Raw genomic sequence first — 113,065 nt, 5'->3', positions numbered from 1 at the left:
AGATCCTGAGCGGCCGGTGGCCTACGCTTCTGATCTACTATTTGGAGCAGGGCACCAAACGGTTCAGCGACTTGCGTCGGGACAATCCGACCATCTCGCACAGGATGCTCGCCCTCGAGCTTCGCAAACTGGAGGACGCCGGTATCGTGACCCGCACCGAATTCGACGGATACCCGTTGAGGGTCGAGTACGATCTGACCGCCGCCGGCCACACCTTGGTGCCGTTGATCGATGCGTTGGGCGCCTGGTCGTCGACGGTTGCGACTGACGCGGGCGGAGACGGCCGCGAGACCGGGCGCGGCGCTTCGGGAAGCGCATCGCGGGTTTGATGCCGTTCAGGACCGCATAGGCTCAGAAGCAATTCGGCCCGCTGACCGTCCCTCCGAAACAAAAAGCCCGGCCAAACGGCCGGGCTTTTGATTTGTTGCGATGAATACGCGAGACGCTTACGCGGCCTCGTCGGCGACCGTAGCGCCGCCATCGGTCTCGTCGCTATCGCCCTCGGCGTCCGCATCGCCTTCGCCTTCGGCGGCTTCGGACTTGGCGCCGGTGCGGCGCGGGCTCTTGGCGAGCTGGGCCTCGATCTCCTTGACCGCTTCGGTCTCAGTCGAGTGCTGCACCACCGCAATCTCGCGGGAGAGACGGTCGAGCGCGGCTTCATAGAGCTGGCGTTCGCTGTAGGACTGCTCCGGCTGCGACTCGGAGCGATAGAGGTCGCGCACGACTTCCGCGATCGCGACGATGTCGCCCGAATTGATCTTCGCTTCGTATTCCTGGGCGCGGCGCGACCACATGGTGCGCTTGACGCGGGCACGGCCCTTGAGGGTCTCGAGCGCACGCTTCACCAGCGCGGGGTCCGACAGCTTGCGCATGCCCACATTGGCGACCTTGGCGGTCGGCACGCGCAACGTCATCTTGTCCTTGATGAAGTTGATGACGAACAGCTCGAGCTTCGCGCCGGCGATCTCCTGCTCCTCGATCGCCAGAATCTGGCCGACACCGTGAGCAGGATAGACGACGAATTCGTTGGCCTTGAAGCCCTGACGCTGGGTCACGACCTTCTTTTCTTCGACCTTCGGCGCGACAGCCGCGGGCTTCACGGCCGGCTTGGCGGCAGCGACAGGGGCCTTGGCAGGAGCAGCAGCAACGGGAGCCTTCGGCGCGGCGGGCTTGGCAGCGGGAGCCTTGGCAGCGGGCGTCTTTGCAACAGCGGGCTTGGCGGCAGGCTTGGCGGCAACAGGCTTGGCAACGGTCGCTTTCGCGGCCGGCTTGGCAGTCTTGTTAGGCATTGCGCTTCTTTTGTTCTTCGAGGACTTTGCAGCCGGCGCCTTAGTCGCGGTCCGACCCTTGGATGCGCTACGGCTGGCCGCGGCGACTTTCTTGGCATCCTTATGGGAAGCCTTCGCTGAAGTACTCTTTTTACGCGTTTTCTGTGACACAGCCTGCGCGCGGAAACTGCCACGCCCCTGTTCGACATTTGGTTTCACGGGAACCCAACGGGGCCGACGGGGCTAACCAGGGTTCGGCTCAATGTGCCCAATATAGCACATTTCCCGCAAAAATCAATGATTTAGGGGTCTTAAGGGCTGGTTTTCAGCGATAACGCCGCTAATAGGGTTAAGTTTGACCCGAATTAGTCGCCGGAGCCGGGGTTCGAGGAGAAATACTTGTCGAACTTGCCCTCCATGCCGTCGAAATCCTTGGCGTCGGCAGGTGATTCTTTCTTCTGGGTGATGTTCGGCCAGCTCTTGGCGTAGTCGGCGTTGACCGTGAGCCACTTTTCCAGGCCCGGTTCCGTGTCCGGCTTGATGGCATCGGCGGGGCATTCGGGCTCGCACACGCCGCAGTCGATGCACTCGTCAGGATGGATGACGAGCATGTTCTCGCCCTCGTAGAAACAGTCGACCGGGCAGACCTCGACGCAGTCGGTGTACTTGCACTTGATGCACGCTTCAGTGACGACGTAAGTCATCCAACGCTCCGAAAAGCTCTTTTAAAAGTCGCGGCTTGCGTAGCGCGGATGGCCCGGCGCCGCAAGCTCAGGAACGGCCGATCATGACGGCTTTATGCGCTTGATCGACCAAGAAATGAATTCAAAGCGCAATTAATTGCGCTGAGAATTCGGATGGCCTTCGCTGAGCTCTTCGTAGAGCACACGGGCCGAGGCGGCATCGCCGCGGCGCTCGTTGAAGGCGATGACTTTCAGGACGCGCACGGTGCGATCGAGCGCGACGGTGAGCACGTCGCCGATCTTGATCGCATGCCCCGGCGATTTCTCGCGTGCGCCGTTGACGCGAACATGGCCGGACTCGACAAGCTCGGCAGCGGAGGTGCGCGCCTTCACCACCCGCGCGTGCCATAGCCATTTGTCGATGCGCTGCCGCTCGGTCGTGGGCTCACTCCTTACGCCCTGACAGCTGCTCCTTTAGCGCAGCGAGTTTTGCAAACGGCGAGTTCGGATCGACCGGGCGATCGCGCTCGCGCGGGGTGGCGCTCGATGCGTAGGGACGCAGCGACGGCCCGCCCTGGCGGTCGCGGCCCTTGTCGCGGTCGCGGCCACGGTTGTCGCGGCCCTTGTCGCGATCGCCGCCGAACTTGCCTTTGTTGCGATCCTTGTTGTCGCGGTCCTTGTTGCCGCCATTCTTGCCCTCGAACCGGCGGTTCTTGTCCTCAGGACGCGGCGCGGCTTCGGCGCCACCTTCGCGCGGCTTGCGGAAATCCCTGCCGCCATCGCGACCAGAATCGCGACGATGACCGCCGCCATGGCGATGACGCTCACCGCGCTTCTCGCCGTCGGCGGCAGGCTGGGCTTCGCCTTCGGCAGGCGCAGCGCCGGCTTCAGCAGCTGCCTGCGGACGCGGCTGGTGACGCGGGTTGCGATGGCGCTCGTGGCGCGGCTTGCGATCGTCGTGACGGCCGGCGGGACGCCAGACCTCGATGAGCTCGGGCTCGGCGGACGTCGCCGCGGCCTCCACGGGTGCTGCCGCATCGGCCGACGCAGCGGCTTCGGTTGCAACAGTCTCTGCAGGCGCGGTTTCGGCAGACGCGGTTTCAGCGGGCACGGTTTCAGCAGCTTCAACGGCTGCCGCAGCATCTTCCGCAGGTGGCGCGATGCCGGGAGCGTCTTCGGGCGTGACGGAAGCCTCAAGCGCCGGCTCTTCAGGCGCGGGCTCGTCGTGCTGCTCCATGCCGGGCGCGTCTTCGACGGTCACAGGCTCGGCGGCGGCTTCGATCGCGGTGTCCGCGGGCGCGGCGGCGTCCTCGACCGGCGCTTCGGTTGCGGGTGTCTCTTCGCTGGAGGCTTCAGCAACAGGGGTCTCGGCAACAGCCGCAGCGGGCTTCGCCGGCAGCGGCGGACGCTTGTCCATGCGATAGCCGAGCGCACGCAGCACCGACGCAAAATCCTCGCCGGCCGAACCGGTGAGCGAGGTCATCGCCTGCGTCACGACAAAGCTGCGGCCGTCGAACGCACCGGCGGGCTTTTCGCCGGACGCGTTCTCGCGCCAGGCCAGCGCCGGACGGATCAGGTCGGCCAGGCGCTCGAGGATATCGACGCGCACGGCGCGCTCGCCGGCCTGCTTGTAGCCGAGCACGCGATAGGCATCGCGCGGCAGCTGCTTGTCGACCGGGAACGAGGTGCGGCCCGAGCTTGCCAGATGCTGCGCGCCCGACAGCGCAGAGGGATCGACATTGTCCTGCTTCAGCGCCCAGAGCAGCGCGGCCAGCGCACGCCCGGCCGGCTTGAGCAGACCGGGGAAATAGAGGTGATAGGCGCCGAAGCGGACGCCGTATTTGCGCAAGGTCGCGCGCGAGGGCTGGTCGAGGTCCTTCAGCTCGTTGGCGATCTTCGGGCGCTCCAGCACGCCGAGCGCCTCGACGAGCTGATAGGCGATACCGCGGGCGATGCCGGTGACGTCCTCGGCCTTGCTGAGCTCGAACAGCGGTCCGAGCAGCTTTTCGATATGGGTCTTGAGCCAGAGGTCGAGCCGGGCCTGCACCTTGTCGCGGGGGGCGCCCGTGAGGCGTTCGTCGGAGATGATGCGGATGCGCGGATGCAGCGCGTCCTCTGCGGCAGACAGCCGCGCAACGGCGTCGCCGGTCCAGCGGATGATGCCTTCCGAGGTCAGCACGAACTGCTCGTCCGGCGCATTGCCCAGTTTTTCGGCGCGCGCGTTGATCTCGCCGGCGAGCACGGCCTGCGCTGCAGCCTGCAACGCTTTCGCATCGGAGCCGGCTTCCGCCGCATCCGGTGCAAAGGTGAAGCCATCGAGGCGGCCGATGACATGGCCTTCGACGATGACTTCGCCGGTCTTGCCGATTTCCGTATTCAAGCTCGTGTTCTCCCGCAGGCGGCGCATCAATACACTGGTCCGGCGATCAACGAAACGCTCAGTCAAGCGTTCATGGAGCGCATCCGATAATTTATTTTCGACCTCGCGGGCGATTCCCTGCCAGCGTTCTGGGTCTTTCAGCCAGTCGGGGCGGTTGGCGACGAAGGTCCAGGTGCGAATCTGTGCGATCCGGGCCGACAGCGTGTCGATATCGCCGTCAACGCGGTCGGCCTGGTCGATCTGGGTCCTGAACCAGGCGTCGGGGATGCATCCCTTCCGCATCAGGAAGCCGTACAGCGTCGTGACCAGCTCGGCATGGGCGGCCGGCGACAGCTTTCGATAATCCGGGACCTGACAGGCCTCCCACAGCCGTTCCACCGCGTCCTTGCCATGCGCGACATCGCGCACCTCGGCGTCGCGGGCGGCGTGATCGAGCACGCGCATGTCCTCGGCGATGGGCGCGCGCGTCAGCGCCTCATGGCCGGGGGCCAGGTTCAGCGAGACCTGAAGCGCGCCGAGGGACGCGAAATCCAGCTTCGAATTGCGCCATTGCAAAACCTTCACGGGATCGAAGGTGTGGTTCTGCAGCGCATTGACGAGCTCGGGCTCGAACGGTGCGCAGCGACCGGTGGTGCCGAAGGTGCCGTTGCGGGTGGCGCGGCCGGCGCGGCCGGCGATCTGGCCGAATTCGGACGGCGTCAGGCGGCGGAACTGGTAGCCGTCGAACTTGCGGTCGGAGGCAAAGGCGACGTGGTCGACGTCGAGATTGAGGCCCATGCCGACGGCGTCGGTGGCGACGAGGTAATCGACCTCGCCGTCCTGGAACATCGCGACCTGCGCGTTGCGGGTGCGCGGCGACAGCGAGCCCAGCACCACGGCGGCGCCGCCATGCTGGCGACGGATCAGCTCGGCGATGGCGTAGACCTCGTCGGCCGAGAAGGCGACGATGGCGGTGCGGCGCGGCTGCCGCGTGATCTTGCGGTCGCCGGCGAATTCCAGCTGCGACAGGCGCGGCCGCGTGATCATGGAGACGCCCGGCAGCAGCCGCTCGATGATCGGACGCATCGTGGCGGCGCCGAGCAGCAGCGTCTCGTCGCGGCCACGGCGGTTGAGGATGCGGTCGGTGAAGACGTGGCCGCGCTCCAGATCAGATGCGATCTGCACCTCGTCCACGGCAAGGAACGAGACGTCGAGATCCCGCGGCATCGCCTCGACGGTCGAGACCCAGTAGCGCGGCGCTTTCGGCTTGATCTTCTCCTCGCCGGTCACGAGCGCGACGGCATCGGGGCCGACCCGCGCGGCGATCTTGTTGTAGACCTCGCGCGCGAGCAGGCGCAGCGGCAGCCCGATCATGCCGGAGGGATGCGCGAGCATCCGCTCGATGGCGAGATGGGTCTTGCCGGTGTTGGTGGGACCAAGCACCGCAGTGACGCCGGCGCCGGGGAGTCGCTCGGAAGCGAAAGGGGAGGAGGAAAAAGGCATCTGGGGGATTAGGTAATGGCGATTGGGGCGAATGTCAGTGCTGTTTTGGGGCGGTGGCGCGAAGCGCCTGGAAGTCACCCGGCTTCGGCTTCTCCGCTGTCATGCCCCGGCTTGACCGGGGCATCCAGTACGCCGCGGCTTCTCGGCTCAATCACAGACGCCTCGGCGTACTGGATCGCCCGGTCAAGCCGGGCGATGACACCGAGAGTGTGGGAGCATTCTCCCCGAACCTCGCGCAACTGTCTCACTTTGCGACGCTTTTCCCGTTGGCTTTAAGCTTCGGAACGAGTTGAGAACGAATCGCGGCCGAATCGCAGACTCCCCCGTGAGTCCTGTTCCGTTCACGCAACATGTCGCGGGAGGCTTATTGGGTTCGCACTAGATGGAGTTTTGCCCCGCCGCACAAGCGACGTTTCGATGGCAGATTCGTTAAAGCTGGGGACGGCGCGGAGTCGAATCAGAATCGGGGAGGAGTCAAATGGATTCCCGCTCCCCGACCCCCTCCAAACAAAAGTGCGAAAACAACCCCATGCACAGTAGGCATGTCGTTGAAATCATTCGTGTTTATTTTCGCCAGAAAGCGAGGTTCAGGGCGGGACGCCCGGCCTACTGCGTCTTCGCGACCTTGGGCGGCTGGGCGCTGGTGACGAAGGACGTCGCTTCCAGCATGGCCGGCCCGAGCGGGGTCGGCACTTTCAGCCAGAACGGGACGAGGATGCGGGTGCCGGCGATCGGCGCGAACGCGACCTCGATGTTGCGCTGGGCGGCGAGATATTTGATCACGGGACGGTCGGGGATGTAGCCGGCGATGGGCACGAAATACAGCGAGCAGACCACGACCTGGCCGTGATAGCCCTTCTCCGCCTTGACGTTTTCCATGCGCTTGAAATCGAGCTTGAGCTCGTAGCGCATGCGGCCGTCGAACACGGCGGCGCTGCCGTGGCAGGCGTCCGCCGACAGCACGTCACCGGTGCCGGATACGCGCACCAGCGAGGCCGTCATCGGGTCCCAGACGCCGCGGCGATGCGCGTCGGTGACGACGATGCGGTCGGGATCGACCGGAGGCTCCGGCACGATGGCAAAATCCTTCACATTGCCCTTGTCGAGCGTGATGCGGATCTCTTCGGTCTTCTTCGAGGTGGTGGTGGAGGCCTGGTAGCCGGTCGCGACCAGCGCGCCGTTGACCACGCGGCCCTGCGAGGCGCCGGTGCCCGACCCGCCCGCGAAGGATTTCAGCAGCCCCGAGGTGCCGCCGGAGGCCGCAGCCGCGAACACGTCGTCCTGGATGTCGATGTTCCAGGCGCCCTTGCCGACGGGAATGCCCGCCAGCGTCGCCTCATATTGCGCCTCGAGCTTGCCTTGCGCCGCCGCGGGCTCCGCCGCCCACGCCAAAACCAGCCCGCCAAGGGCCGCCATGACCCAGCGTCGGGCACAGCGCGGATGACTTGCGTGCGGATTCCTTGCGCGCCGCTCCGCTGAGCGCAGCTCTTTTGGGCGCAGCTCATTTGGACGCAGACTTGGCGCGAGATGAGGCGTTGTGAGCACGAAACAATCCAATCGGGGCGCGAACGGTTGTTACTTAAGCCAAAAACCGCGCCAAGCAATGCGTCCGGGCCCATCCGCGTCCGGAACTCCACTGGACTCTTCGGGCGCGAATACGCCCTTTATGTGATGGTAAGGCGCGATAATCATTGCCGTTTTGGTGATCCAGACGGGTCAGAAGCGCGCACCTCACCCCGCCACCTCCACCGCTGTCATGCCCCGACTTGACCGGGGCATCCAGTACGCCGCGGCCCCACTGGTCAGCGGCACCGGCGCGGAGTACTGGATCGCCCGCCCCGGCGCGCGAGTGCGCAAGGCGGGCGACGACACCGAGTGCCGGGCGCGAAACTGGCGTCCCAGCCGCCCCAAAACCTTGACGTCCCGCCGCTTCCCCCCTATACGTCCGCCCGCTCCCTGCAAGGACAGAGAATTTGCCCGTGGCGCCCCGAATGGCGGCCGCACATCGTTGGGAAAGATTGAGGATTTTACCATGTCTCGCCGCTGCGAATTGACGGCCAAGGGCCCCCAGGTCGGCCACACGGTCAGCCACTCCAACATCAAGACCAAGCGCCGCTTCCTGCCGAACCTGGTCAACGTGACCTTCATCAGCGAAGCGCTGGGCCGCAACGTGCGCCTGCGCGTCTCCACCAACGCGATCAAGAGCGTCGACCACAATGGCGGCCTCGATCCCTATTTGCTCAAGGTCAAGGCCGACCTGCTGTCGCCGCGCGCCCTCGAGCTGAAGCGCGCCATCCAGAAGAAGGTCGGCCCGACGCCCGCGCCGGCGAAGAAGGCCAGCTAAGAGTTATCGGAATGGGCGGAGGCTTGCGTCGCGAGGCGTAGGCTGAGCTGGATAGGTTTGCATTGCGGCCGGATCGGAAGATCCGGCCGTTTTGTTTTGGGGCATTGAAGAACGCTCAAGAAACGCAGCAAGCAAAAACAAGCTCTAGTTGATGCGCGCAGCTATCGTTAAGCTTCCGCTTTTCGATCATATGAGTTTGCTCGCATGCGAATTACCTCGTTCGAACTGGTCGATGTGGGTCCGCTGAAGCGAATCTCCGTCCGTGACATGGCTGACATCGTCGTGTTCGCCGGTCCCAACGGAGTCGGAAAGACGCACATTAGCTCTGCACTGATTCGGTTCGGTCAAAATCCGGGCGCGTCTCCAAATGTACGCATGACAATTGAGGCTACATGTGATGACGAGCGCGCCCGATGGGGGAAGTCAACGCTTGATCCTCAAAATGGCAACGATGCAGGGCTCCTACGAACCACCTTGCAGAGAACTCAAAGGCGAAATCAGTACAAGAGCTCATTCCTAAATTTTGACAGCGATCGGGCTATCCGAAACGTGGCGAGCTATATATTCGGATGGGACATCGGCGATCCGCTATTAGAAGAAGTGAGCTGGGACGCGGCGTTAGTCCCATTGTCCAGCCGTCACGACGAAGTTCGCCACTCCCTGTTCAGGATGGTCGAAGGCCAGAAGAGACAAATTGCGGAGGAAGCACTTGCTCGTCAGTGCGCAGGTGAAGCCTCCATGCCCTTGGCAATCCCAGATATTCTTCAGCCATTCAAGGACGCTTTCTGGCATCTGTTGGCGCCTAAGAAGCTCATTGAGGTGAGCACGCGGGATCAACAAATCTACTTCGAAACGGAAGGAGTAAAGCTTCCTATCGAGAGCCTAAGTTCGGGCGAACGCGAAGTAATCAATATTGTATTTGATTTCATTCTACGAGGGCCGGAAGATTGCGTAATCGTTTTCGATGAGCCTGAATTACATCTGCACCCAGAGCTCAGCTACAAACTTCTGCAAACATTAGCTTCTGCAGGCAAACGGAACCAATTTTTATTCTCTACTCATTCACCGGAGATAATATCCGCCTCGCTTGAAAATACTGTCGTGTTTGTTCGACAACCTCAAACGGACATAGACAACCAGGCTCTGGTTGTTAATCGGGACGATCAAACCCACCACGCGCTGCAGGCACTGGGTCAATCGATAGGAGTCATATCTCTCGGGAAGAAGCTTGTATTGATCGAGGGCGAGGAGGCAAGTCTAGACAAGCTGACCTACAGCGCCGTCCTCAAGAACCGTTTCCCAGAATTTGTTCTCGTGCCCGCGGGCGGCAAGGACTCCATCAGATCGTTTGCGGACGCGTATTCGAACATCGTTAGCAGGACGATATGGGGCGTTCGCTTCTATCTTTTATGTGATCGAGATGCTGCAAACATTATCGGCTCGAGCGCAGTCATGAAGAATGAATTGAATCGAATAACTGTTCTACCTAGGTACCACTTGGAGAACTACTTCTTGGATGAACAGACCTACGCGGCCTGCTTCCAGCAGATCGAAGCCCCAGACTCGTGGCTTCGGAACGCCGTAGAGATAAAGAAACGCTTACTGAAAATTGCCGCGGAGGCCGTCCCTTATGCAGTAGCGTTGAACGTTACCGCTGCGATAAGAGCGAAGGTTGGAAACGTAAGCGTGATGCCGAGAGGGGCCGTAGAGGCAAAATCGCCGGCAGCCTTGTGTCAATTAATGGAAGCGAAATTGGAAAATGAGTTGGCTCGCGTCCAAGTTGGGTTGGACAGGAAACTAGTGAATCACTTGGTAACCTCAGAGTTCGAGCGGCTTTCAAAAGCGGTCGAAGAGGACAATCCGATATGGAGGGCTGACCTTCCGGGAAGATTCATACTTAACAAGTTCGCGTCAGAAGCGGACATATCAGTTGGTCGCCTCAAACAACTATATCTGAACAACGCCGAACCGGAGGCGGCATTCCAAGATATCATTGCTGTCTTCGAACGATTTAGGAGCGCCTCTTAATCGCTCAACCTCTGAGCAGAGAGTATCGAGACTAGCTTGACATGAAAAATTTAGTCATCTGCTGCGACTGGATAAACAGCGAACGCGGCGACAGCATCTCTAATGTTTTGAAATTCTATCATTGCTTGCGCAAGAAGGATAACGAGACGGTACAGCAACTCGTCTATTACGATCCTGGTGTAGGGACACCGGGTCCAGCAGCGACTTCTTGGCACAGATTAAAAGACAACATCAATTCGGTTGTTAGGATCGCAACAGGCTACGGATTCGACAATAACATACTATCGGCCTACGACTTCCTGATACGCAACTATCAAGACGGAGATCATATCTATCTTTTTGGGTTCTCCTGCGAAGCGTATTCGGTACGCGTATTAGCCGGCTTAATACATGCGGTAGGATTGCTTTCTCCAGAACAGGCTAATTTTACGTCAAGCAGGCTGGCTGCGTACAAACAATCCTCAGATTTCGCGCAGCTAAATTCTTCTCACTCTGCAAACCTACAAAATAAAGTGGCGACCGAAACCGTCGGCTATGACAATCTAGTTTACTTGACAACGTTCTGGGCAACTCGCTGGCCGACTATCCGCTTGGTTGGTGTTTTGGACACAATTGCGAATGCTGTGACACCTCGTTCCGACCGCTTTCTTTACACTCCAAGCCTTGAGGAACTGGTCTTCACGCGAAATAACCCCAGCGTTCAAGCGTTCCGTCAAGCGATCTCGATTGATGAGCGACGTTGCATGATCCGTCTCAAACCGTGGGATGACTCGCAAGATTTCGTGCGCGATCGCTTTGCTCAAGTGCGCAAGACAGAGCCGCAAGACAGCTTGCAGGTTTGGTTTGCCGGCGTCCACGCAGATATAGGCGGCGGGTATCCGGAGGCTGAAAGTGCGCTATCGAAATATCCCCTTCTCTGGCTGATCGAGGAAGCTGCAAAATGCGGTCTCAAGTTTGATCAGCAAATTGTAAACCAGCTTGCTTGGGGAATGCCTACGCAGGGTAAGCCGTTTAAGCATATGGCTCCCGACTTCGCGGGCGTCCAACATGATTCAATGACGGGCACTTGGCGGGTGCTTGAATATCTTCCCAAGAGCGCGAAGTACAAAGAATGGCCAGAGCGAAAATCGATCCTCGGCTTCTACGTTCCCGATTGCGAACCCCGCGTTATCCCCGAAGGCGCGATAGTTCACGAATCTGTTGTTAAGCGCATGAGTGGACTTTCGAGTTATCGGCCAATCAATATGCCGCAGACTTATGGCACCTTTCCACTATCGGTCCCTCCGCGCTAAACCGCTTCACTAACCTAACGATGGCTCTCCACTGGCTATGTTGAACAGCTAGGTAACGTTCGCGGCTCAATAAAGCCCCCCGCCCTTCCCCCGAAAATCAATGCTCCGCCGCACGATCGCCGGCGGGGTGCCCTTGAACTCCGTCGCCTGATATTTGCGTCCGGTGCAGACTTCGATGCGCTCGCGCAAGCGCATGAACTGGACTTCGCAGTCGTTGGGCCGAGCGCGCGGGCCGCGCTCGAGGTTGTCCATGGCGGAGGTCGAAATCGTGCAGGCGCCACGAAACGGACTGCCACCCCGTAGTGTTACTAGCTAAGCCAAGGTCTTATTGATCTCCCGCACTGGTTGCGCTTTTGTGCAACTTTCCGGGGGGATTCTTCTAATGCGTAATTTGGGCGTGGTGGTCCTTGCGGCCGCACTTGCTGGCTGCGCGTCGTCTTCATCTGACATATCGGCGGCTTACGTCTCACCGGTGCAGTATCAACAGTACAACTGCCAGCAGCTCGCGCTTGAGGCGCAGTCGGTATCCACTAGAGCTGCGACCCTCTCCGGCGTTCAAGATAGCCAGCGCACCAAAGATCAGGTCGTAACGGGCGTTGCCGTCGTTGTGTTCTGGCCCGCGGCGTTCCTGGTTGGCGGCGACAAACAGGCTGCGGCCGAACTGGCGCAAATGAAGGGACAATTGATCGCCGTCGAACAGGCCTCGATCGCAAAGAAGTGCAACATTCAATTCCAGGGCAAACCCCAGGAACCGCCGAAGTAGGCGTCCTCGCGCACCTTACCCCCGAAAATCAATGCTCCGCAGTACGATGCCCGGCGGGGTGCCTTCGAACTCCGTCGCCTGATATTTGCGTCCGGTGCAGGCTTCGATGCGTTCGCGCAGGCGCGTGAACTGCTCTTCGCGCTCGCTCGGCCTGGCACGCGGGCCGCGCTCGAGGTCGTCCATGGCGGAGGTCGAGATCGCGCAGGCGATTTCCTTCGCGCCGTCCTGCATCGAGAACTGGACGATGCCGCGGTCCTGGTCGTGGGCGATGAAGCGGCTGGTGGTGAGTGTCATGGGGTACTCCTTTTGCGTCCGCGCGTCGTGCCGGCCTTGTGCGCAATTGCGCACGGGGGACGCCGGTCGGCGTGATCGAAGCACGCTGTGGGCACAAGCGTGCACAACAATACACTTCGGTGGTTATGGGTCCTGGCTTTCGCCAGGACGACGGGCGTGTTTGCGAGCATGGCGCGATGGTGACGCGCGTTGGCTTGCCTTCAGCCGTCGCCGTTCAGCCTTGCGAAATCGTCGAACAGCGCGGTCACCAGCGCGCGGTGGCGGGTGTCCTCGGCAGGGAGGCCCGCGGCGTAGAGGTTGAGCAGATGGCGCGCCTTCACGGCGGCCTCCGGCCAGGAGGCGGCCGGCACCGACATCATGCGGTTTTCGAGATCGGCCTCTCGCTCGCGCAGCTCCCTGACCTGGGCCTCGACATCGGCCAGCGCGCGGCGCAGATCGGTTGCCTTCTGGGCGGCCATGCCGCGGTGGCTGTCGAGATCGACCGGGATGTCAGTCATTTCAGGCACTCGCGTCGATACGTTGGGCATCCGCCAGGTCGACCGAGCCGATCGACAGCATCTCCGTCGCACCGCGCACGCCTTCGGAGGGCACCGTGATCATGGTGGCGACGCGGCGATAGGACGCGAACGACAGGCCCTCGATCATCTCCTCGTCGGTGATGACCTCATAGGCGCCGGCCGGCAATTCGCGATCGAGGCCGCGGATGTGGAATGGATGCTTGAAGGTGATGGTTTCTCGCCGCGAGCGGATGGTCATGCGCGCCTGCCTTTCGCAAAGAAGGGGGCCCCGAACCGACGCCAGCTGTGGCGAAGCATGCGCTTCTTGCGCGGCAATAGCCAGCATTATGTCAGCGCGGGCCGGGACTTAAGGCGCAATCGCGGCGCTCGCGCGCGGCGTTTTAGTCCTCGCAATCGGCATGGCGCGGGCGTACGCTGGACCACGTCAGCGCAGCTCACGCAATTGCCGCGCGTCGATGTTGCGCTGCATCTTTCGCGCCTCGTGTGCGCGGCGGCGATCTTCAATGGCTCGGCGGACGCATCTTACAGCCCCGCCAGCGACCATTGCAGCGCCGATCTCGCACGCGGACGAACTCGAAACCCAGGAGGAGACGACGTCATGGCCAAGGGACAGCAACGCAGCAACCGCGAGACCAAGAAGCCGAAGAAGGACAAGATCAAGACCAGCGCCGCAGCGCCGAGCCGCAAGGATGCGGCGTGGCAGCCGGAGATCGGTCAGAAGAAGAAGTAGCGGGCGCTGTTTTCCCTTCTCCCCTTGCGGGAGAAGGTGGCGTAGGCGGTCTTCGGCCGCCGTTCTTGAAAACGCCGATGCTTCGCATCGGCTATGGCGCCGGATGAGGGGTCTGTCTCCGGGAGTTCTGACGCGGGAGATTCGCGCGCGGAGAGAGACCCCTCACCCGTCTCGCCGCTTCGCGGCGATCCACCCTCTCCCGCAAGGGAAGAGGGGAAGAACCACCATCTCCTTATCCTCACCCTTTTCCGCTATACTCGCCCGGGTAGCATCACCGGGAGGGGCATACCGTGGAGCACGAACGCAACGCCGACCACACATCCGAGCCGAAGAACCTCGTCATCTGCTGTGACGGCACCGGCAACGAGATCTCGGAGAACATCTCCAACGTCCTGAAGCTCTATCGCTGCCTGCGCAAGACCGACAAGACGAAGCCGCGGCAGTTGGTGTTCTACGATCCCGGCGTCGGCACCGTGACGGAGCCGTCGACGTGGCACCGCTGGAAAGCCAACATCAATCTGGTGCTGGGACTCGCCACCGGCTACGGGCTCGATGACAACACGCTGTCGGCCTATTGCTTCCTGGTCCAGCATTACGCACCGGGCGACAGGATCTATTTGTTCGGTTTTTCGCGCGGCGCCTATACCGTGCGGGTGCTGGCGGGGCTGATCCACAAGATCGGCCTGATCTCGCCGGAGCAGGCCAACCTCGCGGGCTCCGGCCTCGTCGCCTACAAGCAATATTCCGGCACCGGGCGCGGCAACGATGTCGAGGACCTCAAGGACATCGCTGTCGACGAACAGGGACCGCTGCCGAAAGACCAATTCGACCTCGCCGCGCAGTTCGCGCGGATCACCTCGACGCGCTGGCCGACCATCCACTTCATCGGCGTCTGGGACACGGTGGCGAGCGTGATCGTGCCGCGGCGCGACGTCTTCTTCCTCGTCTTCAGCCTGGAGGAGCTCGCCTTCACGCTGCGCAATCCGAGCGTCAACATCTTTCGCCAGGCGATCGCGATCGACGAGCAGCGCCGCATGTTCCGCCTCAAGGCCTATGAGGAGCCGCAGGATTATTGGCGCAACCGCTATGTGCCCGACGAGAAGAAGGAGCCGCAGGATATCCTGCAGGTGTGGTTCGCCGGCGTGCATTGCGACGTCGGTGGCGGTTATCCGGAAGCCGAGAGCGGCGAGTCCAAATATCCGCTGCTCTGGATGATCGAGGAGGCGACCAAGGCCGGGCTGAACTTCAACCCGCGCACGGTGAACCAGCTCGCCTGGGGCATCCAGCGCACGAACTCGCCGTTCCAATACGTGCCGCCGGCTTACACCGGCAAGACGGGCGAGCTGCACAATTCGATGACGGCGGTGTGGCGCGTGCTGGAGTATCTGCCGAAGAGCGCGACCTACAAGGAATGGCCGGAACGGAAAGTGTTTCTCGGGCTCTACATCCCCGATTGCGAACCGCGCCCCATCCCCGAAGGCGCGCATGTGCATGAGAGCGTGGTGAAGCGGATGGCGGTGGAGCCGGGCTATCGGCCGGTGAATCTGCCGAAGGATTATGTGACGGTGCCGATGCCGGTGCCGCCCCATGTGGGCATGGCGGCCGAGGCGGGGGAGATCGTGGTGGGGTGAGCCCACTCGTCATTGCGAGCGCAGCGAAGCAATCCAGAATCTTTCCGCAGAGGCAGTCTGGATTGCTTCGCTGCGCTCGCAATGACGATGGTTGAGGCAGCGTCGCACGACACCATCCCTGTCGTGCCTGCGAAGCAGGCCCCGCCCCACCCCACCAGGCTACCACCAATATTCATTAAAATTATCGCCCCCGCTTTAGCCGGATCGAATCACCTCTCGTTCATCATGGTGCCCTGACCACCCGCGCCATCCGCGGAAATTGGAGGAGAGTGCCAATGCATCCGCGACGACATGCCCGCGTCAAACCCGCAGGCCTGGTGTCCCGCCAGGCCAAGATCATCACCGACCCGCGCGCGCCGGTGATCCCCTGCACGCTGATCGACTATTCGCCCGGCGGCGCCTGCGTCGATCTCGGCGGCCAGGTGAAGATTCCGGACCGCTTCGAGTTGCTGCACGTCAACACCAAGAAGCGCTGCCGCGTCGCGTGGAAGCGCGGCACGAAGGTGGGCGTAGTGTTTTAAGACGGGCGCCGCTACTTCCGCATCCGCGCCTTCGCGCCCGCGACGATCTGCATCGCCACGCCGGCGATCCAGCCGAACAGGGCGAACCAGCTCCACACGATGTGCGGTTCGAGGCGGAGCACGATGATGGCGACGGAGGCGAGTGCGGTGAGCGTGGCGCAGAGCGTGCCGGCGGAGCTCAAAAGCTCCGCGGCGTCGATGTCGCCGTGGGCCTCGTCGAAAGGCAATTGCGGCGTGTCGATGCCGAGATAGAAGCCGACGAAGCCCAGCACCATCATCAGCAGCAGGAAGCCCTCGGTGGTGAGCGCGGGTATAGCAGATCCCACATAAGCGCCGACGAACAGCCCGCACGCCGCGCCCGCCATCGCAAGCCCCACGCGCTCGATGACGTGGGCAGCCTTTCGAACACCAAACCGCATGGCGGGCCTCCGCGAGGAGTTGGACGCGCGCGAGGTTAGGCCAGATTTGGCGGGGGTGGAAGCTGAGAGGGTTTACGGATGCGTGAGGCGGGGTGTTGCTCCCTCTCCCCGTCGTCCCGGCCTAGTGCGCAATTGCGCACTAGGCCGGGACGACACCGTAATTGGGGCCGCGAATTCGCCCCCTCACCGCGCCCCGAACGTCGTCTTGCCGAACAGCGCCTTCTGGGTCGAGGGCTGCGAGCGCCAGTATTGCGGCGGCGCTTCGACCTCGCCGCCGAGTTCGGCTGCGGCGTGCCAGGCCCAGCGCGGGTCGTAGAGCAAGCCGCGGGCGAGCGCGACCATGTCGGCCTTGCCGGATGCGACGATGTCTTCGGCCTGCTTTGGCTCGGTGATCAGGCCGACGGCGATGGTGGGCAAACCCGTCTCGCGCTTGATGGCTTCGGCAAACTGCACCTGGTAGCCGGGGCCGAGCGCGATCTTCTGCAGCGGCGAGACGCCGCCGGAGGAGGCATCGATCCAGTCGACACCGCGCGCCTTCAGCGCCTTGGCGAACTCAATCGTCTGCGCCAGATCCCAGCCGCCGTCGACCCAGTCGGTCGACGACACCCGCATGCCGACCGGCTTGTCGTGCGGGAACACCGCGCGGACCGCGTCGTAGACCTCCAGCGGGAAGCGCATGCGGTTCTCGAGCGAGCCGCCATATTCGTCGGTGCGCTTGTTCGAGATCGGCGACAGGAACTGATGCAGGAGGTAGCCGTGCGCGCCGTGCAGCTCGATGGCGTCGATGCCGATGCGATCGGCGCGTTTCGCCGCATCGACGAAGGCATCGCGGATGCGCTTGAGGCCTGCGGCATCGAGCGCCAGCGACGCGGCTTCGCCCTCCTTGTGCGGCAGCGCCGACGGCGCCACGGTCTGCCAGCCGCCCTGGTCCTGGGGGATCAGCTGGCCGCCGTCCCATGGTCGCCCGCTGCTCGCCTTCCGGCCCGCATGCGCGAGCTGCATCGCGATTGCTGTGGAGGAATGTTTCCGCACCGAGGTGAGGATCTGCTTCAGCGCGGCCTCGGCGGCATCGCTGTAGAGCCCGAGGCAGCCCGGCGTGATGCGGCCGATCGCCTCGACATGGGTCGCCTCGATGCAGAACATCGCCGCGCCCGACAGGCTGAGATTGTTGATGTGGGTGAAGTGCCAGTCGGTGGGAACGCCGTCCTCGGCCGAATATTGGCACATCGGCGACACCACGACGCGGTTCTTCAAAGTCAGGCCGCGCAGCTTGATCGGGGAAAACAGGGCGCTCATGCGGGGGAGTTCCGAAAGGGAGGGAGGGCGATGCAGGGGAGTGTAGTGAGGGAAACGCGGATTGCCAGCCGCGCGGAGGGAATGGCGGCCCGTAGCGTCATGCATTGCGGCCGCGCCGCCCTACTCCACCAGCGCGAACTGCAGCAGCAGTGTGCGCTGGAGCATCGAGAAATTGTCGTCGGACACCAGCGTCAGCACGGTCTCGCCGTCGGCCGTGACGTGGGCGTCGATGCCTTCCATGTTGTCGATCTCATGGCCGAGATCGGCCTTGAACAGCACGGGGCCGTCGACCAATGCGCCCGGCGCCATCGATTTCAGGGGGATCGCGCGGATGCGGATATCGACGCCGGTGAACCAGGAAAATTTGCGTTCGAGGATCAGGAGATCGCCCGAGGGCAGCAGCACGGCGTCGCTGATGAGCTGCTGGTCGGTGCGGCGAATGCTGAACTGGCCCGGCGTCGGGCCGCCGATCAAGAAGCCGATCAGATTGCCGTCGGCATCGAAGCCGCCTTCCGACAGCGCGATCAAGGTCCCCGCGAGCGGCTGCCCCTTTGGTATGTCCTTGGGGACAAACACCAGCGCCTCGAGCCCTTTGTTGTAGGGCAGCTTGCGCACCGCCGGCGGCGTCGGCAGCACCTCGCCGCGGGCGCTTGTGCCGCCCTTCGAAAAATCGAACCGCATGATCTGGTTGACGCGCTCGAGCCCGACATAGACGAGGTCGCCGTCGCGCGCGAGCGCTTCGGTGTCGTACCACAGCCGCTTCTCCGTGATCGGCCGCCCCTCCGCATTGAGCACCGGCGCGGCCACGACGTCGTCGAGACCGGTCATGCTCCGCCCGGAATAGCGGATGCGACCGGTGAACCAGGTGCCCTGGTCGGAGACCGCGAGGAAGCGCTCGCCTTTGGTGTCGAGGAAGCGGAAGCCGGACAGGCCGCCGAAGCCGCGATGCGGCGAGGTCAGCACCAGGCCGCCGCGATAGTCCAGCGAACCGAAGCGCGTGCGCGCGCGGTCGCGCGGCTCGAAATTGGGGATCGGCCGCGCGTTGACCTCGATGCCAACGGGCGCTGCGACGGCGTGCTCGATCAGCGCCGGCTTCGGCGCAGGCTGCGCCTGCGCCAGGCGAGACAGTGCGAGAGTGGAAAATCCCGCCGCCGCGTGGCCGATAAAGCTGCGGCGGGATCGATGATTGCTCACGAATGCAGTTTGCGCCGCGGGCGGTTGGCCGGCTGTGTGGGCGCGGTGTTGGTCTCGCTGAACAGTTCGGCGAGCTTTTCAGTGATGGCGCCGCCGAGCTCTTCGGCGTCCACGATCGTCACCGCGCGGCGATAATAGCGCGTCACGTCGTGGCCGATGCCGATCGCGATCAGCTCGACCGGCGAGCGGGTCTCGATCTCCTCGATGATGTGGCGCAGGTGCCGCTCGAGGTAGTTGCCGGGATTGACCGACAGCGTGGAATCGTCGACCGGCGCACCGTCCGAGATCATCATCAGGATCTTGCGCTGCTCGGGCCGGCCGAGCAGGCGCTTGTGCGCCCAGTCCAGCGCCTCGCCGTCGATGTTCTCCTTCAACAACCCCTCGCGCATCATCAGGCCGAGATTTTTTCGCGCACGGCGCCACGGGGCGTCCGCCGACTTGTAGATGATGTGGCGGAGATCGTTGAGACGGCCCGGACTGGCCGGCTTGCCGGCGGCAAGCCACGCCTCGCGCGATTGCCCGCCCTTCCAGGCACGCGTGGTGAAGCCGAGAATCTCGACCTTGACGCCGCAGCGCTCCAGCGTGCGGGCGAGGATGTCGGCGCAGGTCGCCGCGACCGTGATCGGGCGCCCGCGCATCGAGCCGGAATTGTCTAAGAGCAGCGTCACCACGGTGTCGCGGAACGTCGCCTCCTTCTCGTGCATGAAGGAAAGCGGGTGATAGGGATCGGTCACCACGCGCGACAGCCGCGCCGGATCGAGAATGCCCTCTTCGAGATCGAACTCCCAGGCGCGGTTCTGCTGCGCCATCAAGCGCCTCTGGAGGCGGTTGGCGAGACGGGCGACGATGCCCTGCAGATGCGCGAGCTGCTTGTCGAGATAGGCACGCAGCCGCTCCAGCTCGTCATGGTCGCAGAGGTCCTCGGCGGCGATGACCTCGTCGAACTTCGGCGCGAAGGCATGATATTCCGGCCCGCGCGGCTCGTTCTTGCCGTGCGAATTCGGCCGCGTCGCCTCACCCGGCGTCTCGTCGTCGCCGAGCTCGCCGTCGTCGAAGGTGTCGGAGGTCGAGGCCTGCGCGCTTTCCATCGCGCTCTCGCTCATCTCCTCGCTCGATGCCTGTGCCTGGTCGGCGCTCATCTCCTGCGCGGCGTCGGAATCGGGCGAGCCCTCGGCGCCGGACTGATCGTTGTCGCCGTCCTGGTTCTCGTCGTTCTCGTCATTGTCTTCGCTGTCGGCGCTGCGCTCGTCGCCGATTTCGAGCGCCGTCAGCAGATCATGCACGGCATCGCCGAACCTGGTCTGGTCCTCGACCACGGTATCGAGCCGGTCGAGCCGCCTGCCGATCTTGTCTTCCAGGATGGGACGCCAGAGATCGACCATCTTCTTGGCGGCCGTCGGCGGCGCCATGCCGGTCAGGCGCTCGCGCACCAGCATCGCCAGCGCGTCGGCGAGCGGCGCGTCGGCGCGATCGGTGATCTCGTCGAACTTGCCGCGATGGAAATGGTCGTCGAGCATCGCGGTGAGATTTTTCGCAACGCCCGCCATGCGCCGCGCGCCGATCGCCTCGACACGGGCCTGCTCCACCGCCTCGAACACGCCGCGCGCCTGCGGATTGCCCGGCATCAGCTTGCGATGCACCTTTGGATCATGACAGGCGAGCTTGAGCGCGATGGAATCGGCGTGGCCGCGCACGATCGCGGCATCACGCCTGGTCATCTTTCGCGCGGGTTCGGGCAGCCGCGCCTTGCCCGGCGCGAGCCCGGGGCGCTCGGCGGCGAAGCTGACATCGAGCTCGGGCGCCTTGGCGATCGCCTTCAGGCAGGAGGCCACCGAGCGCTTGAACGGCTCGGTCGGGGCTTCCTTGGTGTTGCGGAACTTGGAGTTGGAGGTGGTGCTCATCTCGATCTCACCGTCGTCCCGGCGAAGGCCGGGATCCATAGCCACCGACGGTTATTGCGTCAGGGAAAACTATCAGCGTCGCTTCACCGAGAGACCTCGCGGCATGGGTCCCGGCCCCCGTGCGCAATTGCGCACTCGGCCGGGACGACACACCGAGAGAGATCAGCTGAGCGCCACGTTCACCGCCGATTCCGGCAGCTCCGCGTTGAAGCAGCGCTGGTAGAACTCGGCGACGAGGGGACGTTCGAGCTCGTCGCATTTGTTGAGGAAGGTGACCCGGAACGCAAAACCAATGTCGCTGAAGATGTCGGCGTTCTCGGCCCAGGTGATCACCGTGCGCGGGCTCATCACCGTCGACAGATCGCCATTGGCGAAGGCGTTGCGGGTGAGATCGGCGAGGCGAACCATCTTGTTGACGATGTCGCGGCCCTCCGTGGTGCGATAGTGCTTGGCCTTGGCCAGCACGATCTCCACTTCCTCGTCATGGCTGAGATAGTTCAACGTGGTGACGATCGACCAGCGGTCCATCTGGCCCTGGTTGATCTGCTGGGTGCCGTGATAGAGGCCCGAGGTGTCACCGAGACCGACGGTGTTTGCGGTCGAGAACATGCGGAATGCCGGGTGCGGCTTGATCACCTTGTTCTGGTCGAGCAGCGTCAGCCGGCCGGAGACTTCCAGCACGCGCTGGATCACGAACATCACGTCCGGACGGCCGGCGTCGTATTCGTCGAACACCAGCGCGACATTATGCTGGAGCGCCCAGGGCAGGATGCCGTCGCGGAATTCAGTGACCTGCTTGCCGTCCCGGACCACGATCGAGTCCTTGCCGACGAGGTCGATACGGCTGATGTGGCTGTCGAGGTTGACGCGCACGCAGGGCCAGTTCAGCCGCGCGGCGACCTGTTCGATATGGGTGGATTTGCCGGTGCCGTGATAGCCCGTGACCATGACGCGGCGGTTGTGCGCGAAGCCGGCGAGAATGGCGAGCGTGGTGGCGCGATCGAAGCGGTAATCGGAATCGACTTCGGGGACGTGAGGATCGACTTCGGAATAAGCGGGGACTTCGAGATCGCTGTCGATCCCGAACACCTGGCGCACCGACACCTTCATGTCGGGCAAACCGGAAACTTCCTCAACTTTGGACATCGCGGCGGTCGTCATCAATCCTCCGAGGTCCCGGGCAATCCCGAGACCAGTTATTGCACGTTGGCTGCGGCTGGGTGCGATCGCGAACCTATCAGAGACAACGTGCGGGCAGAAGCCCGCCCCCCAATCAAAGTTCCGTTGTCTTTTCATTTAGATAGGCAAGGAACGCGATTTTTGGAAGGCTGCCCTGCGAATCACGCCTGAATTTCGTGCCAAGGGCGCGGTCCTGCCTACGCGGGTGGCACTTTTACCGCCGCTTGTTACTTATGTAGGGTCCGAATGCAGGGCCCGAACCCCGAGGCCCGATCTCACCACAGAGACGACGTGACGTCCTTTCTCGATCCCCTCATTTCCTTCGTCTCGGCCCATGCGTGGCTGGCCTATCTGACCCTGTTCCTGGCGGCCCTGCTGGAGGCGGTTCCGGTGGTGGGGTCTGTGATCCCCGGCTCGACCATCATCCTGGCGCTAAGCGCCCTGGTCCCGGGCGGCGAGCTTAGGCTGCAATGGGTGTTGCTGGCGGCAGCCCTCGGCGCAGTGCTCGGCGACGGTTCGGCCTACTGGATCGGCCACCGGCAGCAACGGGAGATCCTCAACACCTGGCCGTTGACCAATTATCCGCGCGTGGTCGAGCAGAGCGAGAATTTCTTCCACCGCTTCGGCACCTGGGCGGTGTTCTTCGCCCGCTTCGTGCCGCCGATCCGTGCCTTCGTCCCGGTCACCGCGGGTGCGCTGGGCATGCCCCCGGCCCGCTTCTATGCCATCAACATCCCGGCGATCCTGGTCTGGGCGCCGGCGCATGTGCTGCCGGGTGTTTTGGCGGTCTCTGTGCTGCACGAATATGCCGGGCTGCACCACCATGGACATGTCGGCAAGCACATCTGGATCCTGACCGTGATCGGCGTCGCGATCGTTCTGGGCCTGGCGGTCTGGATCTATCGCCGCCGGAATGGCGGCGGCGTCGCGGTGGCGAAGCCGCGAGGGTGATCTATCCAAGCACACCACCCTCATCCTGAGAGGACCTGCCAACGACGGGCGTCTCGAAGGATGGCCGCGGGCGACAGCGGGGCCTGCATGGTTCGAGACGCGCGTTCCGCGCTCCTCACCATGAGGTTTCTTGATCATCCTTTGGAATCCGCAACCCCCGCCCTCCGCCCCGGCGCAGGCCCGACATACCTTGCCCGCGGCCTGATCAGCTTGCCGTGCTGTAATTGCTCGCTCGCATGAGCGATCCAGCCGACGCTGCGGGCCATCGCGAACAAGGCGAGCTCGCTGCCTGCGGGCAGGCGCAGCGCGTGCACGAGCACCGCGAGCGCGTAGTCGATGTTGACGAGCTCGCCGGTCGCCTCCGCGATCCGCTCCGGCACCTCCTTGGTGAATTTGCGGGGTGCGCCGGCGCGGGCCAGGGCATTCAGGAGCGACTGCGCGCGCCGATCGCCCCGCTTGTAGACGCCGTGACCGAAGCCGGCAAAGCGTTCGCCGAGCGCGACGCGTTCGCGGACCATTGGCTCGACGTCACGATCCACCAGCGCCTTGACGAGCTGCGAGGCGAGCACGCCGGCGCCGCCGTGCTTCGGTCCCTTCAGCGCGGCGAGGCCGGCGATGACGGAATCATAAAGATTGAGGCCGGTGGAGGCCGCGCAGCGCGCGGTGAAGGTGGACGCGTTCAACTCATGCTCGGCGAGCAGAACCAGCGCGCGACGTATCAGATCGGCCGCGTGCTTGTTGTCGGGCGCCCAGGCCCTCGCGATCTGCTGATGCAGCGGCTCGGCGGACGGCTCCGTGTTGAGCATGGTCGCGACCAGGAGCCGGACGATGCGCGCACCGACCATCGCACGTCCATCATGCGCGCGGGTGAAGGCGCGCGGATCGGCGCTCGACGCGAGCGCCAGCACGGCAATGGCGCGATCGATCGGCGCGGCGCGACGCGCGGCCTGCGCGATCAGGCGCATCTCATCGGACATCGCAGGCTGATTATCCGGCGCGAACGGATCGACGCCGGAGACGTCCCACAGAAGCGTCGCCGTGTGCTCCAGCGTGTCGTTTTCGGCGAGATCGACGCAATTGACACCGCGATAGATCGCGCCGTCCTCGGTGATGGTGGAGATTTCCGTGTCCATGACCGGCAGATCGGCATCGAAGCTGCGCAGGCCGCGCGGCTCCGGCGACGGCACCCGGCGCTCCTTCAGCGCCCGGACGTCCTCGGCGCGATAGCGGTTCTTGCGCGAGTCCGGCGTCGGCTCGGAGCGGACCAGGCCGCGGCTGACATAGGCGTAGAGCGTGGCCGGCGAGATCGCGAGCTCGGCGGCGGCTTCCCGGGCGGAGAGGTAAAGCCCCTCGGAATTTTTCATATTGATTTATATAATCAAGATTGATCAATCTGTCGAGAGGTCCGACCTTTGGCTGGTGCAAAGGAGATTTGGGCCATGAACATCCACCTCACCAAGAGCCAGATCGGGCTGGACGGCGTTCCCGCGGCCGAAACCGTGCTGAGCCATGTCGACGGCGAGCGCGGCGAGTTGATCATCGCCGGCGAGCATGTCGGCCGATTGGCGAGTCAGTCGAGCTTTGAGGGCGTCACCGCCCGGCTCTGGAACGGCGCCAGCACGACCACGCTGAGCGAAGCCAATGTGCGCGCGAGCCTCGGCGCGGCACGCGAGCGCGCCTTCGCGCGGCTGGATGAACTGCTGCCGGCAACGCACGGCATGGGCGTCGTCGACGGGTTTCGCGCGGCGGTCGCGGGACTTCGCGCCGAGCACGGCCTAGCCCATGAGGCGACGATCGTAGGCGCATTCCCGGTAATTGCGGGCGCGCTCGTCCGCCGCGCTAGGGGTCTCGATCCCGTGGCGCCAGATCCGAACGCGAGCCACGCCGCCGATACGCTTCGCATGCTGCACGGACGCGCGCCCGAACCACGCGAGGTCACGGCGCTGGACGCCTATCTCGTCACCGCCAGCGACCACGGCATGAACGCCTCGACCTTCACCGCGCGCGTGGTGGCCTCGACGCAGGCTGACCTGTTTGCCGCCATCACCGCCGGCTATTGCGCGCTGACGGGTCCGCTGCATGGCGGCGCGCCGGAGCCGGTGCTGGAAATGCTCGACGCCATCGGCTCGCGCGAGCGCATCCAGCCCTGGGTGGATGCGGCACTCGCCCGCGGCGAGCGGATGATGGGTTTTGGTCACCGCGTCTATCGCGTGCGCGATCCGCGCGCCGATGTGCTCAAGACCGCGATCGAGGCGCTGGCCTCGGACGGCGCCGACCTGCCCTTTGCCGGCGAGGTGGAGGCCTACATCCGCAGCGCGCTGCGCAAGAAGAATCCGGACCGGCCGCTGGAGACCAATGTCGAGTTCTTCACCGCGATCCTGCTCGATGCGCTGGCGATCCCGAGGCAGGCCTTCACGCCGATCTTCGCGGTGGCGCGCGCCGCCGGCTGGACCGCGCATGCGCGCGAGCAGCAGCGGACGGGGCGGCTGATCCGGCCGAGCTCGTCATATGTGGGGGCGATGCCGGAGGCGTGATGAAACGTAGCATGGATGGAACGGCGTTCTTTCCCTCTCCCCTTGTGGGAGAGGGTGGCTCGCCGCGCAGCGGCGAGACGGGTGAGGGGTTCTCTCCCCGCACAATCCCTTGCATTGGAATTTGAGGAAGCAACCCCTCATCCGGCGCTTCGCGCCACCTTCTCCCACAAGGGGAGAAGGGAAGACAGTGGCGCGGCCTCAGGCCTCGCGCACCACGGTCTTCAGATAATTATACGCCTTGATGATCTCGATCAGGCGGTCCTCGGTGGAGCGGTCGCCGCCGTTGGCGTCGGGGTGGTGCTGCTTCACCAGCGCCTTGTACTTGGACTTGACGTCGGCGAGCGTGGACTCGGGGCCGAGGCCCATCACCTGGAGCGCCTTGCGCTCGGCGTTCATGATCTTGCGCGTCTCGGCTTTGGGCGCGGCCTGCGGGCCGGCGCGCCAGCCTGTGCGGCCGTTGAGCTCCTGGAACATGCTGAACGGATCGAAGGCGCCGTCGATCTCGGCCTCGGCGCCCTTCTTGACGCCGCCATTGGCGCCCATCTTCCAGGTCGGACGATGACCGGTCAGCGCATCTTTCTGATAGCGCGCGACAGCGTCGGCATTCATGCCGGAGAAGAAATTGTAGTTCTGGTTGTACTCGCGCACATGATTCAGGCAGAAGTGCCAGTACTCACGCTGATTGTCGCGACCCTTGGGCGCACGATGCGCGCCCTTGTTCTGACACCCGGTCCATTCGCAATTGACCACGGCGTCGCGCGGCTTCACTTCCGGCTGCTTGCCTTTCGGCTTGATCCGGATGGAGTCGAAGAACTTTGATGAATCGATCGGCATGGCTGACTTTGACTACGCAATGCAAAAACCTTCAAGTCTTGACATTGCAATTAGCTGAAAAGCATAGCCGAAACTATGCTGAGGCGTCCTTGAACGACCGCCAGAGGCGGCCTATGCAATACGAAGAGCGATCTCGCACCGTAATGACCCAGATGGCCATCAGAGACACTATCAGCAACAAGTTGCAGGAAGCTTTCACGCCGGAAAGCCTGCAAGTCGTCGACGAGTCACATTTGCATGAGGGCCACGCCGGCCATCGGCCGAGCGGCGAGACGCACTTCCGCGTTTATATTGTGTCTTCCGCCTTCAAAGGGAAGAGCCGGGTTGATCGGCACCGCATGATAAATTCGGCGCTCGCCGCGGAACTCTCCGGCAGCGTGCACGCACTGGCGATCCACGCGCAAGCGCCGGGAGAAGGCGGGAGCTAGCTCGCCGATACGGCTGTCATGCCCGCGAAGGCGGGCATCCAGTACTCCGAGGCGACGCGGCTAGAATCGAGCCGCTGCGGCGTACTGGATCGTCCGCCCCAGTGCGCAAGCGCGCACAAGGCGGACGATGACAGCTACCGCGTCAAAACGACGTCCCGGCCCGCCGGCGCTTGGCTTCCTCCATCTCCGTCTCGCGCGGCACCGGTGAAATACGGAGTGCGGTGATGCGGTTGCGTTCGCGGCGGAGGACGCGGAAGCGGAAGCCGTGAAAGGTGAAACTCTGGCCGCGGTCGGGAATCGAGCGCGCCTCGTGAATGACGAGGCCGGCGACCGTCGTTGCCTCTTCGTCAGGCAGGTGCCAGTCCATGGCGCGGTTGAGGTCGCGGATCGGCACCGAGCCGTCGACGACGACCGAGCCGTCCGGCTGGGCGCGCACGCCCGCGACCACGACGTCATGCTCGTCGGAGATGTCGCCGACGATCTCTTCCAGAATGTCCTCCAGCGTCACGAGACCTTCAACTTCGCCGTACTCGTCGACGACCAGGGCGAAATGGGTCTTGCGGCGGCGGAACGCCTTGAGTTGCTCGGAGACGGGCCGCATCTCCGGCACGAACCACGGCGGCAGCGCGATGGTGGAGACGTCGATGCGCGAGGTCTCGCCGTCGGCCGCGCGGATCGCGCGCAGCAAATCCTTGGCGTGGAGCACGCCGATGATGTTTTCCGGCTTCTCGCGCCATAGCGGGATGCGGGTGTATTCGGCCGCCAGCACCTCGCGCACCAGATCCTCCGGCGGCAGGTCGGCGTTGATCATCGTCATCTCGGTGCGATGGATCATGACATCGGAGACCTGGAGCTCGCGCAGATCGAGCAGCCCGCCGAGCATGTCGCGGTCGTGCTTCTCGAACTTGCCCTCATGGTGCAGCAGGTCGACCGCACCCCGCAGGCGCTCGGTCGGCGACAGGATCGCCTGGTGCTCGCCGGCAAGGCCAAACAGGCGCATCAACAGCCGCACGATGACTTCCACGATCCGCAGCAGCGGCCCCAGCACGTACATCGTCAGCCGCATCGGGCGTGCCACCGCCAGCGCCATGCGATCAGGCGCGTTGATCGCAATGGTCTTGGGCAGCACCTCGGCGAAGATCACGACCAGCGCGGTCATCAAGCCGGTGGCATAGAGCACGCCGACGTCGCCGAACCAGGCCGTGAAGATGCTGGTGGCGAGGGCGGATGCACTGATATTGGCGATGTTGTTGCCGAGCAGCAGCGCGCCGATCAGGCGCTCGCGCATGTCGAGCAGCTGCGAGACCACGTCGGCGTCGCGATTACCCTGCTTGGAGAGCCGCAGCATGCTGGCGCGCGAGGCGCCGGTCAACGCGGTCTCGCTCGCGGCGAAGAAGCCGGAGACGAGCAGGCAGAGAATGACGATGGTGAATCCGAGCCAATCCATGAACCACTCTGGTTTCTTGTTTTGACGCGTTTTCTTGACGCGAACCGGTACCCACTTCGCTCGAAAACGCTTTAGCGCCGTTCAACCGCGTGTCACGCCTTGTGGGCGAGCTTGTCCTTGAGGAAGTCGCGCACCGGAGCCGGTTCGACGTTCTTCGCGACGACGGCGCGTCCCACAGCCTCCAGCAGGATGAAGGTGAGCTTGCCGCGGACGACCTTCTTGTCCTGCGCCATCAGCGCCATCAGCGCGTCGGCATCGGCAAGCCCCTCCTGCGCGAAGCCCGCGATGTCCTGCAAGCGCGTCGGCAGGCCTGCCTCAACGAGGTGACGCTCGACGCGCGCGGCATCCGCTTCACCGATCATGCCGAGCTTCGCCGAAAACTGCGCCGCCAGCGTCATGCCGATCGAAACGCCCTCGCCGTGAAACAGGCGGTCGGAGAAGCCGGTCGCGGCTTCCAGCGCATGGCCGAACGTATGGCCGAGATTGAGCAGCGCGCGCTCCCCGGTCTCGCGCTCGTCGCGCGAGATCACGCCGGCCTTGGCGCGGCAGGAGGTCGCGATCGCATGCTCGCGCGCTGAACCGCCTTTGGAGATGTCGGAATGGTTCTTCTCGAGCCAGGCGAAGAAGGCCTCGTCGCCGAGCACGCCGTATTTGGCGACCTCGGCATAGCCGGCGCGGAATTGCCGCGGCGACAGCGTATCGAGCACGGCGGTGTCGGCAATCACCAGCACCGGCTGGTGGAAGGCGCCGAGCAAATTCTTGCCTTGCGGCGAGTTGATGCCGGTCTTGCCGCCGACGGAGGAATCGACCTGCGCCAGCAGCGAGGTCGGCACCTGCACGAAATCGACGCCGCGGCGCAGGATCGCCGCCGCAAAGCCGGCGAGATCGCCGACCACGCCGCCGCCCAGCGCAATGACGAGATCGTTGCGCTCGATCTTCGCGGCGATCAGGGCTTCGCTGACCTTTTCGAGACCGGCATAGGTCTTCGAGATCTCGCCTTCCTCGACGACGATGCGCGATGTCGCAATGCCGCTGGCTGCGAGCGAGGCCTCGGCGGGTTCGAGCCAGTATTTCGCGACGGTGCGATCCGTCACGATCGCGGTGCGCACGCCGGGGCGCAGGCGCGCGACGCGTTCGCCGAGCGAAGCCAGAACGCCGCGGCCGATGACGATGTCATAGGCGCGATTCTCCAGCGCGACCTCGACGTTGACAGGATCGGAATGTTTCAAAGGCGCGGTCATCGTGCGGCACTCGCGACGTCGGCTGATGGCGGGGACGCCCGTTCGCCGCAAAGATGCGCGCGTAGCGTCTCGATGGTCTCCTCAACGATCTTGTCGTGCGGCACGTCGCGCGAGGCGATGGTGAGATCGGCATGGCCGTAGACCGGCTCGCGCTCGGTGAGCAGGCGCGTCACCGTTCCTTCGGGATCGGCGGTCTGGAGCAGCGGACGGTCGGCGCGGCGGCGCACGCGGCGCATGATGACGTCATGATCGGCCTTGAGCCAGATCGAGATCGCCTTTGCCGCGATACGGCTCCGCGTCTCCTCGCGCATGAAGGCGCCGCCGCCGGTCGCCAGCACGATGGGGCCGCCGTCGAGCAGACGCGCGATCACGCGGGCCTCGCCGTCACGGAAATGCGGTTCGCCGTGGCGCTCGAAGATTTCCGGTATGGTCATGCCGGCCGCGGCCTCGATTTCGGTGTCGGCATCGACGAAGGGCAGCTTGAGCCTGAGAGCCATGCGGCGGCCGATGGTGGATTTGCCCACCCCCATCATGCCGACGAGCACGATCGAGCGCGTCCCCAGCGCCGACAGGATGTCGGCCTCGGGCGAAGCTTGGATCGGCAACGCGGCGTCGGGCATTTGTCTCGCTCGAATGGGTCTCGCTCGATCTGCCGCCAAAGGCGGCATCCTTTGGCCACCTATACGACCCCAAACGGGGCCTCGCCAGAGGACTCTTGCCACGAAACGGCGAACGTGTTGGATGATTTCATTGGTTAATTTGCCCGCCAAGCCGCCTGACCGAGACCCTCTCCGAGATCCTGCCGATGCCCAGCCTGTTCCGCTTCCTGACGGTCGTCGCCGTGATCGCCGGCATCGTCTATGGCGTGGTCTTCGCGCTGGCGAACTTCGTCAATCCCAAGCCGCGGGAAATGACCGTGACGATCCCGCCGGACAAGTTTCTCAAGAAATAGGAGGTAGCCTCCGGGGCATGCGTGCAAAGCCCTCAGACACAAAACTCACCGGCCTGTTCCTCGACATGCTCGCGGCGGAACAGGGCGCCGGCCCCAATACGCTCGATGCCTATCGCCGCGACCTCACCGACTTCTCCGAGTTTCTCGGCCGTGTCGGCCATGCATTCGCGGACGCGGAGACACAGACGCTGCGCGACTATCTCGCCGATCTCGACACGCGCGGCTTCAAGTCCACCAGCGTCGCGCGGCGGCTGTCGGCGATGCGGCATCTCTATCGCTTCCTCCTGAACGAACGCATCAGAACCGACGATCCCGCGGCGATCCTGTCCGGCCCCAAGCGCGGCCGCGGCCTTCCGAAGGTGCTGTCGATCGCCGATGTCGACCGCATGCTCCGCCGCGCCAAGGAATTGAGCGAGGCGGAGGATGCCTCGCCCTCGAAACGGCTGCGCGCCCTGAGACTCTATTGCCTGCTCGAGGTGCTCTACGCCACCGGCCTGCGCGTCTCCGAGCTGGTGGCGCTGCCGCGCACGGCCGCGAAGCGCGACGCCCGCATGATCGTGGTGCGCGGCAAGGGTAACAAGGAACGGCTGGTGCCGCTCAACGAGGCCTCGCGCCAGGCGATGGCTGATTATCTCGCGGCGACGGAGGCCGCCAAGGACAACAACAAGTCCGACAAGAAGAACAGCGTGGCGGCCTCGAAATGGCTGTTCCCCTCGTTCGGCGAGAGCGGACATCTGACGCGGCAGCATTTTGCCCGCGACTTGAAGGAGCTTGCGGTCGCTTCAGGGCTGCAGGCCCGGCTGGTCTCCCCCCACGTGCTGCGCCACGCCTTCGCCAGCCACCTGCTGCACAACGGGGCCGATTTGCGCATCGTGCAGACGCTGCTCGGCCATACCGACATCTCGACCACCCAGATCTACACCCACGTGGTCGAGGAGCGGCTGAAGAGCCTGGTCCGCGACCTGCACCCGCTGGCGGAGAAGTAGGTCTGGCGCGTCGCCCCGCTGCAGGCCAAGGCCGAAACCGCCTTGACTTCGGCCACATCTCCGCAGAAAGAGCCGGGGCCTCACGATGATTGGCCTGCGCTGGTTGCGAACACACAAGCCAACTCATTGACGGACCTACATTTCTTTCCACGACATCGAATCCGCTTCGCCGCCTCGCCCCGTCCTCCCTATATTGAGTTGATGCCAGACCAGATGCGCAGCTATCTCGATTTCGAAAAGCCCGTCGCCGAGCTCGATTCCAAGCTCGATGAATTGCGGACGCTTGCGGCCTCCGGCAGCGACATCGCCGAGGAGATCGGGCGGATCGAGGACAAGGCGGCGCAGGCGATGGCCGACCTCTATCTGAACCTGACGCCGTGGCAGAAGACGCTGGTCGCGCGGCATCCGCAGCGGCCGCATTTCAACGACTTCATCAAGGGCCTGATCACCGAGTTCACCCCGCTCGCCGGCGACCGCAAGTTCGGCGAGGACGAGGCGCTGGTAGCCGGCTTCGGCCGCTTCCGCGGCGAGGCCATCTGCGTGATGGGCCAGGAAAAGGGCGATTCCACCGAGAGCCGCATCAAGCATAATTTCGGCATGGCGCGGCCCGAGGGCTATCGCAAATGCGTGCGGCTGATGGAGATGGCCGAGCGGTTCGGCCTGCCGGTGCTGTCGCTCGCCGATTCCGCCGGCGCCTATCCCGGCATCGGTGCGGAAGAGCGCGGCCAGGCCGAGGCGATCGCGCGTTCGACCGATGCCTGCATGGCGCTGACCGTGCCGAACGTCGCCATCATCACCGGCGAGGGCATGTCGGGCGGCGCCATCGCCATCACCACCGCCAACAAGGTCCTGATGCTGGAGCACGCGATCTACAGCGTGATCTCGCCCGAGGCGGCGTCCTCGATCCTCTGGCGCGACGGCTCCAAGGCGCAGGAAGCCGCCAACAACATGAAGATCACGGCACAGGACATGCTCCGATTCGGCGTAATCGACAGCATCCTGAAGGAACCGGTCGGCGGCGCCCATCGCGACCCCGCCGCCATGATCGCCACCACGGGCGACGCCATCGCCAAGGCCTTCGACGAGCTCCGGGGCCTCGACGGCGACGCCATCCGCAAGCATCGGCGGCAGAAATTCCTCGATATCGGCCGGAAACTGGGCTGATTCGGGCGGTTTGGGACCCGTTGGACGCGTTACCCTCCGCCGTCGTCCAACCTTTCGCCAGGACGACGCTGGATTTGAGGCCGGCCAAGCCCCGCAGGCGTCCGGTAACCCCGCGTTAACCCTTTTTTTGCCCAAATCAGCGATCTCTGTACCGGTTTGGCCGCGAGGCCCAAGTTACGGCCCAGTTTAAGTCTTCGTTGACCACGCCTTTGGGCCAACGGGCTCGTGATCCCCGTTCGGGTTGCGACCACATGACCCAGAGGTTAGAATTTTAATCAATGGCTTCAGGGCATAAGCGCTGGAGCGTGATTGCGAAAAAGCCCGTCGCGACGGGTCCGGGTCTCCGGTCGGATCATGCTTCAAAATTGGGGTTTGCGCGCGCTGCCCTGGACGGTGTGGGGTCCATCTTGATTTCTCGTTCGCTTGCTCGCGCGTTTCTGGTTTCGGTGGCGCTTGCCGCCAGCTTCGTGCTGGCCGGCTGCGATACCGACCAGGTTTCGCTTGCGACCAATGCCAAGGCCAACCAGCCGGTGCCGCCAAAGCTTCTCGCCGCGATGGTCGAGAAGAACATGGATCTGCAATCACCGATTCTGGTGCGCCTGTTCAAGCAGGAGGCCGAGCTCGAGGTCTGGAAGCAGACCCGCAACGGCCAGTTCGCGCTGCTCAAGACCTATCCGATCTGTCGCTGGTCGGGTGACCTCGGCCCGAAGGTCCGCGAAGGCGACCGCCAGGCGCCGGAAGGATTCTACTCGATCAATCCGGGCCAGATGAATCCGCAGTCGGCGTATTATCTGTCGTTCAACACGGGCTATCCGAACGCGTTCGACAAGGCTTTGGGCCGCAGCGGCTCGCAGCTGATGGTGCATGGCGATTGTTCGTCGCGCGGCTGCTACGCGATGACGGACGAGCAGATCGCCGAGATCTATTCGCTCGGGCGCGAATCCTTCTTCGGCGGCCAGAAGGCGTTCCAGCTGCAAGCCTATCCGTTCAAGATGACCCCGGTGAACATGGCCAAGCACCGGAACAATCCGAACATGCCGTTCTGGAAGATGATCAAGGAAGGCTATGATCATTTCGAGGTGACGCGGCAGGAGCCGAAGGTCGATTTCTGCGAGAAGAAGTACGTGTTCGACGCGGCGAAGCCGGCCGACGCCAAGCGCGATCCGGTGTTCGACGCGTCCGCAAAATGTCCGGCCTATGTGATCCCCGAGGAGATCGCCAGCGCCGTGCGCGAGAAGGATGCGCGCGACCAGGCGGAGTACAACAAGCTGGTTTCGCGCGGCACGCCCGTTGCGCGCATGAACACCGGCATCGACGGCGGCATGAACAAGATCTTCGCCGCGAAGATTCCGGAAGGCTCCACCGGCCTGTCGGAGGGCGCTGAAGGCACCACCTTGCAGATGCTGGCGATGGCGAAGGCGCCGGGCACGATCCCTGGACACGTCAATCCGCCGAAGCCGAATCTCGATGCAGCCGCGCCCTCGCCGCAGGAAGAGCCGGTCGTCGCCGTCAGCGCGCCCGCCGCCAACGCCCGCGTCGCCACCGCAGCTGCGCCTGAGAAATCCGGCTTCTTCTCCAACCTCGGCCGCAAGATGGGCATGGGCAACGCCGACGCCACGGCAACCACGCCGCCGCCGCAGGCCACGGCATCCGTCGCCCCGACCACGACGACCACGACGCCGCCCACCGCAGCGTCCCGGCTGAAGGCCGCGGTGACCCGGTTCGTGCCGGGTCGCGACACGTCCAAGGATGCAGCGAAGGATGCGCCGAAGCCGGCTGTTGCCGCAGCCAAGCCCGCCGAACCTGCGAAGCCCGACACCCGCCTCGCCGCGACCCGCCCGACGCTGAAGCCGTCGGTATCAGATGGCGCGGGTGAAGCGACCCAGATCATGGGCGCCGCGCCGGTGGTGCAGTCGAACTCGTTCGACAGCCGGTTTGGGGCGGTGAAGTAGACGGGCGCTCCGCTTAATCTCTTCGATCCATCCCAGCCTGACGCCGTCATTCCCCGCGATGGCGGGGAATCCAGTATTCCAGAGGCACCCCTTATCGATCCAGAAGCTGCGGCGTACGGGATGCCCGCCTCCGCAGGGCATGACAGCCGAGTTCGGTGTGAGAGCGACGCGCTTCACGCGCGCTCTCCTACGGCGCCAGATACCGCAGCAGCTCCGGATTGCCCCTCACCTCGCCTGCCTCGCCTTGTAGTGCGACGCGGCCGCGGTCGAGCACGTAGGCGTAATCGGCGACGCGGAGCGCGAGGTCGAGGTGCTGCTCGACGATGATGACGGCGATGGTTTTCGCGAGTTCGATCAGGCGCTCGGTGATCTCCTCGATCACGCCGATCCAGACGCCTTCGGTCGGCTCGTCGAGCAGAAGCAGTTTTGGATCGCCCAGCATGGCGCGGCCGATGGCGAGCATCTTGCGCTCGCCGCCAGACAGCGTGCCGGCGGGCTGGTCGAGGCGCTGACCGAGCTTTGGGAAGATGGTCAGCACGTGGTCGACCGCGTCGGCCTTCCTGCTCGCGAGCGAGCCGACCGCAAGATTGTCGCGCACCGACAGGCGCGCGAACACCGAATGCTCCTGCGGCACGTAGCCGATGCCGGCGCGCACGCGCTCCTGGGTCGCGCGGCGGCTGATGTCGCGCCCGTCGAAGGCGACCTCGCCCTTCCACGCCGGCAGCTCGCCGACGATGGTCTTCATCAGCGTGGTCTTGCCGGCGCCGTTGCGGCCCAGCACGGCGACGCCGCCGCGCCAGGGAATGCCGAGGTTGACGTCGAACAGGACCTGGCTGCGGCCATAGCCGGCGTCGAGATGCTTGATGTCCAACAATTCAGGCACGGCGCAAATAGATCTCCTGAACGGCCTTGTTAGCCTGGATCTCCGACACCGTGCCTGACGCCAGCACCTTGCCCTGGTCGAGCACGGTGAGACGATCGCAGATGTCGCGGATGAAATCGAGGTCGTGCTCGACGATCACCAGCGAGCAATGTTCTTTGATCGGCTGCAACAGTTCGCCGGTAACGCGGCGCTCCTCCAGGCTCATGCCGCCGGTGGGCTCGTCCAGCAGCAGAAGCTTCGGCTTGCAGGCAAGCGCCATCGCGATCTCCAGCCATTGCTGCTGGCCGTGCGACAGCGCCGCCGCCGCATCGAAGGCGCGGTCGGCAAGGCGAAATTGCGTCAGCATGGTCATGACCTGATCGTGCAGCGCCACGCGGGTGCGCGAGAATACGAGATCGAACAGCGAGGATTGCGCCTGCAGCGCGAGCAGGATGTTGTCGTAGAGCGTCAGCGTCGGCAGTACGCTGGTGATCTGGAATTTCAGGCTCATGCCGGCGCGGGCACGCTCGGTCGGCGTGAATGCCGTGATGTCGGTGTTGACGAAGGAGACCTTGCCTTGGGTAGGCACCTCGGCACCGGCAATGCACTTCATCAGCGTGCTCTTGCCGGAGCCGTTCGGGCCGATCAGGCCGTGAAACTCGTTCTCGCCGACGGTCAGCGCGGCGCCATCGAGCGCAGTGAGCTTACCGAAGATCTTCTTGACGCCGGTGGCTTCAAGGAGCGGCATCGCGCTTCTCCTTCCCGGTCTTCCTGGATTTCCCACCAAAGCTGCCGACCCGCTCGCGCTCGCCGAGCACGAAACTGATCAGGCCGAGCGGCCGGAACAGGATCACGAGCAGGAGCAGCACGCCAAGGATGATCGGCCAGACCTCGCGGTAATTGTCCGAGAGCCAGAAGCTGACGCCCTCGACGATGACGGCACCGATGACGGCGCCGATCAGCGTCCCGGAACCGCCGAACAGCACATAGAGCACGACTTGCGTCGAGACCACGACGCCGACCATGTTGGGCCAGACGAAACCTTCGTGGAAGGCATAGAGACTGCCGGCAAGACCCGCCACCGCGCCGCCGATCGCGAAGATGATCGCCTTCAGGTGCTGCGCCTTGTAGCCGAAGAAGGCGATGCGCTGCTCGTTCTCGCGCAATCCCGCCAGCGCCAACCCGAACTGCGAGCGCACCAGAAAACGGCAAAGGAGATAGACAACGACACAAAGGCCAAGCACGAGATAATAGAACGGCGGCCCTTCCGAGAATTCGTAACTGCCGAGTGTCATCGACGAGATCGAGGGGATACCGTTCTGGCCACCGAGATAGTACCAGCCGCGCGCCAGCCGGTCGGCGGCGTAGGATCCGGTCAGCGTGCCCAGCGAGACGAAGATCACGCTGGAGGGATGCCGTCCCAGCAGCAGGAAGCCGCCCAGCAGCAGCGCAAAGGTGAGGCCGATGATGGTGCCCGCAGGCAGCACCAGGAAGATGTTGGTGATGTCGAGGTCGCGCGCGAGCAACGCGACGCCATAGCCGGCCGAGCCGAAGAACAGCGCCTGGCCAAAGCTCATGATGCCGGCGTAGCCCCACACCAAATCGAACGACAGCGCGAACAGCGCGAGGATGATCACCCGCGTCGCGAACACCGTGAGGTAGTCCTGCAGCACCAGCGGGGCGAGCAGCGCCGCGGCGAGCACGACGCCCTCCACGATCGGCAAGACCTTTTGGCCCGAAGCGGCTTGCTTCGTTGGTCCGTGCTCAGTCATGGCGACGTCCGCCTCCCCGCCGATCTCGGCGGGGATCGCCTGTTTCACTGCGCCCATCGACTTCAGCATTCCGGCTTAACACTCCTTGGGGTCGACGAGCCCGTCGCTGCGTCCGACGATCTCGTAATTCCCGCCCTTGGCGACCGCGGTGTACATCTTCATCTTGCAGTGCCGCTTGCCCGGGACCATCTCGGCCGGTCCACCCGGGCCCTCGGCGATCTTGGCGTGGTCGAGCGTAGCCGCGACCGACTCGCGGTCGATCTTGCCGGCTTCCTTGACGGCGGCTTCCCACAGCTTCAGCCCGCGATAGGTGCCGGTGGCGGCGCTGCCGGCGGCGAACAGGAAGTTGCCCGGGAAATCCTTCTCGTAGGCGGCCTGGATTTTTGCGTCGAACGGGTTCTCCTTGGTCAGCACCTTGAAATAGTCGAGACAGCTGGCGAGACCCTCGATCTCGGCGGCCTGATTGATGTTGAGCGTGTTCTCGTCATAGTAGACGCAAGCCAGCCGTCCGCCGTTCTTGAGGAAGCCGGCTTCATAAAGCTGCTTGAAGAACGGGCCGACGCCCGGCGGGATGACGGTGTTGAAGACGACGTCGACCTTGTTGGAGATGATGCGGTTGACGGTCGAGGAGAAGTCGACCTGGTCGAGCGGATAGTATTCCTCGAACACGACCTCGCCGCCATTGGCCTCGATCACCTTACGGGCGTAGACGTTGAGCGTGTGCGGCCAGACGTAGTTGGCGCTCGGCAGCGCGAACTTCTTGCCGCCGTTCTTGATCAGCCAGGGAATGAACTCGTCGCACTGCTGCGCCGGCGTCGGTCCGGTGCAGAACAGATAGGGCGTGCACTCCTTGCCTTCGTAGAGCTGCGGATAGATGTAGAGCGTCTTGCCGCGCGCGACGATCGGGTCCTTGATCGCGTTGCGCATCGACGAGGTGATGCCGCCGAGCACCATGTCGACCTTGTCGCGCTGGATCAGCTTGCGGACGTTGCCGACCGCGACGGATTCGTTCGAGGCGGTGTCCTCGATGTAGAGCTCTAGCGGGCGGCCGAGCAGACCGCCGCCGGCGTTGATCTCCTTGATCACCATCTTGGCGACGTTGGCGTCGGCATTGCCGGCATAGGCGATCGGCCCCGTGAGGTCGGTGGCGATACCGACCTTGATCGGGGCTTCGGCCGCATTGGCCCAGGGCGCCGGGATCACCCAGCTGCCGACGCCGGTTGCGACCGCTCCGGACGCAAAGGCGAAATTCGAGAGGAAGCGACGACGGGAGAGCTGAGTACGATGGGACATGTGACTAAACCCCTTTTCCAGCAATGAGGCCCTGCGGCCGGAATTTGATGAAGACGATGGCGAGAACGAAGACGAGGACATCGGCCACGACGGGCGCCATCACCCAGGGCAGCGCGGCACTGAGCGTGCCGATGACGCCGGCGCCCGCGACCGGCCCGATGAAGGAACCGACGCCGCCAACCATAACCGCGACGAAGCCCTGGATCAGGAAGCGCAGGCCCAGATCGGCGAACAGGCTGAACACGGGGACGATCAGCGCGCCGGCAAGGCCGGCAAGCGCCGCGCCGAACGCAAAGGTGGCGCCGTAGATCAGCGGCGTGGAGATTCCGGAGGCGCGTGCCAGCGACGGATTTTCCAGCGTAGCGCGTACGCGCAGGCCGAAGCTGGTGCGCGCCAGCAGCAGATAGCAGCCGCCCATCACCAGCGCCGTGATGACGATGATGGTGAAGCGCCAGGCCGAGATATGCATGGCGCCGATGTCGATCGAGCCGCCGATCGGCTCCGGCACGGTGAGATAGAAGCCGCCGATCAGGCCGCGCACGGATTCGCGAATGATCAGGCCGAGCGCATAGGTGCCGAGCATGGCGACAATGGGGGCTGCGTAGAAGCGTCGGATGATCAGCGCCTCCAGCACGAAGCCGAGTGCGCCGACGAGGAAGGGCGCGGCGACCATGCCGGCCCAGATCGGCAGGCCCTTGGCGTAGGCAAGATAAGTGATGTAGGCCCCGAGCAGGACGAACTCGCCCTGCGCGAAGTTGAAGATGCCCATCATGCTGGCGATGATCCCGAGCCCCAGCACGATCAGGACGATGATCGCGCCGAAGCTCAGGATCTCGAACGCCGCGACGAACGCGTTAGCCATGCGCCGGAGCCTTTCCCGTTCCGATGGAATCGGAACGGGGCTCAGGCTTGTTGTCTTGACACGTTTTCCTGGCGCGAACCGGTATCCACGTCGCGCGGAAACGCTTCCCTGTTCCGTTGGCCCGCATCAATGCCTCGCTCACATCTTCTTCCAGTCGCCGATCTGCTCGAAGGCGTGGGCGGCGCGGTAGATGGTGGATTCCTCGAACATGCGGCCGACCAGCATCAGGCCGACGGGCAGACCGTCGACCATGCCGCAGGGCAGCGACATCGCGGGATGATGGGTGATGTCGAACGGCGCAGTGTTGGAGATCATCTCCAGCGCACGTGCGACATAGTCCTCGCGGCTGGCCGTGGGCTCCGGCAGCTTCGTCGCCTTCATCGGCGTGGTCGGCAGCAGCAGCAAATCGTAGTCTTTGAAGGCCTTGTCGTAGGCCGCGGTCAGGCGTCGCGAGATGTTGAGCGCCTTGCCGTAATAGCGCGGACCAAAAGTGTTGTTGATGTAGGTGCCGAGCAGCAGGAACAGCTTTGTGGTCTCGGACAGGGAATCCGCCTGCCGGCGCCAGCCGCGATGGAAGTCCATCAACGTGGTCGAATAAAGATCCGAGCGGGACAGGCCATAACCGTCGCCATACATCATGGTCTGGGTCATGCCCTCGGTGCCGATCGGCGTCCAGATCGCGGGACCCATGAGATGCATCGGGATCGAAACGGTCTCGACCGTGGCGCCGAGATCCCTGAAACGCTTTGCGGCCTCCCGCACGCTTTCGTTCACGGCGGCTTCGGCCGTCGCCTGCTCAAAGCCTTCCTTGAGGATGCCGATCTTCATGCCCTTGGCGCCCTGGCCGAGCGCCTTGGTGTACTCCTCGACCTTGGGCGCCTTGATGCGGGGATCGTAGCCGTCGTCGCCGGCCAGCACCTCCAGCAGCAGCGCGTTGTCGGCGACGGTCGCCGTCATCGGGCCGGTGTGATCGACGAACACCTCGATCGGCATGATGCCGGTGTAGGGCACGAGGCCCCAGGTCGGCTTCATGCCGTAGGTGCCGCAGAACGAGGACGGCATGCGGATCGAACCACCCTGGTCGCCGCCGATTGCCATGTCGACCTCGCCGAGCGCGACGACGACGCCTGAGCCTGACGACGAGCCGCCGGCCGAATAGCCCATCTTGTGCGGATTGTGGACGGCGCCGACCGCGTTGGTGTGGCTGCCGCCGGACATGCAGAAGGATTCGCAATGGACTTTTCCGGCGATCTCGGCGCCGGCATCGAGCATGCGGGTGACGATGGTGGCGTCGAAATCGGGGACGTAACCTTCGAGCGTCGCCGAGCCGTTCATCATGGGCACGCCGGCTAGCATGATGTTGTCCTTCAGGGCGACCGTCTTGCCCTTGAGCTTGCCGCTCGCCGCACCCTTCACGGTCGACTTGCGATACCAGGCGTTGCGCGGGTTCTCTTCCGGCGAGGGCCGATAGCCCGGCGTGCGCGGATATTTGACCTCCGGCACCTCGTCCGGCATGGCGCCGACGAGATTGTAGGCTTCGATCGAGCCCTGCATCAGGCCGCGGAACGAGGCGACGTCGTCGTCGGTCAGCGAAAGGCCGCACTGGTCGGCGACGCTGCGCAATTGGGCTGGCGTGGGAAGGACAACTGTCACGGCGCTCTCCTGAAGTTTCTTGATCCCTGGCATTGGACGGAAGCCGTCCTGCGCCGGCATGGCGCCGCTCGGGCGGCTTCGCCCCGATATTACAGACGGAAATATTTTCCTTTTCAAGTATTATTTTGGATTTCCGCCTGTGCGCGTCACTGCACCGGCATCAGATCGGTTTGATCAGCTTGAAGTCGAGGCCATCCGCCCCGGCGAGATACATTTGCATCCGGGTGTGACCATTCCTGACCGTGACGGGGCCGCGCGCGCCGCCATAGACGATGTTGCGGCCGGCCGCGAGCATCGGCCCCATCGCCAACGTGCCCGCCTTGTTCGCCACGGCTTCGAGGAAGCGCAGTCCCTCATAGCTGGATTGACCGAGCGACCCGATCGGGGGCCCGTTCGGCCCGAACATCGCGCGATAGCGGCTCTGGAAGTCGTCATTGGCCCGCGATCCGACGCCGGGGAAATAGCCGGAGGCGCAGAAAAGGTTCTCGCTGTTGTCGGCGCCGATTCCGAGCAGCACGGTCTCGTCCATCGCCCCGGCCAGCCGCAGCGTCGTGGCGCCGAGGCCGCATTCGCCGAACGCACGATTGAACGTGATGCTGTCGGTGCCGATCAACGAGATCAGGACGACGTCCGGCCTCGCGGCACGGATGCGCTCCAGATGCGGCTCGTGGTTGTCTTCGCCGAGGGGAACGAACTCTTCGCCGACGACATGGCCACCGGCCTCCTTGATGTAGCGCTTCACCGCGCGGTGCGACTGCCAAGGCCAGACATAGTCGCTGCCGATCAGGTACCAGCGCGCCGCCTTCTTGACATCGGCAAGCCAGTGGATCGAGGGGCGGCTCTGCCAGCGCGGCGTCTCGCCGATCGCCATGACGCCCGGCGTCTGCTCGCCGCCCTCGTAAACGGGCGTGTAGATGTAGGGGATGCGGTGGCGGGTGGTGACCTTGCGCAGCGCCACGCGCACCGCGCTGGTATGCAGTCCGACGATGAGATCGATCTCATCGGACGCGATCGCCTGCTCGGCGCGGCTCAGAATCCCGTCGAGCGGGCCGCCCGCGTCATAGATCGAAAGCTCGATCTCGCGCCCGAGAATGCCGCCGCGCTTGTTGATCTCGGCGACCGCGAGCTGCGCGCTGCTTGTCGCGCACGGGCCCCAAACGCCGGGCGAGCCGGTGCAGCACATGAAGCCCCCGATGCGGAGCTTGTTGTGTGCGCCGCGGCGCTTCATGAAATGCGCGTCAGTCGGCGACAGGTCGAAATCCGCTGCCGCGGACGACAGATTCCTGAACAGCAAGGACGGCGGTAACGCCGGACCGCCGTGAGCCGGGAAGTTTACCGTCGCGCGCACGCCAACTCCTGTCTGAGACCAGACTTGAAAGCTCATTCGAGAGGCGGCCGCGGCACCCGCCCTATTGTTGGGCAATATCCTATTTTGAAAATATTGAATATTCAAGAATTGAAGTGCATATAGATGCAGCATCGATTGCAAGACATTCACTCATTTGGGTCAAGACAAAGTCTTAGCCGTGGCAAAACCGAACACCCCGATCACCGAACACCTCGCCTACCTGCTCGCGCAAGCCAACCGGGAGATCAACCGGCAGCTCGAACTGCGGTTGAGCAAGGAAGGCGTGCCCGTCGAGCAGTGGCGCATCCTGAAAGTCCTGTCGGATGGCAACGGCCATTCGATGGGCGAACTCGCGGACGCCGTGCTGCTCAACCATCCGACACTGACGAAGATGATCGACCGCATGGTCTCCGACACGCTGGTCTACCGCGTGCAGGACCCGAACGATCGCCGCAAGGTTCTGATGTTCATCTCCGATCGCGGCAAGGTGCTGAGCAAGAAGCTCAACTCGCTCGCGGTCGACCAGGAGGAGCACATCCTGGAGAGCTATGGCGACAAGTCGACGAGCGAGTTGAAGCGGCTGCTGGAGAGCTTGATCGACAGCTCGAATTGAGTGGTGCGTTTAGCTAGCTCTCTCGACACGGTCGTCCCGACGATGGAGATGGAGCTGCGCGCCACATACTCGCTGTCATCGCCCGATTTAATCGGGCGATCCAGTATTCCAGAGACTGATGTGATTTGAACCGAGAAGCCGCGGCGTACTGGGTCGCCCGGCTAAACCGGGCGACGACAGCGGAGAGTGAGGCGCCGACATCGGCGCCTCACATTCAAACCTTAGGCATACCGCCCGTGGCAGTGCTTGTACTTCTTGCCTGAGCCGCAGGGGCAATCCTCGTTGCGGCCGATCTTGCCCCAGCTTGCCGGGTTCTTGGGATCGCGCAACGCGGCGTCGGTGGCCTGCGCTCCGAGTGTGACGCTGGCGAGCGCCATTTCATCCTCGCCGGTGTTCGGGTCGAACTTGTGCGCTTCCATCGGCGGCAGCACCGGGGCTTCCTGCTCCGGCGGCACGATCTCGACCCGCATCAGCTGCGCCGTGACGGCCTCGCGCAGATGCGCGCTCATCTCCTGGAAGAGGTTGAACGCTTCGGTCTTGTACTCCTGCAACGGATCGCGCTGGCCGTAGCCGCGCAGGCCGATGACCTGGCGCAGATGGTCGAGCATGATCAGATGCTCGCGCCAGAGATGGTCGAGCGTCTGCAGCAGAATGGTCTTCTCGACGTAACGCATCACGTCGGGGCCCCATTGCCCGACCTTGGCCGCCATGTGCTCGTCGGCCCGGGTCTCGATGCGCGTGAGCAGCTCCTCGTCGGCGATGCCCTCTTCCTTGGCCCAGTCCTCGACCGGCAGGTCGAGATCAAGCACGCGCTTGAGCTCTTCCTTCAGGCCCGCGACGTCCCACTGCTCGGCATAGGCATGCTCGGGCACGTGCTTGGCGACGAGGTCGTCGATGAAGGCGTGGCGCATGTCGGCGACGGTCTCGGCGACGCTGTCGTCCTTCATCAGGTCGACGCGCTGGTCGAAGATCACCTTGCGCTGGTCGTTCTGGACGTTGTCGAACTTGAGCAGGTTCTTGCGGATGTCGAAGTTGCGGGCCTCGACCTTCTGCTGCGCCTTTTCGAGCGCCTTGTTGATCCAGGGATGGATGATCGCCTCGCCCTCCTGCAGGCCGAGACGCTGCAGCATGCTGTCGAGGCGATCCGAGCCGAAGATGCGCATCAGATCGTCTTCCAGCGACAGGAAGAATTTGGAGCGGCCGGGGTCGCCCTGACGGCCGGAACGGCCGCGGAGCTGGTTGTCGATGCGGCGGGATTCGTGGCGTTCGGAGCCCATGATGTAGAGGCCACCGGGCTTCTTCACGGTCTTGGCCGGCTTCGAACCCTTCGCCGGCTCGATCTCGACCTCTTCCTCGGCCTTCAGCACGATCTCGCGGAAGTGCTCGATGTCGGCCTTGATCTGTTCGATCTTCAAGGCCTTCTCGGCCTCGTCCTCGATCGAAGCGGCCTCCTGCTGGATGCGCATTTCCAGCGAGCCGCCGAGCTTGATGTCGGTGCCGCGGCCGGCCATGTTGGTCGCGATCGTGATCGCGCCGGGGACGCCGGCTTCCGCGACGATGTAGGCTTCCTGCTCGTGGAAGCGCGCGTTCAGCACCGCGAACAGCTTTGCCGGTTTGCCGGCGCGGGCCGCGGCGTACAGCTTCTGCATCGAATTTTCGTTGCCGAAATCGATTTGCCGATAGCCGTGCTTCTTGAGATATTCGGCGATCACTTCCGATTTTTCGATCGAGGCGGTGCCGACCAGCACGGGCTGCAGCCGCGCATTGGCGCGCTCGATCTCGGCCAGGATCGCGGCGTATTTCTCGTTCTGGGTGCGATAGACCTCGTCGTCCTCGTCGAGACGGGCGACCGGCAAATTGGTCGGGATCTCCACGACCTCGAGCTTGTAGATGTCGAACAGTTCGTCGGCTTCGGTCAGCGCCGTGCCGGTCATGCCGGCGAGCTTTTCGTACATCCGGAAATAGTTCTGGAAGGTGATCGAGGCCAGCGTCTGGTTCTCGGGCTGGACCTGCACGTGCTCCTTGGCTTCCAGCGCCTGATGCAGGCCTTCGGAATAGCGGCGGCCCTGCATCATGCGGCCGGTGAACTCGTCGATGATGACGACCTCGTCGTCGCGGACGATGTAGTCCTTGTCGCGCGTGAACAGCGTGTGGGCGCGCAGCGCCTGGTTGATGTGGTGCACGACGGAGACGTTCTCGACGTCGTAGAGCGACTCGCCCTTGAGCTGTCCGGCATCGCGCAGCAGCGTTTCGATCTTCTCCATGCCGGCTTCGGTCAGCGTCACCGTGCGCTGCTTCTCGTCGACGTCGTAGTCGGACTTGTCGAGCTTGGGCAGGAAGCCGTCGATGGTGTTGTAGAAGTCGGAGCGGTCGTCGAGCGGGCCGGAGATGATCAGCGGCGTGCGCGCTTCGTCGATCAGGATGGAGTCGACTTCGTCGACGATCGCATAGAAGTGCGGCCGCTGGACCATGTCCTCGAGCCGGTACTTCATGTTGTCGCGCAGATAGTCGAAGCCGTATTCGTTGTTGGTGCCGTAGGTGATGTCGCAGGCATAGGCCATCTTGCGTTCGGAATCGTCGAGGCCGTGCACGATCACGCCGGTGGTCAAGCCGAGGAAGCCGTAGATCTGGCCCATCCAGTCGGAGTCGCGGCGGGCGAGGTAGTCGTTGACGGTGACGACGTGGACGCCCTTGCCGGCGAGCGCGTTGAGATAGACCGCGAGCGTTGCAACCAGGGTCTTGCCTTCGCCGGTCTTCATCTCGGCGATGTCGCCCTCGTGCAGCACCATGCCGCCGATCAGCTGGACATCGAAATGGCGCTGGCCGAGCGTGCGCTTGGCGGCTTCGCGGACCGTGGCGAAAGCGGGGACCAGGAGGTCGTCCAGCGTCTTGCCCTCGGCGAGCTGCTTCCTGAACTCGGCGGTGCGGGCCTTGAGGGCCTCGTCGGAGAGTTTCGAGACCTCGGGCTCCAGCGCGTTGATCGCGTTGACGCGGGACTGATATCCCTTCACCCGCCGGTCGTTGGCGGAGCCGAAAAACTTGCGGGCGAGCGCGCCGATCATGCTTAGTTCCTGTGTTCGCGATTCAACCGCGTTCGCGTTGCAGCCAAGAGGTTGTCACCCGCCTGCCTATCAACTCACCGTGACGCCTGCTGGGCGCCGGAGCCCGGACTGCGGGGGGTCCATCCGCCATATGGGTGGGAGTTGGGCAAGTCTGGGTTCAACGGCCAAAAACGCAGCAAAATAAACGCCATCGCATGGACGCGACCGGGCAGAGATATGGCCCGGTCAGGGCCTTGTCAACGGCGGGTGCATTGCGGCTAATTCATCATTTTGACAGACTTTTCGCGTTGCCAAGGCCCCCTGAATTGGGCGAGTGTCCGCCCCGCTCGAGCAGCCCCCTGCTTCAACAAAAGGATTTTCCATGACCACCTCGTTCCCGGTAACCAAAACCGGCCTGCGCTTCGGCCTCGCCACCGCCCTCGTGGGCTGCCTTGCGCTGGCGCTGATCGCGGGTCCCGGCCGGGCCGCCGACGATCCGGTGCTGGCGAAGGTCAATGGCGCTGAAATCAAGAAGAGCGACGTCGCCATGGCCGAGGAGGAACTCGGGCCGAGCCTCGCCCAGATGGACCCGGCGACCAAGGACGAGAACGTCCTGTCCTTCCTGATCGACATGAAGATCGTCGGCAAGGCCGCCGAGGACAAGAAGCTCGCTGACGGCGAGGAGTTCAAGAAGCGGCTCGCGTTCGCCCGCAACCGCCTGCTGATGGACAGCCTGCTCGCCGGCGAGGGCAAGGCCGCCACCACCCCGGATGCCATGAAGAAGGTCTATGAGGAGGCCTCCAAGCAGATCACCGGCGAGCAGGAAGTGCACGCCCGCCACATCCTGGTCGAGACCGAGGACGAGGCCAAGGCGGTGAAGGCCGAGCTCGACAAGGGGGCCGATTTCGCCGAACTCGCCAAGAAGAAGTCCAAGGATCCCGGCTCGGCCGACGGCGGCGACCTCGGCTTCTTCACCAAGGAGCAGATGGTGCCGGAATTCTCGGCAATCGCCTTCGCGCTCGAGCCGGGCAAGATCTCCGACCCCGTGAAGTCGCAGTTCGGCTGGCACGTCATCAAGGTCGAGGAAAAGCGCAGCCGCAAGGCACCTGATTTCGAGCAGGTCAAGGCGCAGATCGAGCAGTATGTCACCCGCAAGGCCCAGGCCGACTATGTCGCCAAGCTGCGCGCGGAAGCCAAGGTCGAGCGGCTGGACCAGCCGGCGGATGCGGCCAAGGACGCCAAGCCGGCTGATGCGGCCAAGCCTGCCGATGCCAAGCCTGCCGATGCGAAGCCGTCCGACAGCAAGATGGCGCCGCCCGCGAAGAAGTAAGAATTCGCTGTCACTTCGGTGACGTGAAGAGTATCTAAGCCTTTGTGATGCCCGGCCCCCGCGCCGGGCATCTGCATATCCAGATCCCATCAAGGCGCCCGCGATGTCCTCCTCCGTCTCTCCCCTCGCCCCGAAGAATGTTCCGAACATGCCCGTGATCGCGGGGGTCCGTCTCGCGACGGCCGAGGCCGGCATCCGCTACAAGAACCGCACCGACGTGCTGCTCGCGGTGATGGACAAGGGCACCGCGGTCGCAGGCGTCTTCACCAAGTCGAAATGCCCCTCCGCGCCGGTGGAATGGTGCCGCGCCAAGCTCAAGGGCGGCAAGGCGCGCGCGCTGGTGGTCAATTCCGGCAACGCCAATGCCTTCACCGGCAAAACCGGCCGCAGCTCCACCGCACTGACCGCCAAGATCGCGGCCAAGGCCGTCGGCTGCATCGAGGGAGAAATCTTCCTGGCCTCGACCGGCGTGATCGGCGAGCCCCTGGACGCGACCAAGTTCGACGGCGTGCTTGGTCGGCTCGCGGAGACCGCCGAGGCCGGCGATTATCTCGCCGCCGCCAAGGCGATCATGACCACCGACACATTCCCGAAGGTCGCGACAGCGACCGTGAAGCTCGGCAAGGCCAAGGTCACGATCAACGGCATGGCCAAGGGCGCCGGCATGATCGCGCCCGATATGGCGACGATGCTGTCCTTCATCTTCACCGACGCACCGATCGCGCCTGCCGCGCTGCAGGCGCTGCTCAAGAGTGGCGTCGAAGACACGTTCAATGCGGTCACGATCGACGGCGACACCTCGACCTCGGACACGCTGCTGGCCTTTGCCACCGGTGCTGCTGCAGAACACGGCGCGCCGAAGATCAGCCGGGCCAGCGACCCGCGCCTGAAAGCCTTCGTCAAGGCCTTCAACCAGGTGCTCGCCAATCTTTCCGAGCAGGTGGCCCGCGACGGCGAAGGCGCGCGCAAGCTGGTCGAGATCACCGTCGAGGGAGCCAAGACCAAGGTTTCGGCGCGCAAGATCGCGATGTCGATCGCGAACTCGCCGCTGGTGAAGACCGCTATCGCCGGCGAGGACGCCAATTGGGGCCGCGTGGTGATGGCGGTCGGCAAGGCCGGCGAGCCGGCCGACCGCGACAAGCTCTCGATCTCCTTCAACGGCATCCGCGTCGCCAAGAACGGCGCGCGCGATCCGTCCTATGACGAGGCGCAGGTGTCGGAAGCCATGAAGGCGCCGGAGATCGCGATCAAGGTCTCGCTCGGCCTCGGCAAGGGCCGCGATCGCGTGCTGACCTGCGACCTCACCAAGGAGTATGTCGCGATCAACGGGGATTACAGGTCGTAGAGTCTACGGCTGTCTCACCCTGCAATCCGCGCGTCGGCGACCGCCTTCTTGAACAGCGCGTTCATCGCGGCCGAAATGCCCTGGGTGGGGCTAACCTCGAAATAGAATCCCGGCGAAGCGCAGCTCTCCATGTTCTGCGCGATCTTGCTGTTCGGAGACGGCCCCCACGGCCCGGAATTAAAGGGCGATATCCATGTGTTGTACCAGCCGTCAGTAGGCGGTTGGTATGTCGTGTACAGCACCGCGATCTTGATGCCCCGGTTCTTGATGGTCGTGCAGAGCGCCGGATTGATCGGCGACTGACAGCGGTTCGATGACGCGAGAGGATACGAAGAAGACGAGACACTACACATCGTCGTGCCCGAGTTGGCTTCGTCAGCGACCCCATCGGATACAAAAAACAGATATTTCAGCGGTGACGCGGACGTACCTGCTCCAGGCGAGGCGATTGCGCTATTGATTGCGGGAAAAATAGTGGTGAGGGGAGTATCTTTGTCGATAGTGTACACGTCATTCTGACCGGCAACCGCCATCAGGTCGATGTTTCCCGCCGCCGTCTTGGCGGAGGTCAGGATCGACGAGAGCGCGAACAGATTTCTCAATCCGATCGTCGCCGACGAAGCGCCGAAATCGTAGATCGCCATTCTGAACTGGTTCGCGTAGGTCTGCGTGCTCTGGGCCGTGTCCATCAAGTTCGCGCTCGCCTGGCGCACCACGTCAATTCGGGTCGTGATGCCATTTGCTTTGGCGATGTCGTAGTTGCTTGTGCCGGCCGCCTTGGTGGTGTCGTGACAGGCAAATGCACATCCACCCGTCTTCGCCTGCAAATTCGTGATGTCGGTCGGCGTCGCTGCGACACCCATCGACGGAGAATTGTCCAGCAGGAGATAGAAGTCGACATAGAGCGGCATATTGACCGTCGACGCCGACGTGCCGCTCATGGTCAGCGTGGTCTTGCCCATCAAACCGAGAAACATGGTGTTGATGGAGGCGGTGAACGAGACGGTCGAGTTGATGGTCGAGCCGGTCTTGACGACGGTCTGGGTGACGCTGTTGAGCGTATAGCCGGTCAGGTTGGCGCGATTGGCATCGAAGATTTTCTGGGCGTCGGTGACGCCGACCGCGATCGAGCCGTCCGTGGTCATCGAGCCCGCGGCGGCAAACCCCGGCGAGGCTTTGGCGATGGCACCGACGCTGGCCGCGTCGGCCGCGCCCTGAAGTTTCGCCCGGACCTGCGTCGCGCGGGAGTAGTCGATCGCACTGCCGACGAACGTGATCAGAGGCACGCAGCAGATTGCGAAGATCACCGCCACATTGCCGCGCCGGTCGCGGAGGAACCGGCGGAAGATGGTACGACACTCAGCGCGCATGGATCTGGCCCGGATTGATTTCGGCGTTTCCACTCTAGGAACCGTGGATTAAATATGACTTATGGAGACCTCGGAAATACGGGCCTTAACAGGGTTAACGAACTGTTGCGAATGACCTTCAGCGAGCGACATTCCAGGCATGGCTGATCTCAAACTGACGCTGGTGGTGGCCTGCGCGCTGGTCGACGCCGACAGCCGCGTCCTGATCGCGCAGCGCCCCGAGGGCAAGACGCTGGCCGGCCTCTGGGAATTTCCCGGCGGCAAGTGTGAGCCCGGCGAGCGGCCGGAGCAGAGCCTGATCCGCGAACTCCACGAGGAGCTGGGCATCACCGTCGCGGAGCCCTGCCTGGCGCCGCTGACATTCGCAAGCTACGGCTACGAGACCTTTCACCTCCTGATGCCGCTCTACATCTGCCGGCGCTGGGAGGGACAGGTCATGCCACGCGAAGCCCAGACCCTGGCCTGGGTCCGCGCCAACAAGCTGCGCGACTATCCCATGCCGCCCGCGGACATTCCGCTGATCCCGCATTTGATTGATCTGCTGATGTGAGCTCAGACCTCATCCTGAGGAGACCGCGCAGCGGTCGTCTCGAAGGATGGCTGCGGATGAGAGCCGGGCCTGCATGGTTCGAGACGGCGCTGACGCGCTTCCTCACCATGAGGATTACTCTTTCCCCGCCTTCTTCACCGCCTCCGCCAGACTCGCCTTCGCTGAGCCGGGCTTGAGCGCCTGCTGCTGGCTCGCATGCGGGGCCCAGCCGGAGAGCCAGATGATATCGAATGTCGCACGGATGCGGCCGTCGGCATCGGCAAAGCGTTCCGCGTAAATTTCCGCCATCCGCAGCAGCGTCGATCGCCGGCTCGGCGTGCGCCGCCGTTCGATCAGCACATTGGCGGCGCCCATGCGCCTGATATCCTGCATCAGCGCGAACGCGTTGGCGTAGCGCACCACGACGCGGTCGACGTCGGTGACCGGCAGCGCAAACCCCGCCCGCTGCAACAGCGCGCCAACGTCGCGCAGATCGGCAAACGGTGCGACGCGCGGCGACACGCCGCCCTCGCATTCGGCCTCGGCGGCGGCAAAAGCCTGGCGCAGCTCGGTCAGGCTGTCGCCGCCGATCATCGCCGCCAGCAGCAGCCCGTCCGGCCTCAGCGCGCGACGGATTTGCGCAAGTACCCCCGGCAGATCGTTGACGAATTGCAGCGCCAGCGCCGAGAGCACGAGGTCGAGGCTTTCGGGCGCAAAGGGCAGCTTCTCCGCACCCGACGCATCGAGATTAATGCGCTCGATCGAGGGCAGTCGCGCGCGCAGCACCGCCAGACCCTCGCCGGGCGTCCAGAGATCGACCGCGGTATGAAACTCCCGCATCACCGCGGCCAGCCGATCGGACATGTCCTCGGCGACCCGATCCAGCAGGAAGCTCACGGCACCTTGCGCCTGCGCGCGGCGCTGTCGCGCATGCAGCAAAGCACGATCGAACAAAGCGGGCGGGGTTTGCGGATCTTGAGCCATGCCGCTGGTTACGCCGATCGCGACGGTTCTGGCAATCCGGTGCGTGGGGCGCTAGCTTTCGGCCATGGCATCCGACGCCGCCCCTTCTCGTTCCATCGCCGCCCCCTTGCGTGCCGCATGGACGGCTGGCCGGCACGTGCTGTCACGTGCGGCACGGCTTGCGCTCGACATCGCGCTGCCGACGCTATGCGTGTCCTGCCGCGAGCCGGTTGACGGCGAGGGCGTGTGCGCGGCGTGCTGGGCGCGGCTGTCGTTCATCGAACGGCCCTACTGCCCGCGGCTCGGCATTCCTTTTGTGTACGATCCCGGCCCCGACATGCTGTCGATGGAGGCGATCGCGAGCCCGCCCGCCTACCAGCGTGCGCGCGCTGCGGTGCGTTATGACGACGTCGCGCGCACCCTGGTGCATGCGCTGAAATACCAGGACCGCACGGATCTGGCGCCTGCCATGGGCCGCTGGATGGCGCGCGCGGGCGGCGAGTTGCTCGCCGAGGCCGACATGCTGGTGCCCGTTCCCCTGCATTGGCGAAGGGCCTGGCGCCGCCGTTACAACCAATCCGGGGCGCTGGCGCGGATCATCGAGCGGCAAAGCGGGGTGAAAGCGAAGGCTGAGGTGCTGCGCCGGGTACGCGCGACCGAGCAGCAGATCGGCCTGTCGCGAGCCCAGCGCGCCACCAATGTGCAGGGCGCATTCCAGGTATCCCCCCGTCAGGCGGAGGTTCAGGGTCGGCGCATTGTCCTCATCGACGACGTCCTGACGTCCGGTGCGACACTGGGTGCCTGTGCGCGGGCCCTGCTCCGGGCCAAGGCGGCGCAAGTGGACGTGCTGGTGTTTGCCCGGGTTGTCGAGAGCCGGTGAAGTCCCATATAATTCAATGAATTCATGACATGAGAGCGCCAGACAAGATGACCGCTGCTGTCGAGATCTACACGAGGCCGGGCTGCGGCTATTGTTCCGCCGCCAGGTCGCTGCTGACCCGCAAGAAAGCGACCTTCACGGAGTTCGATATCGCCAAGAACCCGTCCTGGCGCCAGGAGATGTACGATCGCGCCGGCGAGGGCTCGACCTTCCCGCAGATCTGGATCGGCGGAACCCATGTCGGAGGCTGCGACGAGCTCTACGCGCTCGATCGCGAAGGCAAGCTCGACGCCATGCTCGAAAGCGTCAAGGCGGAGTCATGAGCGACACCAGGACCTTCACGGCGGCGATGGTGCAGATGCGCACCGGCCTGATGCCCGAGCCGAGCCTCGCGCAGGCCATCCGGCTGATCCGCCAGGCTGCGGCCAATGGCGCCGACTACGTGCAGACGCCCGAAGTCAGCAACATGATGCAGCTCAACCGCAAGGCACTGTTCGAGCACCTCCAGAGCCAAGACGACGACAACTCGCTGAGGGCCTACCGGGCGCTCGCGGCCGAACTGAAGATCCACATCCATGTCGGCTCGCTGGCGCTGCGCTTTTCGGACGAAAAGGCGGTCAACCGCTCCTTCCTGATCGGGCCCGAGGGCAATGTGCTCGCGAGCTACGACAAGATCCACATGTTCGACATCGAGCTGCCGGACGGCGAGAGCTATCGCGAATCCGCCAATTACCAGCCGGGCGAGACGGCCGTGATCTCCGACCTGCCCTGGGGCCGCGTTGGCCTGACGATCTGTTATGACGTGCGCTTCCCCGCGCTCTACCGCGCGCTGGCCGAAAGCGGCGCGTACTTCATCACGGTGCCCTCGGCCTTCACCCGCAAGACCGGCGAGGCGCATTGGCACGTGCTGTTGCGTGCGCGCGCGATCGAGACCGGGTGCTTCATCTTCGCCGCGGCGCAGGCAGGCCTGCATGAGAACAAGCGCGAGACCTATGGCCATTCGCTGATCATCGATCCCTGGGGCGAGATCCTCGCCGAAGGCGACGTCGAGCCCGGCATCATCATGGCAAAAATCGACCCGGCCAAGGTCGAGACCGCGCGCCGCGCGATCCCCTCGCTCCAGCACGGCCGCCGCTTCGGCGTCGCCGACCCCAAGGCGGGGCCGGACCATCTGCACCTGGTGCGGGGATCGGCATGATCCGCTACGCGCTCCGCTGCGACCGGAGCCACGACTTCGAGAGTTGGTTCCAGAGCTCGGCCGCGTACGATTCTCAGGTGAAGCGCAAGCTCGTGACCTGCCCGATCTGCGGCTCGGCCAAGGTCGAAAAGGCGATCATGGCGCCGCGCGTCGTCGGCAAGAAGGGCCGCGGACGCGCCACGCCGCCGCCTGAGCCCACCGCCACGACGCCCGCGCCCGCGCCCGAGGCTGCGCAATCCGCACCGACCTCGCTGTTGATGGCGCAGGAGCGCGAGCTGCGCGCCAAGCTCAAAGAGCTGCGCGATCACATCGTGAAGAACGCCGACAATGTCGGTGAGCGATTCGCCACCGAAGCCCGCGCGATGCATTACGGCGACAAGGAGCACCGTCCGATCTACGGCGAGGCCTCACCCGACGAGGCCAAGTCGCTGATCGACGAAGGCATCGAGGTGTCGCCGCTGCCGACGCTGCCGGAAGATCGGAATTAGGCTCCCACCAGCACCGCCACGCCGAGCACGATCAGCGCGATGCCAATGATCTCGCGCGGCGCGATCGGCTGCTTGAACGAATAGTATGCCACACCTTGCGCAAACAGTACCTCGATCAAGGCGAGCGTGCGGACATTGGCGGCGGCCGTCAGCGCAAAGGCGAGGAACCAGAACTGCGAGGCGAAGGCGCCGGTGAAGCCGGCCAGCATCGAGGGTCGCCACATCGAGAGGATGCCCTGAAGCACTTTTGGCGCGCGCCAGAGCAGGTAGATCGTCAGGATCAGCGTCTGCACGAACAGGCCGAGCACCAGGGTGAACGATGCCGCCGTCACGAACGAGACATCAGGCACGTTGATGATGGCGCCGCGGAAACCGACCGCTGACAACGCGAACGCTGCCGCCGCGACGAGGCCGGTGATGGTCGGCTTCAATTCGGCAAAGCTCTTCTCGCCGCCGGGCCGCACCGCGGTGATGACGACGCCGATGGTCGCGATCACGATCGCAAGCACCTTCAGCCATGTCAGATGATCGCCGAGGAAGACGAAGCCGAAGATGGCGGTCTGGATCGCCTCGGTTTTCAAATAGGCCGTCGTCACCACGAAGGAACGGTCGTTCATGGCGAGCAGCATCAGGCCGGTCGCGACGATCTGGCTGAGGGCGCCGAGCAGGAGCCACGGCCAGAACACGCCGGGCGGCATGCCGAGATGATCGCCGGTGGCGACCAGCACCACCGCGAGAAACAGCAGCGAGAACGGAAAGCCGAACAGGAAGCGGATATTGGTTGCGCCCCAAGTCCCCAGCGGCTTCGTCAGCGACCGCTGCATCGCATTGCGCGCAACCTGGCCGAGCGCGGCAATGACGGTGAAGGGAATCCAGAGGCTGGCGATGGTGAACATGGGGGATGGGGTGCGGGGGGCCAGAGATCGCGGCCAACCTGCCGCTAGCTGTTCAATGGGTCAACCACACGAACGTCATGGGTGCGATGCTATCGCCACAAACTCAGTGTCGTCCCGGCGAAGGCCGGGACCCATAACCACAGGGAGTGATTTGGCGAAGATTCGTGGTTGCCTGCTTCGCGCCGCAACTTCTTCCTGAGGGTATGGGTCCCGGCCTTCGCCGGGACGACACCTATATTTGCGGAGACAGCTAGGCCGCCACGAGCGGCGCGGCCTCACACCATGCCTTCCGCCACCACCATGTAGTTCACGTCCATGTCTGACGAGAGGGTCCATCTGTCGGCGAAGGGGCTGTAGACGACGCCGGTCTGCTCGGTGATGACCAGGCGGTTGTCGAGCAGGTATTTCGTCAGCTCGTCGGGGGTGACGAACTTGTTCCACTCGTGGGTGCCGCGCGGCAGCCAGCGCAGGACGTATTCGGCGCCGACGATGGCGAGCGCAAAGCTCTTCCAGTTCCTGTTCAGCGTCGAGACCACCATCAACCCGTTCGGCTTCAGCATTGCGGCGCAGCGCTTCAGGAAAACGCCGACGTCGACGACGTGCTCGACCACCTCCATCGCCAGCACGATGTCGAAGCGCTCGCGCGGGTCGATCTCCTCAACCGTGGTGCAGCGATAGTCGATCGCAAGATGCGCCTTGTCGGCATGCAGCTTCGCGGCCGCGATGTTGCTGACCGACGGATCGACGCCGATGACCTGCGCACCCAAGCGCGACAGCGGCTCGCAGAGCAGGCCGGCGCCGCAGCCGATATCGAGCACGCGCAGACCGCCGAGGCAGTTGAGGCTGCGCACATTGCGCTCGAACTTGCGGCAGGCGGCGTCGCGGATGTAGCCGAGCCGCAGCGGGTTGATCCGGTGCAGCGGCGCCATCTTGCCGTTGGGGTCCCACCACTCGGCCGAAAGTTTTGAGAATTTCGCGATCTCGGCGGCGTCGACGGTCGAGCCCGGCGGGGTGGTTGCGGTTGCGGAAGTATCTTGCTGCATGCTCATGGTTACGCGCGGTCCTACCGCGTGGTGATCGAACTGCGGAAGGCGAGCGGCGAGGCGATGGTCCGGATGGTTTCGCGACCTTCCCCCACGCCGTTGATGGTCACGTCGCCATAGTTGAGAATACGTCCAAGAATGGTCTGATTCACATCGACGCTCTCGACCTTGTCCAGCGCCATCTCGAAAGTGCGGCGCTTGATGAAGCCGGTCTTGTGCACGACCCGCAAATTGGTCACGTCGGTCTCGGTGGTAAAGCGATGGAACCAGCCCTTCACGGTCCAGTACAGCGCCGCCAGAGCCACCACGCCGGCCGCGACGAGACAGAGCAGGACAAGCCCCTCGACGATGGTTTGCCGGGACAGGACGAACAGGACCAGCGCCACGATCCAGGCCAGGATCGCCGGAAAATAGAAGATCCAGTGCGCATTGGTCGAATACAGCACCTTCTCGCCAGGCTGCAGGATCTCGTCGATATAGCGCGCCATGATTCTCGGTTAACCCACTACCCCGCACCCTGCCCCGCAGGAACCCGCTTGCCCCCGGCCCCGCCGCTATGTATACGCGCGGTCGGTGTCCGCGAGGCCCGTCCAGTGCGGGCCACCATACTGATCCTTATGAAGGAATGCACGCGTCGTCATGAGCCGCCTCGTGATGAAATTCGGCGGCACGTCCGTCGCCAACATCGAACGTATCCGCAACGTCGCACGCCATGTGAAGCGTGAGGTCGACGCCGGCCATGAAGTGGCCGTGGTCGTCTCGGCGATGTCCGGTAAAACCAACGAGCTGGTGGCCTGGTGCACCGAGGCCTCGCCGATGCACGACGCGCGCGAATATGACGCCGTGGTCGCCTCGGGCGAACAGGTGACCTCCGGCCTGCTTGCCATCGTGCTTCAGGGCATGGGTATCCAGGCCCGCTCCTGGCAGGGCTGGCAGATCCCGATCGCGACCAGCAACGCCCATGCTTCGGCCCGGATCGAGGGCATCGACGGCAGCGAGATCATCAAGCGCTTCAAGGAGCGCAAGGAAGTCGCCGTGATCGCCGGCTTCCAGGGCATCAACCCGGAGACCAACCGCATCACCACGCTCGGCCGCGGCGGCTCCGACACCTCGGCCGTGGCAATCGCCGCCGCCGTCAAGGCGGACCGCTGCGACATCTACACCGACGTCGACGGTGTCTACACCACCGATCCGCGAATCGTGCCGAAGGCCAAGAGGCTCGACAAGATCGCGTTCGAAGACATGCTGGAGCTGGCCTCCCAGGGCGCCAAGGTGCTCCAGGTCCGCTCCGTGGAACTCGGTATGGTCCACAACATGCCGATTTTCGTGCGCTCGAGCTTCGACAAGCCCGAGGATATCGATCCGCATGCCAACCAGCCGCCCGGCACGCTGATCTGCAGCGAGGAGGAGATCATGGAAAGCCACGTCGTCACCGGCATCGCCTTTTCGAAGGACGAGGCCCAGATCTCGGTACGCCAGATCGAGGACAAGCCCGGCGTGGCGGCGTCGATCTTCGGCCCGCTCGCGGAGGCCAACATCAACGTCGACATGATCGTGCAGAACGTCTCCGAGGACGGCAAGACCACCGACCTCACCTTCACGGTTCCGGCCGCCGACTACACCAGGGCCAAGGAGACGATCACCGCGGCCAAGGGCCAGATCAATTATGCCCGGCTCGACACCGCGACCGACGTCGCCAAGATCTCGGTGATCGGCAGCGGCATGCGCAGCCATGCCGGCGTTGCCGCCCAAGCGTTCTCGGCCCTCGCAGGACGGAATATCAACATCCGGGCCATTACAACCTCCGAGATCAAATTCTCGGTCCTGATCGACACCGCCTATACCGAGCTTGCGGTGCGCACCTTGCACACGCTCTACGGTCTCGATCAGGCTTAGGCTAATTTTCTCTTAGCGGTCGCAGCAAACGCGAAGTGTCCACACTTTCGCGTTTGGCAGGCGTTTTGCTTGGCAAAACAAACCCCAATTCGCTATACGGCGAACAGGGTGGGCTGCCGGAAACTGTGCCCCAGTTGAGGCGGTGCTGATTCGGCCCAGGCAACCGCCGGGGCCGGTGCCGGACGAGCAAATTTGTTGTTTTTCTGGATTTCTGGGCGAGCCGCCGCGGGCCCTTTCGGCCCCGGCAGACGGAGGAGATTGACGGTTCATGCGGAGCGCGTCGGGAGGTCCCCGCGTCTTGTTGAGACGGCTCCGCGAAACCATGGCGGAGCAGGTCTCGGCCCAGGAGCGGCTGGACAAGATCGTGGTGCTGATCGCCGCCAACATGGTGGCCGAGGTGTGCTCGGTCTATGTGCTGCGCGTCGACAACACGCTCGAGCTCTATGCCACCGAAGGCCTCAATCGCGAGGCGGTGCACCACACCGTGCTCACCGCCCATGAGGGTCTTGTCGGACTGGTCGCCAGCGAGGCAACGCCTCTCAACCTGAGCGATGCGCAGAGCCATCCGGCCTTCTCGTTCCGCCCGGAGACCGGCGAAGAGATCTACCACTCCTTCCTCGGCGTGCCGATCCTGCGGGCCGGCAACACCCTCGGCGTGCTGGTGGTGCAGAACCGCGCCAAGCGCAACTATGTCGAGGAGGAACTCGAGGCGCTTCAGACCACCGCGATGGTGCTGGCGGAGCTGATCGCCTCCGGCGAGCTGTCTGCGCTGGCCCAGCCGGGCCATGAGCCCGCGGCGCGCCATTCGTCGCAGAAGGTCGGCGCCATCCTGTCGGAAGGCATCGCGCTCGGCCATGTCGTGCTGCACGAGCCGCGAGTCGTCATCAAGGACTACATCGCCGAGGACCTGCCGAAGGAGATCAAGCGGCTCGACACCGCGCTCGCCAAGTTGCGCGCCGATCTCGACCGCATGCTGGAGCGCGGCGACGTCGCGGAAGGCGGCGAGCATCGCGAGGTGCTGGAAGCCTACCGCATGTTCGCCAACGACCAGGGCTGGTCGCACAAGCTGCACGAGGCGGTCGCCACCGGCCTCACGGCGGAAGCCGCCGTCGAGCGCGTGCAATCCGACACCCGCGCGCGCATGCTGCGCTCGACCGATCCCTATTTGCGTGACCGGCTGCATGATCTCGAGGATCTCGGCTATCGCCTGATGCGGCAGCTGGTCGGCCAGGATCACGCGCCGTCACGCGAACAATTGCCCGACAATGCCATCGTCATCGCGCGCGCGATGGGCCCGGCGGCGCTGCTCGACTATGACCGCAAGCGCCTGCGCGGCATCATCTTGGAGGAAGGCACCGCCAATTCCCACGTCTCGATCGTGGCGCGCGCGCTCGGCATTCCCGCGGTCGGCGAAGTGCCGAACGCGCCTGGCATCGCCGATCCCGGCGACGCCGTCATCGTCGACGGCACCTCCGGCATGATCTATGTGCGCCCGTCGCAGGAGGTCGAAGCGGCCTTCGCAGAGCGCGTGCGCTTCCGCGCCCGCCGCCAGGCGCAGTATCTGGCGCTGCGCGACCTGCCCTGCGTCACCAAAGACGGCCAGAAGGTCGAGCTGATGATCAATGCGGGTCTCGCGATCGACCTGCCGCATATCGAAGACACCGGCAGCGCCGGCATCGGCCTGTTCCGCACCGAGCTGCAATTCATGGTCGGCCAGAGCCTGCCGCGCACCAGCGACCAGCTCGCGCTCTATCGCACCGTGCTGGATGCCGCCGGCACGAAGCCCGTCACCTTCCGCACCCTCGACATCGGCGGCGACAAGGCGCTGCCTTATATGGAAGCAGTGATCGAGGAGAATCCCGCGCTCGGATGGCGCGCGATCCGGCTCGGGCTCGACCGTCCCGGCCTGTTGCGCGGCCAGATCCGCGCACTGCTGCGCGCCGGAGGTGGCCGCGCGCTGCGCATCATGTTCCCGATGATCTCGGAGGTCGCCGAATTCGATTCGGCGAAGGCGCTGGTCGAGCGCGAGCTGACCTATCTGCGCCAGCACGGCCACACGCTGCCGGAAAGAATCGACATCGGCACCATGGTCGAGGTGCCGGCGCTGCTCTATCAGCTCGACGAACTCCTCAAGAAGGTCGACTTCATCTCAGTCGGCTCCAACGATCTGTTCCAGTTCCTGTTCGCGGTCGACCGCGGCAACGCAAAAGTCTCCGAGCGCTTCGACACCATGTCGGCGCCGATCCTGCGCGCGCTTCGCGACATCGCACGCAAGACGCAGGCCGCGAAGAAATCGCTGTCGCTCTGCGGCGAGATGGCGTCGAAGCCGATCGGCGCGCTGGCGCTGATCGCGATGGGCTATCACTCGCTGTCGCTCTCCGCCACCGCGCTTGGCCCGGTCAAGGCGATGGTGATCGATCTCGACGCCAAGAAGGCCGAAGCGATGCTCGGCCCGTTGCTGGACGCGCCCGCCGGCAGCGTCTCGATCCGGCAGAAGCTGACGGAATTTGCCGAGGCCGAAGGCCTGGCGTTGTAGCGGGCCTGTCGCCGCTTCCTGCCGCCTCGCCCTTTTCCGCATTTTGAGACTGAACCGATGTCGTCACTCCCCGAAGCCAAACTGGACGTCCTGCTCGCGCATCACGCCTCGCTGGAGGCCGAATCGCTCGGTCAGCTCGCTTCCGAACGCTATGTGCAGATCACACGTGAGCTCGCCGAGCTCACGCCATTGACCGAAGCGGTCAAGACCTATCGATCGGCCGTCAAGGAGCTCGCCGACACCGAGGCACTGATCGCCGACCCCGCGACCGATGCCGAGATGCGCGCCATGGCGGAAGCCGAGCGCGGCGAGCTGACGCCGAGGATCGAGGAGCTGGTCCAGAAGATCCGCGTCGCGCTGCTGCCGAAGGACGCGATGGATGACCGCAACGTGGTGCTGGAAATCCGCGCCGGCACCGGCGGCGACGAGGCTTCGCTGTTCGCCGGAGACCTGTTCCGGATGTACGAGCGCTTCGCGGCCCTACAGGGCTGGAAGGTCGAGGTGATCTCGGCCAGCGAAGGCAGCGTCGGCGGCTATAAGGAAATCATCGCGGAGGTGCAGGGCCGCGGCGCGTTCTCGAAGCTGAAGTTCGAATCCGGCGTGCACCGCGTACAGCGCGTGCCGGACACCGAGACGCAGGGGCGCATCCACACATCCGCCGCCACCGTCGCCGTGATGCCCGAGGTCGAGGAGGTCGATGTCGAGATCCGGAACGATGATTTGCGTATCGAGACGATGCGCGCCGGAGGCGCCGGCGGCCAGCACGTCAACAAGACCGAATCGGCGATCCGCATCACCCACATCCCGACCGGCATCGTGGTGATGATGCAGGACAGCCGCTCGCAGCACAAAAATCGCGCTTCCGCCATGAACATCCTGCGTTCGCGCATCTACGACGCCGAGCAGCAACGCCTCGACGCGGCGCGCTCGGCCGAGCGCAAGGAGAAGGTCGGCTCCGGCGACCGCAGCGAGCGCATCCGCACTTACAATTTTCCGCAAGGACGCGTCACCGATCACCGCATCAATTTGACGCTCTACAAGCTGCCGCAGGTGATCGCGGGCGAAGCGCTGGGCGAACTGACCGACGCGCTGACCACCGAGCACCAGGCCGCGCAGCTCGCCGCCCAGGGCGCGGCGGCGTAAAGCTCGCGGCTTCGCGCTTTCTTCAGCGTGTCCTCAGCGTCTCTTTGCTCGAAACGCTCGCAGGATCTTGCCCAAACCGGGCGCGGCGGCGCTGAGCTCGTCCAGATGGATGCGCGAGAGGGATCGCAGCTTCCGCTCGCCCTTCGCTGTCAGCTTGACCAAGACGCGCCGCGCATCATCGGGGTCGGCTTCCCGGCCAATCAGCTTCAGTTTCGCCATGCGATCCACCAGCTCCACCGCGGTGTGGTGCCGGATCAGCAGGAAGCGCGCGATGTCGCCGACGCTGGCGCCATCAGGGGCAGCCAATCCCTTGATCGCCAGCAGCGCCTGGTGCTGCTGCGGCGTCAACCCGGCGCTCTGAGCCGCGGCTTCGCTGAAGGCCAGGAAGGTTCGGAGCTGATAGCGAAACTGCGCAAGCGCGGCGTAGTCGGCCTCGCGCATCGCGCCACTCTTTGTGGGCACAGCACGCGCCGGGCGTGTCGTCTTCCGCTTCGATGGGGCCATTCCCTGCCTGCGACGTCGAGCCAGCCGGTGCAACGGGCGGCCTCACCGAGACTAGCAAGGAAGGTCAGGCCGAACCAACCGACCGGCGCCCCGGATGCACAAATATCGCCACCTATTCGAAGCTGGACAGCAGGATCTTCACCAGGATGACCTGTAACGCGATCGGGATGCGGACGCTCTTCCGCCGGATCGAGCGCTGCAGCGCGCCGGCAATCTCGGAGCTGGTCAAGGTACCGGCGGATGCATTGGTAATCATCTCCGCCCACATCTGCGACAGCGAGCCGCCGGGTGGGATCACCGGCTTGATGGTCACGCCGCAGCCCTGCGCCCAGTCGATGATCTCCCTCATCGTGTGAGGGCCGCAATTGCGCGCGGTGGCGAGGCGTTCAGCCGTCAGAGCAAGCAGCAATTCGCGCGAGGGCGACCAATTCCCCTTCGGCGGCTGCTCGGCAGTGAGCTCGACCGCGAGCTCCTTGAGGACGTTCTGGGCGCGCACGCTCAGCTTCTGCATCGGACCGGGTGCGCGCTTCGCCTGAACGGGGCCGACGGCGGGCCCGCGCCGGCCGGCCGGCCAGTTGCGCGGATCGGGCATGCGCGAGGCATCGCCGGACTGCGGTGTCGCTCGCTGTCCGTTCGCCTCTTCCACTGGCCACCCCGCCTCCTGCCGCTCCGCACCTTGCGGCCAAGACCGTCGCTTCCGGGTACCCGCCACCGTCGTCTGCCGCGCCATTTCTCTCGCCGAACCCGCCAGCCTCGTACTCACAAAGACTAATATATATCGTGATGCGATATGTTTTCACGAGATAATTTTCGGCGTTCGACCAAAGACGAAATTGACAGAAGGCGTTCACAAGCAATGCTTGCGTCCAAGGGCTACACGCGGATGTGACGTGCCCGGCGCGGGCAGGCCCTCGAGGCCGGCTGCCGCCGGACAGGTCGTGCTTTGCCTGCAAACAAGAACGATGTTCGGAGGAAACGATCATGACTGACAATCTCATCCGCCGCGGCCTCTCGCGCCGTGGCCTGCTTCAGACCACCGCGGGCCTCATCGGCGGCGCGGTTCTGCCCGGGATGCCGGCGTTTGCCGAGGACAAGCTGGCGATCGGCTCCTACCCCGCCGGGGTCTCGGGCTCCACCGCCTTCATCGGCATCTCCGTGCCGCGCACCGGCACCTATGCCGTACAGGGTGAAGACGAGCTCAAGGGCTATCAGCTCGCGATCGAGCACATCAACAGCGGGCACGACCTGATCAAGAAGATATCGCCGAAGACCAGCAAGGGCGTGCTCGGTAAGGAGCTGAAGTTCGGCGTCGCCGATTCCGCGGCCAAGCCGAACGAGGCGGTGCAGGCGCAGCAGCGCTTCATCAGCGAGAACAAGGCGATCATGATCACCGGCGGCACGTCGAGCGCCGTTGCGGTGGCGCTGAACAAACTCGCCCAGCGCGAGCACGTCATTTTCGTGTGCGGCATTTCCGGCTCGAACGATACCACCGGCAAGGATTGCGTCCGCTACGGCTTTCGCCAGAACTTCTACGGCCAGACTGCGGCTGCAGCGATCGGCCCGGTGATGGTACGTGAGTTCGGCAAGGGCAAGAAGGCCGCGTATCTCACGCCTGATTACACCTACGGCCACACCGTCACCAAATCCATGCAGGATTTCCTCGCAACAGCGGGCTGGACGACGACCACCAACCAGGTGGCGCCCCTCGGCGCACCCGACTACTCCTCCTATCTGCTGAACGTCGCGAATTCAGGCGCCGATGTGCTCATCAACGTCAATTGGGGACACGACGCCGTGCTGTCGACACAACAGGCCAAGCAGTTCGGCGTGCTCGACAAGATGAAGCTGGTCGTCCCCTACCAGGTGCCTTTCATCGCGCGCGAGACCGGCGGCCTGATGCAGGGCGTCTACGCCGCCACCGATTATTGGTGGACCATCGAAGACAAATTCCCGCTCGCCAAGATGTTCAACGAAGCATTCGAGAAGAAGTACGGCTACAAGCCCGAATGGGGCGCGGAGAACGCCTATGTCAGCTTCGCGCATTGGGCGCACATGTGCGAGCAGGCCGGCAGCTTCAGCCCGCCCGACGTGATCAAGGCCTACGAGAAGGGCGAGACGATCCCCTCCCTGGTGGGCGAAGTGCATTACCGTCCCGAGGACCATCAGTGCGTCCGGCCGGTGATCATCGTCAAGGGCAAGCAGCAAAAGGACATGAAGAACAAGGAAGACTGGTACGACGTCGTCGAGATCGTCCCGGGGGAAAGCCTGATGCAGAAGCCGGACGCCTTCGGCTGCCATCTCGGCGACTACAGCTGAGACCTCGCTAACCCCTGTGACGCCGCGGACTGCACTCCGGTCCTGCGGCGTCACCCTTTTTTGGACGCGCACCATCGCGCGCCACAACAGCGATTGTCGCATGATAAGTTGGCCCAACCTCGTTTCGCAGCTTTTCAACGGGCTCGCGCTCGGCGCCCTGCTCGCGCTGATCAGCTCCGGCCTGACCATCATCTACGGCACGCTCGGCGTGCTCAACCTCGCGCACGGCGCGATGTTCATGATCGGCGGCTATGCCGGCTTCGTCGCCTACCAGTACACGGAGTCGTTCATCCTCGCCGTGATCGCGGGCTCGCTGTTCGTGATGCTGCTCGGCGTTCTCATGGAACGCGTCATCATCCGCCATTTCTATCACCGCCCGCACGAGGATCAGCTGCTCGTGACCTTCGGGCTAGGCATCTGTTTCGTCGAGCTCGTGCGCCTGATCTTCTCGAGCCAGTCGCAGCTGGTGCCGCCGCCGGCCCTGTTCCGGGGCATCACCAATCTCGGCTTCATGTTCTATCCGACCTACCGCCTCGCCGTCGTCGGCATCGTCGCGGTCGCCCTCGGCGCACTGTTCATCGTCCTCTACCGGACCCGGCTGGGCATGATTGTGCGCGCCGGCATCGAGGATTCGGTGATGGTCGATTCGCTCGGCATCAATGTCTATCGCGTCTTCATGGTGGTGTTCGGCATCGGCGCAATGGCCGCCGGCTTTGCCGGCATCGTCAACGCGCCGGTGGTGTCGCTGACACCGGGCATCGGTGACGACATCCTGGTCCAGACCTTCGTGGTGGTGGTGATCGGCGGCGTCGGCTCGTTCCCCGGCGCAATTCTGGGCGGCCTGATCGCCGGCGAGATCATCAGCGTCACCTCCATGTTCAACCCCGGCTACGCCTATGTGATGCTGTTTGCGGCGATGACGCTCGTGCTCGTGGTACGACCGCATGGCCTGCTCGGCGTCCAAGGCCGCGAGTAAGCGATCTCCTGATGCTCAAGCAACGCCCCTTCCTGATCGAAGCCCTGACCGCGATCGGCTTGATCGCAGCCCCCTTCGTGCTGCCTCATCTCGGCTTCGCGCCGAACACCGTGAACAGGATCCTGGTCTGGGGCCTGTTCGGCCTCGGCTTCGACATCCTGTTCGGCTTCACCGGCCTGCTCTCGTTCGGCCAATCCGCCTTCTACGGCACCGGCGGCTTCGTCGCCGCCTACCTGCTGACCCGCGCGGGCTTCGGCAACGTGCTGGGCGCGCTGATCATCGGCATGATCGCGGCGGCCGCGACCGGCTACCTGATCGGCCTGATCGCATTGCGCCGCACCGGCATCTATTTCGCGATGATCACCGTGGCGATCGCGGAGGTGTTCTTCTTCGTCGAGTTCAATCCACTTTCCGATTTCACCGGCGGCGAGAACGGCCTGCCGGGGGTACCGACGCCGAGCTTCGATCTCGGCTTCACCTCCATCCACTTCACCAATGGCTGGTCGCTCTATCAGTTCATCGCGCTGTGCTACTTCGTCGGCGTCGTCATCGCCCTCAGGATCGTGCGCTCGCCGGTCGGCGCAATTCTGAGTGCGATCCGCGACAATCCGCTGCGCGCCACGGCCGTCGGACACAACATCCATGGCTACAAGCTGACCGCCTTCGTGATCGCAGCCGCTTACGCGGGCTTCGCCGGCGGACTGCTCGGCGTGCTCCAGGCCTTCATGCCGCCCGACGCCTTCACCTTCGACACCTCGGGCCAGCTCGTGATGCAGACGGCCATCGGCGGCAGGGGCACGCTGTTCGGACCGCTGGTCGGCGCAACCGTTTGGCTCTTCCTTCAGGACTTCCTCCAGTCCGCGCTGGGCCTCGGCGCAGCCTGGAAGCTGGTGCTGGGTGTCGTCTTCGTGCTGCTGGTCTGCTTCCTGCGCGGCGGCATCATCGGCGGTCTTGCCGATCTCTACCGCCTCGTCTCGGGCAAGCGAAAGCGAACGGATGCGGAGATGGAGCAGGAGGCCGCTGACGCCGAGGCCACACTGCAACCCCCACCGGCGCCGATGCAGGCCAAGGAGGTCGCGCATCCCGCATATTCCGGGCCGATCCTGAAAGCCACCGGCCTGACCAAACGCTATGGCGGTCTCGTCGCCAACAGCGACATCGATTTCAGCGTCAATCAGGGCGAGCTGCGCGGGATCATCGGCCCCAACGGCGCCGGCAAATCGACCTTCTTCAAGATGCTGACCTGCGAGATCGCGCCGAGCTCCGGCCAGATCGTATTCGAGGGGCGAGACATCACGGGATTGAAGGTGACCGAGGTCTGCCAGCTCGGCCTCACCAAGAGCTATCAGGTCAACCAGCTCTTCACCGGGTTGACGGTGCGGCAGAACCTGACGATCGCCGCGCTGGCCGAGCTGCGTGGAAAATTCCGGCTCGACCTGTTCCGCAAGCTCTCCAGCGTCAAGGGCCTGACCGAGCAGGTGGAGCACACGCTTGCCCTCGTCAATTTGAGCCGCCGGGCCGATACGCCGGTATCCGAGCTCGCCTATGGCGAGAAGCGCAGGCTCGAAATCGGCCTCGCGCTCGCCACCTCGCCGCGCCTGCTGCTGCTCGACGAACCGCTTGCGGGCATGAGCCCACGGGAGCGGGTCGAGACCGTCAAGCTGCTCAAATCGATCGCGCGAGGGCGCACCATGATCATCATCGACCACGACATGGATTCGCTGTTCGAGCTGGTCGAACGCGTAACGGTGCTCCAGGAAGGCAAGGTTCTGCTCGACGGCACGCCGGAGGAAATTAAGGCCAACGCCGCCGTGCAGGAAGCCTATCTCGGCGGAGTTCACGGGGAGATCGCCGCATGAGCCTGATCGAGGTCAACGGCCTGAACAGCTATTACGGTGACTCCCACATCCTGTTCGACGTCGCCATGCACGTCGCGCGTCACGAAGTGGTGGCGCTGCTCGGTCGCAACGGCGCCGGCAAGAGCACCACGCTGAAGAGCCTGATGGGTGTCGTGACGCCGCGTAGCGGCAGCGTGAAGTTCGACGGCATTGATATCGCCGGGCGAAAGAGCCACAGAATCGCCCAGGCCGGCATGCAGCTCGTGCACGAGGAACGCCGCATCTTCGGCAGCCTGTCGGTGGAGGAAAACATCGTCCTCGCCGGCATCACTGCGCCGAAACGCTGGCCGCTCGATCGGATCTACGAAATGTTTCCGCGGCTGAAGGAGCGGCGCAACAACCGCGGCACCGAGCTCTCCGGCGGCGAGCAGCAGATGCTCGCGATCGCACGGGCGTTGGTGCGCGACCCCAAGATCGTGCTGCTGGACGAGCCGTTCGAGGGGCTCGCGCCCGTCATCGTTCACGATCTCGTCAAGGCCTGCCGCGAGCTCGCCGCCGCCGGCCAGACCATCGTGCTGGTCGAGCAGAATTTGGCGGCGACACTGGCGCTGGCGAGCCGGATCTACATCATCAACAACGGACACATCGTGCACGAGGGGCCGGCGCGGGAGCTCAAGGCCCAGCCGGAGCTGCTCCAGCGCTATCTCGGCGTCTAGAGAGCGGCGATCATTCGCCTGGCGTGAGCGGCGAGCACCGTCATGTCCTCCTTGCGCGTCTGCGCCGGCAGCAGCTCGATTCCGGCCCTGACCGGCATGACGTGCATGTGCAGGTGAAAGACCACCTGGCCGCTGGCCGGCTCGCTGAACTGCTGAAGGATGATGCCCTCGGCGTCGAACGCCTTCATCGCGGCAATCGCGATCCGCTTGGCGGTTCGGGCGACCGCGGCGAGGTCGTCATCCGCGATGTCGAGGATGCCGCGTGCCGGCGCCCGGGGAACGACCAGCGTGTGCCCGGGCGAGCGCGGCATGATATCGAGGAAGGCGAGGCTACGGTCGTCCCTGAAAACCTCGAAGCAGGGGATCTCGCCGCGCAGGATTTTTGCGAAGACGTTCTGATCGTCGTAGCGCGTCATGGATCCCTCCGTCGGTGCGAGGCGCGATCTGACGCGCTCCTTTCCGTTGACGCAAGCAAGCCAGCCGGCCTATCCACGATGCCAGGCAGGATGGCTCCATTGGCGACAGATTTCGATCCCGGACACAGCATCGAGAGTGCGCGGCGCGCGCTTGCGGCACGGCTGCAATCGGCCGGCATCGAGCAGCCCGCTCTCGATGCGCGCCTGCTCGTAGGGGCTGCGCTGAGGCTTGATCTGACCGGCATGGTCACGCAGGCGGCCCGGCAACTCGCACCCGAAGAGGCTGCGCGGCTGGAAGCATACGCGCGGCGCCGGCTCGCGCATGAGCCGGTCGCCCGCATTCTCGGCGCTCGGGAATTCTGGGGCCTGCCATTCCAGCTATCCGAGGCGACCCTGGTGCCGCGTCCCGATACCGAGACGGTGGTCGAACTCGCGCTCGAGATCTTTCGTGGGCTCACGATATCGGAACAGCGCCCGCGCATCGCCGATATCGGCACCGGATCCGGCGCCATCCTGCTCGCGCTGCTGCACGAAATTCCCGGCGCTTTCGGCGTCGGCACCGATCTCAGTCTGACCGCGCTCAACACCGCCAGAGAAAACGCCGCGGCTCTGGGCCTCGCCGACCGCGCCAGCTTCGTCGCCTGCTCCTACGCAGCGGCGCTCCGCGGCCCGTTCGACCTGGTCGTGTCGAACCCGCCCTACATCCCGTCGGCAGAAATTCCGAAACTGAGCATCGAGGTGCGCGAGCATGATCCGCATCTGGCGCTCGACGGCGGCAATGACGGTTACGACGCCTATCGCGCCCTGATCCCGCAGGCGGCTGAACGTCTCGCCCCCGGCGGAGCACTGATCGTCGAGGCCGGACAGGGCCAGGCCCGAAATATTGAAACCTTGCTGACGGCTGCCGCGTTGGTCGTGGACAGGCCGCCCAAGGCCGATCTGGCGGGCATCCCGCGGGCGGTTTCGGCCCGGAAAATGCCCCCATAAAAGCCGGATTGGGCTGCAAAAAACCTCTTGGAATATCCCTTGGGAACGACTACCTTCCGATCAACACATCGGTGCCGGCCCCGTAGACTTACGGGCGAAAGCCGGGCTCTCGGGCGAGAGCTTACTGATAAAGGTTCCAAGCCGCAGGTCCTGTTGAGCGCGATGGCCATTTGAGCTGCGCTGCTTACCGACCGCAACGTGAACGAAAGCCTGATATTGCGCTTGAAGACTTACGCAACAAAGCAGGGCTTGTTTCGGCAGGCGATATGAATGGGTTCGCTGGCGATGGATGCTGGCGGTGGGGAACGCGTCTTTTGTTGAACGCGACGGTCGACGAACATCGGCAAGGATCAATCCGCTCTTGCGTGCGGTTGCGCGCAAGCGATGTGAACCGCTGTCATCAGGTCACTCTCGGCAATCAGTAATGCGTGCAACCTTTAGGGCTGGAATTAAAGGCAGGACATGAGAAACGGTCAGAACAAGCAGCGGATGCGCAACCGCAACAATAATAATAACAATAACAACAATAATAACCGGCGCGGCCAGAACCCGATGACCCGGGTCTACGAGTCCAACGGGCCCGACATCAAGATCCGCGGCACGGCTTCGCATATTGCTGAAAAATATCTCCAGCTCGCGCGCGACGCGCGCTCCTCCGGAGACCCCGTTGCGGCCGAGAACTACTACCAGCATGCCGAGCATTATTTTCGCCTGATCGCGACGGCTCAGGAGCAGTTCCGGCAGAACCAGCAGCCGCGCGGCGATGAGCCCATCAGCAACAGCAGCGGCGACGACGGCGAGGACGACGGCGAGAATTTCTCGAATTTCGGCCAGGAGCCGGGGTTTGTCCCACAGCCGCCACCGCCGCCCTTCACGCGCGACCGCGACGGCCCGCGCGATCATCAGCCGCGTGATCATCAGCCCCGCGACAACCACTATCAGCGCGACAATCAGCAGCCGCGCGAGCATCGCGAACGCGACCATCGTCCGCAGCCGCAATATCAGCCCCAGCCGCAACCGCTGCCGCTGAACCAGCCCCAGCCCGTCGTCGCCGACGCGGTCAGCGTCGATCGTCTGCCGTCCTTCATCACCGGCCCACAGCCGCAGGTGAACAGTGGCGCGCCCGGCCAGGCCGGCTTCGAAGGTGCTGGTGGTGGCGAGCGCTTTCCACGGCGCCGCCGCCGCCCGAATGGCCCGCGCCCCGAGCGCGAAGCCGCTCCGGCCGCCTCGAGCGACGAAGTGGCCCCCGGCGAGTAAGCTTTTCGCCGGACATCCTGCGCCAGATTCCCTGACCTGAATCGTTCCGGCATGTCCGGGACGATTTGTTTTTAGCTGCGCGTCGCCGTCGTCGAGGACGGCACCAGCACCGGCTTCGCCAGCGAGGGAATCAACCGCGCCCGCTCGCGCTTGGCGGGGATCGCGCGGTAGACCTGCTTGGTCGCCTCGACGATGTGCACGCCGGCAAAGGGCAGCGACAGCGCCGCGCCGGCCCGCTCCCACATCTGTGCGGATTTCAGCACCCAACCGCCGGCATAGGGCGGCATGAACAGCGCCTCGCCCCAAGCGGTCGGGGTGAACCAGGTCTGGCGCAACAGGTCGGTGATCTGCGAGCGCGAATAGGGCCGGCCGTGACCGAACGGCGTGCTGTCGGTACGGGTCCAGACCCCGCGCCGGTTCGGGATCACCGCAATCACGCGACCGGACGGCGACAGCACGCGCCACGCCTCGCGCAGCAGCGCGGCCGGATCGTCCGACATTTCCAGTGCGTGGACCAGCAGGATGCGATCCACCGCGGCGTCGGGAAGCGGCAGCGAGAACTCGTCCACCAGCGAGGCGAGCGCCGGCCGTCCCGTCGGCCATTTCAGGACGCCCTGGGCCGACGGCATGAAGGCGATGCAGCGCTCCGCGTCCTCGCGGAACAACCCGAGATAGGGCGTGGGATAGCCGAAGCCGAGCACCCGCTGGCCATCGACGCGCGGCCAGCGCTCGCGAATGCCGCGATTGATCATTTGCCGCGCCACAATCCCGAGGCGACGAGAGTAGAACTCGCGGAGGTCGACGACATCAATGGTCATGATCGCAATGTAACATGCACGAGGCGGCCCCCGCGCGCGGAATATTGCATTGCCTGCGCAACGTTAACGCCATATTTGTCTGACGGAGCTGAGCGCGATCGGAGATGACATGGCCGCCGAAATTCGTACTTTCACCTGTTTAAACGACAATTTCGGTTACCTGATCCACGATGTGGAAACCAAGGCGACGGCGTCGATCGACGCGCCGGAGGCCGGCCCCATCCTGAAGGCGCTCGAGCGCGAGGGCTGGCAGCTCACCGACATCCTGATCACCCATCATCATGGCGATCATGTCGGCGGGGTCGCCGAACTCAAGCAGAAATACAATTGCCGCGTCGTCGCGCCGCATGACAAGACCACTGAGATCGCAGACGTCGACCTGCGCGTCGCCAACGCCGAAATCGTCAAGGTCGGCAGCTTGTTGGGGCGCGTGCTGGAGACGCCCGGCCACACGCTCGACCACATCTCCTACGTGTTCGACACCGAGAAAGCGCTGTTCGCCGCCGACACGCTATTCTCGATCGGCTGCGGCCGCGTGTTCGAGGGCACCTATCCGATGATGTGGGATTCGCTTCTGAAGCTGCGTGCCCTGCCCGACGACTTCAAGCTCTATTGCGGCCATGAATACACGGCGTCCAACGTCAAGTTCGCGCTGACCGTCGACCCCGACAATGCGGCGCTGCAGGCGCGCGCGGCCGAGGTGGCGAGGCTGCGGGCCGAGAACAAGCCGACCATTCCCTCGCTGCTTGGTGATGAAAAGCGGACAAACGTATTCCTGCGCGCTGATGAACCCTCGATCGCAGCCAGGCTGCACATGAAGGGCGCGGATGCCACCGCGGTGTTCGGCGAGCTGCGCGAGCGCAAGAACAAATCTTGAGGAACAAGTCCTGAAGATCAAATCCTGACGGGAATCGATGCCGACCGCAGCCGAGATCATCGCGCGCCTTGAACTCCGACCGCATCCCGAAGGCGGGCACTATCGCGAGACGTTTCGCGATCAGACCACCGACACCAACGGCCGCGCGCGCTCGACGCTGATCTACTTCCTGCTGGCGCGCGGCGAGCGTTCGCACTGGCACCGCATCGATGCGGTCGAGAGCTGGCACTATTACGCCGGCAGCCCGCTGACGCTGCGCATCGCCCATGACGGCTGCTCTCAGCACGAGGTGCGGCTCGGCGCGGACCTGTTGAACGGCGAGCGGCCACAGGCGATCGTGCCGGCGGATGCCTGGCAGACGGCGGAGACCACCGGCGAGTGGACCCTGGTCGGCTGCACTGTGGCGCCGGCCTTCGAGTTCGCGAAGTTCGAGCTCGCGCCCAAGGGCTGGGAACCCTAAGGCCCCGTCGCTTCGGCTTGCGCCGGCAATGACGCTACCGCTTTCGCAGCACCATGTCCTTCGCGGCTATCAGGCCGCCGCCGGCGATCAGGATCGCCGCGATGGTGATGTTGGCGCTGGCATTGGCGAATCCGGCGGCGATGAGGAAGCCGGTCGAGAGTAGCGGCGTCGCGTAGGACGCGGCGCCGAGCACGCGGATGTCGCCGCGCTTCATGCCGATGTCCCAGGCGTAGAACGCAGCACCGACCGGACCGATGCCGAGCGCGATCACGGAGAGCCATTGCAAGGTCGTGTCCGGCCACACCGTGGTTTCGAGCAGTCCATGCATCAGCGCGGCGAGCACCGCGGTGGCGAGGCAAAATCCCGCGACCGCATCGGTCGGCACCGCCTTCAATCGCCGCGACAACACCGAATAGGTCGCCCACACGAACGCTGCGATGAAGGCCGCGGCCAATCCCGGCAATTGACCCTGCGTGAAGCCGGAGGTGTTCCCGGCGAACAGCAGCACGGTGCCGACGAGGCCGAGCACGGCGCCCACGACGTGATGCACGGCAAGCCGCTCGCCCGGCAGGAACGACGAGAACAGCACGATCAGGAGCGGCCACAGATAATTCAGCAGGCCGGCTTCAGCCGGCGGCGCAAAGCGCAGCGCGAGGAAATACAGCGCGTGATAGCCGAACAGTCCGCCGACACCGACGGTCCACACGGCAAGCGGCTGACGCAGACTTTTCGCCGCCTCGCCGCGGCCGATCCAGGTGAGCAGGCCGACGAGACCGCCGATCGCGAACGTCATCGCGGCCAGCTGGAACGCCGGGATCTTTCCGGTCGCCACCGTCATCACCGACAGCAGCGACCACATCAGGATCGCGGTCAATCCGATCAGCGTTGCCGTGCGGGGAGTCATCGATCAAAGGCTCTGAGGACGTTTATGCCCGGCACGAGGCCGGGCATTTTCGTCTTCACTATCGCCTTGTCGCGCCTGAAGCTACAGGCATTTGGCTCAGCGACGTCCAGCGGAGAGAATTGGCGTCATCAGGCCTGGTATTGGCCGCCATTGATGGTCAGCGTCGAGCCGGTGATGAAGCCGGCCTCGTCGGCCGCCAGGAACACGACCGCGCGCGCGATCTCTTCCGGTTCGCCGAGCCGGTTGACCGGGATCTGTGGGATCACGTTCTTTTCCAGGACGTCCTTCGGCACGGCCTGCACCATTTCGGTGTTGATGTAGCCGGGGCAGATCGCGTTGACGGTGATGCCGCCCTTGGCGTTCTCGAGCGCGAGTGCCTTGGTGAAGCCGATGTCACCGGCCTTTGCCGCGGAATAGTTGACCTGGCCGAACTGTCCCTTTTGGCCGTTGATCGACGAGATCGAGATGATGCGACCGAACTTGCGCGCACGCATGCCTTCAATGACTGGACGCGTCATGTTGAACAGCGAACCGAGGTTGGTATTGATGACGGCGTTCCACTGCTCGAGCGTCATCTTGTGAAAGGCGGTGTCGCGGGTAATGCCGGCATTGTTGACGAGCACGTCGATCGGGCCGATCTCGGCCTCGACCTTCTTCACGCCCTCGGCGCAAGCATCGAAACTGCTGACGTCCCATTTGTAGACGGCGATGCCGGTCTCGGCCTTGAACTTCTCCGCCGCGGTGTCGTTGCCGGCATAGCTCGCCGCCACCTTGTAGCCGGCCGCCTTCAGCGCCTTGCTGATCGCAGCTCCGATGCCCCGCGTACCACCCGTCACCAATGCAACACGTGCCATATCGTATTTCCTTCCCTTGGACTCTTCGGACGTTTCTGAGTGATCGTTTTTAAGCGCGGATTATGGGGCACGTTTGACGGACATCAAGAACAAAACGCCCGGCGTCGAGCCGGGCGTTTCTCTTTAGTCGAGGCTTGTACCGTTGCGAAGAATATTTGATTTGCAACCGCCGCCTTTTTAATCGCGTGCAACGCACTCAGTCACGTGTGCAGCGCACGCGCAAATGACGCGGCAACTATCTTCAGTCGCGCGCCACACACATCGCGATACCCATGCCGCCGCCGATGCACAGCGTGGCGAGACCCTTCTTTGAATCCCGCTTCTGCATTTCGTGGAGCAGCGTCACCAGAACGCGCGCGCCGGAGGCACCGACCGGATGGCCGATCGCGATCGCGCCGCCGTTGACGTTGACCTTGGAGGTATCCCAGCCGAGATCCTTGTTGACGGCACAGGCCTGCGCCGCGAAGGCTTCGTTGGCCTCGATCAGGTCGAGATCGCCGACATTCCAGCCGGCCTTCTTCAGCGCGGCACGCGAGGCCGGGATCGGGCCCGAGCCCATGATCTTCGGATCGACGCCGGCCTGCGCCCAGGACACGATGCGCGCGAGCGGCTTCTTGCCTTCCTTGGCAGCCTGCTTGGCGGTCATCAGCACCACGACCGCAGCGCCGTCATTGATACCCGACGCAGAGCCCGCGGTGACCGTGCCGTCCTTCTCGAAGGCCGGACGGAGCTTCGCCATCGCGTCGACCGTTGCGCCATGGCGCGGATATTCGTCGGCGCTGACGACGACATCGCCCTTGCGTCCCTTGATGGTGACGGGAACGATTTCGTCGTTGAATCTACCGGCCTTCTGCGCGGCTTCGGCCTTCTGCTGCGAGGCGACCGCGAACTCGTCCTGCTGGGCGCGGGTGATCTGCCACTGCCGCGCGACGTTCTCGGCGGTGTTGCCCATGTGATAGCCGTTGAAGGCGTCCCACAGACCGTCCTTGATCATGGTGTCGATGAATTCGACTGCACCCATCTTGACGCCGCCACGCAGGTACTGGGCGTGCGGAGCCATGCTCATGGATTCCTGGCCGCCGGCGACCACGATCTCGGAATCGCCGTTGAGCAGCGCCTGATAGCCGAGCGCAACGGTGCGCAGGCCCGAGCCGCAGAGCTGGTTGACGCCCCAGGCCGGGCTCTCGACCGGAATGCCGGCATTGATCGAGGCCTGGCGGGCCGGGTTCTGACCCTGGGCGGCGGTCAGGATCTGGCCCATGATGACTTCGGAGACCCGGCCGGGCTCGATGCCGCCGCGCTCCAGCGCGGCCTTGATGGCGATGGCGCCGAGATCATGGGCGGGAAGGGTTGCGAACGCTCCGTTGAAGCTTCCGACCGGGGTGCGGGCGGCGCTGACGATGACGACATCGTCTGACATGGGCATCTCCTGGGTTGAATGGGGGCAGACGGGGCTGGGGAAACGGCTCGCCAGTCTCGGACGGCATCCTGTTAACGTCGTTGAGGCATGTCAATCGGCCGACGGCCGAATTCATCCCGCAGCGCATTCAAAATAGCGTTCTTGGCGCTTTCGCAAGCACGTTTTTGCTGCCCGATTAACCGTGGCGCACAAAACGGTAGCGTGACCCCTTTGAAAATGCTTATTTTGTTGCGTTGCGTACTCTTCCCGCCCTGCGGCATAGCCCGTCAGGTTCCCGTTCTCCGCGCTTGCAAGTGAGAGCCCATGGCGAAATCAGACCAACCCACCACCATCAAGAAATACGCGAACCGCCGGCTCTATAACACCGGGACGAGCACTTACGTGACGCTGGAAGACCTCGCCTCCATGGTCAAGGACGGCGAAGATTTCCTGGTCTACGACGCCAAGACCGGCGACGACATCACCCGCTCCGTACTTGCCCAGATCATCTTCGAGCAGGAGAACAAGGCCGGCCAGAACCTGCTCCCGACCACTTTCCTGCGCCAGCTCATCCGCTTCTATGGCGACAGCATGCAGATGGTGGTGCCGAAATATCTGGAGCAGGCCATCGCGTCGCTCACGCAGGAGCAGGAGAAGTTCCGCAAGCAGATCGCCACCTCGCTGTCCGGGACCCCGTTTGCGCCGCTGGAGGAACAGGTCCGCCGCAACATGGAGCTGTTCCAGCAGACCTTCTCGATGTTCAAGCCTTTCGCGCCCGGCGCAGGCCGCCCCGCCGGCTCCGCGGAGCCGGCGCCGGAGCCGACCGCAGAAGCCCCGAAGGACAGCAATATCGACGATCTGCGCCAGCAGATGAAGGACATGCAGGAACGCCTCGAGCGGATGTCGAAGAAGGACGAGTAGGTCCTCTCGTTCGCGCTCGCGTCGCGAGCGCCGCGGCCCGCTGATTTCCTCAGCAGTCCCCCACCTCGTCATTGCGAGCGCAGCGAAGCAATCCAGAATCCCTCCGCGGAGGCAGCCTGGATTGCTTCGCTTTGCTCGCAATGACGGGGAAACTGCGGAAGCTATGCCGCCAGCTTCACCGCGTGGGCAAAGTCCCAATAGAGCTTGCGCGCGCGGGTGTAGAGCGGGCCCGGCTGCAGCTCGCGATCGTCGATGCGGATCACCGGCGCGACTTTCGCGAAATTGCCCGTGGAAAAGATCTCGTCGGCGGCGAGGAAGTCGGCATAGCGCAGCGTCTTCTCGACCACGGTGACGCCGTCGGCGCGAAGCAGGCTGATGACGCGCTGGCGGGTGATGCCGTTGAGGAAGGTGCCGTTCGGCACCGGCGTGTAGACCACGCCGTCCTTGGCCATGAACACGTTGGAATTGCCGAACTCCGCGACGTTGCCGAGCATGTCGAGCATCAGCGCGTTCTGGAAGCCGCGCGAGGCGGCTTCGGCAAGCGCGCGCGAATTGTTCGGATAGAGACAGGCGGCCTTGGCGTCGACCGGGGCGCATTCAGCGGTGGGCCTGCGGAACGGCGACAGCGTGATCGCGTTGCCGACCGGCTTTGGCATTGGCGCCTCGTAGATGCACAGGCACCAATCGGTGGTCTCGGGATCGAACAGCACGCCGCCGCCCGAGCCGTTCCGCGCCCAGTACATCGGACGGACGTAGAGCTCGGCATTCGGCGCGAAGCGTGCGATGCCCTCGTTTGCGAGTATCAGCCAGGTCCCGGTATCGACCAGCGGCTTCAGGCCAAAGCTGATCGCGGACTGATTGGCGCGGGCGACGTGACGGTCGAGATCGGGCGCGACGCCTTCGAACGCCCGCGCACCGTCGAACACGACGGAGCCGAGCCAGGCCGCATGCGTGCGCGGACCCATGATCGGCACATTGCCGTCATGCCATTTGCCCTCAAAGAAGGTCCAGCTCGGCGAATATGCGATGGGTTTTTTGATCTCGGCCATGACCGGCCTCCCCTTGGCGTGGCGCCGCATTATAGCGCCACTATTGGGCGCAATTTCTAAATGATTCCCTGCGGGAAAATGGTGAGTTACCCTCCCGGAAGGGGAAAGGAAGCACCATGCCGCTCGATCCGCTCGCAAAGCGTTTGTTGACCATGATGGCTGCGGCTGCGCCGCAGGCACGGAGCCGGCCCAGCGTGGAGGCACGGCGGCAATCATTGGCAAAGCTGATGCAGTTTGCGCGCGCCGATGCGCCTGACGTGACGACGTCCGACGGAATGCTGCCTGGTCCCGGCGGCGCGCTGCCCTATCGCCTCTATTCACCCGCAGGCGCCGACGATCGCGCGCCCGGCTTTGTGTTCTTTCACGGCGGCGGGCTCGTTGCCGGCAGCATCGCCACGCATGACCGCATCGCGGCGGCGCTGGCACATGCGACCGGCTGCCGTCTCGTCTCGGTCGATTACCGGCTGGCACCCGAGCACAAATTCCCCGCTGCCGTGGACGATGCGATCGCCGCCACCGAATGGGTGGCGCGCGAGGCCGCATCGCTCGGCATCGACGCCGGGCGTCTGGTGCTCGGCGGCGATTCCGCCGGTGCAACGCTCGCTGCGATCGTGTGCCAGGAGGCGGCGCAGGCCGCGGGCCTTTCCATCGTCGCGCAATGCCTGATCTGCCCGGTGCTGGATTTCGAGGAGGCCTCGCCTTCGCGCGAGGCATTCGCCGAGGGCCACCTGATCGACCGCGTCACGATCGAAGCCGATCTCGCCGATTATCTGCCCGAGGACCTGGATGCCGCCGATCCGCGCATCTCGCCCTTGCGCGCGACACGGCTTGCGGACCTGCCGACCGCCATCATCCACACCGCCGAGTACGACCCGATGCGCGACGAGGGCAATGCCTATGCGCGCAAGCTGCTCGCCGCGGGCGTCACGGTCGAGCACGTCTGCCACGAGGGCATGGTTCACAATTTCCACGCCATGGGCGCCATCCTGCCGCAGGCGCAGCTCGTGCTGTCGCAGATCGGTGAGCAGGTAAGGCGGGCGGTGGGGACGTGAAACACCTCGTGTTGCCGTCTCCCGCAACGGGAGAGGAAAGAGAATGCCTCACGCTCTCGCCGCGATGACGGAACGCGCCGCCGCGACGTAGTTTGGCCAATGCGCGTCCGCATAACGCTCGGCCTGTCGCACGCAGGTGACGTCGGGCGCATGCGCAGCTGCGATCATGCGCGCAAAGCGCTCTTCGGCGACCGTCACGTCATCGGCCGCGATCGAGGGCGCGGCTCCAGCGGCGGTCGGCGCAACGGCGAATCCCGCCAGTCCGGCGAGCAGGATGCGGCGTGACGTGTCCATGGCTATCGTTCTCCATTGTCCGGCCTGCACTCTGGCGCGGATTGTGTCCGTGCGGTCACGGCAACGTACCTGCGTGCATTCGCACCGTCCACCGATTGCGGACACCGCTTGACCACGCGGGCGATCACATTCCATCCAACAGGCAGTTCCGCCATCAGGGCAAACGCGTGACGTTGCGGACGCCGCTCTACGCGGTGCGCGGCTGACTGCGGACCGTAGTGGATTTTCCGTAAAGCGGAGCGTCCGCATTTTCACGCATATCGGAGCAAGGCCGCTCCCGCTCATCGTTGATGATGAAGGGCTTTTCGCGTTCTCCGCTGACGTAAACGACGCCGGATGCGTGAACCAATTGTTAGCCCTCTCGCGCAATCGCCCACCGCCTTACCTTTCGGCAAATAAGCTTGCGGCAAACTGAGCCAATTCCGCTTGGGAGGTTGGGAATGCCCCGCTTGGTATCGGAACGAACGTTCCTCGCCGGCCAGATCTTCTTCAACTTCGGTCAGTCGACGATCGATTGCGTCGTGCGCCGGATGTCCGAAGACGGCGCGACGCTGGAGATGCAGAGCAGCCTCGGCGTGCCCGATCGGTTCCAGCTCCGGCTCGCAGGCCAGGAGATCCTCTCCTGCCGTGTGCTCTGGCGGTCGGACCGTCAGGTCGGGGTTGCGCTCGGAGCGGAAGATCATGTCGATCCGAAGGCCGTGGACGAGCAGGAGCGGGGGACCGATTCGCTGATACGCGGACAGATGCTGGCGCTTCGCGCGGCACTCGATTTCGTCCCACTGGGAATCGTGCTGCTGGATGCCAATCTCCGCGCGCAATTGATCAATCGGGCGTTCCGGCAGATGTGGCTGTTGCCGGATGAAGTCGCCAACAGCAACCCGTCATTTGTGACGCTGATGCATCATGGCCGCGATACGCTCGCCTACGAGATTCCGCCGGCCGAGCTGGAGGCTTATGTCGCCGAGCGCGTCCGTCAAATACAGGTAGGCGATGCGTCGCCGCGCGACCTGCGCCGTACCAGCGGCGACGTCGTTCGGATGCAATGCACGCCTCTGCCCAACGGCGGGCGGATGCTGACCTATACGCCGGTCACCGACATCGTGCGCTACTCCGACGAGCTGAAATTGCTGCGCGACGCCCTCGAGAACGTCGAGGACGGCGTGCTGCTGCTCGACCGCGATCTCAACGCCAGCTTCATGAACCGGCGCATGCGGCGGTTCTGGGAGGTGAGCGAACAGGAAGCCGCCGCCCGCCCGACCTATGCATCGTTGGTGAGCCGGGTGCACCGTGCGAGCGCGCCCGATCTGCCGGCGAACGAACTGGCGAAATTTCCCGTCAAGCGCGTCGCCGAAGTCAAGGCGGGCGATCATGTGCGCGACCTCCAGACGCCGGATGCGCGGCGGATCAGGGCCCACTGCACCACGATGTCGAACGGCGGCCGCATGCTGACCTATGTCGATATTACCGATCTCACCAACAAGGCCAACATGCTGGAGCGCCTGGCCACCACCGACCGCTCACGGGTCTCTATAACCGCCGCCATTTGCTGGGCTCGCTCGAGGCCGAATGGAGCCGCTTCCAGCGCTACTACCGCTCCGTTTCGGTCCTGATGCTCGACATCGACCATTTCAAGTCGCTCAACGACCGCTATGGCCACGCGGTCGGAGACGAAGCGATCAAGGCCGTGGCGGCCGCATGCCTCGACGGCAAGCGCAAATCGGACGTCGTCGGCCGCTTCGGCGGCGAGGAGTTCGCGATTCTGTTGCCCGAAACCAGCCTGTCGCGTGCAAGAATCGTCGCCGAGAGAATCCGCAAACGCGTGATGAGCGCACAGATCGCCGCCGACCAAATTCAGTTCGGCGTCACCGTGAGCATCGGCATTGCGGAAGCAAGTGTCAGCATGTCCGGCATCGACGCCTTGATGAGCGCGGCCGATCACGCGCTCTACCAGGCGAAGGCCGAAGGTCGCAATCGCTGTATTGCCTGGACGCCTCCGCCGCCCATGAACAAGGCGGCGGAGTGATCGCACCGCAGATCTAGTCCGGCACCGGCACGTCGAACGTGTTCAGCGTGACCGACACCATGCAGTAAACGCCGACGAGATAGGACAGTTCGGCCGCACCGTGCTCGCCGAATTCCTTGACCGCGGCCCGATAAGTCAGTTCCGGCAGCACGCCGCCGCTGACCAATGCGGACGCCACGTCGTAGGCGACGGCCTCCTGCTTGGTGAGATCGACCGGCCGCTGTCCGGCGACGATGGTCGCGAGCTTCTCGTCGGAGAGGCCGCGCTGCTCGGCGACCAGCACATGCGCATAGAGTTCGTAGCCGGAGCGGAAATGCGAGCCGGTGACGAGGATCGCGACCTCACGCACCGGCGCCGGCAGCAGCGGGTTCGCCGCGATCGCCTTGACCAGCTCCCACACCGGCTTGCCGAAGCGCGGCTCGCGGATCCAGGGATTCCAGGGCCCGAGCAGCGCGCCATCGTCGCGCATGTTCACAAAGCCCTTGAAGTGATCCTTGATGCCCGCTCGCATGTCGTCATAGAGCGGCTTCTGTTCGGCACTCAGGTCTTTCAGGTCGAGAATGGGAAGGCGCACGGCAGGTCTCCTCGTTGAGAAGCCGCGAAACTCGCCCGCAGGCGCGCGCAAGGCAAGTGAAGTTGCCGTGACGGCCGTGCAATCTTGCAATGGCAGGGAGGCGCCAGCTATCAGGCCTCAGGATTTCGCAAGTTCTGCGGATTCGTTACGTCTTCGAACTCAAGCGCCAGTGGCTGCGCTGTATCGAGGAACGACGACAAGGCCGCCTCGAACGGCGCTGGATCGAGTCCGCGCGCTTTCAGCCAGGCGGGCTCATAATAGGTCTGCCGGTAGCGCTCGCCGGAATCGCAGATCAGCGTCACCAGCGATCCCGTCTGATTCGCCTTTCGCATGTCCGAGGCGAGCCTGCACAGCGCCAGGAAATTGGTGCCGGTCGAGCCCCCCACCGCGCGGCGCAGCCGGCGCGATAGCACGTTCATCGCCGCGATCGTCGCCGCATCCGGGATCTTCATCATGCGATCGACCACGCCCGGCACGAAGGAGGGTTCGCAGCGCGGCCGGCCGACACCTTCGATCAGCGAGGGGCGGTCGCAGACATGGGAGCGGTCCTGCGAGCTGAAGCAGTCGAAGAAAGCGGAATGCTCGACATCGGCGACGCATAGCCGTGTCGGATATTGGCGATAGCGCAAATAGCGTCCGATGGTGGCCGAGGTGCCGCCGGTGCCCGCGCCCATCACGATCCAGTTCGGCAGTGGGCGCGGCTCGCCCTGCAATTGCGTGAAGATGGATTCGGCGATGTTGTTGTTGCCGCGCCAGTCGGTGGCGCGCTCCGCGAAGGTGAACTGGTCCATGTAGTGGCCGCCCAGCCGTGCGGCCAGCGCACCGGCCTCCGCATACAGCGCGCGGCCGTCGTCGATCAGATGGCAGTTACCGCCGTAATGCTCGATCGCGGCGATCTTCTCCGCCGAGGTCGTGCGCGGCATCACGGCATAGAAGGACACGCCGATCATCTGCGCGAAATAGGCTTCCGACACCGCGGTCGATCCCGACGAGGCCTCGACGACAGGCGTGCCTTCGCGGATGTGGCCGTTGCAGAGCGCGTAAAGGAAGAGCGAGCGCGCGAGCCGGTGCTTCAGGCTACCGGTCGGATGCGTCGACTCATCTTTCAGATAGATGTCGATGCCAGCGAGCGCCGGCACGATCAGCCGGATCAGATGCGTGTCGGCCGTGCGGCACTGGTCGGCCTCGATCGCGGCGACCGCCTCGTCGACCCAACCGCGCCGATAGGCCGGTCCGGCCGGATTGAGGTGGCGGAAGGGGAATGGCTGCATCACCTGAATCTCTCATGATGCCGATCGCGCATCAATAGCTTCGGCTCAAAACTCCAGCGGCGCGTTGTCGACGACTTCCTTCATCACGAAGAAGGTGCGGGTCTGGCGCACGCCGGGCAGCGCGATCAGCTGCTCGCCGTGGATGCGGTTGAAGTCCTCCATGTCGCCGACGCGGATCTTGAGGAAATAGTCGAAGTCGCCGGCGACGAGGTGACAGTCGAGCACGAATTTCAGCCTGGTGATCGCCTGCTCGAAGATCGCAAAGCTCTCCGGCGTCGAACGGTCGAGCACGACCCCGACCATCACCAGCGTGCCCTTTGCCACCTTCTTCGGCGCGACCATGGCGCGGACGGCGGCGATGAAGCCGTGCTCGAACAGGCGCTGGGTGCGGCGATGGCAGGTGGCGGGACTGACGGCGACGGTTTCGGCCAGCTCCGCGTTGCTGAGCCGACCGTTATTCTGCAGTAATCTCAACATCTTAAGGTCGATACGGTCAAGACGAGCGGACATGGAAGAATCTTCCGTACTTGGCACCAATTCCGAAAGGAATACCGCGTGTTTGATCCACTATCGCAAGATCATGCGCAATAGAGGCACAATATTTGAAAGCACCTTTTTGCAGAGCGATGCTACCATTTTTGGAGACATTAACGCCAATCGGGATGACCTGACGATGCTCGAAAAATTCGCGCGCTATCCGCTGACCTTTGGTCCGACGCCCATCGAGAAGCTGGAGCGGCTGTCAAAGCATCTCGGCGGCAACGTCGAGGTCTACGCCAAGCGCGAGGACTGCAATTCCGGGCTCGCTTATGGCGGCAACAAGCTGCGCAAGCTCGAATACATCATCCCCGACGCGATCGCCTCGAACGCCGACACGCTGGTCTCGATCGGCGGCGTGCAGTCCAACCACACCCGCATGATCGCGGCGGTCGCGGCCAAGATCGGCATGAAGTGCCGCCTGGTGCAGGAGGCCTGGGTGCCGCACGAGGATGCCGTCTATGACCGCGTCGGCAACATCATGCTGTCGCGCATCATGGGTGCCGACGTGCGCCTGGTCGACGACGGCTTCGACATCGGTATCCGCAAGAGCTGGGAGGAGGCGATCAAGGAGGTGAAGGCGGCGGGCGGCAAGCCCTATGCGATTCCCGCCGGCGCCTCCGTGCATAAATTCGGCGGCCTCGGCTATGTCGGCTTCGCCGAGGAAGTGCGCAAGCAGGAAACCGAACTTGGCTTCAAGTTCGACTACATCGTGGTCTGCACCGTCACCGGCTCCACCCATGCCGGCATGCTGGTCGGCTTCGCCGCCGATGGCCGCGCGCGAAAGGTGATCGGCATCGACGCGTCCTTCACCCCGGCGCAGACCAAGGCGCAGGTACTCTCGATCGCGCAGAACACGGCCAAGCTCGTCGAGCTCGGCCAGGATCTCGTCGCCGACGACGTCGTGCTGATCGAGGATTATGCTTATCCCGCCTATGGCGTGCCGTCGGAAGAGACCAAGGAGGCGATCCGCCTCACCGCGCGTCTCGAAGCCATGATCACCGATCCCGTCTACGAGGGCAAGTCGATGCAGGGCCTGATCGATCTCACGCAGAAGGGCTATTTCGAGAAGGGCGCGAAGATCCTCTACGCCCATCTCGGCGGCGCGCCGGCGCTGAACGGCTACGGGTATGCGTTCCGGAACGGCTGAGGTCGGTAGCCCGGATGGAGCGCAGCGCAATCCGGGGTACGAACCGAGCCCCTACCGCGTCCTGACAATCTGCAGCAGCTCTTCGCCGTAGTGCTCGAGCTTCTTGTCGCCGATGCCGGGCACATTGCGCAGCTCGTCCATCGTGGTCGGCCATGCGCGAACGATGCCGTCGATGGTGGCGTCGTGCAGCACCACGTAGGCCGGCACGCCACGTTCGCGGGCAATGTCGGAGCGCCAAGCTCTTAGCCGCGTGCGCAATTCAGGATCGACATCGCCCTGCGGCGCACCGGCCGCCGGCGCCAGATCACCGCGGCGGGACTTGGCGCGGCTCGAACGGATCCGGGTGCCGGGCGCTTCCTCGCGCAGCCACACTTCCGTTTCGCCCCGCAGCACGCCGCGCGACGAATCCGTCAGCTTCAGCGCGCCGAACGCTTCGCTGTCACTCAGCAGATGTCCCATCGCCACGAGCTGCCGCAGCACCGTGCGCCACTGCTTCTCGTTGAGCTCGCGTCCGATGCCGAACACCGTCAGCTTGTCGTGGCCGAACTGCGTCACCTTCTCGGTCAGGCGTCCGATCAGCACGTCGATGAGGTGCATCGCGCCGAAGCGCTGCCCGGTGCGATAGACGCAGGACAGAAGCTTTTGCGCCAGCACCTTGCCGTCGCGCATTTTCGGCGGCGTCAGGCAATTGTCGCAATTGCCGCAGCCCTCGCCCATCACGATCTCGCCGAAATAGGCGAGCAGCCGCCGACGCCGGCAGTGCGGCGTTTCGGCAAGGCCAACGAGCGCATCGAGCTTGCCGATCGAGACCCGCTTGAATTCCTCGGAGCCGCTCGACTCGTCGATCATGCGGCGCTGCTGCACGATGTCCGAGAGACCGTAGGCCATCCAGGCCGCCGACGGCTTGCCGTCACGGCCGGCGCGCCCTGTCTCCTGGTAATAAGCCTCGATGCTCTTGGGCAGATCGAGATGCGCGACGAAGCGCACGTCGGGCTTGTCGATGCCCATGCCGAAGGCAATGGTCGCGACGATGACGATGCCGTCCTCGTTGAGGAAGCGGTCCTGGTTGCGCGAGCGCACGCTGCTGTCGAGCCCGGCGTGATAGGGCAACGCCGCAATGCCGGCGTCGTCGAGCGCGGCGGCGACCTCCTCGACCCGTTTGCGGGACAGGCAATAGACGACGCCCGCATCGCCTGCGTGACGCTCCCGGATGAAATCCTTGAGCTGCGACACCGCGTTGCGCTTGTCGACGATCTCGTAACGGATGTTGGGACGATCGAAGCTGGAGACGAAGTGCGGACTGTCTGCAAGCTGAAGCCGCTCGACGATTTCCTTGCGGGTCAACTCGTCGGCGGTCGCGGTCAGCGCGATGCGCGGCACGTCGGGAAAACGCTCGGCGATGATGGACAGGCCGACATATTCGGGGCGGAAATCATGGCCCCATTGCGAGACGCAATGCGCCTCGTCGATCGCGAACAGCGCCACCTTCGCCCGCGCCAGCAGCGCCAGGCAGCGCGGCGTCACCAGCCGTTCCGGCGCGACATAGAGCAGGTCGAGATCACCCGCGATCAGGCGCCGCTCGATGTCGGAGGCTTCCTGCGGGGTCAGCGACGAGTTCAGCGCGGCGGCGTTGACGCCTGCTTCGAGCATGGCGGCGACCTGGTCGCGCATCAGCGCAATCAAGGGCGACACCACGACACCGCAGCCTTCGCGCAGCAGCGCCGGCAATTGATAGCACAGCGACTTGCCGCCGCCGGTCGGCATCAACACCAGGCAATTGCCGCCGTCCGTGACGTGCCGGATGATCTCGTCCTGCGCGCCGCGGAACCCGGGCAGGCCGAACACCGAACGCAGCACCGACAGCGCATCGCGGCCCTGGGCCGGCGCAGGCAGCGGAGCGGTGGAAGGAGAGGACATGGGCATGTCGGGGTGAGGCCGTGAGATTCGTCACAAGGCCAGTCGCATGACCGCGCAGGCGTGGCAAGACTGTTTGCGGAGCGAGACGCCGCCTTCCCCCACCCTTTGTGGGAAGAAAAATTTCTTACGCCCCGATCCTTCGCAGCGCTTCCGCGACCGTCACGATCGGCATGTCGCGCTTCCCGGCCGCTTGCAGCGCATGGCGCATCAGGTCCGGCGTGCAACCATATGGGCTCGGCGCGTCGGCGACGTCGTGACCGTAGAAGATCAGCCATCCGCCGCTCTCGACCGCCTCGTCGAAATAGCGATCGACGCCCGTCGTATTGATCTCGCGATCGACCAGGGGCGAGGCGCGCAGGAACTGGAGGTCGATGACGTCGCGATTGACGCCGGGAAGGATCCCGCGCGCCGAGCGGAAGGTCTTGGCGAGCTGCGGCTTGCGCCACACCGACGCGATGCCATAGGGGTAAGCGAAATTTTCCAGCGTGATCGAGGAATCGATGTCGCGAAAATGGCTGCGGTTTCGCTCGATCTCGCGGGCCATGGCGGCCTCGTCGAGATTGACCGCACTCAGGTGCGAGAAAGTATGGCAGGCAATCTCGTGTCCGGCCCGGTGAAGCCGCACGATCGCGTCGTTCGACAGGCCGTGCCAATGGTCCGAGGGACGATCGACCAGGCTGCCCGCGAGATAGTAGGTACCGCGGCCGCCATGCTGCTCCAGAAGTCCGGCGCCCTCGCCTGCGGCGCTATCGGGGGCATCGTCGAAGGTGAAGCTCACCATGGGCGCACGCGCGGGCAGCCGGTGCGGCGCGGCGCGGAAATGCCGGGCCAGCCGATTGCTCACGCGTCCCTGGAGTGCCGACCACACGACTCGCATTTCCTGTCTGCCCCGCCCCTCACTGAAGCATTCGTGCGCGGCTCGAGGCAAGCTTCACACTTCGTTAGTCCTAACGTCGACCCCGTCGTCCCGCCCTAACGTGCAAGCACCGAAGCGTCGGTCCCCGCGCCGAGATATTGCAGCCAGTTCCGGAACAATGCCGCCGCCGCGCTGCCGGCGGCGATATCGGCACGCAAAGTCAGCGCCGGCAGTTCGTTGCTGAGCGCGGGGTGGCGCTGATGCCTTGCCTGTTTCTCGAAGCGGACCAGCTTCTCTTCCGTCGCAGCGTCAAAATAGCTCACCGGCAAATTCGGATAATTGTCGCGCTCACGCGCAAGATAACGACCGATGTCGCGCAGATATTCACGCTGAAGCGACAGCGCGTCGTATTCCGGATGACCCTGGAAGAACAAGAAGCGGCTGGCATATTGCCGGACGAAAATGTCGACGCCGGCCCTTGCCGAACGCGTCAGCACCTGGTAGCCGGCCTGCGCGAGATCGCTCTCGGCGATTTCGTTGAGGCGCGAATGCGAGACCTTGAGCGGCGCCGGCGCGGCCCGCGTCAGCGGATCGCTGGTCACGGCCTCGCAGTCGAAAATACCATGACATTTGGCCGCGAGCGGCCGCCGTTCGATGCGGTCGAGATGCAGCACCGCGGCATGCGCAGCGAGGCACGACCAGATCGTCGAGCGTGTGTTGACCTTGGCCCAGTCGATCAGCTCGGTGAGATCGCGCCAGTACGGTTCCTGGTCGAGCTCGGGCGCGATCGGCTCGGCGCCGGTCACGATCAGGCCGTCGAACTTGTGCCGCCTGAGCTCGGTGACGTCCGAATATTCGCTCTCGACATGCCATCTCGCTTCAGGCGAGCGCTTGACCGAGGGTAGCGAGAAGCAGTGAAAGCGGATGCGGCGCGGACCTGCCGCGGCTTGCAGCAGCTTCATGAACTGCCGCTCGGTCGCTTTCAGCGCCGGATCCGGCATGTTGTTGATCAACCCGATGGTGAGCTCGGTGCCGCCGGGCTCGCGCGCCAGATCGCCCGCTCCCGGCACCAGCGCCGGGCTCGATATGGATTGATCCCTATCGATCAGGATCGTCATCGGTGCGGCCGCCTACTCCGCGGCCTGGAGGCGCGCGGACGGGCAGGCCTTTTCCAATGCCTGGTCGAGGTCCTCGATGATGTCCTGGCAATGCTCGATACCGATCGACAAGCGGATCGTTTCCGGCAGCACGCCGGCGACCCGCTGCTGCTCCGCCGACATCTGCCGGTGCGTGGTCGAGGCCGGATGGCAGGCCAGCGACTTGGCATCGCCGATATTGACGAGGCGCGTGATCAGCTTCAGCGCATCGTAGAACGACTTGCCGGCTTCCATCCCGCCCTTGATGCCGAAGGTGAACAGCGACGAGGCGTTGCCGTCGAGATATTTCTGCACCAGCGGGTAATAGGGGCTGTCCGGGAAACCGGTGTAATTGACCCAGGCCACGCGCGGATCCTTGCGCAGGAATTCGGCGACCTTGCGGGCGTTCTCGCAGTGGCGCTCCATGCGCAGCGCGACGGTCTCGATGCCCTGGAGCAGCAGGAAGGCGTTGAACGGCGACAGCACCGAACCCATGGTGCGCTGATAGATGCTGCGCGCGCGCTCGATATAGGCCGTCTTGCCGAAGCGCTCGGCATAGACGAGGCCGTGATAGGAGGCATCCGGCTTGTTATAGCCCGGGAAGCGATCGGCGTGCTTGGCCCAGGGGAAATTTCCGGAGTCGACGATGGCGCCGCCGAGCGTGGTGCCGTGGCCGCCCAGAAACTTCGTCAGCGAATGCACGGCGATGTCGGCGCCGTAGTCGAACGGCTTGAGCAGGATGGGCGTTGCAACGGTATTGTCGACGATCAGCGGCACGCCATGCGCATGCGCGATCTTCGCCAGTGCCTCGATGTCGCAGACATTGCCGGCGGGATTGCCGATGGTTTCGGCGAACACGGCGCGGGTGTTCTCGTCGATCAGCTTTTCGATCGCCTCGGGCTTGTCGCTCTCGGCGAAGCGGCCGGTGATACCCTGCCGCGGCAGGATGTGCGAGAGCAGCGTATGCGTGGTGCCGTAGAGCTGCGGCACGGAAACGATGTTGCCGCCGTGATCGGCGACGTTGACGAAGGCGAAATGCAGCGCAGCCTGTCCGGTCGCGACCGCAAGCGCGCCGACGCCGCCCTCGAGCTCGGCGATACGCTTCTCCAGTACCGCGCTGGTCGGATTGGCGATGCGGCTGTAGCGATAGCCTTCGGTCTCGAGATTGAAGAGCGCCGCGCCGTGATCGGCGCTGTCGAAGGCGTAGGCCGCGGTCTGGTAGATCGGCACGGCAACCGCGTGCGTGGTGGCTTCGGGCTCGTAGCCGGCGTGAATAGCGATCGTCTCGTTGCGCATCGTGCCACCTCCGCGTGGAGCGGGCCGCACTTATTGGCCTGTATGAGGCATGTGCGTTGTCCGCCGTCCCTCTGTTAGAGGCGGGTGGTAAAGCGGACAATAATTCGTCTAGAGATCGAGGAAGTAACCCTAACGGTTGTTGGGGAATTGGCTAAAATTCGAGTTAAATTGGATTAATGAAGTTTTGCGGTTGGCGGCAGCGACCACGCTGCACTCCCTTCTCCCCTTGTGGGAGAAGGTGGCGCGAAGCGCCGGATGAGGGGTCTCTATCCATACGACCAAGCTTGCGTTAGCGGAGAGAGACCCCTCACCCGTCTCGCCGCTGCGCGGCGAGCCACCCTCTCCCACAAGGGGAGAGGGAAACACCCTCCGCGCCCTATCAGTCCATCTGTTCCCAGAGTCGATGGGCGAGCACGCCGGCGCGCTTCTCGATCGCGGCCGCCGCATCGAGCGCGAGGTCCTCACGATAGCGCCCGGCGATGAGCTGCACGCCGATCGGCTTGCCATCGTGCAGCGCCACCGGCACCACGGCGCCGGGCAGGCCCAGCACGTTGATCGCGGAGATGAAGCGGATCTCGCCCCAGAAGATCTCGCGCACGCGCTCGGCGCTGACGGTGTCCTCGCGCGGGCCCGGAATCGGCTTCACCGTGGTCGGCGCCAGCACCACCGGATACTCCTCGAAGAACAATTGCCAGGCGCGGATGTGGCCGTTGCGCGCGGCGGTCGCCTGCATCCAGGCCTTGAGGTCGAGCAAATTGGCCTTGGCTTTCATGCCGCCCCACGCCTTGTGGAAGTCTTCGGAGGTCACCTTCAGCATGCCGGCCTCCTGCATCACCATCGTCTCGTTGGTGATGATGTCGCACCAAGTCTGCCAGACGCCGTCGATGTCGGGCACATCGACCTCGCTGACCCGATAGCCGGAACGCTCCAGATGATCGGCGGCCTGGCGCAGCGCCGCCGCGACGTGCGGATCGGCGTCCATGTCCTCAGGAATCCTGGCGAGCGCGACCTTGATCGGCCCCTTCGGCTTCGGCCCGACCAGCGGCGCCGGCACCCACCAGGGATCGCGCGGATCGCGCTGGCTCATCACCTCCAGCGCGAGCCTGACGTCGGCGACGTGGCGGGCAAGCGGCCCCTGCGCCGACATCAGATGCGCCAGCATCGGCCGCTCGGCCGTTGAGCTCGCGTTGAAAGCGGGAATACGCCCCTGCGTCGGCTTGATGGTCGCAACGCCGTTGCAATGCGCCGGCCAGCGCAGCGAGCCGCCGATGTCGTTGCCGTGCGCGATGGTGCCGATGCCGGCGGCGACGGCCGACCCCGCACCGCCCGAGGAGCCACCGCAGGTGATATCCGGATCCCAGGGATTGAGCGTCAGCCCGTGCAAGGGGTTGTCGGTGAAGCCGCGGAAGGAGAATTCCGGCGTGTTGGTGAGGCCGAGGACGATCGCGCCGGCCTTCTTCAGGTTGCGCACCACGGGCGAGTCCGACGGCGCGACGAGGTCCTTGTTGGCGGGAACGCCATTGAAATTCGGACGGCCTTCGTAGTCGACATTCTCCTTGATCGTGATCGGTACGCCATGCAAAAGGCCGAGCTCGCCGCCCTTCGCGCGCCGCTTGTCGACCGCATGGGCCGCAGCCAGCGCCTCTTCCGAGAGATCGACGACAACGGCGTTCAGCCTCGGGTTGACCGCACGCATCCGGTCGAGATGCGCCTCCACGGTCTCGACTGCGGAGATGGCGCCGGAGCGGATTGCGGCTGCGGTCTCGACCGCCGACCATTGCCAGGCCGGGCCCTTGGGGCGGCGCGGTGCGGACGATTTTCGCGCGGCGGCCTTCTTGACCGGCTTGGTTGCAGCCTTCGCGACCTTGCCCTTGCGAACGGCGTTTTTCTTGCCGGAGGTCTGCGCTGCTTTCTTCGCAGCAGTTTTCTTCCTGGTCACCGTCTTCTTCGCCACGTCGCATCCCCTCAAATTGCGCCGCGGAAGTTATGGAGGTTCCATGACCGTGTACAGGCGCGTTTCTGCATGCCGCGCTGTCGCGACGCGTTGTCGCGGTCGACGGCGCGGGAGAGACGCTCATGCACCTTTGGGTCTTCCCATGACCCACATTTTGATTGAATTGACGTAGCGAACTAGCGCCGAGATTTCCGCATCGCGACTAGCTTTTGACGCGGCTATTTGGACAGCGACAAACTAGAGCATCTGCCTGCAGCCGCATCGCCACGGCGGCAGCGACCACCGATGGAAGGGTGTCGCGGACGGGCGCGAGGGACGGGAGGTATAGATGGCCGGAGCGGGGCTGATGGCGGAGAGAGTGTCCTTACCGATAGAGTCCGAGGAAGTTCATCAATCTCCATTTACAGCATTGTAATCCGTCAGTTAGGCCAACCTGTAGTCCAAGGGAGCCCAATCCAATCCTGTAAAATCCAAGAAATGTTGTGGTATGGATTGTGGTATGGAAGCCCGCCGCAAGCATCCCCAAAAAGCCCTTACTCAGGTCCGGATCAACAGCCTGTCTAAACCGGGCCGCTATGGGGACGGGAATGGACTCTACCTCGTGGTTGATGAGTCCGGCGCAAAGCGTTGGGTGTTACGGACGGTTGTCCACGGGAAGCGAAGGGACATGGGTCTTGGTAGCCTTCGTCTCGTCACCCTCGCCGAGGCTCGGATCAAAGCGGTCGAGTATCGGAAGCTAGCGCGAGATGGAGGCGACCCTATCGCCGCCAACCGTTCGGCCAAAGTCGGAGTGCCCACGTTCGCAGATGCCGCGCGCAGCACACTTGAACAACGGCGAGCGGGCTGGAAGGATGGGAAAAGTGCCTCCCAATGGCTCAAGAGCTTGTCCGCCTACGTTTTTCCGGTCATGGGCGACAAACGGGTTGACCGGATCGAGACGTCCGACGTGCTTCGTGCCCTCTCACCGATATGGCTCTCCAAGCCCGAAACATCGCGCCGTATTCGTCAACGGATAGCTATCGTTCTAGACTGGGCCAAAGCGGCCGGTCATCGGAGCGGCGACAATCCGGTTGAGGGCGTTGGAAAGGGGCTACCTCGCCAGAACGAACGCCGCGGTCATTTTAACGCGATTCCCTACGCCGACGTACCCGAGTTCGTGAGGAAGCTTCCGGAATTCCCTACTAACGACTTTGCTCGGCTCGCGTTAGAGTTCTTGATCCTGACTGCGGCTCGAACAAATGAAGTTCTGAGAGCCGAATGGTCTGAAGTGGATTTTGAGCGATCCGTCTGGACCATTCCAGGAGCCAGGATGAAGGTCGGAAGAGATCATCGTGTGCCCCTAGCTTCTCGATCCGTTTCATTGCTGCAGTCTGCCCGTGAGAAGACTAACGGATCACAGCTGATCTTTCCCGGTCGAACGACCGGAATGCCGATGTCCAACATGGTGTTCTTAATGATGCTTCGTCGAATGGGGGCTAGCTTCACTGCACATGGCTTCCGCTCCGCATTTCGAGATTGGGCGGCCGAGTGCACAAATTTCCCAAGGGAGGTCTGCGAGATGGCGCTGGCGCACTCAATCAAAGATAAGACGGAAGCGGCTTATCGGCGTGGCGACCTCTTCGTCAAACGCGTGGAACTTATGCGAGAGTGGGCCGAATATGCGGGAGGGCACACTTGACCGACAAGACATTCAAGCAACGCGTTATGGAGGAGGCCGAGTCCTTCGCGCAGATCTATGAATACTTCCGCGAGGACCTTGAGGCTTGGCAGGCAGAAAAAGGACTGATGGACAATGACTGGGCTCATCTGTTCGCTGTTCCCCTCCATGGTAGCGAAGCCAATGAACCAGAGGAGCGAAAGAAAGCTCGGCGCGAATGGAAAGTACTGCATAAACACGATGCTGCACGAGAGGCCGTCCAACAACTAGGAGAAGCAACGCGCGTCGGTCAGATTGTGATCAAGGATACCCGAGTTTCTACGGCGCTTGAGATGGGATACTTAACTCCTAACGATATTACACCAACCCCACTGGAGGGCTTTGGTGGCGCGGAGCGCTTAGCGAAACGCTTAAAGCCGGAGCACGACGATCCTATATTCTGGCGAACGCTTCTGGAAGTGTTCTGCAGGGCTTTCACGGCGGCGCGCGGCCGATCGCCGTGGCCTTTGAGTAGGATGATCGAACTCGCTTTTGATCTGAACGATATTAGAAATGGCGATCCGGATAAAAGGTGGACAGTCCACGATTTTTGCGAAGTCCTGAGGAAGGACAAAGAGTATGTCAGAGTTTACGGCAATCACTCCTCGGCAGCGGGGCAATCCGGCGTCGGAGAGGATCGTGTGAAGCAAATCCTTAAGCTCATCGGCCCTATGGATGATGGCGCACTTCGTCGATTGAGAGACCTGTTCCCAGATGAATTCTACAAGGGGTCCGATCGGCATCTACGTCGCAAGATACTCAAGGGCAGCGAGGACCATCTCCGAACAGTGTTGAATATGGCGGAAGACGTGAACGAGGTGCTCGACAAGTCTCGCACAAGCAGCACGTCAGATCAGGAGGGGCAATAGGCCCCTTTTTAGTCCCCAGCTCTAGTCTCTAATTGTCCACTCCATCGCAGCACAGACCGATGGAGTACGGCAGTGAAGACGACCACGACGGCGGGCCTTAGAAGGCTGGCCACTATTATCAAGCCCAACGGGCCCATCCCCGTGGGGAAATCGACCTGGTGGGCCGGCGTGAAGTCTGGTCGGTTCCCCGCTCCCGTTAAGCTCGGACCGAGGATCACCGCTTGGCGGGATTCTGACATTCAGCAACTAATTCAGGAAGGCATCCCGCGAGTAGCCATCGCCCCCAGGAATGGGGGCGCATTATGATCCTCGCGCCAAACGAAGCAGATGAACGAAGTCAGCACCCTACTGGCCTCGATGCGCAGACCGCCGACAAAGCCCAAACTTCGCACGAACTCTGCGCCACAGCAACGGATGCCGAGGCGGCGGCTGACAAGGTCGCCGATCATTGGATCCGAGCCGCCAACTTCCTGATTCTAGGCTGCAAGAAATTGGTTGCGGCACTGCAAGACTTCGAACACGAACCTGAAAAGATCCAGGCCTTCCTGCGCCGCCTCGTTGCCAGGGGGATGCTCTCGGAGAATGACGTGCTGGCGCGGCTCAAAGCAAATGGGAAACTGGCGATGCTGTCGAAGATCGGCAAGCACGCTGACGTTCTTCTGCAGCAACCGTTTCGTCGGGTGCTGGCCTTGAGGGGTTACTCCGTCGTCTATCAAGTCTGTCTGCTGATCGAGGAGGCCGGTGTGGTGCGAGCGCTGGCCGAATTGTCCAATCATCCGGAGGTCACCCGCGACGATGTGGTCAGAATCCGCGCAACACTGAGGTCGCCCAAAGGCGTGTCCCACGAGAAAGAACAGGATCCGTTGGATGGCGCGGCGCAGTTGATTGCCATGCGGTTGACCGGGCGTGATGCGCGTCTTTTCGTCACCGAATACGCGCAATCCGACACCCTCGCCAATTGCCTTCGGTGCCCTCTGCCCGCAGATGATGCCGGCCTCGTGGCAGTCGTTCCCATTGCCATACTGGGCGCTTTCGAGCGCAATTTGATGCCCTTGTTGGGCTTCGGTTCGATCGATGGGCTATTTCTCGAAAGCGACCCGCACCACCCCGAAATTACAGATTTCGACGTCATTGTGGTCGCCAGGCGCGGGAGCTTTCGCGCGCAAGCACTGACCGAGTTTCGAAACGCAGAGGATGTGCCCGACCTAGCAGAATTCTTCTTTCCCGGTTGCGCCGCTAAGCACCAGCTGTTTGCAGACCGGCGCGCCGACGGCTGGACCTGCTCGATTGGGGACGAGAACTGGACGGAAAGGCCGACCATCCGATGAGCGACGATCTTCGCACTATTCTTCGCGCCGAAGTAGCGGCACGGAGTTCCTGCAGCCAAGTCGCTCTCCTATTGTCTGGCGGTGCCGACAGCCTCGTCGTTGGTTACGTCTGTGAGGAGGTCGGTAAAAACGTCGTCGCCTACACCTATGAGCTTGATGGTATCCCTTCGGTTGAGCGGCCGGCCGCAGAAGCGATAGCCCGCCGCATGGGCTGGCCACTTCGGATCGTTCGCGTGCCGACTGGGGGATTGAGAGCGGCGTTCCTGCGGTTAGCGATCCAACACGGTTGCTCGAAGAAGACCCAGTTCGAGGTCACATACCCGATCGCTCACGTCATCCCCGTAGTGGCGGAATGCGACATCTTCACGGGCTGGAACTTTGACGATCACTACGGCAACACGCGGGAGGACCTTATGGAGATGGCCCGGCTCAAGCGGGCCGGGCTCTCCTGCGCTGAGTTGCAAGTGCATTTCGACGGCTTGAGAGCCTCAAAGTATGCGAAATCGGACGCGGCCGACTCCCCCGATACGTTCTGGTTCGCTACCAGGATCGCTTCGGCACTTGGCAAACGGCTCGTCGACCCTTCCACGGCCGAACCGGTGCGCCGGTTCTTTCGCCAGTTTTCCCACGACGAGCTGTCGCGGCTTGACAAGCCCATCATCAGAAAGATCTTTGCCGACGTCTTTCGCCACCTTCCTCACGGTCTGGTCGCCAAGGGCGTCAAGCTGCAGAAGGGCGGCGGCGTCCACGAGCTTTTTAGGACTTTGGTGGACGATCCGATTATCAATCGGTTCGAGACGAAGTACGCGACCTTAAGCGCGCTCTGCAAGCGCTGGGCGTCGGAGGTGCGCGCGAATCCGGACCAATACCTCAATGAACTGGCCGCGGCGCCCCCGCTTCGCAAGGGGACCATGATCCAGGCTCGGGGCGCCAACGTCGGTCGCCCGACCATGACCGAGGTGCATGCTGCGTCGTTGCGCAAGCGCTTCACGGTCGTTTCGCTATTTGCGGGCGGCGGCGGGTCCTCGATGGGGTACAGACTGGCCGGTGGAGACGTCCGGGCAATCAACGAATTCGTCGCGGAGGCCGCTCGCACCTACTCACGTAACTTCCCGAGCACCGTCATAGACGCTAGGGACATCCGCGACATCGTTCGCGATCCGGCGAACGTCATCGGATTCCTGATGATGGTCGGCCTGATGGTGGGTGAGCTGGACCTGCTCGACGGGTCTCCGCCGTGCTCCGAGTTCAGCACAGCCGGAAACGGCCCAACGGAGCCGGGCGTGCTGAAAGCGTACTCGGACCGGACCCAAAAGGACATCTCGATGCTGCCCTTCGAGTTCGCGAGGTTCGCCCTGATCGCGCGCCCGAAGGTCGTCGTAATGGAGAACGTGCCCGCGCTTGCCTCCCGGGGGGAGGCAATATTCAAAGCCTTGGTCAAGATGCTGAGCTCCGAATTCGTCGTGACATGGCGCGTCTTATCCGCGAACGACTTCGGCGTTCCGCAGAGCCGGCGTCGGCTGTTCGTCCTGGGCGTTCGTAAGGACGTCGCCGAAGCCGTCGGGATCACGAGCGAGTTCGCGGCGTCGTTGCTGTTTCCCAACCCGACACATACGGGCACCACCGTTCGAGATGCGTTCGCTGATCTGAACCAGTCACACGAAGACGTTCGGCTGTGGATCGCCTCGGCGCGGACGACCACGATCGCGACGGCCGCCGCCAGGTTGCCGAAGAACCCGCCCCGGCTGTTGCGGCCCAACCACGTCGGCCTTCAGGTCACCGGCAATTATACGCTCACCCGGTGCTCTTACGACTTGCCCGCGCCGACGCTGACGGTCACGGGGCAGCAACCGAGCGGATTGGCCGGCGCCATCCATCCCGAGCACGACCGCAAGTTCACTATCCCCGAACTGAAGCGCCTGACCGGCCTTCCCGACGATTACGCGCTTACCGGCACGCTCGGGCAAGCGGCGGAAAGGATATGCCGGATGGTCACTCCCTTCGTCGCCGAGGCGATCGCCGAGAGCATCCACCGGAAGATCTTGAAGCCCTACAGAGAGACCCTGAAATGAGCAGGTACCGTACCAAGAAAGACTTCACTTTCGGAGACTACGCCGAAACCTTCGACGCTCATATCCAGGCGTCGATACCCGGCTTTCAGCATCTGATCGACTACACTGTCGACCGGTCGGTCACGTACGTCCAGCGGGGGACTACCGTCGTCGACGTCGGCTGCTCGACGGGGCGGACACTGGCAGCTATTCGGCGCGTGAACCAGGCGGCGCGACCGGACGTGGACTACCTTGGTATCGACGCCGAGCCGCGATTTCGTTCCTGTTGGGAGAAGCATTCGTTCGTGAACTTCCGCTGCGAGATCGGCGACGCGCTGACGCACGCGTTCGGCAATGTCTCGCTGGCATGCTGCCTCATGACGTTGCTGTTCCTGCGGCCCTCAGACAAGCTTCTCCTATTGAAGCGCATCCGCAGCTCGATGGTCGAAGGGGGCGCGCTCCTCGTCGCGGAGAAGATGCTCGCTGAGACGTCGCGTCAGGAAAGCGACGCAGAGGCAGCTTACATGGACTTCAAGCGCAGGCAGGGCTTCAGCGCGGAAGAGATCCTGGAAAAGCAGAGCAACCTTCGAGGTCAAATGACCAAGATGACTGAGCGCGAGCTACGAATGGCCCTTGAGTCGGCGGGCTTCCGCGACATCGAGCCGTACTGGAGAGGTCATATGTTCGTGGCCCTCGTAGCCCTCACCTAGCACCGCGCGGGGGCGACCCTTTTTACCGAGTAAAACCGCTTCACCGCGCATCGATCACTGATTTGCGATACGGGATAGCCGATTCTTCTGCTACCCCATTGAAGCACAAACCGGGATACAGCAATGACACGGACAGCAGCATTCGGTCGCTACGGCATTCGTCTCCGCAACGTCATGAGCCGGTGGTCCGGGGTATCTGCTGACGGGCCGACCGTCGCCGTCAGCCTCTGGAGGCACGAGTTCGGCGGACCGGCGGGAGAGATGGTCTATGACAAGGCAGACAGCAGCGACTGGAAGCACGGAATAGCGAAGAGCGAATTCTTTGCGCACCTGCAATGGGCCGTCGATCACTGCGAAGGCATCGTCAGGGTTGTCATAGTCGTTCGGGACCCGTCCGACCCCTCCCGCACGATCGATTGCTACCCGGCGCCGAACGTAATCATGCGAGTCATTGCACTGGACGCCGTGGGGTCGACGTTTCGGCTTGAGCAGGTGCGACCCGCAGCAGAACTGATGTCGGCGGCGTGACGAGTGGCACGAGGGCGAGGCTTTTTAACACCGGCTTGTTCGTCAGCTTCGGTGGGTGCCGCCGTAGCAGTTTACAGGGGAAGACTGATTCGTCAGCCGGGCGAGAGGTTGTCGCAGCCAGCCGCCTCAATGGAGCTCGCCACTGGCTCGGGGGAGTACAAGCAGGCTATCGTCATAGGAAATTCGCCCGCGGAGAACCGACTTGAACACGTAGTCCGCCACGCATTCCGGCGTGGCCGTTATCGGCTGGACATGGATGCGAGCCACCAGCTTCCTCGGCCCAGCATACAAGTTCGCCTGGTTCTTGAAGTGCTCGGTTACGGGCTCCTTCAGCCGGGTGGTTGGTGGGACCAATAACACCGCATGGAAATGCAGGCCGCCATTGCACGAGGTCGGCTCGTTCGAGGGGGCGGACTTAGCAACCGGAAGGTCCGCCACCGCGATCAAGACGGGAAGCTGGTCGGGTGGGACGGCCCTCGGCTTACGGTGTGTCCTGGTCACAAAGGTCGAGTAAATTCGTAGGATCTCGTCTCGCATTTGACCAAGGACAGATGCACGTGGACCGCGGAGATGATCAAATACGAACGTCACCAGGTATGCCGACCACTCGTCTTCCATTCGGTCGGATACCAGCCGCGCGTACCCGGCGATTACCAATTGAAGGGATCGGCTAGCCGGGAAGCGTTGCTTGAACGGGATGGAAGACGCATGGACGGATTGGATAAGATCAATGTCCCGTTCATGCTCCGTTTGATGAATTGGATATTCGAACTTGGTCTGTATTTTGATAATAGAAGACCATATGCCGTCCGTGATCGGTGGCATCTGTAGACTCCGGGTCGCAGGGATGCTCAGGTGGCCATCCAACAAGACGCAAAGGCCTGCGCGTTATTTAGCTACTTGGGACCCGCCGAAAGCATCGGTTCGGAAACTTTTTCGGCTACTCTAGGTAGCCATTTTGGACTACGGCTACGCAGGGCGCTGGCGCGCAGTCGAGCATACATTTCTGGGAAACACTGCATATCCATCCGCAAGGATGCAAAGCGTCTGTGTGGCAAGCATCAGCAACGAAGCTTCTCACTGAAGTTCGTATCCGGGGGGAATGGCCAAGAAGCGTAAATGACCGTTGAAGTCGGCCTGGCACGAGCCACGCTCGCGAAGCGACATGAGGAACGATCAGGTGCACTTCTATTTCAACCGCGCTGGCCGCTTGATCAGCTGCGGTCGTCCTGCCCAGATCAAGGAATAACAGCTAGGGGCATAGGGGAACGACCTCCGTTAAGGTGCCGTGTACTTTCGGGATGTTGGTGAGACTCGGCAGATCAAGCCAGGGGAAATGAGGGCGCACATTGAGGCGTGAGAGGCTCGCACGGTCGCCGAATTCAGCAGGAGAATGAGTCGCGTAGCATCCGGCGCAGCGCTACTATCGATCTCGATACCGGCGAGGCATCTGGGAGAATAGGAAGTTTCGTCATAGACAGAGAACTGCTTCCTTCGATACAATTCAAACCGCGAGGGTGGATGAGTTCTACTGCGAGGCTTGTACGGCTCAAAACAGATCGATGTCTCCAACCAAGAGATTGCGGTACAGCATGGGAATTTGTCGGCCTGACGTTATCGCGCTCACATCTGATTTCAAGCCACGATAAAGCTCACCGATACTGATCCACCCATTGTGGTCAAGATCGTACTCTGACCGCCCCACACTTATAACCCGCTCAAAGGTTTTCGAGAAGAGACCGCCGCCGACGTCGCTTCTCTCCTCGCTCAACTGCGATCCTCTTGATGCTGAAAGCACGATCATTGAGGCGCCATTTTTCGTCAAGAATTCGCGAGCGGCTTCTTCGCTAGTGGCCGCTCCCAAATGTCCAGCAAGACCCGCGTGGCAGACATCGAGCAACACAACGACCCTGGCTTTTGATTGACGCAATCGTTCAGCAACAGCATCGAACCGTAGCGAGGTGCGCTCCATCGCGAATTTGTCCGGGACTGTGGAGCTCAAAAGTATTAGCAACTTTTCTCCAGAAATCACGGCGTGCCCAGAAATCGAAATAAGAACAGTATCTCGGGGACCTACGTTAATCAGAATCCGTTCGAGTTGCCGCAATATGCTGTCAGATTTTGCCTCTCCATCTAGGAGAGTCTGAACTTCAATCGCCTTATACTTTGCGCTCGTTTTGAGGACTTTGGCGATGCTGCGTGCATCACTTGCCGCATTTTTCAAGTTGCACGATTGACGACCGTCGTTGCCGCAGATTGCAGGCAAGAACGGATACTGATCGATACCGATGCTTAAGGCGTAGAGCGTGCTCTCGGATTGAGAGCGCGGCTTTTGCGCGACGTTTAGCGGGGCGCTCGCGATGCCAGTTTGATCCACCAAAGAAACGGTTACTACTCCAACACCGTCCGGAACAGCCGGCAGGTCGAAGACAGCTGAGTGGCCGCTCAATGGAAGTTTCGTTCCCGGCCTCCCATCTTCATAGGACTGGACGTAAGCGAGTCCCACTTCACTGGAAGCGCTCATTCGGTTCATTGACGCAGACGATTCGAGCCGAAGCACTGGTGGACGATGAAGGCCCTGCGGTGGATCCAGTTTAGCCCCCTGTAGTACGTCTTTAGCCAGATTTTTTCGCTTCAACACCGACGAAAATTGCGACAACAGATGACGCCCAGGCACACCAGGGACCCTTACCTCGACATACGAGCCCGCGTCCTCGGAGCAGTCGAAATAGCCGTTCTCATCCATGAGTATAATTTCGTCTTGCAGGACGGCTCCGGTTAATACCTCACGCCGATCGCTGCACCGATAAATGTGTATGGATCCGTCCTGATTGATCTGCGTGAGATGTTGAGTCGGATTATGAAGGAGCAGTGATTTGGTGTTGGCCCCGTCTTTCGGTTTCGAGATGCCACACACGATCTTCCAAGACGCTAAGTCAAAAACGATTGCTGTCGCGATCGGGCGAGTCAAAAGGACTAGGTATCGACCATCGGCCAAACTGACCTGCGACGATTGGCCAAAGCCCCCCTCTGGATTGGTGCGAAGGTCCCCTAACTCAAACCGCTCGAATTCGCCTTCCCTCGTATCGTCAGAGGACGCTTTTACTGCCTCAGGATGCGATGCATCATTAGCGTCCGAAATCAGATCAGAATATCGGGTTACATTCCCGAGGCCCTTAGCCACCATCGAGAATTCGAAGTTATGGCCGCTGCGGCCGGTAGTAACTGTCTGAGTAAGCCAGTAAGTAGCGTTGGCATTTTGCCAGTACCATAAGTCACGGCCAGGTTCAGTAAGGTCGATTTGAGCGACCTGGCCATCGTTGTCAGGCCGTCCAGTCGGATCAGGGAGAGGTTGAGTACCTCCTTGATTAAATGAATGTCGGCCAAACTTCGCGATTTTTGGAGAGTAAAGCTTCGCGAGCTGCTTTTGCAGACCACCCAACGCATTCGAATCGCGGGGGGCTCGCAAGGCTCGAATTGAAACAGCATCCAACAGCTGAATCGACCCGTTGGAGCGAACCGTACCCGCGAAGTCAGGAATTTCGGGGGATCGACGACGCACTACTTGGGTGCCGGACTCTTTTCCACCTGATGAGTTTGGTAGAGCAGCCAAGGTGCCTGTCGTCAGCATGCGCTGGCGCATGTCGATTTCGACCTCATCGTTCAGGAGGCGCCCCGCCGTCAATGCACTGCGCAGACGTTCTCCAACATTCCAGCCATCGAGTATGGGAACGACATGGCCAAATTCATTCCCAAGTTCGAGCAATCCCTGCTCGTTGCCGCCGAATTTTTTGCGATTGTTTTTCCCACCTAGATCATAGACTAAGTCCTGCGGGTCGCTCCAACGCCCCCTAACCACTACAATACCCTGATCGAGAGATAAAAACAGGCGCGCATCATCGCGGGCTTGGCAATACAAGCACGAACTGCTGGAGATATCCATGCTATCAGGCTGTGGCTTCGCGTCGTAATCTTGATCTTCAGCGGCTCGCCCCACTTCATTTGACGGAAGCGGTTCGTCTGGATCAGATCCGGTCCCGTGCAACGTCTTTACTAGGGTCAGCAATCCAGCTCGCGAACCCTGAACAAATAGAAACGAATCGCCGTGGCTCCAAAGGAGCTCCGATGCGGTGTAGCTACCAAGCGATCTATTCGCGACAAGGTCGAACACGTAGTAGGTCTCGCGTTCAGCAGAATCTACAATGAGGAAGCGACCAGTAGGTGAGAACGTCGGATTATCGCCCTGCCGCCGCAGAACAAGTGCCCTGCTCTCGGCCTCTACCACTTCAAACCATCCTCGATATTGCCGAAGCTCGAAGGGACCTTGCGAGGGACGGATCAGTTTGCCGCCAATCCGTTGTGAAAACTCGTCGTTGATCACGAGCCTTGGCGCACCAGGCCGGATCTGCACGCCATCGAGTGAGCCGCTGGCGACTAGAGTTTGGCATGCGCCGCCGTTTACTACTGCCCACCGGATCGGAAACGATCCCGCCATGTATGGAATGATGTCCATCCGACCAGACCGCGAACTGAACGCAGTGTGGAGCGGGACTATTAAACGTGTCTGATCGTGCCCGAATTGAACTCCGGTAGGATTCAGTTTGGCCTTCGAACTTAGAGCGAAGAAGCCGGCGCCCTTCACGCGAACTGCGTCTGGTAGGACGACGATCAGGTAACTCGGGGGCTTCGTAACGAGTTTATCCAGTTCCCAAGTCAACGTGAGTGCCTCTCCCACCGCTCCTGCCTGCGTACTCAATGTGAGAGAAATCGAAGGAGTTACAGCTGGCCGCGAAAACCCTTCGCAGGGCTTAGCGTCAAATACCTCGTCGTTGGGAAATGGAACGAAGGTGCTCATCACCCGCGTTACCGTCGGCCAAAGTTTGGCGTCCGCGTAGGATATCGAGAAGCCTCTTATTGTCGTTCCGCGCTTATGAAATTCGACGTGAAACAAAGTGCCATCGCGGTCAAAACCATGAAGCGCGAACATATCTCGGTCGAGTGGCACAGTGTAATTTTGATCTAGAACACGACCCGGAACGGCAACAAGGCGCTTATGTAAAGCCTCAAGGCCTTCGGCGTCTGTAAAGTCCAATGTTTCGATCTGCAAAGCTCTATCAGCTGAAGACCACAACGAACCTCGCTTTGTGCGCTGACGAGACCCTACGATGATCTTTGGAATTCCGATCTCGATGGATGTCGGGTCATCAAGAACAATCTGAAAATCAGCCGGCTTGATATCTGCGAACACTTTCGCAGCTTGTGCAGTAATCCGCGAAGTACTCGATGGAGCAGGGACCGGGGGGATAACCTTTGCGTCACGCGCCGCGCGAGCACCGTTGGAAGGCTGACGAGATTCTAATGCGTTGGCCGCAGAAGCGATTGTCAGCCCAAGCCCGATTGCAAATATACGAAATAGCTGATCTCGTCGCATGCGAACCCCTCTGCGACTTACTTGGTTAGAGCTCCGCTCGCCTCTAAGTCTTGAAATGTAGATATGTCCCACCGGTTAGCACTTGTAAGCCAGTATAGGGCATAGCGCTTGCCGAGACTGATCGGCGTGACACGGTTCGAAGAACCATCGTTGAAGGCGAGGGAAATGCTTTCGCGACAATCCGCACAGCTTACCGCAACTGTCTCACCCGGAGCGATACGAAACTGCCGCCATTTAGACTTTCCATCCGATGCCGAGAACGCGAGCGTCGCGTCCCCAAAATTACTCACGGTTACAGCGTTGACGGGGATAGCAGCGGGATTTGCCAAACCTGCCGGGTATTGGCGAGCACGTGCTCCGGGTTCAAGGGGTTCACGAGGAAGGCGATCAGACTGGCCAATACCTTCACTAACGAGTGGAAATATCGATACGACGGCAATGAAAACCGTGAGAGCTGCTTCTCTAAGCTTGAGGATCAACATTTCCGTTTGCTCCTGGCTTGACTCCCAATCGGCCCAATACATAGCCAACGATGGTCCCTAATAGCCCAAAAGCTGGTGCAATTTGATCGTTGCTGTAACCGGCGGTTACCAAAATTAGCGCTGCTGATACGACGAACACGACTATCACGTGCCGGGCCATCTCTTCGGGCCGATTGTTTCCCCGGCGCCCAAACCAAAGAAGCATTGCAATCACCACCAAGCCAAACAGCATTATTAGCGTTGTTAGCCAGAACTCGTACGGTGTTCTGCCTTTGAAAAATTCCGAAAGCGAGCCAACCTGATTCATCCCACTTGAGGGATTGCGGGGAAGATCCGGCGGAGGCTCCTCGGCATAGACAAAAGACATCCCTTCGCAGAGCAATACTAGAACAAGCCCCAACCGGGAAAACTCACGGGCCACAAGCTCACCGACAATCCGCATCTTGGCTAGGCCTCCAAAAGCTCGGATTGAAGCCAATTCGCCGAAGTCAGTCAACCTGTACTTGTGCCCTCTTTCGGCAGCGGGTCCGAAAGAAAGGCATTTCCGACGCTAGGGTTTCGACTCTCGTCGGGCTGGTAGCGGCTCACATCGAGTGAGCGACCTCAGAACGGAGCAAATACATTACTTCGGAAAATACTCAAAGCTGCTGAACGAGCCTTCTCTGCGCGTCTGCGTTCTCTTCGATGTATCGCTGCGTTGTTCGCAAGTTTGAGTGTCCGGCCAGGGCCTGGACGTCTCTGAGCGATCCGCCAACTGTGGAGATCTTCCGGGCCGCTCCCGTGATGAAGGTTCTTCGGCCGCTGTGGCTTGAGCAACCGACTAAGCCTAGGTGACGGTACCATCGCTGGAACATGTTCACGATGACCTGCGGTGACGTACAGGCCAGCCGCTCGGTACCAATCACGAATTCTGCCGACGATCTGGCCTCGGTCTGCCGGTATGCGATGAGCGCGGCTCTCACCTCAGAATGCATCGGTATCACTCGACCAGACTTACCCTTGCTCGCCGAGTTGGAGAGGTGGATCGCTTGACCAACCTGCCCAGCGGAGTCGCACACCATCCGCCATGTTAGCCGAGCTATCTCCTTCGCTCTGAGCCCGGCTTTGGCCGAGAGTAGGAAGATCAATCTGTTTCGCTCCGGGTATCTGGTGGTCGACAGGTAGGCGAGCGTGGCCTCGGCTTGCCCCTTGCTCAACGTCTTAGCCTGCTTTCCCAAGCCCATTTCGTCCTCCCGACGCAAGATCGACGGCTAACAGGACGCTGGACTGTAATCATTCGGGATCATTCGTACATGCTGTTGCCAAGACAGGGGCGCGGAGCCTCTGACCGTGTCTTGAGCTGAATAGTTCTCTCCGCAAGCCAATGTAGGCTGACGATTTATGAATGGATCATACGCGCTTTCGAGTGCATTGCCGTAAGCGTACGCAGCCTTTGCTCTGACCCGGCTGTGATACCCAATCGGACTAACACCGTGCCGTGGCGACAGAGCATTTTTTCGCAACGCGCAGGTTGCGCGGGCGAAATTTTCGTGTTCGGAGCCAAGCTGCGCTGCTATCATGTCCGAGTACTTTGGGTGGATATCTGGAGTGGGAAAATGGGAAAGGCTCCAATTGATAAGAGCAGCGCACCCGAGCATATTATTGGACGTACAGCCTGGGATGTCGCTTCAGAAACAATCGGTATCGTGAAGCTACAAGCCTCTCTGGTCGCCCTTGTCGTGGTCCTTGTCGCTTTGTCGGCGGTCGCAATCTATTTTTTTTATTCCAAAATCGCTGAACAGCAACAAGAGACCATTCGAAGAATCCACGAGTCTGGAGCGCTTTTGAATCAGACAGCGGATGCGATGAGGAACCTCCGGTCGGCTCAGATTAGTGACCTCGAGAAATTATTTGAGGTAACTCGCAAAGCCACAGCTACCTATCAGGACGAGCAGGCGAAGGCTAATGAGGCCAAGGAAAAAGCGGCGGCTGCTGAAGCCAAGGAAAAAGAAGCGCTCGGGAAAGTGAAGGACGCAGAGGCGAAGGCGGCGGAGGCGGCAACGAAAGCGAAGATTGCAGCGGATTCTCAAGAGAAGCAGGCGACTACCCTTTCGTTGACAAAAAGCAAGCTGGACCAAGTGAAAGGGAGCGTTCTGGACCTCGCAAATTCTATTCGAGAGCAAAACTGGGCTAAGGCGGCCAGTAATCTCGATGCTCTCTTTCTGACAGCTGATTCATCATTCGATCAGCGGATCGAACAGGCGCTCGGAAAACTTAAGAGTATGGAGATGTCGCGATCCTCTTCGAATTCACAATCGGGAGTGGACGCTTCGCTGTTCGCTAACCCGATCGCGCCGCCGGCCATCGAGAGGCTGCTGTCACCGACGCTTATAGCGCAAATTCAACGTGTATTATGTGTCGACGTCGATGGCGTGGTTGGTGGCGAGGACTCCGCTACCCGATCTGCGCTATCGCAGTTCTTCGAGGGTTATGAAAACGCGCCCCTTCTTGACCAGCCACGTAGCCAACGAGACCCACGAGGAGCAAGAAAGCCCATCGTATCACCGCCCTTGCTGCCGACATCCTCACCCAAGCAGTCGTCGTATATTCTTGATACACCGCAACGGATGAAGGCAATAACAGCTGCGGTCGACAAGTACGAGAGTTGCGACAAGCATGGTTTCGTGGACGCGTTCGAGGTTGGACTGTTCACGCGCTTCGAGAACAAGCGGATCAACAGCACTTTTCTCCAAGCAGCGTCGTTGGCTAAGGTTTCTGTCCCAAAACCCGGTAAGGAGTGGACGAACGAGGATCTGAGATCGGTAGTGAAAGGCCTGAAAGATAAATACGGCCTTAACAGTGAAGATAGCGAGGAGCAAGCCGGCGTAATAAGCTCTGAACTTCTGGGCATATTGCGTGACGTGGCTCAAGGGCGGCCCTACGAGGCTTATTTGGCGAACTATGATCCCAAGGTACACGCCAATGCCTATATTGAAAGCGCGTTGCGAGCTCTCTGTGTACCGGAGGCACAATACAGCTCTCACCGAATGGTGCCAGCCTTGATCGACGCCTACGAATCTGGAGAAGGCGGTGCGGTAAGGCCAGACGGAGTTCTTGATGAGAACGAGCTGAGTTCGCTAGTGGCAATGGGGCCATGTCCAGAAGGTTACCGCAACGCTTTTGAAAGAAAGGCCTTTCCCGCTGGCACAGTACCAGAAGATGTCACTAAGCTGCTTAACAGGTTGTCTCTCGGAGGCGACGTTCCTGAAAATGCATCGCTCAAGGATTTGCGCGACCAAGTTAAAGTTGCAAACCATCTGACGGGTATGAGGTACTTGATTGTGCCTGATCAAATTACCAAACCCCTCCTCGACAAGTTGAGGAAGCTGGTCGGCCGTTAAACTCGTTTGGGACTTGGTGGGGGCTAGCCAAATTGGGCGGTTGACCGGGGCGGCGGGTCGGTAGGTTTTGGGCGATACCTTTAATCGGTGCAAGGGATGAAGCCACACCAAAACCAGCGGCTTACAGATCGGAATGTCGGCAGCTGATGTGCTCAACGCTCAAAACGCTTCGTTGCGGACGGCTTTCGTCTAAGGCCCGCTTTTTCTCTTAGCCGACGCTGTTTATGTCTCTGCTGAGGCAAGAATGTTCTTCGCCATGGGTCGACTTAGATCAGGAGCGTGTCGTCGCACCAAGTGGAGCGTCGCTCGTCCAGAGCCCGCCCAACTTCATCAACGAATTGATGCGTAGCGGCTTCCGCTTCAGCATGCGAACTCGCCTCGGCGTAGCGCACCGCCCGCCTGGCATCATAAGCTGTCGCACTAGCGGTGAGTTATGCGACTCGTCGACTTTCGGAGCTCCGGAGTCGGCGGCGCGCGGCGAAATACCGTCCGTCCGAGGTCACTGGGTACTTCACGCTGACTTACGCTGCGACCTGGCCGGCTTCTTTGCCGCGGCTTCTTGCACCGACTTCTTGCCTTCGATCGGCATAAGCATTTCCTTCTGGCCGGCCGCCCCCTTCTTCGCTTTCTTGGCCGGCTTCTTCGCAGCCTTGGTCCCCGCCCGTGCGCCACCGACGCTCTTGCGCAGCGCGTCCATCAGATCAACGACGTTCTCACCGCGGGGCCGTTCCTTTGGCGTGATCGTCTTGCCGGCGCGCTTTTGGTTGATGAGTTCGATCAGCGCGCTTTCGTACTGATCTTCGAACTTCTCCGGCTCGAAGCGGGCCGCCTTCTGATTGACGATGTGCCTCGCGAGGTCGAGCATGTCCTTGGTGACTTTGACGTCCTGGATCTCGTCAAAGTATTCCTGTTCGCTGCGCACCTCGTACGGATACCGAAGCAGCGTTCCGACCAGACCCTTGTCCATGGTTCAAGCGCGATGATGTGCTCGCGACTGGTCAGCACGACCCGCCCGATCGCGACCTTGTTCATCCCTCGGATGGTCTCCCGGATCACGGCGAAGGCGTCGTGACCGACCTTGCCATCGGGGCGAAGGTAGTAGGGCCGGATAAGGTAACGCGGATCGATGTCGGATTTGTCCACGAATTCATCGATCTCGATGGTGCGCGTGGATTCCAGCGCGACCTCCTCGAGTTCTTCTTTGGTGACCTCGATGAACTGGTCCTTCTCGATCTGGTAGCCCCTGACGATGTCCTCGTTCGGGACCTCGTCACCGGTGTCCACGTCCACCTTCAGGTACTTGATTCGGTGGCCGGTCTGCCGGTTGAGCTGGTTGAACGAGATCTTCTCGCTCTCGGATGTGGCGGGGTAAAGCGCCACCGGGCAGGTAAACCAGAGACAATCGCAGGAAGCCTTTCCAGTTAGCGCGCGGTGCCATTACGCAGAACTCCTATTTCGGGACGCACAGACTCAGGACGAACGATCGCGCCCGGTTCGCGACCGAGTTGGTGCGGTAGCGCGATATGTCGCGCTAGGTCAGAAGCTGACATCGGTGATCATAGCCCATAGCCTTTCGGTGCTTCCTAGTAGGAAGATGGAGCTCGCGCCAACTGCAGCGCGGCCTCAACGCCGCCTTCCAGGATCTGCTCCGCCTGGACAGTGTCGGGGACGGCCCGCGCGAACTGGAGGGTGCCCACCATGAGGCCGAAGATGGCGGTCGCGCGGCGCCGGCTCGCTGCAGAATCGGCATCCGGAAGTAGTGCGGCCAGCGACGAAACGTAGCTTCGCAGCGCTTTCTCGTAGTCCTGCCGAGTGGACAGGGGCTGGCGGGCGATCTCCGGGAGCAACGCCGCCGAAGGGCACCCTTCCGCCGGGTCTTCGAGGTGAGCGCGGTTGAGGTATCTCCGGATCGCCCCCTCGAGGGCCAGGCCCCTCCGCTGATCCTCATCGAGGCGATGTTGTTGGTCGCTGAGCGCGCTCGCCAGCGCCTCGCGAACGAGCGCGTCTTTGGACTCGAAGTGCGGAGAGAATGCGCCTTTGGTCAGGCCGGCCTCGCCCATGATCCCGGCGATCCCAGCGGCGGAGATGCCGTCTCGGCGCACGCACTTCGACGCCACATCGATGATGTGCCGTCGCGTCGCTGCTTTATGACCTTTCTCAAAACGCATCTTCTCTCCACTCCACCAATATCCCGCAGCCGTTAGGCTGCAGCCGCTTCCAACAGGGCTTGGAGGTCGCGATCAAGCTGCTGGGCTACTGCATCGACATTATCGCTGCCAAACTGACCGAAAACGGATGCTGGTCGATCATATTCAAACGCGACACCGCGATCGTCATCCTCCCGCAATAGGACGCGAATGGGCGCATATAGCCCCGCCGACAGTTGATGGCGGGTCATCTTGGATGCGGTGAGCGGATTTCCAATATCAAACTGGATGGATCGGCGCGTCAGCCCAGCAATAGCCAGGAGTGCCCCATGGTCACGCTGACCGAAAATGGTGAGCGGCGGACCGGCCTCCAACTCTCGCAGCGCGCGCGTGCCTTCACCGTATCGCAGGAGAGTGAAGATCCCGTCATCGATGCGGGGTGCCAAGGTCGCGAGCTTGGCACGAACGTCCTCGAAAGGCTTTGTTGAGCGGATGGTGACGTGCTCGACCGGAATGGCACGCGTTGAGTGCAGTGCATTGGCCATCTGTTGATCCTCTAATCGGTTGTCGTTGTTTGCATGCGGCCCCTTCGCCACGCGAAGCGGCCACTTCGTTAGATCGCACTCGACTTGCCGCCCAAGATGCCTTCGATGCCGTGGGCAAGGTTTAGAAGCTCCCGGTCGCGCCCTAAGGGAGCATCCAGCTCGAGCCCAATCGGCAGCCCCGCGCGAGACAAGCCAACAGGAAGGCTGATAGCGGGCAGCCCCACGCTGCTTGCCGACACGGTGTGGTTGGCCAAAGCGAGGTAGCTGACTTCCTGCCCCGCGATATGGACGGTCGCCCGCTCCTCGATCAGAGGCGCCGTGCAGGGCGTGGTCGGTTGCAGAATGACCAGCGCCCCATGAGAGACGAACGCCGTGTTGAGCCGTCGCTGGATTTCCGGCCGGCTCACATCGAGTGCCGTCCGATAGGCCTCTGCCGAAGTGGCACCTGCACCACCCGGCACTACGATGTGCCCCCACGCCTGCCGAAGTTGGGGCTTAAGGCCCTCGTAAATGGCCTCGAACGTGGTCGGAATGTCATGGCGGCGAAGAAATTCCGAAACTGCGCCCATCGTCTCATGAGCGAAGATGCCCCACGTCGCAGTTTGGACGAGGGCATTGAAGTCTTCGCCAAGGTCTACTTCAACGACCTCGGCGCCGGCCTCCTGCAGCCGCTGAACCACCGCGCGGAAGCGGGTCTCGACTTCGGAGTCCACCAGATCCAGGAACTGTCGCGGCGCGAAGGCCAGCCGGGCTCCCTTCAGGCCGTAGCCGCCGTGGGAGAACTCCGCAGCCTCTTCACCAGTCACAACCTGATCCACCAGAATGCAGTCCTCAACGCTTCGGGCAAATACGCCCGTCGTGTCGAGCGTATGGGAGATCGGCGCAACGCCGTAGCGCGGCCAACGCCCGGTCGTTGGCTTGAAGCCCACGACGCCACAGAACGATGCGGGTACCCGGATGGACCCAACGGTGTCACCGCCCAAGGACGCGGGAACGAGCCCAGCGGCCACGGATGCGGCGGAGCCGCTCGACGAGCCGCCCGACACGCGATCTCGTGCGTGCGGATTCTTCACCTGGCCGTAACGTGCGTTGTGACCGGTCAAGCCGTACGACATCTCGACGAGGTTGTTCTTGCCGAAGACCAAAGCCCCCGCACCCTTAATGGCCCGGACAGCGTCGGCATCTTCGCGCGGCACGAAATGAGAGAGGCCTTCGACGCCCAGGCTAGTAGGCAGTCCTTTCGTCAAATAGCTGTCCTTCACCCCGAGGGGCACGCCAAGGAGCGTGGCCGCCGAGCCGGCCGCACGCGCCTTGTCCGCGTCCCTCGCTGCCTCGAGCACAGCGACCTCGTCGATGGTGATGAAGGCGTTCAGCTCGGCAAGCGCTCGGGCGCGCTGCAGAAGCGCAGTGGTGTAGACTTCCGACGTGATGTCGCCGTTGCCAACCGCTGCTGCAGCGGCTGCGAGCCCAAGCGAGGTGAGATCTGTGATGTCTCGCGATGCAAACTGGCGTGCAGTGGCGATCATGTGTTCCATGAGATCCTCGCAAAGAAGGTAATTGGTGGCATTCCCGCTTCCGCTAAAAAGACCACTCAGCTCAATGCCATTACGGTTATAATATAAAATTACGATCGTACTTCAATAGTGATTTTCCGTGGAAGGCGGACCCGCCGGACACATGTACGTGAGGGCCCAGGTGCCGAATGATGGAAGGATACTTCAACAGTTCGAAGAACGGCCGTCCGGGAGCAAAGAGTTCTGGACACGTCCTTCATTTGGTCGGGCAATCTGGCCGGCGCGATTGCAGACCCTACGTCACAGCGACGGTGAGCGGCGTTCGTCGGCCGAGCACGATTGGTTTCGGCGGGGAATGTCGGTTGGTTGATGTCCGCTTCTGCCCGCGAGTCGCCGAACAAGGACCCGGGCTGCCGACAAGCTACCATGACTTTGGTATCGTGCTGTTGATGTCAGCTTGTGATGCTGTGGACGGCTCCTCCCCGGGCACGAGAGTGCCAAAGACTGGGCGCCGTTTAAGGCTCCCACGATTCGGAGGAGCAGCCTATGCAGTCAATTT

103 protein-coding genes and 2 pseudogenes (1 of these 105 cut by a window edge) are annotated in these 113,065 nt (G+C 63.1%); 47 read left to right on the top strand and 58 right to left on the bottom strand.

Going from position 1 to position 113,065, the window contains the following annotated elements; all coding sequences use genetic code 11:
* A protein-coding gene (locus tag IVA75_RS17935) for a helix-turn-helix domain-containing protein (RefSeq protein WP_247283030.1) crosses the window boundary here: on the top strand, positions 1-329 show its 3' portion. It extends 43 nt beyond the left edge of the window; the window shows 329 of its 372 coding nt (coding positions 44-372); its start codon lies off the left edge, out of view; it ends in the stop codon at positions 327-329.
* 117 nt (positions 330-446) lie between these two features.
* On the opposite strand, the gene IVA75_RS17930 is transcribed toward IVA75_RS17935, so the two are convergent.
* The 5 genes from IVA75_RS17930 to IVA75_RS17910 form a co-directional block, all read right to left on the bottom strand.
* The gene (locus tag IVA75_RS17930; protein WP_081747863.1) at positions 447-1,289 is read right to left on the bottom strand and encodes a CarD family transcriptional regulator; all 843 of its coding nucleotides are present in this window, start codon (positions 1,287-1,289) and stop codon (positions 447-449) included.
* Between the two features lie 344 nt (positions 1,290-1,633).
* Positions 1,634-1,972 (bottom strand): ferredoxin FdxA, encoded by a 339-nt coding sequence (fdxA, locus tag IVA75_RS17925; RefSeq protein ID WP_027567965.1) that lies wholly within the window; start codon positions 1,970-1,972, stop codon positions 1,634-1,636.
* A gap of 132 nt (positions 1,973-2,104) precedes the next feature.
* Entirely contained in the window at positions 2,105-2,374 is a 270-nt protein-coding gene (locus IVA75_RS17920; RefSeq protein ID WP_081747864.1) for an RNA-binding S4 domain-containing protein, read from the bottom strand.
* Positions 2,375-2,396: 22 nt separating this feature from the next.
* Positions 2,397-5,813: a helicase-related protein gene (locus tag IVA75_RS17915; RefSeq protein WP_247283027.1), complete on the bottom strand. Its 3,417-nt coding sequence runs from the start codon at positions 5,811-5,813 to the stop codon at positions 2,397-2,399.
* A 606-nt stretch (positions 5,814-6,419) separates the two neighbouring features.
* The gene (locus IVA75_RS17910; RefSeq protein WP_027567968.1) at positions 6,420-7,229 is read right to left on the bottom strand and encodes a DUF3108 domain-containing protein; all 810 of its coding nucleotides are present in this window, start codon (positions 7,227-7,229) and stop codon (positions 6,420-6,422) included.
* Between the two features lie 616 nt (positions 7,230-7,845).
* Between IVA75_RS17910 and rpmB the strand changes: the two genes are divergently transcribed.
* From rpmB to IVA75_RS17895, 3 genes are all read left to right on the top strand, one after another.
* Positions 7,846-8,157 carry a 50S ribosomal protein L28 gene (rpmB, locus tag IVA75_RS17905; protein WP_027567969.1) on the top strand — a complete coding sequence of 104 codons (312 nt, stop codon included), beginning with the start codon at positions 7,846-7,848 and terminating at the stop codon, positions 8,155-8,157.
* 267 nt (positions 8,158-8,424) lie between these two features.
* The gene (locus IVA75_RS17900; RefSeq protein ID WP_247283025.1) at positions 8,425-10,185 is read left to right on the top strand and encodes an ATP-binding protein; all 1,761 of its coding nucleotides are present in this window, start codon (positions 8,425-8,427) and stop codon (positions 10,183-10,185) included.
* Between the two features lie 41 nt (positions 10,186-10,226).
* Entirely contained in the window at positions 10,227-11,477 is a 1,251-nt protein-coding gene (locus tag IVA75_RS17895; RefSeq protein ID WP_247283023.1) for a DUF2235 domain-containing protein, read from the top strand.
* A 66-nt stretch (positions 11,478-11,543) separates the two neighbouring features.
* Here IVA75_RS17895 and IVA75_RS17890 read toward each other — a convergent pair.
* A pseudogene (locus IVA75_RS17890) lies at positions 11,544-11,753 on the bottom strand (DUF1488 family protein); the annotation flags it as partial.
* A gap of 106 nt (positions 11,754-11,859) precedes the next feature.
* Here IVA75_RS17890 and IVA75_RS17885 point away from each other — a divergent pair.
* Positions 11,860-12,240, top strand: a complete 381-nt coding sequence (locus tag IVA75_RS17885; protein WP_247283019.1) for a hypothetical protein — start codon at positions 11,860-11,862, stop codon at positions 12,238-12,240.
* A 15-nt stretch (positions 12,241-12,255) separates the two neighbouring features.
* Here IVA75_RS17885 and IVA75_RS17880 read toward each other — a convergent pair whose 3' ends face one another.
* The 3 genes from IVA75_RS17880 to IVA75_RS17870 form a co-directional block, all read right to left on the bottom strand.
* A complete protein-coding gene (locus IVA75_RS17880) occupies positions 12,256-12,534 on the bottom strand; it encodes a DUF1488 family protein (RefSeq protein WP_085351675.1) in 279 nt (92 codons plus the stop codon).
* Positions 12,535-12,734: 200 nt separating this feature from the next.
* A complete protein-coding gene (locus IVA75_RS17875) occupies positions 12,735-13,031 on the bottom strand; it encodes a hypothetical protein (protein WP_027567973.1) in 297 nt (98 codons plus the stop codon).
* 1 nt (position 13,032) lies between these two features.
* Complete coding sequence (locus IVA75_RS17870) at positions 13,033-13,290, bottom strand: hypothetical protein (RefSeq protein WP_027567974.1); 258 nt, start codon at positions 13,288-13,290, stop codon at positions 13,033-13,035.
* Between the two features lie 360 nt (positions 13,291-13,650).
* Between IVA75_RS17870 and IVA75_RS40165 the strand changes: the two genes are divergently transcribed.
* The 3 genes from IVA75_RS40165 to IVA75_RS17860 all read left to right on the top strand — a co-directional run bounded on the left by IVA75_RS40165 (position 13,651) and on the right by IVA75_RS17860 (position 15,934).
* Positions 13,651-13,782: a hypothetical protein gene (locus IVA75_RS40165; protein ID WP_007599247.1), complete on the top strand. Its 132-nt coding sequence runs from the start codon at positions 13,651-13,653 to the stop codon at positions 13,780-13,782.
* Positions 13,783-14,072: 290 nt separating this feature from the next.
* The gene (locus tag IVA75_RS17865; RefSeq protein WP_247283017.1) at positions 14,073-15,413 is read left to right on the top strand and encodes a DUF2235 domain-containing protein; all 1,341 of its coding nucleotides are present in this window, start codon (positions 14,073-14,075) and stop codon (positions 15,411-15,413) included.
* A gap of 275 nt (positions 15,414-15,688) precedes the next feature.
* A complete protein-coding gene (locus IVA75_RS17860) occupies positions 15,689-15,934 on the top strand; it encodes a PilZ domain-containing protein (RefSeq protein ID WP_007599245.1) in 246 nt (81 codons plus the stop codon).
* A gap of 11 nt (positions 15,935-15,945) precedes the next feature.
* Here IVA75_RS17860 and IVA75_RS17855 read toward each other — a convergent pair whose 3' ends face one another.
* The 5 genes from IVA75_RS17855 to cobS all read right to left on the bottom strand — a co-directional run bounded on the left by IVA75_RS17855 (position 15,946) and on the right by cobS (position 21,905).
* Positions 15,946-16,353, bottom strand: a complete 408-nt coding sequence (locus IVA75_RS17855) for a hypothetical protein (protein ID WP_247283015.1) — start codon at positions 16,351-16,353, stop codon at positions 15,946-15,948.
* A gap of 183 nt (positions 16,354-16,536) precedes the next feature.
* The gene (locus tag IVA75_RS17850) at positions 16,537-17,649 is read right to left on the bottom strand and encodes an NADH:flavin oxidoreductase/NADH oxidase (RefSeq protein WP_247283013.1); all 1,113 of its coding nucleotides are present in this window, start codon (positions 17,647-17,649) and stop codon (positions 16,537-16,539) included.
* Between the two features lie 120 nt (positions 17,650-17,769).
* Entirely contained in the window at positions 17,770-18,843 is a 1,074-nt protein-coding gene (locus tag IVA75_RS17845; RefSeq protein WP_247283011.1) for an esterase-like activity of phytase family protein, read from the bottom strand.
* A complete protein-coding gene (cobT, locus tag IVA75_RS17840; RefSeq protein ID WP_018452934.1) occupies positions 18,840-20,744 on the bottom strand; it encodes a cobaltochelatase subunit CobT in 1,905 nt (634 codons plus the stop codon). Before cobT ends, IVA75_RS17845 begins: the two co-directional genes overlap by 4 nt.
* A gap of 162 nt (positions 20,745-20,906) precedes the next feature.
* Complete coding sequence (cobS, locus tag IVA75_RS17835) at positions 20,907-21,905, bottom strand: cobaltochelatase subunit CobS (protein ID WP_007599232.1); 999 nt, start codon at positions 21,903-21,905, stop codon at positions 20,907-20,909.
* 309 nt (positions 21,906-22,214) lie between these two features.
* Between cobS and IVA75_RS17830 the strand changes: the two genes are divergently transcribed.
* Positions 22,215-22,874 (top strand): DedA family protein, encoded by a 660-nt coding sequence (locus tag IVA75_RS17830; protein WP_027567981.1) that lies wholly within the window; start codon positions 22,215-22,217, stop codon positions 22,872-22,874.
* A 134-nt stretch (positions 22,875-23,008) separates the two neighbouring features.
* On the opposite strand, the gene IVA75_RS17825 is transcribed toward IVA75_RS17830, so the two are convergent.
* Positions 23,009-24,238 carry a citrate synthase family protein gene (locus tag IVA75_RS17825; RefSeq protein ID WP_247283010.1) on the bottom strand — a complete coding sequence of 410 codons (1,230 nt, stop codon included), beginning with the start codon at positions 24,236-24,238 and terminating at the stop codon, positions 23,009-23,011.
* A gap of 75 nt (positions 24,239-24,313) precedes the next feature.
* On the opposite strand from IVA75_RS17825, the gene IVA75_RS17820 reads away from it, so the two are divergent.
* A complete protein-coding gene (locus IVA75_RS17820) occupies positions 24,314-25,408 on the top strand; it encodes a citrate synthase/methylcitrate synthase (RefSeq protein WP_247283008.1) in 1,095 nt (364 codons plus the stop codon).
* Positions 25,409-25,606: 198 nt separating this feature from the next.
* On the opposite strand, the gene IVA75_RS17815 is transcribed toward IVA75_RS17820, so the two are convergent.
* Positions 25,607-26,242: a DnaJ domain-containing protein gene (locus tag IVA75_RS17815; protein WP_027515160.1), complete on the bottom strand. Its 636-nt coding sequence runs from the start codon at positions 26,240-26,242 to the stop codon at positions 25,607-25,609.
* Positions 26,243-26,394: 152 nt separating this feature from the next.
* Between IVA75_RS17815 and IVA75_RS17810 the strand changes: the two genes are divergently transcribed.
* The gene (locus IVA75_RS17810; RefSeq protein WP_026232423.1) at positions 26,395-26,670 is read left to right on the top strand and encodes a BolA family protein; all 276 of its coding nucleotides are present in this window, start codon (positions 26,395-26,397) and stop codon (positions 26,668-26,670) included.
* A gap of 142 nt (positions 26,671-26,812) precedes the next feature.
* On the opposite strand, the gene IVA75_RS17805 is transcribed toward IVA75_RS17810, so the two are convergent.
* The 3 genes from IVA75_RS17805 to IVA75_RS17795 all read right to left on the bottom strand — a co-directional run bounded on the left by IVA75_RS17805 (position 26,813) and on the right by IVA75_RS17795 (position 29,978).
* Positions 26,813-28,117, bottom strand: coding sequence for an HlyC/CorC family transporter (locus IVA75_RS17805; protein ID WP_007599226.1), 1,305 nt, complete (start codon positions 28,115-28,117; stop codon positions 26,813-26,815).
* A 92-nt stretch (positions 28,118-28,209) separates the two neighbouring features.
* Complete coding sequence (aroB, locus tag IVA75_RS17800) at positions 28,210-29,358, bottom strand: 3-dehydroquinate synthase (protein ID WP_247283006.1); 1,149 nt, start codon at positions 29,356-29,358, stop codon at positions 28,210-28,212.
* Positions 29,355-29,978 carry a shikimate kinase gene (locus IVA75_RS17795; RefSeq protein ID WP_027567986.1) on the bottom strand — a complete coding sequence of 208 codons (624 nt, stop codon included), beginning with the start codon at positions 29,976-29,978 and terminating at the stop codon, positions 29,355-29,357. The genes aroB and IVA75_RS17795 overlap by 4 nt, the downstream gene beginning before the upstream one ends.
* 185 nt (positions 29,979-30,163) lie before the next feature.
* Here IVA75_RS17795 and IVA75_RS17790 point away from each other — a divergent pair, with 185 nt between their 5' ends.
* The 4 genes from IVA75_RS17790 (at position 30,164) to IVA75_RS17775 (ending at position 34,412) form a co-directional block, all read left to right on the top strand.
* Positions 30,164-30,310 (top strand): hypothetical protein, encoded by a 147-nt coding sequence (locus tag IVA75_RS17790; RefSeq protein ID WP_035669499.1) that lies wholly within the window; start codon positions 30,164-30,166, stop codon positions 30,308-30,310.
* Between the two features lie 17 nt (positions 30,311-30,327).
* Positions 30,328-31,296 carry a site-specific tyrosine recombinase XerD gene (xerD, locus tag IVA75_RS17785; protein WP_247283005.1) on the top strand — a complete coding sequence of 323 codons (969 nt, stop codon included), beginning with the start codon at positions 30,328-30,330 and terminating at the stop codon, positions 31,294-31,296.
* A gap of 201 nt (positions 31,297-31,497) precedes the next feature.
* Positions 31,498-32,460 (top strand): acetyl-CoA carboxylase carboxyltransferase subunit alpha, encoded by a 963-nt coding sequence (locus tag IVA75_RS17780; RefSeq protein WP_007599220.1) that lies wholly within the window; start codon positions 31,498-31,500, stop codon positions 32,458-32,460.
* A gap of 407 nt (positions 32,461-32,867) precedes the next feature.
* On the top strand, positions 32,868-34,412 hold the full coding sequence (locus IVA75_RS17775) for a murein L,D-transpeptidase family protein (RefSeq protein WP_247283003.1): 1,545 nt from the start codon (positions 32,868-32,870) through the stop codon (positions 34,410-34,412).
* Positions 34,413-34,599: 187 nt separating this feature from the next.
* Here IVA75_RS17775 and IVA75_RS17770 read toward each other — a convergent pair whose 3' ends face one another.
* The 7 genes from IVA75_RS17770 to IVA75_RS17740 form a co-directional block, all read right to left on the bottom strand.
* On the bottom strand, positions 34,600-35,295 hold the full coding sequence (locus IVA75_RS17770; RefSeq protein ID WP_247283001.1) for an ABC transporter ATP-binding protein: 696 nt from the start codon (positions 35,293-35,295) through the stop codon (positions 34,600-34,602).
* The gene (locus IVA75_RS17765) at positions 35,288-36,022 is read right to left on the bottom strand and encodes an ABC transporter ATP-binding protein (protein WP_247282998.1); all 735 of its coding nucleotides are present in this window, start codon (positions 36,020-36,022) and stop codon (positions 35,288-35,290) included. The genes IVA75_RS17770 and IVA75_RS17765 overlap by 8 nt, the downstream gene beginning before the upstream one ends.
* A complete protein-coding gene (locus IVA75_RS17760; RefSeq protein WP_247282996.1) occupies positions 36,009-37,115 on the bottom strand; it encodes a branched-chain amino acid ABC transporter permease in 1,107 nt (368 codons plus the stop codon). The genes IVA75_RS17765 and IVA75_RS17760 overlap by 14 nt, the downstream gene beginning before the upstream one ends.
* A 6-nt stretch (positions 37,116-37,121) precedes the next feature.
* On the bottom strand, positions 37,122-38,339 hold the full coding sequence (locus tag IVA75_RS17755) for a substrate-binding protein (protein ID WP_247282993.1): 1,218 nt from the start codon (positions 38,337-38,339) through the stop codon (positions 37,122-37,124).
* Positions 38,340-38,343: 4 nt separating this feature from the next.
* Positions 38,344-39,201, bottom strand: coding sequence for a branched-chain amino acid ABC transporter permease (locus IVA75_RS17750; RefSeq protein WP_027567993.1), 858 nt, complete (start codon positions 39,199-39,201; stop codon positions 38,344-38,346).
* 138 nt (positions 39,202-39,339) lie between these two features.
* Positions 39,340-40,854 (bottom strand): amidase, encoded by a 1,515-nt coding sequence (locus tag IVA75_RS17745; protein ID WP_247282991.1) that lies wholly within the window; start codon positions 40,852-40,854, stop codon positions 39,340-39,342.
* Positions 40,855-41,014: 160 nt separating this feature from the next.
* Entirely contained in the window at positions 41,015-42,202 is a 1,188-nt protein-coding gene (locus IVA75_RS17740; RefSeq protein ID WP_247282989.1) for a substrate-binding domain-containing protein, read from the bottom strand.
* Between the two features lie 178 nt (positions 42,203-42,380).
* Between IVA75_RS17740 and IVA75_RS17735 the strand changes: the two genes are divergently transcribed.
* Entirely contained in the window at positions 42,381-42,815 is a 435-nt protein-coding gene (locus tag IVA75_RS17735; protein WP_007599198.1) for a MarR family transcriptional regulator, read from the top strand.
* 221 nt (positions 42,816-43,036) lie between these two features.
* Here the strand turns inward: IVA75_RS17735 and secA are convergent, their stop codons facing one another.
* A complete protein-coding gene (gene secA / locus IVA75_RS17730) occupies positions 43,037-45,877 on the bottom strand; it encodes a preprotein translocase subunit SecA (RefSeq protein WP_247282987.1) in 2,841 nt (946 codons plus the stop codon).
* Positions 45,878-46,238: 361 nt separating this feature from the next.
* On the opposite strand from secA, the gene IVA75_RS17725 reads away from it, so the two are divergent.
* Positions 46,239-47,186: a peptidylprolyl isomerase gene (locus tag IVA75_RS17725; RefSeq protein ID WP_027567997.1), complete on the top strand. Its 948-nt coding sequence runs from the start codon at positions 46,239-46,241 to the stop codon at positions 47,184-47,186.
* Positions 47,187-47,289: 103 nt separating this feature from the next.
* Positions 47,290-48,531, top strand: coding sequence for a bifunctional glutamate N-acetyltransferase/amino-acid acetyltransferase ArgJ (gene argJ, locus IVA75_RS17720; RefSeq protein ID WP_247282984.1), 1,242 nt, complete (start codon positions 47,290-47,292; stop codon positions 48,529-48,531).
* 14 nt (positions 48,532-48,545) lie between these two features.
* On the opposite strand, the gene IVA75_RS17715 is transcribed toward argJ, so the two are convergent.
* Positions 48,546-49,901 carry a TadE/TadG family type IV pilus assembly protein gene (locus tag IVA75_RS17715; RefSeq protein ID WP_247282982.1) on the bottom strand — a complete coding sequence of 452 codons (1,356 nt, stop codon included), beginning with the start codon at positions 49,899-49,901 and terminating at the stop codon, positions 48,546-48,548.
* A gap of 139 nt (positions 49,902-50,040) precedes the next feature.
* Here IVA75_RS17715 and IVA75_RS17710 point away from each other — a divergent pair, with 139 nt between their 5' ends.
* Complete coding sequence (locus tag IVA75_RS17710; protein WP_247282980.1) at positions 50,041-50,451, top strand: (deoxy)nucleoside triphosphate pyrophosphohydrolase; 411 nt, start codon at positions 50,041-50,043, stop codon at positions 50,449-50,451.
* A gap of 114 nt (positions 50,452-50,565) precedes the next feature.
* Here IVA75_RS17710 and IVA75_RS17705 read toward each other — a convergent pair whose 3' ends face one another.
* Positions 50,566-51,414, bottom strand: a complete 849-nt coding sequence (locus IVA75_RS17705) for a methyltransferase domain-containing protein (RefSeq protein WP_247282978.1) — start codon at positions 51,412-51,414, stop codon at positions 50,566-50,568.
* Positions 51,415-51,478: 64 nt separating this feature from the next.
* Here IVA75_RS17705 and IVA75_RS17700 point away from each other — a divergent pair, with 64 nt between their 5' ends.
* The 4 genes from IVA75_RS17700 to IVA75_RS17685 are packed head-to-tail and all read left to right on the top strand — an operon-like array spanning position 51,479 to position 53,959.
* Positions 51,479-52,273 carry a ComF family protein gene (locus IVA75_RS17700; protein ID WP_247282976.1) on the top strand — a complete coding sequence of 265 codons (795 nt, stop codon included), beginning with the start codon at positions 51,479-51,481 and terminating at the stop codon, positions 52,271-52,273.
* A 47-nt stretch (positions 52,274-52,320) separates the two neighbouring features.
* Positions 52,321-52,596 carry a glutaredoxin 3 gene (gene grxC / locus IVA75_RS17695; RefSeq protein WP_247284080.1) on the top strand — a complete coding sequence of 92 codons (276 nt, stop codon included), beginning with the start codon at positions 52,321-52,323 and terminating at the stop codon, positions 52,594-52,596.
* Positions 52,593-53,471: a carbon-nitrogen hydrolase family protein gene (locus IVA75_RS17690; protein WP_247282975.1), complete on the top strand. Its 879-nt coding sequence runs from the start codon at positions 52,593-52,595 to the stop codon at positions 53,469-53,471. The genes grxC and IVA75_RS17690 overlap by 4 nt, the downstream gene beginning before the upstream one ends.
* Entirely contained in the window at positions 53,468-53,959 is a 492-nt protein-coding gene (locus IVA75_RS17685) for a DUF1178 family protein (RefSeq protein WP_247282973.1), read from the top strand. The genes IVA75_RS17690 and IVA75_RS17685 overlap by 4 nt, the downstream gene beginning before the upstream one ends.
* Here IVA75_RS17685 and IVA75_RS17680 read toward each other — a convergent pair.
* From IVA75_RS17680 to IVA75_RS17670, 3 genes are all read right to left on the bottom strand, one after another.
* Positions 53,956-54,855: an EamA family transporter gene (locus IVA75_RS17680; protein WP_247282971.1), complete on the bottom strand. Its 900-nt coding sequence runs from the start codon at positions 54,853-54,855 to the stop codon at positions 53,956-53,958. The genes IVA75_RS17685 and IVA75_RS17680 overlap by 4 nt on opposite strands.
* A gap of 275 nt (positions 54,856-55,130) precedes the next feature.
* Entirely contained in the window at positions 55,131-55,904 is a 774-nt protein-coding gene (ubiG, locus tag IVA75_RS17675; RefSeq protein ID WP_027568007.1) for a bifunctional 2-polyprenyl-6-hydroxyphenol methylase/3-demethylubiquinol 3-O-methyltransferase UbiG, read from the bottom strand.
* A 14-nt stretch (positions 55,905-55,918) separates the two neighbouring features.
* A complete protein-coding gene (locus tag IVA75_RS17670; RefSeq protein ID WP_027568008.1) occupies positions 55,919-56,386 on the bottom strand; it encodes a PH domain-containing protein in 468 nt (155 codons plus the stop codon).
* A gap of 151 nt (positions 56,387-56,537) precedes the next feature.
* On the opposite strand from IVA75_RS17670, the gene IVA75_RS17665 reads away from it, so the two are divergent.
* The 3 genes from IVA75_RS17665 to prfA all read left to right on the top strand — a co-directional run bounded on the left by IVA75_RS17665 (position 56,538) and on the right by prfA (position 61,473).
* The gene (locus IVA75_RS17665) at positions 56,538-57,794 is read left to right on the top strand and encodes an aspartate kinase (RefSeq protein WP_247282969.1); all 1,257 of its coding nucleotides are present in this window, start codon (positions 56,538-56,540) and stop codon (positions 57,792-57,794) included.
* Positions 57,795-58,062: 268 nt separating this feature from the next.
* The gene (gene ptsP / locus IVA75_RS17660; RefSeq protein WP_247282967.1) at positions 58,063-60,330 is read left to right on the top strand and encodes a phosphoenolpyruvate--protein phosphotransferase; all 2,268 of its coding nucleotides are present in this window, start codon (positions 58,063-58,065) and stop codon (positions 60,328-60,330) included.
* Between the two features lie 57 nt (positions 60,331-60,387).
* Positions 60,388-61,473 (top strand): peptide chain release factor 1, encoded by a 1,086-nt coding sequence (gene prfA, locus IVA75_RS17655; RefSeq protein WP_247282965.1) that lies wholly within the window; start codon positions 60,388-60,390, stop codon positions 61,471-61,473.
* Between the two features lie 33 nt (positions 61,474-61,506).
* Here prfA and IVA75_RS17650 read toward each other — a convergent pair whose 3' ends face one another.
* Together IVA75_RS17650 and IVA75_RS17645 are read right to left on the bottom strand one after the other, a co-directional pair.
* Positions 61,507-61,977 carry a helix-turn-helix domain-containing protein gene (locus IVA75_RS17650; RefSeq protein WP_247284068.1) on the bottom strand — a complete coding sequence of 157 codons (471 nt, stop codon included), beginning with the start codon at positions 61,975-61,977 and terminating at the stop codon, positions 61,507-61,509.
* A gap of 112 nt (positions 61,978-62,089) precedes the next feature.
* Positions 62,090-62,623: a hypothetical protein gene (locus IVA75_RS17645; RefSeq protein WP_247282963.1), complete on the bottom strand. Its 534-nt coding sequence runs from the start codon at positions 62,621-62,623 to the stop codon at positions 62,090-62,092.
* A gap of 335 nt (positions 62,624-62,958) precedes the next feature.
* On the opposite strand from IVA75_RS17645, the gene IVA75_RS17640 reads away from it, so the two are divergent.
* From IVA75_RS17640 to IVA75_RS17625, 4 genes are all read left to right on the top strand, one after another.
* Positions 62,959-64,293 (top strand): substrate-binding protein, encoded by a 1,335-nt coding sequence (locus IVA75_RS17640; RefSeq protein ID WP_027568014.1) that lies wholly within the window; start codon positions 62,959-62,961, stop codon positions 64,291-64,293.
* 100 nt (positions 64,294-64,393) lie between these two features.
* Complete coding sequence (locus IVA75_RS17635; protein ID WP_247282961.1) at positions 64,394-65,269, top strand: branched-chain amino acid ABC transporter permease; 876 nt, start codon at positions 64,394-64,396, stop codon at positions 65,267-65,269.
* Positions 65,270-65,280: 11 nt separating this feature from the next.
* Positions 65,281-67,128 (top strand): branched-chain amino acid ABC transporter ATP-binding protein/permease, encoded by a 1,848-nt coding sequence (locus tag IVA75_RS17630; protein ID WP_247282959.1) that lies wholly within the window; start codon positions 65,281-65,283, stop codon positions 67,126-67,128.
* The gene (locus IVA75_RS17625; protein WP_027568017.1) at positions 67,125-67,823 is read left to right on the top strand and encodes an ABC transporter ATP-binding protein; all 699 of its coding nucleotides are present in this window, start codon (positions 67,125-67,127) and stop codon (positions 67,821-67,823) included. The genes IVA75_RS17630 and IVA75_RS17625 overlap by 4 nt, the downstream gene beginning before the upstream one ends.
* Here IVA75_RS17625 and IVA75_RS17620 read toward each other — a convergent pair.
* Positions 67,820-68,239, bottom strand: coding sequence for an HIT family protein (locus tag IVA75_RS17620; RefSeq protein ID WP_247282956.1), 420 nt, complete (start codon positions 68,237-68,239; stop codon positions 67,820-67,822). The genes IVA75_RS17625 and IVA75_RS17620 overlap by 4 nt on opposite strands.
* A 90-nt stretch (positions 68,240-68,329) precedes the next feature.
* Between IVA75_RS17620 and prmC the strand changes: the two genes are divergently transcribed.
* Together prmC and IVA75_RS17610 are read left to right on the top strand one after the other, a co-directional pair.
* Positions 68,330-69,226, top strand: a complete 897-nt coding sequence (gene prmC, locus IVA75_RS17615) for a peptide chain release factor N(5)-glutamine methyltransferase (protein WP_247282954.1) — start codon at positions 68,330-68,332, stop codon at positions 69,224-69,226.
* A 462-nt stretch (positions 69,227-69,688) separates the two neighbouring features.
* Positions 69,689-70,483 (top strand): DUF4167 domain-containing protein, encoded by a 795-nt coding sequence (locus IVA75_RS17610; protein ID WP_247282952.1) that lies wholly within the window; start codon positions 69,689-69,691, stop codon positions 70,481-70,483.
* A 71-nt stretch (positions 70,484-70,554) separates the two neighbouring features.
* Here IVA75_RS17610 and IVA75_RS17605 read toward each other — a convergent pair whose 3' ends face one another.
* Positions 70,555-71,301 (bottom strand): methyltransferase domain-containing protein, encoded by a 747-nt coding sequence (locus IVA75_RS17605; RefSeq protein WP_027515124.1) that lies wholly within the window; start codon positions 71,299-71,301, stop codon positions 70,555-70,557.
* Positions 71,302-71,410: 109 nt separating this feature from the next.
* On the opposite strand from IVA75_RS17605, the gene gloB reads away from it, so the two are divergent.
* Positions 71,411-72,178, top strand: coding sequence for a hydroxyacylglutathione hydrolase (gene gloB, locus IVA75_RS17600; protein WP_247282950.1), 768 nt, complete (start codon positions 71,411-71,413; stop codon positions 72,176-72,178).
* Between the two features lie 37 nt (positions 72,179-72,215).
* A complete protein-coding gene (locus IVA75_RS17595) occupies positions 72,216-72,638 on the top strand; it encodes a cupin domain-containing protein (protein WP_247282948.1) in 423 nt (140 codons plus the stop codon).
* A gap of 34 nt (positions 72,639-72,672) precedes the next feature.
* On the opposite strand, the gene IVA75_RS17590 is transcribed toward IVA75_RS17595, so the two are convergent.
* The 3 genes from IVA75_RS17590 to IVA75_RS17580 form a co-directional block, all read right to left on the bottom strand.
* Positions 72,673-73,542, bottom strand: a complete 870-nt coding sequence (locus IVA75_RS17590; protein WP_247282946.1) for an EamA family transporter — start codon at positions 73,540-73,542, stop codon at positions 72,673-72,675.
* A 128-nt stretch (positions 73,543-73,670) separates the two neighbouring features.
* The gene (gene phbB / locus IVA75_RS17585) at positions 73,671-74,396 is read right to left on the bottom strand and encodes an acetoacetyl-CoA reductase (RefSeq protein ID WP_027568024.1); all 726 of its coding nucleotides are present in this window, start codon (positions 74,394-74,396) and stop codon (positions 73,671-73,673) included.
* Positions 74,397-74,637: 241 nt separating this feature from the next.
* On the bottom strand, positions 74,638-75,816 hold the full coding sequence (locus IVA75_RS17580; protein WP_027515119.1) for an acetyl-CoA C-acetyltransferase: 1,179 nt from the start codon (positions 75,814-75,816) through the stop codon (positions 74,638-74,640).
* 303 nt (positions 75,817-76,119) lie between these two features.
* Here IVA75_RS17580 and phaR point away from each other — a divergent pair, with 303 nt between their 5' ends.
* Complete coding sequence (gene phaR / locus IVA75_RS17575; protein ID WP_027568025.1) at positions 76,120-76,716, top strand: polyhydroxyalkanoate synthesis repressor PhaR; 597 nt, start codon at positions 76,120-76,122, stop codon at positions 76,714-76,716.
* Between the two features lie 161 nt (positions 76,717-76,877).
* On the opposite strand, the gene IVA75_RS17570 is transcribed toward phaR, so the two are convergent.
* Positions 76,878-77,765, bottom strand: a complete 888-nt coding sequence (locus IVA75_RS17570) for a branched-chain amino acid aminotransferase (protein ID WP_247282944.1) — start codon at positions 77,763-77,765, stop codon at positions 76,878-76,880.
* A gap of 116 nt (positions 77,766-77,881) precedes the next feature.
* Here IVA75_RS17570 and IVA75_RS17565 point away from each other — a divergent pair, with 116 nt between their 5' ends.
* A complete protein-coding gene (locus tag IVA75_RS17565; protein ID WP_247282942.1) occupies positions 77,882-78,817 on the top strand; it encodes an alpha/beta hydrolase in 936 nt (311 codons plus the stop codon).
* Between the two features lie 48 nt (positions 78,818-78,865).
* Here the strand turns inward: IVA75_RS17565 and IVA75_RS17560 are convergent, their stop codons facing one another.
* Positions 78,866-79,111, bottom strand: a complete 246-nt coding sequence (locus IVA75_RS17560; RefSeq protein WP_027568028.1) for a hypothetical protein — start codon at positions 79,109-79,111, stop codon at positions 78,866-78,868.
* Between the two features lie 440 nt (positions 79,112-79,551).
* On the opposite strand from IVA75_RS17560, the gene IVA75_RS17555 reads away from it, so the two are divergent.
* Positions 79,552-80,721, top strand: coding sequence for a PAS-domain containing protein (locus IVA75_RS17555; protein ID WP_247282940.1), 1,170 nt, complete (start codon positions 79,552-79,554; stop codon positions 80,719-80,721).
* Positions 80,655-81,134: a GGDEF domain-containing protein gene (locus tag IVA75_RS17550; RefSeq protein ID WP_247282937.1), complete on the top strand. Its 480-nt coding sequence runs from the start codon at positions 80,655-80,657 to the stop codon at positions 81,132-81,134. Before IVA75_RS17555 ends, IVA75_RS17550 begins: the two co-directional genes overlap by 67 nt.
* A gap of 13 nt (positions 81,135-81,147) precedes the next feature.
* On the opposite strand, the gene IVA75_RS17545 is transcribed toward IVA75_RS17550, so the two are convergent.
* The 3 genes from IVA75_RS17545 to IVA75_RS17535 form a co-directional block, all read right to left on the bottom strand.
* Positions 81,148-81,708, bottom strand: a complete 561-nt coding sequence (locus IVA75_RS17545; protein ID WP_247282935.1) for a carboxymuconolactone decarboxylase family protein — start codon at positions 81,706-81,708, stop codon at positions 81,148-81,150.
* A 110-nt stretch (positions 81,709-81,818) separates the two neighbouring features.
* Positions 81,819-82,979, bottom strand: coding sequence for a PLP-dependent cysteine synthase family protein (locus IVA75_RS17540; RefSeq protein ID WP_247284066.1), 1,161 nt, complete (start codon positions 82,977-82,979; stop codon positions 81,819-81,821).
* A gap of 45 nt (positions 82,980-83,024) precedes the next feature.
* The gene (locus IVA75_RS17535; protein WP_247282933.1) at positions 83,025-83,489 is read right to left on the bottom strand and encodes an Lrp/AsnC ligand binding domain-containing protein; all 465 of its coding nucleotides are present in this window, start codon (positions 83,487-83,489) and stop codon (positions 83,025-83,027) included.
* 163 nt (positions 83,490-83,652) lie between these two features.
* Here IVA75_RS17535 and IVA75_RS17530 point away from each other — a divergent pair, with 163 nt between their 5' ends.
* Entirely contained in the window at positions 83,653-84,666 is a 1,014-nt protein-coding gene (locus tag IVA75_RS17530; RefSeq protein ID WP_247282931.1) for a 1-aminocyclopropane-1-carboxylate deaminase, read from the top strand.
* A 51-nt stretch (positions 84,667-84,717) separates the two neighbouring features.
* On the opposite strand, the gene recQ is transcribed toward IVA75_RS17530, so the two are convergent.
* From recQ to IVA75_RS17505, 5 genes are all read right to left on the bottom strand, one after another.
* Positions 84,718-86,583 carry a DNA helicase RecQ gene (gene recQ, locus IVA75_RS17525; RefSeq protein WP_247282929.1) on the bottom strand — a complete coding sequence of 622 codons (1,866 nt, stop codon included), beginning with the start codon at positions 86,581-86,583 and terminating at the stop codon, positions 84,718-84,720.
* A 124-nt stretch (positions 86,584-86,707) separates the two neighbouring features.
* Positions 86,708-87,451 carry a polysaccharide deacetylase family protein gene (locus tag IVA75_RS17520; protein ID WP_346658430.1) on the bottom strand — a complete coding sequence of 248 codons (744 nt, stop codon included), beginning with the start codon at positions 87,449-87,451 and terminating at the stop codon, positions 86,708-86,710.
* A 104-nt stretch (positions 87,452-87,555) separates the two neighbouring features.
* Positions 87,556-88,557, bottom strand: a complete 1,002-nt coding sequence (locus IVA75_RS17515) for a homoserine O-succinyltransferase (RefSeq protein WP_247282925.1) — start codon at positions 88,555-88,557, stop codon at positions 87,556-87,558.
* Between the two features lie 12 nt (positions 88,558-88,569).
* Complete coding sequence (locus tag IVA75_RS17510) at positions 88,570-89,871, bottom strand: O-acetylhomoserine aminocarboxypropyltransferase/cysteine synthase family protein (protein WP_247282923.1); 1,302 nt, start codon at positions 89,869-89,871, stop codon at positions 88,570-88,572.
* A gap of 379 nt (positions 89,872-90,250) precedes the next feature.
* Positions 90,251-91,825 (bottom strand): amidase family protein, encoded by a 1,575-nt coding sequence (locus IVA75_RS17505; protein WP_247282921.1) that lies wholly within the window; start codon positions 91,823-91,825, stop codon positions 90,251-90,253.
* A 499-nt stretch (positions 91,826-92,324) separates the two neighbouring features.
* Here IVA75_RS17505 and IVA75_RS17500 point away from each other — a divergent pair, with 499 nt between their 5' ends.
* The 7 genes from IVA75_RS17500 to IVA75_RS17475 all read left to right on the top strand — a co-directional run bounded on the left by IVA75_RS17500 (position 92,325) and on the right by IVA75_RS17475 (position 99,007).
* Positions 92,325-93,503 carry a site-specific integrase gene (locus IVA75_RS17500; protein ID WP_247282919.1) on the top strand — a complete coding sequence of 393 codons (1,179 nt, stop codon included), beginning with the start codon at positions 92,325-92,327 and terminating at the stop codon, positions 93,501-93,503.
* Entirely contained in the window at positions 93,500-94,390 is an 891-nt protein-coding gene (locus IVA75_RS17495; protein ID WP_247282917.1) for a hypothetical protein, read from the top strand. Before IVA75_RS17500 ends, IVA75_RS17495 begins: the two co-directional genes overlap by 4 nt.
* A 72-nt stretch (positions 94,391-94,462) precedes the next feature.
* Complete coding sequence (locus IVA75_RS40160) at positions 94,463-94,696, top strand: AlpA family phage regulatory protein (protein WP_346658429.1); 234 nt, start codon at positions 94,463-94,465, stop codon at positions 94,694-94,696.
* Positions 94,693-95,718, top strand: coding sequence for a hypothetical protein (locus IVA75_RS17490; RefSeq protein WP_247282915.1), 1,026 nt, complete (start codon positions 94,693-94,695; stop codon positions 95,716-95,718). Before IVA75_RS40160 ends, IVA75_RS17490 begins: the two co-directional genes overlap by 4 nt.
* Positions 95,715-97,790 carry a DNA (cytosine-5-)-methyltransferase gene (gene dcm / locus IVA75_RS17485; RefSeq protein ID WP_247282912.1) on the top strand — a complete coding sequence of 692 codons (2,076 nt, stop codon included), beginning with the start codon at positions 95,715-95,717 and terminating at the stop codon, positions 97,788-97,790. Before IVA75_RS17490 ends, dcm begins: the two co-directional genes overlap by 4 nt.
* Positions 97,787-98,479, top strand: coding sequence for a hypothetical protein (locus IVA75_RS17480; RefSeq protein ID WP_247282910.1), 693 nt, complete (start codon positions 97,787-97,789; stop codon positions 98,477-98,479). Before dcm ends, IVA75_RS17480 begins: the two co-directional genes overlap by 4 nt.
* 123 nt (positions 98,480-98,602) lie before the next feature.
* Complete coding sequence (locus tag IVA75_RS17475; protein WP_247282909.1) at positions 98,603-99,007, top strand: hypothetical protein; 405 nt, start codon at positions 98,603-98,605, stop codon at positions 99,005-99,007.
* A gap of 126 nt (positions 99,008-99,133) precedes the next feature.
* Here IVA75_RS17475 and IVA75_RS17470 read toward each other — a convergent pair whose 3' ends face one another.
* The 5 genes from IVA75_RS17470 to IVA75_RS17450 all read right to left on the bottom strand — a co-directional run bounded on the left by IVA75_RS17470 (position 99,134) and on the right by IVA75_RS17450 (position 106,143).
* Complete coding sequence (locus IVA75_RS17470; protein WP_247282906.1) at positions 99,134-99,832, bottom strand: hypothetical protein; 699 nt, start codon at positions 99,830-99,832, stop codon at positions 99,134-99,136.
* Positions 99,833-100,556: 724 nt separating this feature from the next.
* Positions 100,557-104,438 carry a caspase family protein gene (locus tag IVA75_RS17465; RefSeq protein WP_247282903.1) on the bottom strand — a complete coding sequence of 1,294 codons (3,882 nt, stop codon included), beginning with the start codon at positions 104,436-104,438 and terminating at the stop codon, positions 100,557-100,559.
* Between the two features lie 17 nt (positions 104,439-104,455).
* Complete coding sequence (locus IVA75_RS17460) at positions 104,456-104,920, bottom strand: hypothetical protein (RefSeq protein ID WP_247282902.1); 465 nt, start codon at positions 104,918-104,920, stop codon at positions 104,456-104,458.
* Positions 104,901-105,362, bottom strand: coding sequence for a hypothetical protein (locus IVA75_RS17455; RefSeq protein WP_247359423.1), 462 nt, complete (start codon positions 105,360-105,362; stop codon positions 104,901-104,903). The genes IVA75_RS17460 and IVA75_RS17455 overlap by 20 nt, the downstream gene beginning before the upstream one ends.
* Positions 105,363-105,558: 196 nt before the next feature.
* On the bottom strand, positions 105,559-106,143 hold the full coding sequence (locus IVA75_RS17450) for a site-specific integrase (protein ID WP_247282898.1): 585 nt from the start codon (positions 106,141-106,143) through the stop codon (positions 105,559-105,561).
* Positions 106,144-106,515: 372 nt separating this feature from the next.
* On the opposite strand from IVA75_RS17450, the gene IVA75_RS17445 reads away from it, so the two are divergent.
* Positions 106,516-108,300, top strand: coding sequence for a hypothetical protein (locus tag IVA75_RS17445; RefSeq protein WP_247282896.1), 1,785 nt, complete (start codon positions 106,516-106,518; stop codon positions 108,298-108,300).
* A 511-nt stretch (positions 108,301-108,811) separates the two neighbouring features.
* Here the strand turns inward: IVA75_RS17445 and IVA75_RS17440 are convergent.
* The 4 genes and pseudogenes from IVA75_RS17440 to IVA75_RS17425 form a co-directional block, all read right to left on the bottom strand.
* A pseudogene (locus IVA75_RS17440) lies at positions 108,812-109,738 on the bottom strand (Ku protein).
* A 145-nt stretch (positions 109,739-109,883) separates the two neighbouring features.
* Positions 109,884-110,468, bottom strand: coding sequence for a TetR/AcrR family transcriptional regulator (locus tag IVA75_RS17435; protein ID WP_018456644.1), 585 nt, complete (start codon positions 110,466-110,468; stop codon positions 109,884-109,886).
* Between the two features lie 32 nt (positions 110,469-110,500).
* Positions 110,501-110,992, bottom strand: coding sequence for a DUF302 domain-containing protein (locus IVA75_RS17430; protein WP_247282894.1), 492 nt, complete (start codon positions 110,990-110,992; stop codon positions 110,501-110,503).
* A gap of 68 nt (positions 110,993-111,060) precedes the next feature.
* Positions 111,061-112,527, bottom strand: coding sequence for an amidase family protein (locus tag IVA75_RS17425; RefSeq protein WP_247282892.1), 1,467 nt, complete (start codon positions 112,525-112,527; stop codon positions 111,061-111,063).
* Positions 112,528-113,065 lie beyond the last annotated feature (538 nt).

Origin of the sequence: Bradyrhizobium sp. 134 (assembly GCF_023074155.1) — a bacterium.
Taxonomy (GTDB): Bacteria; Pseudomonadota; Alphaproteobacteria; order Rhizobiales; family Xanthobacteraceae; genus Bradyrhizobium.
The sequence above is the reverse complement of the archived record's forward strand: the minus strand, read 5'-3'. Positions and strand labels throughout refer to the sequence as shown.

What these genes read in the sequence shown, in the direction of transcription:
- IVA75_RS17930 (WP_081747863.1), bottom strand. Translation starts at nt 1,289, where the DNA reads ATGCCTAACAAGACTGCCAAGCCGGCCGCGAAAGCGACCGTTGCCAAG.
- fdxA (WP_027567965.1), bottom strand. Translation starts at nt 1,972, where the DNA reads ATGACTTACGTCGTCACTGAAGCGTGCATCAAGTGCAAGTACACCGAC.
- IVA75_RS17915 (WP_247283027.1), bottom strand. Translation starts at nt 5,813, where the DNA reads ATGCCTTTTTCCTCCTCCCCTTTCGCTTCCGAGCGACTCCCCGGCGCC.
- IVA75_RS17910 (WP_027567968.1), bottom strand. Translation starts at nt 7,229, where the DNA reads ATGGCGGCCCTTGGCGGGCTGGTTTTGGCGTGGGCGGCGGAGCCCGCG.
- rpmB (WP_027567969.1), top strand. Translation starts at nt 7,846, where the DNA reads ATGTCTCGCCGCTGCGAATTGACGGCCAAGGGCCCCCAGGTCGGCCAC.
- IVA75_RS17900 (WP_247283025.1), top strand. Translation starts at nt 8,425, where the DNA reads ATGGCTGACATCGTCGTGTTCGCCGGTCCCAACGGAGTCGGAAAGACG.
- IVA75_RS17895 (WP_247283023.1), top strand. Translation starts at nt 10,227, where the DNA reads ATGAAAAATTTAGTCATCTGCTGCGACTGGATAAACAGCGAACGCGGC.
- IVA75_RS17885 (WP_247283019.1), top strand. Translation starts at nt 11,860, where the DNA reads ATGCGTAATTTGGGCGTGGTGGTCCTTGCGGCCGCACTTGCTGGCTGC.
- IVA75_RS17880 (WP_085351675.1), bottom strand. Translation starts at nt 12,534, where the DNA reads ATGACACTCACCACCAGCCGCTTCATCGCCCACGACCAGGACCGCGGC.
- IVA75_RS17875 (WP_027567973.1), bottom strand. Translation starts at nt 13,031, where the DNA reads ATGACTGACATCCCGGTCGATCTCGACAGCCACCGCGGCATGGCCGCC.
- IVA75_RS17870 (WP_027567974.1), bottom strand. Translation starts at nt 13,290, where the DNA reads ATGACCATCCGCTCGCGGCGAGAAACCATCACCTTCAAGCATCCATTC.
- IVA75_RS40165 (WP_007599247.1), top strand. Translation starts at nt 13,651, where the DNA reads ATGGCCAAGGGACAGCAACGCAGCAACCGCGAGACCAAGAAGCCGAAG.
- IVA75_RS17860 (WP_007599245.1), top strand. Translation starts at nt 15,689, where the DNA reads ATGCATCCGCGACGACATGCCCGCGTCAAACCCGCAGGCCTGGTGTCC.
- IVA75_RS17855 (WP_247283015.1), bottom strand. Translation starts at nt 16,353, where the DNA reads ATGCGGTTTGGTGTTCGAAAGGCTGCCCACGTCATCGAGCGCGTGGGG.
- IVA75_RS17850 (WP_247283013.1), bottom strand. Translation starts at nt 17,649, where the DNA reads ATGAGCGCCCTGTTTTCCCCGATCAAGCTGCGCGGCCTGACTTTGAAG.
- cobT (WP_018452934.1), bottom strand. Translation starts at nt 20,744, where the DNA reads ATGAGCACCACCTCCAACTCCAAGTTCCGCAACACCAAGGAAGCCCCG.
- cobS (WP_007599232.1), bottom strand. Translation starts at nt 21,905, where the DNA reads ATGACGACCGCCGCGATGTCCAAAGTTGAGGAAGTTTCCGGTTTGCCC.
- IVA75_RS17825 (WP_247283010.1), bottom strand. Translation starts at nt 24,238, where the DNA reads ATGAAAAATTCCGAGGGGCTTTACCTCTCCGCCCGGGAAGCCGCCGCC.
- IVA75_RS17820 (WP_247283008.1), top strand. Translation starts at nt 24,314, where the DNA reads ATGAACATCCACCTCACCAAGAGCCAGATCGGGCTGGACGGCGTTCCC.
- IVA75_RS17815 (WP_027515160.1), bottom strand. Translation starts at nt 26,242, where the DNA reads ATGCCGATCGATTCATCAAAGTTCTTCGACTCCATCCGGATCAAGCCG.
- IVA75_RS17810 (WP_026232423.1), top strand. Translation starts at nt 26,395, where the DNA reads ATGGCCATCAGAGACACTATCAGCAACAAGTTGCAGGAAGCTTTCACG.
- IVA75_RS17805 (WP_007599226.1), bottom strand. Translation starts at nt 28,117, where the DNA reads ATGGATTGGCTCGGATTCACCATCGTCATTCTCTGCCTGCTCGTCTCC.
- aroB (WP_247283006.1), bottom strand. Translation starts at nt 29,358, where the DNA reads ATGACCGCGCCTTTGAAACATTCCGATCCTGTCAACGTCGAGGTCGCG.
- IVA75_RS17795 (WP_027567986.1), bottom strand. Translation starts at nt 29,978, where the DNA reads ATGCCCGACGCCGCGTTGCCGATCCAAGCTTCGCCCGAGGCCGACATC.
- IVA75_RS17790 (WP_035669499.1), top strand. Translation starts at nt 30,164, where the DNA reads ATGCCCAGCCTGTTCCGCTTCCTGACGGTCGTCGCCGTGATCGCCGGC.
- xerD (WP_247283005.1), top strand. Translation starts at nt 30,328, where the DNA reads ATGCGTGCAAAGCCCTCAGACACAAAACTCACCGGCCTGTTCCTCGAC.
- IVA75_RS17780 (WP_007599220.1), top strand. Translation starts at nt 31,498, where the DNA reads ATGCCAGACCAGATGCGCAGCTATCTCGATTTCGAAAAGCCCGTCGCC.
- IVA75_RS17765 (WP_247282998.1), bottom strand. Translation starts at nt 36,022, where the DNA reads ATGCCGCTCCTTGAAGCCACCGGCGTCAAGAAGATCTTCGGTAAGCTC.
- IVA75_RS17760 (WP_247282996.1), bottom strand. Translation starts at nt 37,115, where the DNA reads ATGCTGAAGTCGATGGGCGCAGTGAAACAGGCGATCCCCGCCGAGATC.
- IVA75_RS17755 (WP_247282993.1), bottom strand. Translation starts at nt 38,339, where the DNA reads ATGTCCCATCGTACTCAGCTCTCCCGTCGTCGCTTCCTCTCGAATTTC.
- IVA75_RS17750 (WP_027567993.1), bottom strand. Translation starts at nt 39,201, where the DNA reads ATGGCTAACGCGTTCGTCGCGGCGTTCGAGATCCTGAGCTTCGGCGCG.
- secA (WP_247282987.1), bottom strand. Translation starts at nt 45,877, where the DNA reads ATGATCGGCGCGCTCGCCCGCAAGTTTTTCGGCTCCGCCAACGACCGG.
- IVA75_RS17725 (WP_027567997.1), top strand. Translation starts at nt 46,239, where the DNA reads ATGACCACCTCGTTCCCGGTAACCAAAACCGGCCTGCGCTTCGGCCTC.
- argJ (WP_247282984.1), top strand. Translation starts at nt 47,290, where the DNA reads ATGTCCTCCTCCGTCTCTCCCCTCGCCCCGAAGAATGTTCCGAACATG.
- IVA75_RS17715 (WP_247282982.1), bottom strand. Translation starts at nt 49,901, where the DNA reads ATGCGCGCTGAGTGTCGTACCATCTTCCGCCGGTTCCTCCGCGACCGG.
- IVA75_RS17710 (WP_247282980.1), top strand. Translation starts at nt 50,041, where the DNA reads ATGGCTGATCTCAAACTGACGCTGGTGGTGGCCTGCGCGCTGGTCGAC.
- IVA75_RS17705 (WP_247282978.1), bottom strand. Translation starts at nt 51,414, where the DNA reads ATGGCTCAAGATCCGCAAACCCCGCCCGCTTTGTTCGATCGTGCTTTG.
- IVA75_RS17700 (WP_247282976.1), top strand. Translation starts at nt 51,479, where the DNA reads ATGGCATCCGACGCCGCCCCTTCTCGTTCCATCGCCGCCCCCTTGCGT.
- grxC (WP_247284080.1), top strand. Translation starts at nt 52,321, where the DNA reads ATGACCGCTGCTGTCGAGATCTACACGAGGCCGGGCTGCGGCTATTGT.
- IVA75_RS17690 (WP_247282975.1), top strand. Translation starts at nt 52,593, where the DNA reads ATGAGCGACACCAGGACCTTCACGGCGGCGATGGTGCAGATGCGCACC.
- IVA75_RS17685 (WP_247282973.1), top strand. Translation starts at nt 53,468, where the DNA reads ATGATCCGCTACGCGCTCCGCTGCGACCGGAGCCACGACTTCGAGAGT.
- IVA75_RS17680 (WP_247282971.1), bottom strand. Translation starts at nt 54,855, where the DNA reads ATGTTCACCATCGCCAGCCTCTGGATTCCCTTCACCGTCATTGCCGCG.
- ubiG (WP_027568007.1), bottom strand. Translation starts at nt 55,904, where the DNA reads ATGAGCATGCAGCAAGATACTTCCGCAACCGCAACCACCCCGCCGGGC.
- IVA75_RS17670 (WP_027568008.1), bottom strand. Translation starts at nt 56,386, where the DNA reads ATGGCGCGCTATATCGACGAGATCCTGCAGCCTGGCGAGAAGGTGCTG.
- IVA75_RS17665 (WP_247282969.1), top strand. Translation starts at nt 56,538, where the DNA reads ATGAGCCGCCTCGTGATGAAATTCGGCGGCACGTCCGTCGCCAACATC.
- ptsP (WP_247282967.1), top strand. Translation starts at nt 58,063, where the DNA reads ATGCGGAGCGCGTCGGGAGGTCCCCGCGTCTTGTTGAGACGGCTCCGC.
- prfA (WP_247282965.1), top strand. Translation starts at nt 60,388, where the DNA reads ATGTCGTCACTCCCCGAAGCCAAACTGGACGTCCTGCTCGCGCATCAC.
- IVA75_RS17650 (WP_247284068.1), bottom strand. Translation starts at nt 61,977, where the DNA reads ATGGCCCCATCGAAGCGGAAGACGACACGCCCGGCGCGTGCTGTGCCC.
- IVA75_RS17640 (WP_027568014.1), top strand. Translation starts at nt 62,959, where the DNA reads ATGACTGACAATCTCATCCGCCGCGGCCTCTCGCGCCGTGGCCTGCTT.
- IVA75_RS17635 (WP_247282961.1), top strand. Translation starts at nt 64,394, where the DNA reads ATGATAAGTTGGCCCAACCTCGTTTCGCAGCTTTTCAACGGGCTCGCG.
- IVA75_RS17630 (WP_247282959.1), top strand. Translation starts at nt 65,281, where the DNA reads ATGCTCAAGCAACGCCCCTTCCTGATCGAAGCCCTGACCGCGATCGGC.
- IVA75_RS17625 (WP_027568017.1), top strand. Translation starts at nt 67,125, where the DNA reads ATGAGCCTGATCGAGGTCAACGGCCTGAACAGCTATTACGGTGACTCC.
- IVA75_RS17620 (WP_247282956.1), bottom strand. Translation starts at nt 68,239, where the DNA reads ATGACGCGCTACGACGATCAGAACGTCTTCGCAAAAATCCTGCGCGGC.
- prmC (WP_247282954.1), top strand. Translation starts at nt 68,330, where the DNA reads ATGGCTCCATTGGCGACAGATTTCGATCCCGGACACAGCATCGAGAGT.
- IVA75_RS17610 (WP_247282952.1), top strand. Translation starts at nt 69,689, where the DNA reads ATGAGAAACGGTCAGAACAAGCAGCGGATGCGCAACCGCAACAATAAT.
- IVA75_RS17605 (WP_027515124.1), bottom strand. Translation starts at nt 71,301, where the DNA reads ATGACCATTGATGTCGTCGACCTCCGCGAGTTCTACTCTCGTCGCCTC.
- gloB (WP_247282950.1), top strand. Translation starts at nt 71,411, where the DNA reads ATGGCCGCCGAAATTCGTACTTTCACCTGTTTAAACGACAATTTCGGT.
- IVA75_RS17595 (WP_247282948.1), top strand. Translation starts at nt 72,216, where the DNA reads ATGCCGACCGCAGCCGAGATCATCGCGCGCCTTGAACTCCGACCGCAT.
- IVA75_RS17590 (WP_247282946.1), bottom strand. Translation starts at nt 73,542, where the DNA reads ATGACTCCCCGCACGGCAACGCTGATCGGATTGACCGCGATCCTGATG.
- phbB (WP_027568024.1), bottom strand. Translation starts at nt 74,396, where the DNA reads ATGGCACGTGTTGCATTGGTGACGGGTGGTACGCGGGGCATCGGAGCT.
- IVA75_RS17580 (WP_027515119.1), bottom strand. Translation starts at nt 75,816, where the DNA reads ATGTCAGACGATGTCGTCATCGTCAGCGCCGCCCGCACCCCGGTCGGA.
- phaR (WP_027568025.1), top strand. Translation starts at nt 76,120, where the DNA reads ATGGCGAAATCAGACCAACCCACCACCATCAAGAAATACGCGAACCGC.
- IVA75_RS17570 (WP_247282944.1), bottom strand. Translation starts at nt 77,765, where the DNA reads ATGGCCGAGATCAAAAAACCCATCGCATATTCGCCGAGCTGGACCTTC.
- IVA75_RS17565 (WP_247282942.1), top strand. Translation starts at nt 77,882, where the DNA reads ATGCCGCTCGATCCGCTCGCAAAGCGTTTGTTGACCATGATGGCTGCG.
- IVA75_RS17560 (WP_027568028.1), bottom strand. Translation starts at nt 79,111, where the DNA reads ATGGACACGTCACGCCGCATCCTGCTCGCCGGACTGGCGGGATTCGCC.
- IVA75_RS17555 (WP_247282940.1), top strand. Translation starts at nt 79,552, where the DNA reads ATGCCCCGCTTGGTATCGGAACGAACGTTCCTCGCCGGCCAGATCTTC.
- IVA75_RS17540 (WP_247284066.1), bottom strand. Translation starts at nt 82,979, where the DNA reads ATGCAGCCATTCCCCTTCCGCCACCTCAATCCGGCCGGACCGGCCTAT.
- IVA75_RS17535 (WP_247282933.1), bottom strand. Translation starts at nt 83,489, where the DNA reads ATGTCCGCTCGTCTTGACCGTATCGACCTTAAGATGTTGAGATTACTG.
- IVA75_RS17530 (WP_247282931.1), top strand. Translation starts at nt 83,653, where the DNA reads ATGCTCGAAAAATTCGCGCGCTATCCGCTGACCTTTGGTCCGACGCCC.
- recQ (WP_247282929.1), bottom strand. Translation starts at nt 86,583, where the DNA reads ATGTCCTCTCCTTCCACCGCTCCGCTGCCTGCGCCGGCCCAGGGCCGC.
- IVA75_RS17515 (WP_247282925.1), bottom strand. Translation starts at nt 88,557, where the DNA reads ATGACGATCCTGATCGATAGGGATCAATCCATATCGAGCCCGGCGCTG.
- IVA75_RS17510 (WP_247282923.1), bottom strand. Translation starts at nt 89,871, where the DNA reads ATGCGCAACGAGACGATCGCTATTCACGCCGGCTACGAGCCCGAAGCC.
- IVA75_RS17500 (WP_247282919.1), top strand. Translation starts at nt 92,325, where the DNA reads ATGGAAGCCCGCCGCAAGCATCCCCAAAAAGCCCTTACTCAGGTCCGG.
- IVA75_RS17490 (WP_247282915.1), top strand. Translation starts at nt 94,693, where the DNA reads ATGATCCTCGCGCCAAACGAAGCAGATGAACGAAGTCAGCACCCTACT.
- dcm (WP_247282912.1), top strand. Translation starts at nt 95,715, where the DNA reads ATGAGCGACGATCTTCGCACTATTCTTCGCGCCGAAGTAGCGGCACGG.
- IVA75_RS17480 (WP_247282910.1), top strand. Translation starts at nt 97,787, where the DNA reads ATGAGCAGGTACCGTACCAAGAAAGACTTCACTTTCGGAGACTACGCC.
- IVA75_RS17475 (WP_247282909.1), top strand. Translation starts at nt 98,603, where the DNA reads ATGACACGGACAGCAGCATTCGGTCGCTACGGCATTCGTCTCCGCAAC.
- IVA75_RS17470 (WP_247282906.1), bottom strand. Translation starts at nt 99,832, where the DNA reads ATGCCACCGATCACGGACGGCATATGGTCTTCTATTATCAAAATACAG.
- IVA75_RS17465 (WP_247282903.1), bottom strand. Translation starts at nt 104,438, where the DNA reads ATGCGACGAGATCAGCTATTTCGTATATTTGCAATCGGGCTTGGGCTG.
- IVA75_RS17460 (WP_247282902.1), bottom strand. Translation starts at nt 104,920, where the DNA reads ATGTTGATCCTCAAGCTTAGAGAAGCAGCTCTCACGGTTTTCATTGCC.
- IVA75_RS17455 (WP_247359423.1), bottom strand. Translation starts at nt 105,362, where the DNA reads ATGCGGATTGTCGGTGAGCTTGTGGCCCGTGAGTTTTCCCGGTTGGGG.
- IVA75_RS17450 (WP_247282898.1), bottom strand. Translation starts at nt 106,143, where the DNA reads ATGGGCTTGGGAAAGCAGGCTAAGACGTTGAGCAAGGGGCAAGCCGAG.
- IVA75_RS17445 (WP_247282896.1), top strand. Translation starts at nt 106,516, where the DNA reads ATGGGAAAGGCTCCAATTGATAAGAGCAGCGCACCCGAGCATATTATT.
- IVA75_RS17435 (WP_018456644.1), bottom strand. Translation starts at nt 110,468, where the DNA reads ATGCGTTTTGAGAAAGGTCATAAAGCAGCGACGCGACGGCACATCATC.
- IVA75_RS17430 (WP_247282894.1), bottom strand. Translation starts at nt 110,992, where the DNA reads ATGGCCAATGCACTGCACTCAACGCGTGCCATTCCGGTCGAGCACGTC.
- IVA75_RS17425 (WP_247282892.1), bottom strand. Translation starts at nt 112,527, where the DNA reads ATGGAACACATGATCGCCACTGCACGCCAGTTTGCATCGCGAGACATC.